The organism is Sphingomonas phoenicis (assembly GCF_047238005.1).
GTDB lineage: Bacteria > Pseudomonadota > Alphaproteobacteria > Sphingomonadales > Sphingomonadaceae > Sphingomonas.
Window position 1 is genome coordinate 1,505,850 of sequence record NZ_JBDFMC010000002.1, and the last position, 115,343, is coordinate 1,621,192.

Annotated in this window: 103 protein-coding genes and 2 pseudogenes (2 of these 105 cut by a window edge); 58 read left to right on the forward strand and 47 right to left on the reverse strand. The window is 70.0% G+C overall.

Annotated features, from left to right (window positions below; all coding sequences use genetic code 11):
• Together ABC319_RS08465 and ABC319_RS08470 are read left to right on the forward strand one after the other, a co-directional pair.
• Positions 1-388 carry the 3' portion of an SRPBCC family protein gene (locus ABC319_RS08465; protein ID WP_413069798.1) on the forward strand. Its footprint begins 68 nt before the window's first position, so the window shows 388 of its 456 coding nt (coding positions 69-456); its start codon lies beyond the left edge, outside the window; it ends in the stop codon at positions 386-388.
• Complete coding sequence (locus ABC319_RS08470; RefSeq protein ID WP_413069799.1) at positions 388-1,113, forward strand: glutathione S-transferase family protein; 726 nt, start codon at positions 388-390, stop codon at positions 1,111-1,113. Before ABC319_RS08465 ends, ABC319_RS08470 begins: the two co-directional genes overlap by 1 nt.
• Before the next feature lie 161 nt (positions 1,114-1,274).
• On the opposite strand, the gene ABC319_RS08475 is transcribed toward ABC319_RS08470, so the two are convergent.
• Positions 1,275-1,826, reverse strand: coding sequence for a J domain-containing protein (locus tag ABC319_RS08475; RefSeq protein WP_413071656.1), 552 nt, complete (start codon positions 1,824-1,826; stop codon positions 1,275-1,277).
• Positions 1,827-1,920: 94 nt separating this feature from the next.
• Between ABC319_RS08475 and ABC319_RS08480 the strand changes: the two genes are divergently transcribed.
• The 10 genes from ABC319_RS08480 to ABC319_RS08525 all read left to right on the forward strand — a co-directional run bounded on the left by ABC319_RS08480 (position 1,921) and on the right by ABC319_RS08525 (position 11,020).
• Positions 1,921-2,235 carry a BolA family protein gene (locus ABC319_RS08480; protein WP_413069800.1) on the forward strand — a complete coding sequence of 105 codons (315 nt, stop codon included), beginning with the start codon at positions 1,921-1,923 and terminating at the stop codon, positions 2,233-2,235.
• On the forward strand, positions 2,236-2,946 hold the full coding sequence (locus ABC319_RS08485) for a glutathione S-transferase (protein ID WP_413069801.1): 711 nt from the start codon (positions 2,236-2,238) through the stop codon (positions 2,944-2,946).
• On the forward strand, positions 2,943-3,401 hold the full coding sequence (locus tag ABC319_RS08490) for an NUDIX hydrolase (RefSeq protein WP_413069802.1): 459 nt from the start codon (positions 2,943-2,945) through the stop codon (positions 3,399-3,401). The genes ABC319_RS08485 and ABC319_RS08490 overlap by 4 nt, the downstream gene beginning before the upstream one ends.
• Entirely contained in the window at positions 3,398-4,273 is an 876-nt protein-coding gene (locus tag ABC319_RS08495; protein WP_413069803.1) for an alpha/beta fold hydrolase, read from the forward strand. Before ABC319_RS08490 ends, ABC319_RS08495 begins: the two co-directional genes overlap by 4 nt.
• 43 nt (positions 4,274-4,316) lie before the next feature.
• On the forward strand, positions 4,317-4,979 hold the full coding sequence (gene hisG, locus ABC319_RS08500) for an ATP phosphoribosyltransferase (protein WP_413069804.1): 663 nt from the start codon (positions 4,317-4,319) through the stop codon (positions 4,977-4,979).
• Positions 4,976-6,271 (forward strand): histidinol dehydrogenase, encoded by a 1,296-nt coding sequence (gene hisD, locus ABC319_RS08505; RefSeq protein ID WP_413069805.1) that lies wholly within the window; start codon positions 4,976-4,978, stop codon positions 6,269-6,271. The genes hisG and hisD overlap by 4 nt, the downstream gene beginning before the upstream one ends.
• On the forward strand, positions 6,268-6,546 hold the full coding sequence (locus ABC319_RS08510) for a ribbon-helix-helix domain-containing protein (protein WP_413071657.1): 279 nt from the start codon (positions 6,268-6,270) through the stop codon (positions 6,544-6,546). The genes hisD and ABC319_RS08510 overlap by 4 nt, the downstream gene beginning before the upstream one ends.
• Positions 6,547-6,600: 54 nt before the next feature.
• Complete coding sequence (locus ABC319_RS08515; RefSeq protein WP_413069806.1) at positions 6,601-9,051, forward strand: TonB-dependent receptor; 2,451 nt, start codon at positions 6,601-6,603, stop codon at positions 9,049-9,051.
• 64 nt (positions 9,052-9,115) lie between these two features.
• Complete coding sequence (locus ABC319_RS08520) at positions 9,116-9,799, forward strand: Fe2+-dependent dioxygenase (RefSeq protein WP_413069807.1); 684 nt, start codon at positions 9,116-9,118, stop codon at positions 9,797-9,799.
• An 81-nt stretch (positions 9,800-9,880) separates the two neighbouring features.
• Positions 9,881-11,020: a PepSY-associated TM helix domain-containing protein gene (locus tag ABC319_RS08525; RefSeq protein ID WP_413069808.1), complete on the forward strand. Its 1,140-nt coding sequence runs from the start codon at positions 9,881-9,883 to the stop codon at positions 11,018-11,020.
• Between the two features lie 10 nt (positions 11,021-11,030).
• Here the strand turns inward: ABC319_RS08525 and ABC319_RS08530 are convergent, their stop codons facing one another.
• Together ABC319_RS08530 and ABC319_RS08535 are read right to left on the reverse strand one after the other, a co-directional pair.
• Complete coding sequence (locus tag ABC319_RS08530) at positions 11,031-12,131, reverse strand: YdcF family protein (protein ID WP_413071658.1); 1,101 nt, start codon at positions 12,129-12,131, stop codon at positions 11,031-11,033.
• Positions 12,131-14,647, reverse strand: coding sequence for a TonB-dependent receptor (locus ABC319_RS08535; RefSeq protein ID WP_413071659.1), 2,517 nt, complete (start codon positions 14,645-14,647; stop codon positions 12,131-12,133). Before ABC319_RS08535 ends, ABC319_RS08530 begins: the two co-directional genes overlap by 1 nt.
• Before the next feature lie 214 nt (positions 14,648-14,861).
• On the opposite strand from ABC319_RS08535, the gene ABC319_RS08540 reads away from it, so the two are divergent.
• The 3 genes from ABC319_RS08540 to ABC319_RS08550 all read left to right on the forward strand — a co-directional run bounded on the left by ABC319_RS08540 (position 14,862) and on the right by ABC319_RS08550 (position 18,260).
• A complete protein-coding gene (locus tag ABC319_RS08540) occupies positions 14,862-15,266 on the forward strand; it encodes a (deoxy)nucleoside triphosphate pyrophosphohydrolase (RefSeq protein WP_413069809.1) in 405 nt (134 codons plus the stop codon).
• Between the two features lie 73 nt (positions 15,267-15,339).
• The gene (locus ABC319_RS08545) at positions 15,340-16,740 is read left to right on the forward strand and encodes a DUF4139 domain-containing protein (protein WP_413069810.1); all 1,401 of its coding nucleotides are present in this window, start codon (positions 15,340-15,342) and stop codon (positions 16,738-16,740) included.
• Positions 16,740-18,260 (forward strand): DUF4139 domain-containing protein, encoded by a 1,521-nt coding sequence (locus tag ABC319_RS08550; protein ID WP_413069811.1) that lies wholly within the window; start codon positions 16,740-16,742, stop codon positions 18,258-18,260. Before ABC319_RS08545 ends, ABC319_RS08550 begins: the two co-directional genes overlap by 1 nt.
• Before the next feature lie 15 nt (positions 18,261-18,275).
• Here the strand turns inward: ABC319_RS08550 and ABC319_RS08555 are convergent, their stop codons facing one another.
• Genes ABC319_RS08555 through ABC319_RS08565 form a run of 3 tightly spaced genes read right to left on the reverse strand, consistent with a single transcriptional unit; the run spans position 18,276 to position 20,892 of the window.
• Entirely contained in the window at positions 18,276-18,935 is a 660-nt protein-coding gene (locus ABC319_RS08555; RefSeq protein ID WP_413069812.1) for a cell wall hydrolase, read from the reverse strand.
• Positions 18,936-18,970: 35 nt separating this feature from the next.
• Complete coding sequence (locus tag ABC319_RS08560) at positions 18,971-20,587, reverse strand: cation acetate symporter (RefSeq protein WP_413069813.1); 1,617 nt, start codon at positions 20,585-20,587, stop codon at positions 18,971-18,973.
• Positions 20,584-20,892, reverse strand: a complete 309-nt coding sequence (locus ABC319_RS08565; RefSeq protein WP_413069814.1) for a DUF485 domain-containing protein — start codon at positions 20,890-20,892, stop codon at positions 20,584-20,586. The genes ABC319_RS08560 and ABC319_RS08565 overlap by 4 nt, the downstream gene beginning before the upstream one ends.
• 134 nt (positions 20,893-21,026) lie before the next feature.
• Between ABC319_RS08565 and ABC319_RS08570 the strand changes: the two genes are divergently transcribed.
• Positions 21,027-22,535 (forward strand): tryptophan halogenase family protein, encoded by a 1,509-nt coding sequence (locus ABC319_RS08570; protein WP_413069815.1) that lies wholly within the window; start codon positions 21,027-21,029, stop codon positions 22,533-22,535.
• On the forward strand, positions 22,532-23,209 hold the full coding sequence (locus ABC319_RS08575) for a DUF6445 family protein (protein ID WP_413069816.1): 678 nt from the start codon (positions 22,532-22,534) through the stop codon (positions 23,207-23,209). The genes ABC319_RS08570 and ABC319_RS08575 overlap by 4 nt, the downstream gene beginning before the upstream one ends.
• Here the strand turns inward: ABC319_RS08575 and ABC319_RS08580 are convergent.
• Both ABC319_RS08580 and ABC319_RS08585 read right to left on the reverse strand, forming a co-directional pair.
• A complete protein-coding gene (locus ABC319_RS08580; RefSeq protein WP_413069817.1) occupies positions 23,184-25,262 on the reverse strand; it encodes a hypothetical protein in 2,079 nt (692 codons plus the stop codon). The genes ABC319_RS08575 and ABC319_RS08580 overlap by 26 nt on opposite strands.
• 43 nt (positions 25,263-25,305) lie before the next feature.
• Positions 25,306-27,912, reverse strand: a complete 2,607-nt coding sequence (locus ABC319_RS08585) for a TonB-dependent siderophore receptor (RefSeq protein WP_413069818.1) — start codon at positions 27,910-27,912, stop codon at positions 25,306-25,308.
• A 141-nt stretch (positions 27,913-28,053) separates the two neighbouring features.
• Between ABC319_RS08585 and ABC319_RS08590 the strand changes: the two genes are divergently transcribed.
• Together ABC319_RS08590 and ABC319_RS08595 are read left to right on the forward strand one after the other, a co-directional pair.
• Positions 28,054-30,306, forward strand: a complete 2,253-nt coding sequence (locus tag ABC319_RS08590) for a glycoside hydrolase family 3 N-terminal domain-containing protein (protein WP_413069819.1) — start codon at positions 28,054-28,056, stop codon at positions 30,304-30,306.
• 101 nt (positions 30,307-30,407) lie between these two features.
• Entirely contained in the window at positions 30,408-31,250 is an 843-nt protein-coding gene (locus ABC319_RS08595) for a hydroxypyruvate isomerase family protein (protein ID WP_413069820.1), read from the forward strand.
• Positions 31,251-31,521: 271 nt separating this feature from the next.
• Here ABC319_RS08595 and ABC319_RS08600 read toward each other — a convergent pair whose 3' ends face one another.
• Positions 31,522-32,103: an META domain-containing protein gene (locus ABC319_RS08600; RefSeq protein ID WP_413069821.1), complete on the reverse strand. Its 582-nt coding sequence runs from the start codon at positions 32,101-32,103 to the stop codon at positions 31,522-31,524.
• A 448-nt stretch (positions 32,104-32,551) separates the two neighbouring features.
• On the opposite strand from ABC319_RS08600, the gene ABC319_RS08605 reads away from it, so the two are divergent.
• From ABC319_RS08605 to ribA, 4 genes are all read left to right on the forward strand, one after another.
• Positions 32,552-33,958, forward strand: coding sequence for a carbohydrate porin (locus ABC319_RS08605; RefSeq protein ID WP_413069822.1), 1,407 nt, complete (start codon positions 32,552-32,554; stop codon positions 33,956-33,958).
• A 58-nt stretch (positions 33,959-34,016) separates the two neighbouring features.
• Positions 34,017-34,625, forward strand: a complete 609-nt coding sequence (locus ABC319_RS08610; RefSeq protein ID WP_413069823.1) for a LolA family protein — start codon at positions 34,017-34,019, stop codon at positions 34,623-34,625.
• Between the two features lie 217 nt (positions 34,626-34,842).
• Positions 34,843-35,625: an exodeoxyribonuclease III gene (locus tag ABC319_RS08615; protein WP_413069824.1), complete on the forward strand. Its 783-nt coding sequence runs from the start codon at positions 34,843-34,845 to the stop codon at positions 35,623-35,625.
• The gene (gene ribA / locus ABC319_RS08620; RefSeq protein WP_413071660.1) at positions 35,619-36,683 is read left to right on the forward strand and encodes a GTP cyclohydrolase II; all 1,065 of its coding nucleotides are present in this window, start codon (positions 35,619-35,621) and stop codon (positions 36,681-36,683) included. The genes ABC319_RS08615 and ribA overlap by 7 nt, the downstream gene beginning before the upstream one ends.
• Before the next feature lie 182 nt (positions 36,684-36,865).
• Here the strand turns inward: ribA and ABC319_RS08625 are convergent, their stop codons facing one another.
• A complete protein-coding gene (locus ABC319_RS08625; RefSeq protein ID WP_413069825.1) occupies positions 36,866-37,267 on the reverse strand; it encodes a flagellar protein FliS in 402 nt (133 codons plus the stop codon).
• Positions 37,267-38,703 (reverse strand): flagellar filament capping protein FliD, encoded by a 1,437-nt coding sequence (gene fliD / locus ABC319_RS08630; protein WP_413069826.1) that lies wholly within the window; start codon positions 38,701-38,703, stop codon positions 37,267-37,269. The genes ABC319_RS08625 and fliD overlap by 1 nt, the downstream gene beginning before the upstream one ends.
• Between fliD and ABC319_RS08635 the strand changes: the two genes are divergently transcribed.
• Complete coding sequence (locus ABC319_RS08635) at positions 38,678-38,872, forward strand: hypothetical protein (protein ID WP_413069827.1); 195 nt, start codon at positions 38,678-38,680, stop codon at positions 38,870-38,872. The two genes, fliD and ABC319_RS08635, sit on opposite strands and share 26 nt — an antisense overlap.
• A gap of 341 nt (positions 38,873-39,213) precedes the next feature.
• Here the strand turns inward: ABC319_RS08635 and ABC319_RS08640 are convergent, their stop codons facing one another.
• The 16 genes from ABC319_RS08640 to ABC319_RS08715 form a co-directional block, all read right to left on the reverse strand.
• Positions 39,214-40,341 carry an EscU/YscU/HrcU family type III secretion system export apparatus switch protein gene (locus ABC319_RS08640; protein WP_413069828.1) on the reverse strand — a complete coding sequence of 376 codons (1,128 nt, stop codon included), beginning with the start codon at positions 40,339-40,341 and terminating at the stop codon, positions 39,214-39,216.
• Between the two features lie 6 nt (positions 40,342-40,347).
• On the reverse strand, positions 40,348-41,121 hold the full coding sequence (fliR, locus tag ABC319_RS08645; RefSeq protein ID WP_413069829.1) for a flagellar biosynthetic protein FliR: 774 nt from the start codon (positions 41,119-41,121) through the stop codon (positions 40,348-40,350).
• Between the two features lie 232 nt (positions 41,122-41,353).
• A complete protein-coding gene (fliQ, locus tag ABC319_RS08650; protein WP_413069830.1) occupies positions 41,354-41,623 on the reverse strand; it encodes a flagellar biosynthesis protein FliQ in 270 nt (89 codons plus the stop codon).
• Between the two features lie 165 nt (positions 41,624-41,788).
• A complete protein-coding gene (gene fliP / locus ABC319_RS08655) occupies positions 41,789-42,676 on the reverse strand; it encodes a flagellar type III secretion system pore protein FliP (RefSeq protein WP_413069831.1) in 888 nt (295 codons plus the stop codon).
• Entirely contained in the window at positions 42,673-42,927 is a 255-nt protein-coding gene (locus ABC319_RS08660; RefSeq protein WP_413069832.1) for a flagellar biosynthetic protein FliO, read from the reverse strand. Before ABC319_RS08660 ends, fliP begins: the two co-directional genes overlap by 4 nt.
• Positions 42,928-42,931: 4 nt before the next feature.
• Positions 42,932-43,234 (reverse strand): flagellar motor switch protein FliN, encoded by a 303-nt coding sequence (gene fliN / locus ABC319_RS08665; protein ID WP_413069833.1) that lies wholly within the window; start codon positions 43,232-43,234, stop codon positions 42,932-42,934.
• On the reverse strand, positions 43,231-44,187 hold the full coding sequence (locus ABC319_RS08670; protein WP_413069834.1) for a FliM/FliN family flagellar motor switch protein: 957 nt from the start codon (positions 44,185-44,187) through the stop codon (positions 43,231-43,233). Before ABC319_RS08670 ends, fliN begins: the two co-directional genes overlap by 4 nt.
• Before the next feature lie 3 nt (positions 44,188-44,190).
• On the reverse strand, positions 44,191-44,850 hold the full coding sequence (locus ABC319_RS08675; RefSeq protein ID WP_413069835.1) for a flagellar basal body-associated FliL family protein: 660 nt from the start codon (positions 44,848-44,850) through the stop codon (positions 44,191-44,193).
• A 22-nt stretch (positions 44,851-44,872) separates the two neighbouring features.
• Entirely contained in the window at positions 44,873-47,035 is a 2,163-nt protein-coding gene (locus ABC319_RS08680) for a flagellar hook-length control protein FliK (protein WP_413069836.1), read from the reverse strand.
• A 41-nt stretch (positions 47,036-47,076) separates the two neighbouring features.
• A complete protein-coding gene (locus ABC319_RS08685; RefSeq protein ID WP_413069837.1) occupies positions 47,077-47,493 on the reverse strand; it encodes a hypothetical protein in 417 nt (138 codons plus the stop codon).
• 10 nt (positions 47,494-47,503) lie between these two features.
• Complete coding sequence (locus tag ABC319_RS08690; RefSeq protein ID WP_413069838.1) at positions 47,504-48,823, reverse strand: FliI/YscN family ATPase; 1,320 nt, start codon at positions 48,821-48,823, stop codon at positions 47,504-47,506.
• A 9-nt stretch (positions 48,824-48,832) separates the two neighbouring features.
• The gene (locus ABC319_RS08695) at positions 48,833-49,555 is read right to left on the reverse strand and encodes a FliH/SctL family protein (protein WP_413069839.1); all 723 of its coding nucleotides are present in this window, start codon (positions 49,553-49,555) and stop codon (positions 48,833-48,835) included.
• A complete protein-coding gene (gene fliG / locus ABC319_RS08700; protein WP_413069840.1) occupies positions 49,548-50,561 on the reverse strand; it encodes a flagellar motor switch protein FliG in 1,014 nt (337 codons plus the stop codon). The genes ABC319_RS08695 and fliG overlap by 8 nt, the downstream gene beginning before the upstream one ends.
• A complete protein-coding gene (gene fliF / locus ABC319_RS08705; protein ID WP_413069841.1) occupies positions 50,558-52,237 on the reverse strand; it encodes a flagellar basal-body MS-ring/collar protein FliF in 1,680 nt (559 codons plus the stop codon). The genes fliG and fliF overlap by 4 nt, the downstream gene beginning before the upstream one ends.
• A 3-nt stretch (positions 52,238-52,240) precedes the next feature.
• Entirely contained in the window at positions 52,241-52,597 is a 357-nt protein-coding gene (gene fliE / locus ABC319_RS08710; RefSeq protein WP_413069842.1) for a flagellar hook-basal body complex protein FliE, read from the reverse strand.
• Positions 52,594-53,931 (reverse strand): sigma-54 interaction domain-containing protein, encoded by a 1,338-nt coding sequence (locus tag ABC319_RS08715; RefSeq protein ID WP_413069843.1) that lies wholly within the window; start codon positions 53,929-53,931, stop codon positions 52,594-52,596. Before ABC319_RS08715 ends, fliE begins: the two co-directional genes overlap by 4 nt.
• Positions 53,932-54,214: 283 nt before the next feature.
• Between ABC319_RS08715 and ABC319_RS08720 the strand changes: the two are divergent.
• Positions 54,215-55,075 (forward strand): annotated as a pseudogene (locus tag ABC319_RS08720) (flagellin N-terminal helical domain-containing protein); the annotation flags it as partial.
• Between the two features lie 498 nt (positions 55,076-55,573).
• Positions 55,574-55,834 (forward strand): annotated as a pseudogene (locus ABC319_RS08725) (flagellin); the annotation flags it as partial.
• A 120-nt stretch (positions 55,835-55,954) separates the two neighbouring features.
• Here ABC319_RS08725 and ABC319_RS08730 read toward each other — a convergent pair.
• From ABC319_RS08730 to ABC319_RS08770, 9 genes are all read right to left on the reverse strand, one after another.
• Positions 55,955-56,632 (reverse strand): hypothetical protein, encoded by a 678-nt coding sequence (locus ABC319_RS08730; protein WP_413069844.1) that lies wholly within the window; start codon positions 56,630-56,632, stop codon positions 55,955-55,957.
• A 78-nt stretch (positions 56,633-56,710) separates the two neighbouring features.
• Positions 56,711-57,460 (reverse strand): FliA/WhiG family RNA polymerase sigma factor, encoded by a 750-nt coding sequence (locus ABC319_RS08735; RefSeq protein ID WP_413069845.1) that lies wholly within the window; start codon positions 57,458-57,460, stop codon positions 56,711-56,713.
• Entirely contained in the window at positions 57,457-59,532 is a 2,076-nt protein-coding gene (flhA, locus tag ABC319_RS08740; RefSeq protein WP_413069846.1) for a flagellar biosynthesis protein FlhA, read from the reverse strand. The genes ABC319_RS08735 and flhA overlap by 4 nt, the downstream gene beginning before the upstream one ends.
• 1 nt (position 59,533) lies before the next feature.
• Entirely contained in the window at positions 59,534-60,382 is an 849-nt protein-coding gene (locus tag ABC319_RS08745) for a lysozyme family protein (protein WP_413069847.1), read from the reverse strand.
• Between the two features lie 104 nt (positions 60,383-60,486).
• On the reverse strand, positions 60,487-60,801 hold the full coding sequence (locus ABC319_RS08750) for a flagellar protein FlgN (protein WP_413069848.1): 315 nt from the start codon (positions 60,799-60,801) through the stop codon (positions 60,487-60,489).
• Entirely contained in the window at positions 60,788-61,075 is a 288-nt protein-coding gene (gene flgM / locus ABC319_RS08755; protein WP_413069849.1) for a flagellar biosynthesis anti-sigma factor FlgM, read from the reverse strand. The genes ABC319_RS08750 and flgM overlap by 14 nt, the downstream gene beginning before the upstream one ends.
• Positions 61,076-61,142: 67 nt before the next feature.
• Positions 61,143-61,655, reverse strand: coding sequence for a flagella basal body P-ring formation protein FlgA (locus tag ABC319_RS08760; protein ID WP_413069850.1), 513 nt, complete (start codon positions 61,653-61,655; stop codon positions 61,143-61,145).
• Complete coding sequence (locus tag ABC319_RS08765; RefSeq protein ID WP_413069851.1) at positions 61,652-62,161, reverse strand: flagellar motor protein MotB; 510 nt, start codon at positions 62,159-62,161, stop codon at positions 61,652-61,654. The genes ABC319_RS08760 and ABC319_RS08765 overlap by 4 nt, the downstream gene beginning before the upstream one ends.
• Complete coding sequence (locus ABC319_RS08770; RefSeq protein ID WP_413069852.1) at positions 62,158-62,799, reverse strand: motility protein A; 642 nt, start codon at positions 62,797-62,799, stop codon at positions 62,158-62,160. The genes ABC319_RS08765 and ABC319_RS08770 overlap by 4 nt, the downstream gene beginning before the upstream one ends.
• 326 nt (positions 62,800-63,125) lie before the next feature.
• Here ABC319_RS08770 and flgB point away from each other — a divergent pair, with 326 nt between their 5' ends.
• From flgB to ABC319_RS08835, 13 genes are all read left to right on the forward strand, one after another.
• On the forward strand, positions 63,126-63,473 hold the full coding sequence (flgB, locus tag ABC319_RS08775) for a flagellar basal body rod protein FlgB (protein ID WP_413069853.1): 348 nt from the start codon (positions 63,126-63,128) through the stop codon (positions 63,471-63,473).
• Between the two features lies 1 nt (position 63,474).
• Positions 63,475-63,885, forward strand: coding sequence for a flagellar basal body rod protein FlgC (gene flgC / locus ABC319_RS08780; RefSeq protein ID WP_413069854.1), 411 nt, complete (start codon positions 63,475-63,477; stop codon positions 63,883-63,885).
• 2 nt (positions 63,886-63,887) lie between these two features.
• Positions 63,888-64,583, forward strand: a complete 696-nt coding sequence (locus ABC319_RS08785; RefSeq protein WP_413069855.1) for a flagellar hook assembly protein FlgD — start codon at positions 63,888-63,890, stop codon at positions 64,581-64,583.
• Positions 64,584-64,608: 25 nt separating this feature from the next.
• Positions 64,609-65,904, forward strand: coding sequence for a flagellar hook protein FlgE (locus ABC319_RS08790; protein WP_413069856.1), 1,296 nt, complete (start codon positions 64,609-64,611; stop codon positions 65,902-65,904).
• Positions 65,905-65,925: 21 nt separating this feature from the next.
• Entirely contained in the window at positions 65,926-66,675 is a 750-nt protein-coding gene (locus ABC319_RS08795; protein WP_413069857.1) for a flagellar basal body rod protein FlgF, read from the forward strand.
• Between the two features lie 10 nt (positions 66,676-66,685).
• Positions 66,686-67,477: a flagellar basal-body rod protein FlgG gene (gene flgG / locus ABC319_RS08800; protein WP_413069858.1), complete on the forward strand. Its 792-nt coding sequence runs from the start codon at positions 66,686-66,688 to the stop codon at positions 67,475-67,477.
• Entirely contained in the window at positions 67,474-68,181 is a 708-nt protein-coding gene (locus ABC319_RS08805) for a flagellar basal body L-ring protein FlgH (protein WP_413069859.1), read from the forward strand. Before flgG ends, ABC319_RS08805 begins: the two co-directional genes overlap by 4 nt.
• 11 nt (positions 68,182-68,192) lie before the next feature.
• Positions 68,193-69,296: a flagellar basal body P-ring protein FlgI gene (locus ABC319_RS08810; protein ID WP_413069860.1), complete on the forward strand. Its 1,104-nt coding sequence runs from the start codon at positions 68,193-68,195 to the stop codon at positions 69,294-69,296.
• Positions 69,293-69,634, forward strand: a complete 342-nt coding sequence (locus tag ABC319_RS08815) for a rod-binding protein (protein WP_413069861.1) — start codon at positions 69,293-69,295, stop codon at positions 69,632-69,634. The genes ABC319_RS08810 and ABC319_RS08815 overlap by 4 nt, the downstream gene beginning before the upstream one ends.
• A gap of 9 nt (positions 69,635-69,643) precedes the next feature.
• Positions 69,644-71,005, forward strand: a complete 1,362-nt coding sequence (flgK, locus tag ABC319_RS08820) for a flagellar hook-associated protein FlgK (RefSeq protein ID WP_413069862.1) — start codon at positions 69,644-69,646, stop codon at positions 71,003-71,005.
• A 5-nt stretch (positions 71,006-71,010) separates the two neighbouring features.
• Positions 71,011-71,910, forward strand: coding sequence for a flagellin N-terminal helical domain-containing protein (locus ABC319_RS08825; protein WP_413069863.1), 900 nt, complete (start codon positions 71,011-71,013; stop codon positions 71,908-71,910).
• Positions 71,911-72,152: 242 nt separating this feature from the next.
• Positions 72,153-73,016, forward strand: a complete 864-nt coding sequence (motA, locus tag ABC319_RS08830) for a flagellar motor stator protein MotA (protein ID WP_413069864.1) — start codon at positions 72,153-72,155, stop codon at positions 73,014-73,016.
• Between the two features lie 38 nt (positions 73,017-73,054).
• A complete protein-coding gene (locus ABC319_RS08835) occupies positions 73,055-73,963 on the forward strand; it encodes a flagellar motor protein MotB (RefSeq protein ID WP_413069865.1) in 909 nt (302 codons plus the stop codon).
• 465 nt (positions 73,964-74,428) lie between these two features.
• Here the strand turns inward: ABC319_RS08835 and ABC319_RS08840 are convergent, their stop codons facing one another.
• Positions 74,429-75,733, reverse strand: a complete 1,305-nt coding sequence (locus ABC319_RS08840; RefSeq protein ID WP_413069866.1) for a sugar MFS transporter — start codon at positions 75,731-75,733, stop codon at positions 74,429-74,431.
• 141 nt (positions 75,734-75,874) lie between these two features.
• Between ABC319_RS08840 and ABC319_RS08845 the strand changes: the two genes are divergently transcribed.
• The 8 genes from ABC319_RS08845 to ABC319_RS08880 all read left to right on the forward strand — a co-directional run bounded on the left by ABC319_RS08845 (position 75,875) and on the right by ABC319_RS08880 (position 88,358).
• The gene (locus ABC319_RS08845; protein WP_413071661.1) at positions 75,875-77,020 is read left to right on the forward strand and encodes an aldose epimerase family protein; all 1,146 of its coding nucleotides are present in this window, start codon (positions 75,875-75,877) and stop codon (positions 77,018-77,020) included.
• Positions 77,021-77,042: 22 nt separating this feature from the next.
• Entirely contained in the window at positions 77,043-78,836 is a 1,794-nt protein-coding gene (locus tag ABC319_RS08850; RefSeq protein WP_413069867.1) for an IlvD/Edd family dehydratase, read from the forward strand.
• Between the two features lie 223 nt (positions 78,837-79,059).
• Positions 79,060-82,281, forward strand: a complete 3,222-nt coding sequence (locus ABC319_RS08855; protein WP_413071662.1) for a glycoside hydrolase family 2 TIM barrel-domain containing protein — start codon at positions 79,060-79,062, stop codon at positions 82,279-82,281.
• Between the two features lie 86 nt (positions 82,282-82,367).
• Positions 82,368-84,020 (forward strand): NAD(P)/FAD-dependent oxidoreductase, encoded by a 1,653-nt coding sequence (locus tag ABC319_RS08860; protein ID WP_413069868.1) that lies wholly within the window; start codon positions 82,368-82,370, stop codon positions 84,018-84,020.
• Between the two features lie 7 nt (positions 84,021-84,027).
• Positions 84,028-84,576 (forward strand): pseudouridine synthase, encoded by a 549-nt coding sequence (locus ABC319_RS08865; protein WP_413069869.1) that lies wholly within the window; start codon positions 84,028-84,030, stop codon positions 84,574-84,576.
• Between the two features lie 778 nt (positions 84,577-85,354).
• Positions 85,355-86,497, forward strand: a complete 1,143-nt coding sequence (locus tag ABC319_RS08870) for an 8-amino-7-oxononanoate synthase (protein ID WP_413069870.1) — start codon at positions 85,355-85,357, stop codon at positions 86,495-86,497.
• On the forward strand, positions 86,494-87,117 hold the full coding sequence (gene bioD / locus ABC319_RS08875) for a dethiobiotin synthase (protein ID WP_413069871.1): 624 nt from the start codon (positions 86,494-86,496) through the stop codon (positions 87,115-87,117). The genes ABC319_RS08870 and bioD overlap by 4 nt, the downstream gene beginning before the upstream one ends.
• Positions 87,114-88,358 (forward strand): adenosylmethionine--8-amino-7-oxononanoate transaminase, encoded by a 1,245-nt coding sequence (locus ABC319_RS08880; RefSeq protein ID WP_413069872.1) that lies wholly within the window; start codon positions 87,114-87,116, stop codon positions 88,356-88,358. The genes bioD and ABC319_RS08880 overlap by 4 nt, the downstream gene beginning before the upstream one ends.
• Positions 88,359-88,361: 3 nt before the next feature.
• Here ABC319_RS08880 and modC read toward each other — a convergent pair whose 3' ends face one another.
• Genes modC through modA form a run of 3 tightly spaced genes read right to left on the reverse strand, consistent with a single transcriptional unit; the run spans position 88,362 to position 90,590 of the window.
• Positions 88,362-89,117, reverse strand: a complete 756-nt coding sequence (modC, locus tag ABC319_RS08885) for a molybdenum ABC transporter ATP-binding protein (protein WP_413069873.1) — start codon at positions 89,115-89,117, stop codon at positions 88,362-88,364.
• A complete protein-coding gene (modB, locus tag ABC319_RS08890; RefSeq protein WP_413069874.1) occupies positions 89,114-89,800 on the reverse strand; it encodes a molybdate ABC transporter permease subunit in 687 nt (228 codons plus the stop codon). The genes modC and modB overlap by 4 nt, the downstream gene beginning before the upstream one ends.
• A gap of 4 nt (positions 89,801-89,804) precedes the next feature.
• Positions 89,805-90,590, reverse strand: coding sequence for a molybdate ABC transporter substrate-binding protein (gene modA, locus ABC319_RS08895; RefSeq protein WP_413069875.1), 786 nt, complete (start codon positions 90,588-90,590; stop codon positions 89,805-89,807).
• Between the two features lie 35 nt (positions 90,591-90,625).
• Here modA and ABC319_RS08900 point away from each other — a divergent pair, with 35 nt between their 5' ends.
• Positions 90,626-91,750 carry a beta-N-acetylglucosaminidase domain-containing protein gene (locus ABC319_RS08900; protein WP_413069876.1) on the forward strand — a complete coding sequence of 375 codons (1,125 nt, stop codon included), beginning with the start codon at positions 90,626-90,628 and terminating at the stop codon, positions 91,748-91,750.
• Positions 91,751-91,934: 184 nt separating this feature from the next.
• Positions 91,935-92,579 (forward strand): PEPxxWA-CTERM sorting domain-containing protein, encoded by a 645-nt coding sequence (locus ABC319_RS08905; protein WP_413069877.1) that lies wholly within the window; start codon positions 91,935-91,937, stop codon positions 92,577-92,579.
• Positions 92,580-92,631: 52 nt separating this feature from the next.
• On the opposite strand, the gene ABC319_RS08910 is transcribed toward ABC319_RS08905, so the two are convergent.
• Positions 92,632-93,348 carry an arylesterase gene (locus tag ABC319_RS08910; RefSeq protein ID WP_413069878.1) on the reverse strand — a complete coding sequence of 239 codons (717 nt, stop codon included), beginning with the start codon at positions 93,346-93,348 and terminating at the stop codon, positions 92,632-92,634.
• A gap of 17 nt (positions 93,349-93,365) precedes the next feature.
• Between ABC319_RS08910 and ABC319_RS08915 the strand changes: the two genes are divergently transcribed.
• The 6 genes from ABC319_RS08915 (at position 93,366) to ABC319_RS08940 (ending at position 102,592) form a co-directional block, all read left to right on the forward strand.
• Positions 93,366-94,058 (forward strand): ABC transporter ATP-binding protein, encoded by a 693-nt coding sequence (locus ABC319_RS08915; RefSeq protein ID WP_413069879.1) that lies wholly within the window; start codon positions 93,366-93,368, stop codon positions 94,056-94,058.
• Positions 94,055-96,565 carry an ABC transporter permease gene (locus tag ABC319_RS08920; RefSeq protein ID WP_413069880.1) on the forward strand — a complete coding sequence of 837 codons (2,511 nt, stop codon included), beginning with the start codon at positions 94,055-94,057 and terminating at the stop codon, positions 96,563-96,565. Before ABC319_RS08915 ends, ABC319_RS08920 begins: the two co-directional genes overlap by 4 nt.
• 140 nt (positions 96,566-96,705) lie before the next feature.
• Positions 96,706-98,844 (forward strand): TonB-dependent receptor, encoded by a 2,139-nt coding sequence (locus ABC319_RS08925; protein ID WP_413069881.1) that lies wholly within the window; start codon positions 96,706-96,708, stop codon positions 98,842-98,844.
• A 141-nt stretch (positions 98,845-98,985) separates the two neighbouring features.
• The gene (locus ABC319_RS08930) at positions 98,986-99,699 is read left to right on the forward strand and encodes a ZIP family metal transporter (protein ID WP_413069882.1); all 714 of its coding nucleotides are present in this window, start codon (positions 98,986-98,988) and stop codon (positions 99,697-99,699) included.
• A complete protein-coding gene (locus tag ABC319_RS08935; RefSeq protein WP_413069883.1) occupies positions 99,687-100,997 on the forward strand; it encodes an MFS transporter in 1,311 nt (436 codons plus the stop codon). Before ABC319_RS08930 ends, ABC319_RS08935 begins: the two co-directional genes overlap by 13 nt.
• A gap of 50 nt (positions 100,998-101,047) precedes the next feature.
• Entirely contained in the window at positions 101,048-102,592 is a 1,545-nt protein-coding gene (locus ABC319_RS08940) for a DUF389 domain-containing protein (RefSeq protein ID WP_413069884.1), read from the forward strand.
• Between the two features lies 1 nt (position 102,593).
• Here the strand turns inward: ABC319_RS08940 and ABC319_RS08945 are convergent, their stop codons facing one another.
• Entirely contained in the window at positions 102,594-104,948 is a 2,355-nt protein-coding gene (locus tag ABC319_RS08945) for a putative bifunctional diguanylate cyclase/phosphodiesterase (protein ID WP_413069885.1), read from the reverse strand.
• 7 nt (positions 104,949-104,955) lie between these two features.
• Positions 104,956-105,546, reverse strand: coding sequence for a cupredoxin domain-containing protein (locus tag ABC319_RS08950; protein WP_413069886.1), 591 nt, complete (start codon positions 105,544-105,546; stop codon positions 104,956-104,958).
• Between the two features lie 128 nt (positions 105,547-105,674).
• Here ABC319_RS08950 and ABC319_RS08955 point away from each other — a divergent pair, with 128 nt between their 5' ends.
• Both ABC319_RS08955 and ABC319_RS08960 read left to right on the forward strand, forming a co-directional pair.
• Positions 105,675-106,517 carry a DUF3034 family protein gene (locus ABC319_RS08955; protein ID WP_413069887.1) on the forward strand — a complete coding sequence of 281 codons (843 nt, stop codon included), beginning with the start codon at positions 105,675-105,677 and terminating at the stop codon, positions 106,515-106,517.
• A gap of 10 nt (positions 106,518-106,527) precedes the next feature.
• Positions 106,528-106,989 carry a group I truncated hemoglobin gene (locus ABC319_RS08960; RefSeq protein ID WP_413069888.1) on the forward strand — a complete coding sequence of 154 codons (462 nt, stop codon included), beginning with the start codon at positions 106,528-106,530 and terminating at the stop codon, positions 106,987-106,989.
• Positions 106,990-106,992: 3 nt separating this feature from the next.
• On the opposite strand, the gene ABC319_RS08965 is transcribed toward ABC319_RS08960, so the two are convergent.
• From ABC319_RS08965 to ABC319_RS08980, 4 genes are all read right to left on the reverse strand, one after another.
• A complete protein-coding gene (locus ABC319_RS08965; RefSeq protein ID WP_413069889.1) occupies positions 106,993-107,985 on the reverse strand; it encodes a DUF2891 domain-containing protein in 993 nt (330 codons plus the stop codon).
• A complete protein-coding gene (locus ABC319_RS08970) occupies positions 107,982-108,887 on the reverse strand; it encodes a DUF979 domain-containing protein (RefSeq protein ID WP_413069890.1) in 906 nt (301 codons plus the stop codon). Before ABC319_RS08970 ends, ABC319_RS08965 begins: the two co-directional genes overlap by 4 nt.
• Complete coding sequence (locus ABC319_RS08975; protein ID WP_413071663.1) at positions 108,884-109,564, reverse strand: DUF969 domain-containing protein; 681 nt, start codon at positions 109,562-109,564, stop codon at positions 108,884-108,886. Before ABC319_RS08975 ends, ABC319_RS08970 begins: the two co-directional genes overlap by 4 nt.
• Before the next feature lie 365 nt (positions 109,565-109,929).
• Complete coding sequence (locus ABC319_RS08980) at positions 109,930-113,511, reverse strand: hydantoinase B/oxoprolinase family protein (protein ID WP_413069891.1); 3,582 nt, start codon at positions 113,509-113,511, stop codon at positions 109,930-109,932.
• Positions 113,512-113,690: 179 nt separating this feature from the next.
• Here ABC319_RS08980 and ABC319_RS08985 point away from each other — a divergent pair, with 179 nt between their 5' ends.
• Positions 113,691-115,343, forward strand: the 5' portion of a protein-coding gene (locus ABC319_RS08985; protein ID WP_413069892.1) for a TonB-dependent siderophore receptor. Its footprint extends 612 nt past the window's final position; only the first 1,653 of its 2,265 coding nucleotides appear in the window; its start codon is at positions 113,691-113,693; the stop codon falls past the right edge of the window.

Consider the following 115,343-nt stretch of genomic DNA (forward strand, 5'->3'; position numbering starts at 1 on the left):
GGAGCATACCGCCGAATGGTTCTGCCCCCGTCCCTGGACGACCGAGATCCGCGCGATGGACCTGCGCACCGGCGGCCGCTCCGCCATGGTCCTGCGCGGCCCGGACGGGGAGGAGAACCCGCTGGAGGGCGTGTATCTTGAGGTCGTGCCCGAACGCCTGATCGTCTCCACCGACGCCTTCGCCGCCGGCTGGGCGCCGCAACAGCCCTTCATGGTCCGCCTCGACACGTTCGAGGAGGAAGGCACCGGCACCCGCTACACCGCGTCCGCCCGTCACTGGACCGCCGAGGCGCGCGACAGCCATCAGGCCATGGGCTTCGAGGCCGGCTGGGGCGCCGTCGCCGACCAGCTCGCCGCGGTGGCGACGCGGCTCAAGGGAGAACGGTGATGCCGGTCGACGACGGTGCCGCGATCGAGATCACGGCGTTCGACTGGGTGCCCGATTTCGCCAGGGGGCAGGTGCGCGACCTGCGGGTGCGCTGGGCGCTGGAAGAGGTCGGGCGCCCCTACCGCGTCCGCTATCTGGCGCAGGGGCAGCAGAAGCAGGCCGACCACCGCGCCCGCCAGCCGTTCGGGCAGGTGCCGACCTTCCAGCACGGCGACCTCACGCTGTTCGAATCGGGCGCGATCGTGTTCCACATCGCCGACACCTGGCCCGGTCTGCTGCCGGCGGACGCCGCCGGGCGGGCGCGGGCGCTTGAATGGATGTTCGCCGCCCTGAACACCGTCGAGCCGCCGATCATGGACCATGCCGTCGCCACCTTGTTCGAGGCGACGGAGCCCTGGTCGAAGCCGCGCCTGCCCGCCATCGTCGCGCGCGTCGGGGAGCGGCTGGCAGAGGCGGAGGCGCGGCTTGGCCCGCGCGAGTGGTTCGACGGCGACCGCTTCACCGCCGGCGACCTGATGATGGCGTCCGTTCTGCGGATCGTCGCCGATGACGGGCTGCTGGATCCCCACCCCGCGCTCGTCGCCTATGTGGAGCGGGCGACGGCGCGTCCGGCATTCCGGCGCGCGCTGGCCGACCAGCTTGCCGGCTTCACCGGCGCACCCCCGCCGGGTTTCGATGCCTGGGAACGCAGGCTCCTCGCCGCGCGCCGCGCGTTGCTGGGATGATGGCGCCCGTCTGCCGTGCGCCGCTGTCCTACAACCGCCGCCCGGCGTAAGGTCGCCCAAGGCCGCTCTTTGACATCGCCGGATCGATCGCCCGTCGCCCGACGACCACCGCGTCGTCGTTGTGATCTACGCCTTACCTTAGCCTTACCTTCCGCGGCGCCTCACGCGAAGGCGGGCGCCCCGCGCAGCGCCTGATACGCGGCGATCACCTTCTGCAACCGCTCCTCGTGGCTGCGGTCGCCGCCGTTGCGGTCGGGGTGATAGCGGCGGACGAGTTCGGAATAGCGCTTGCGCAACGCCGAGCGGTCGGCGGCGGCATCCAGTCCCAGCAGCTTCAGGTTCGACCGGTCCTCGCCCGACAGCGGCTTGCCGTCGGGTCGGTCGGCGGCCGGCTCGCGGCGGTAGCGTGCGGCGATCGCATCCAGCGGGTCGCTGAAATCCGCCCAGCGCGGCCCCTGCCCGCCGCCATGCCCGCGGGCGAAGGCGCGGGTCTCGGCCTCCCATCCCGCCAGCGGCCGCTGCGCGTGGTGGATCTCCTCGGCGGTCATCCCGTCGAAGAAATTGTAGCGGGAGTTGAACGCGCGGACATGGTCCAGGCACATCCAGCGGAATTGCGGCGGCCCGCCGGTCGATGCGCCCTCCGGCGGCGGCGCGCGGAACTCGCCCGGCTCCTCGCACCCCGGCTCGGCACAGACCCGTCCGTTCGATTCCATCCGGCCGTGAAAGCGTGCGCCCGGCCGTTCCTTCTTGTCAGCACCTTGTGCCACGTCATTCCCTGCGGCGATCCAAACGGGCTATATAGGGCCGATGACCAGCACCGCCACCGATCCCGCCGCTCCGCCCTCCGACGGCGTCCCCCTCGATCGCGTCATCGCCGATCGACTGGCCGCCGCCTTGTCGCCCAGCCGTCTCGTCGTATCGAACGACAGCGCGCAGCACCGCGGCCATATGGGTGACGATGGCACCGGTGAGACACATTTTTCCGTTGAGATAGAAAGCAATAGCTTTTCGGGACTCTCGCGGGTCGCGCGCCAGCGGCTGGTGAACAAAGCGCTCGCCGACCTGTTGGCTACCCGGGTCCACGCGCTGGCGATCCGCGCCCGCGCTCCCGGGGAACAGTGAATGACCTATGACCTGTGGTACTGGCCGACGATCCAGGGACGCGGCGAGTTCGTCCGCCTCGCGCTGGAGGGGGCGGGCGTGGCCTATCGCGACCGCGCGCGGGAAGAGGGCGCGAAGGCGCTGATCGCCGACATGGCCGCGCGCACCGGCCGTGCGCCCTTCGCCCCGCCCTATCTCGATCTCGGCGGCGGGCTCGTCATCGCGCAGGTCGCCAATATCCTGATGTTCCTGGGCGAGCGGCACGATCTCGCCCCCTCCGCCATGGCCGACCGGCTCTGGCTGTCGCAGCTGCAGCTGACGATCGCCGACATGGTGGCAGAGGTGCATGCGGTGCATCACCCCGTATCCGTCGGCGCCTATTACGAGGATCAGCGCGAGGCCGCCGTCACCGCCGCGAAGCAGTTCCGCGAGGAACGCATGCCCAAGTTCCTCGATCATTTCGAGGCGGCGATGAAGGCGAACGCCGGCGAGTGGCTGATCGACCATCGCTGGACCTATGCCGACACCTCGCTGTTCCAGTTGATCGAGGGGCTGCGCTACATGTTCCCGCACCGGATGGCGGCGCTGGAGCCCGACTATCCCGCGCTGGTCCGCCTGCGCGACCAGGTGGCGGCGCTGCCCGGCATCCGTGCCTATCTGGCCAGCGACCGGCGCATCGGCTTCAACACCGACGGCATCTTCCGCCACTATCCCGAGCTCGATCCGGCGTGAGCGACGCGATCGTCCGCCTGCCACGCCCGGCGGCGCGCATCCTGCTGGTCGACCGGGACGATCGGGTGCTGCTGTTCCGCTTCACCCCCGCCGACCGCCCACCGCTGTGGTGCACGCCCGGCGGCAAGGTCGACGATGGCGAGACGTACGAGGACGCTGCCCGGCGCGAGCTGTGGGAGGAAACCGGTCTTACGCTCGACTGCGGCCCGCAGGTGGCACGCCGGCAGGTGCAGTTCGTGACGTTCGAGGGCGATCACGTCGATGCCGACGAACGCTATTTCCGCGTCGACCTCGACGCCTGCGAGATCGCCGGCGCCGCGCTGACCGATCTGGAGATGCAGGTGCTGGACAGCTGGCGCTGGTTCGGACGCGCCGAACTGGCGGACTGGCCGGAGGCGATCTTCCCCGCCGATCTCGACCGGCTGCTGGACGACACGAGGAGGAACGCCGCATGACCCTGACCCGCATTCCCCTGTCGACGGGCGTCGAGCTGGACGTGCAGGTGGCGGGACCGGCCGACGCGCCCGCCGTCATCCTCCTGCACGGCTTTCCCGAATCGCACCGGACGTGGCGGCACATCGTGCCGGACCTCGCCCGCGACCACCGCGTCGTCGCCCCGGACCAGCGCGGCTATGCCCGCTCGTCGAAGCCCGCCGCGGTCGGGGATTATGCGCCCGACCGGATCGTCGGCGACCTGATCGCGCTCGCCGATACGCTGGGGATCGGCCGGTTCACGCTGGTCGGCCACGACTGGGGCGGCGCGGTGGCGTGGATGGCGGCGCTGACCCGGCCCGATCGGGTCGAACGGCTGGTGATCGTCAACGCCCCTCACCCGCTCATCTTCCAGCGTTCGCTGTTCGACGACGCCGACCAGCGCGCCGCCAGCCAGTATATCACCCGCTTCCGCGACACGAACCTCGACAAGGGGCTGGTCGGCACCGGGCTGGAGCGCTTCTTCGGCAGCAACTTCGCCCATCATGTCACCCGGGCGATCGCGGGCGAGGACAAGGCCGCGTATCTCGACGAATGGTCGCAACCCGGCGCGATGACGGCGATGCTGAACTGGTACCGCGCCTCGTCGATCGTCGTCCCCGCCCCCGGCGATGATCCGCCCCGCCCCGCCTTCCTCGCCGCGCCCTTCCCGTCCGTGACCCAGCGGACGCTGGTCGTGTGGGGCACCGGCGACAAGGCGCTGCTGCCGGTCCAGCTCGACGGGCTCGACGCACTGGTCCCCGACCTGACCGTGGCGAAGGTCGATGCCGGCCACTTCGTCCCCTGGGAGAACCCGGCAGGGGTGATCGCGGCGATGCGCGACTGGGGGATCTGAGCGCCCGTTGCACCCGCCCCCTTGCCCCGATAAGGCCCGCCGCGTGCCCGCTCCCCTCATCATCGCCGTGCCCAAGGGGCGCATCCTGGCAGAGGCGCTGCCGCTCCTCGCCGCCGCCGGCATCCGTCCGGAGTCCGCCTTCGCCGATCCGGACAGCCGGGCGCTGCGCTTCGCCACCGACGTCGCCGGGATCGAACTGATCCGCGTGCGCGCCTTCGATGTCGCCACCTTCGTCGCGCACGGCGCCGCACAGCTGGGCATCGTCGGATCGGACGTGCTGGCCGAGTTCGACTATTCAGAACTCTACGCCCCCGTCGACCTCGCGATCGGTCATTGCCGCCTCTCCGTCGCCGAGCCGGTGGCGCTGGCCGAACGGGACGATCCGCGCGGGTGGAGCCATGTCCGCGTCGCGACCAAATACCCGCACGTCACCGCCGCCCACTTCGCCCGCCGCGGCGTTCAGGCAGAGTGCGTCAAGCTGAACGGCGCGATGGAGCTGGCCCCTACGCTCGGCCTCGCGCCGCGCATCGTCGATCTGGTATCCTCGGGCCGCACCCTGAAGGAGAATGGCCTGGTCGAGGTGGAGCGGATCATGGACGTGACCAGCCGGCTGGTCGTCAACCGTGCGGCGATGAAGACCCGCGCCGATGTCGTCCCGCTGGTCGAGGCGTTCCGCCGCGCCGTCGCCGGACAGGTGGCGGCATGATCCGCCTCGACGCCGACGCCCCCGGCTTCGCCGACGCCTTCACCACCCTGGTAGAGGCCCGGCGCGAGGCATCGGCCGATGTCGCCCGCGACGTGGCGGCGATCGTCGCGGCGGTCCGCGAACGGGGCGAGGAGGCGGTGGCCGAGCTGACGCTGCGGCTCGACCGTCACGATCTGGCCGTAACCGGCTGGCGGATCGACGCCGCCGATTGCGCCGCCGCCTATGACGCGCTGGAACCCGGCCTGCGCACCGCGCTCGATCTCGCCGCCACCCGCATCCGTGCCTATCACGAGCGGCAGCGGCCGGCCGATACCGACTACCGCGACGATGCCGGCGTCCGGCTGGGCGCGCGCTGGACCGCGGTGGACGCGGCCGGGCTCTACGTGCCCGGCGGTCGCGCCGCCTATCCCTCGTCGCTGCTGATGAACGCGATCCCGGCCAAGGTCGCCGGGGTGGCCCGGCTGGCGATGGTCACGCCGACGCCCGACGGCACGATCAACCCGCTGGTCCTCGCCGCCGCGCACCTCGCCGGGGTGGACGAGGTGTGGCGCGTCGGCGGCGCGCAGGCGGTGGCCGCCCTCGCCTACGGCGCCGGGCCGATCGCGCCGGTCGACGTCGTGACCGGCCCCGGCAACGCGTGGGTCGCCGAGGCGAAGCGCCAGCTCTACGGCGTCGTCGGCATCGACATGGTCGCCGGCCCGTCGGAGATCGTGGTCGTCGCCGACCGCGCCAACGATCCCGAATGGATCGCCGCCGACCTGCTCAGCCAGGCGGAGCATGACATCGTCACCCAGTCGATCCTGTTCACCGACGACGCCGCCTTCGCCGATGCCGTGGCGTCCGCCGTGGAGCGTCAGCTCGCCACGCTGGCGACCGGTGCCGTCGCGCGCCAGGCGTGGGACGCGAACGGCGCCATCGTGGTGGTCGGGTCGCTCGCCGCGGCCATGCCGCTGGTCGACCGCCTGGCACCCGAGCATCTGCAGCTGGCGGTCGACGATCCCGATGCGCTGTTCGCCCGCGTCCGCCACGCCGGCAGCGTCTTTCTGGGCCGGCACACGCCGGAGGCGATCGGCGATTACGTCGCCGGGCCCAACCACGTCCTGCCCACCGGTCGCCGCGCCCGCTTCGCCAGCGGCCTGTCGGTCCTCGACTTCATGAAGCGGACCAGCTTCCTGGGTCTGGACGAGACCGCGCTCGCCGAACTCGGCCCGGCGACGATCGCGCTGGCGGAGGCGGAGGGGCTGCCCGCCCATGCCCGCTCGGTCGCGCTGCGGCTCAGGACCAACCGCTGACCGCCGCAGTCGATCGGCCGCCGGCGGGCTTCGTCGGGCCGGTCAAGCGATCGATCACGATCGCCGGCCACCAGACGTCGATCAGCCTCGAGCCGCCGTTCTGGCTCGCGCTCGAGCAGGCGGCGGTGGCGCGGGGGCTGCCGCTGTCGGCGCTGGTCGCCCGGATCGATGCGCTCCGGATCCAGGAAGCGGACGCGCCCAATCTCGCCAGCGCGCTGAGAACATGGCTGTTTATCGACACACTCTGCGACAAAGATGAAAGTCACTCGCAATAGCGTTGACAGTGCGAACGACTCGCATTAGCCGGCCCTCAACAAAGGGGGGTTTCAGTGTCCACATCGTCCGCATCGTTCATCGCCTTGTCGTGCGTCGGCTTCCTCGCCACCGCTCCCGCCGCGGCCGCCCCCGTGGCGACCGCCACCGCCGCGCCCGCTGCCGATCCGCAGGACGGCAAGCGCGATCTCGGCCGCGACGACATCGTGGTCACCGGCGCCGCGCAGGCCGCTCCTGCCACCGTCGAAAGCCCGAAGGCGACGGCCGCGATCCTCGACACGCCGCAGACGATCACCGTCATCTCCGACCAGGTCATCCGCAAGCAGAACCTGCAGACGCTGCGCGACGTGCTCCAGACCGTGCCCGGCATCACCTTCGGCGCGGGCGAGGGCGGTGGCGGTTACGGCGACAGCATCAACCTGCGCGGCTATTCGGCGAACAACGACATTACGATCGATGGCATCCGCGACAGCGCGCAATACAGCCGCACCGATCCGTTCAACATCCAGCAGATCGAGGTCTACAACGGCGCCAACTCGGTCTTCAACGGATCGGGCAGCGTCGGCGGCACGATCAACCTCGTCACCAAGGAACCCCGCGCCGAGGATCTGACGATCGTTCAGGCGTCGGTCGGCACCGACAGCTACTATCGCGGCGCGGTCGACGCCAACAAGCGCCTCTCCGATCTGGTCGCCGTCCGGCTGAACGGTGCCTATCACCACAACGACATTCCCGGCCGCGATGTCGAGAAGTACGAGCGCTGGGGCGTCGCACCATCGGTGACGATCGGGATCGACGGACCGACCAGCCTCACGCTCGCCTATGTCCACCAGCGCGACGACAACACGCCGCAATATGGCGTCCCGTTCTTCGACAACGGACTGGTCGGCGGGATCATCACCGGCGCGGACCGCAGCGACTATTACGGCTATCGCAACCTCGACGAGCAACAGGTCACGGTCGACCGCTTCACCGCGACGCTGCGCCACCGCGCCGACGAGCATGTGTCGGTCCGCAACCTGACCCGGTGGCAGCGCGTCGGCCAGTACAGCGTGACCAGCGCGCCGCAGGGCACCTTCTGCCTGGCCGGCACCGGGCGCCAGCCGGTATCGACCAGCGCCACCGTCGCCACCGGCCTGGCCTGCACCTCGGGCACCGGCGCCTCGGCGATCACCATCCCCGCCGGCCAGTGGCTGCCGTCGGGTCCCCGCGGGCTGGTCCGGGATCAGGTCAACCAGCTGCTGGCCAACCAGACCGACCTGCGGCTGGAGCATGGCGAGAAGGGCGGCATCCGCAACGTCGCCAATATCGGCGCGTCGGCGATGGTGGAGGATTATGACATCACCACCGGCTCGCTGCTGCGCAACGCCAACGGATCGGCGACCACGCCGCTGCCGCTGCTGTCGATCGCCAATCCCGATACCGTCTATCGCGGACCGATCAACTATGTGACGACCGCCGTGTCGACCTCGAGCAGCCGGAACGTCGCCGTCTACGCGTTCGATACGCTGGAACTGGGCCGCTACTTCGAACTGAACGGCGGCGTCCGCTGGGAATACCAGAAGTCCACCTTCCGCGCGCTGCCGCTGACCGTGCTCGCACCCGGCGTGACCCAGCCGGTCGCGGCGTTGCAGACGCCGCAGGTGAACCGCGACAAGCTGTTCTCGTACCGGGTCGGCGGCGTGTTCCACCCGGTGCAGGACGTCAGCCTCTACGCCGGCTACGGCAACGCGCGCACGCCGTCGTCGATCTCGGTCCGCGCCGGTTGCGTCAGCGTGTCGAACGCCATCGTCACCGACACCTGCGCCGTCGCGCCGGAAACGGCGAAGAACTACGAGGCGGGGGTCAAGGCCGGGCTGTTCGGCCGGCGGCTGGAGCTGACCGCGGCGGTATTCCGGAACGAGCGGACCAACTACCGCATCCCGTCGAACGACCCCGCGCTGCCGACCGTGCAGGTGCTGGACGGCCGCAGCCGGGTGGACGGCATCGCGCTGGGCGCATCGGGCAACATCACCCCGGCCTGGACGATCTTCGCCAACTACACCTATCTCGACAGCGAGGTACGCCAATCGGTGTCCGACTTCTGCCTGGCGCGACCGGGATCGACCGGCTGCGGCAACTCCGCCGCCAACCCCGATCCGCAGCGCGGCGCACGGCTGGTCCAGACGCCCGAGCATTCGGGCAGCCTGTTCACCACCTACAAGCTGCCGTTCGGTCTGGAGGTCGGCTATGGCCTGACCTACCAGGGTTCGTTCACCACCTATGTGCCGAACCTCGCGAACCCCACCGCGCTGAAGGCCGACGACTATCTGATCCACCGCGCCTATCTGGCCTACACCTTCGGGGGCGGGCTGACCGCACAGCTCAACATTCAGAACCTGACCGACGAGAAGTACCTGACCAACGTGCGCAACAACATCAATGCCACGACCGGCGTGGTCACGGGCGGCTGGGCAATGCCGGGCGACCGGCGCCAGGCGGTCTTCAGCCTGTTCTACAGCTTCTGACCTCTGCTACTTCTTCCCGCCCGCTCCCCCCGGGGCGGGGCGGGAAGGAGACCGGAGCCATGCCATGCTGATCGCCATCCCCGACGTTCTCGATGCCGCCGGCGTGGCGCGGGTGCGCGCGATCGTCGATGCGGCGGAGTGGGTGGACGGCAACGTCACCTCCGGCCCGCAGGCCGCGCTCGCCAAGCGCAACCGGCAGCTGCCCGAAGACTCGGCGGCGGCGCGGGAGGCCGGCGGGCTGGTGCTCGACGCGCTCGGCCGCACCCCGCTGTTCGTCGCCGCTGCGTTGCCGCTCAAGGTCTTTCCGCCGTTGTTCAACCGCTATGCCGGCGGGCAGGATTTCGGCCTCCACGTCGACAATGCGATCCGGACGAAGCGCGGCACCGATTTCCGCATCCGCTCCGACCTGTCGGCCACGCTCTTCCTCGACGATCCCGCCGACTACGACGGCGGCGAACTGGTGATCGAGGACCAGTTCGGTCCGCAGGTGGTGAAGCTGCCGGCCGGCCATCTCGTTCTCTACCCGGCCTCCAGCCTGCACCGCGTCACCCCGGTCACGCGCGGCGTGCGTACCGCCAGCTTCTTCTGGCTCCAGTCGATGGTCCGTGACGACGGCGAGCGGCGGACGCTGTTCGAACTGGACCGCGCGGTACAGGCGGTCGCCGCCGATCGCGGACAGGGCGACGCCGCCGTCGTCCAGCTGACCGGCGTGTACCACAACCTCCTGCGCCGCTGGGCGGACGCCTGATCGAACCGGATTTATCTGCGATTGACTTGCAATAGCGCGCTGTGCACAGAGCGGTATGGCGTGGGGACGTGGGGGATGACGATGGACAAGCTGGCATGGCGCCGGACCTGGTTCCAGGTGCACAAGTGGATCGGCCTGATCCTGGCGATCCTCATCATCCCGATCTCGCTCAGCGGCGCCGCGCTGGTGTGGCACGATGCACTCGACCGGCTGGTGAATCCGGCACGCTTCGCGACCAGCGGCACGACGCTGCTTTCCCCCGACGCCTATGTCACCGCGGCGTGGGGGGTGCTGAAGCCCGGCGACCGCGTCGCGCAGCTGACCCTGCCCGATCACGGCGGCCCCGTCGTCGTCGCCGCCGCGCCGCCACCCGCGCCGGGGGCGAAGCCGCAGGGCGGACCGCCGCAGCGGACCAACGTCTATCTCGATCCCCCCACCGCCCGCGTGCTGGACGTGGCGTCCAGCCGTGGCGGCCTCGTCCGCTTCCTCCACGTCCTGCACGGCAGCCTGCAGGTACCGGGGGTCGGCCGCAGCATCGTCGGCTGGATCGGCGTCGCGATGATGATCTCGTGCTTCACCGGCCTGTGGCTATGGTGGCCGACGGTGGGCAAATGGGCGCGCGGACTGCGCTATCGCCGGCATCGCAACACCGACACGAACCTACACTATCTGATGGGCTTCTGGGTCGCCCTGCCACTCTTCGTACTGTCGCTGACCGGTGCCTGGATCAGCTTTCCCGCCTTCTTCGCCGGGCTGACCGGCCAGGGTGCCGCCCCGCGCGGCCCGGATCGCGGTGCGATGATGCGCGCGCAGCCGCTGGCCGCGCCCGGCCAGTCGGTGGCACGGGTGGTCGGCGGGGCGGCGCCGCTGGCCGGCGGCGCGCCTCTCCGCAGCATCGCCTGGCCGACCGACAAGAGCCCGGACTGGACGGTGACCTTCGCCGGTGAAGACGCTCCCCGCCAGATCAAGGTGGCCGACGACACCGGCACCGCCACGCCGGCGACCGCCGCGGCCGCCCGCCCGCAGAACGGCATCGCCCGCCTGATGCGCCGCATCCACGACGGCGACGGAATGGGCATCGTGTGGCAGGTCGTGATCTTCGTCGGCGGCATCCTGCCGGCGGTGCTGGCCGTCACCGGCATCATCATGTGGTGGCGCGCCCGCGGCTGGAAAGCGGCACTCGCCGCCAAACAGCGGGAACGGCGCGCGGCGGCGGGCTAGCGCCGCCGCCTCATGGATCGAGCGGGTCGGCCGGATCGACGCGCAACGAGTCGGCAGAGGGCCGGAATGCCACGTCGTTCGCCGACACGCGGCTGCGGACCTCGCCCGGCTGGTATCCCAGCTCGCGACGGTTGCGCTCGACAAAACCGGGACTGCCGATCGCCGCGCTGTGCGCCACGTTGCTGACGACCAGCGCGTCCCGGTCCAGCGGCGCCTTCATCGCGATCAGGCGCCTCGTCGCGTTGCGCAGGTTCGTGGTCGTGTGCCGGGCATAGGGTTCGACGACGATCGCGTTCGCGGGCACGCCGAACCGCTCGATCAGCGCGCGGCGCATCTCGATCGCCTCGACATGCGGGGTGTCGCGGGGGTGGACGGCACTGCCGCTCACGATGATGAACGGGGCGAGCCCCTGCGCCAGGCGTTCCGCCGCCAGCCGCACGTTCAGCTTGCCCTTCGCACTCAGCGGCGTCGCCGGCTCGTCCGGCCCGATCCCCAGCGCGATGATCGCGGTGTAGCGATAGCGCGACCAGTCGACCGTGCGCGCCCGCGCCATCGCCGCGGCGTTGTAGCGCTGGTCCAGCGGCTCGAACGCGATCGCCGCGTCCTTGTCGTTCGCGTCCAGCAGGGCGAGCGCCAGTGCCAGGCTATGATCGCCCATCACCGCCGGATCGCCCAGCTGCGCCGTGCCGAGCGTCACCGCATCTGCGACCTTCGCCGCGAAGTCCGGGCTGCCGAACGGCGCGTCCGACCCGTCGATCAACGGATAGCGCGGCAGCTTGCCGACGCCGTACACCCGCAGGATCTCGTTCAGCCCGTCGATCTCGCGACGGATCGCATCCGCCGATGCGGCCTTCGCCGCCGCCAGCGCGTCGCGCTCGTCGTCGCGCCAGATCGCGGCATCGACCACGCACGCCGGCACCCCCGCACAGGCGGCGATCCGGTCGCGACGGGCGGTGCCGCTGGCCGTGGACGCCAGCGGGCTGCCCGCCGACGTCAGTGTCGGGAACAGCCGCATCGCCAGCGCCGCCAGATGCGCGTCGCGCACCGGGGCGGGGGCGGCCGGCGCGGCGGCGACCATGGCCGCCGCCGTTGCCAGCCACGCGCCGCGCATCACCAGGCCTTGCTGACGATGAAGCGCACGCTCCGTCCGAAGATCGGCCGGCCATAGATCGCGTCGCGCGTCGTCTGTCCGTCCAGCTGGTCGGTCCGCGGATTGCCCTCGGTCAGGCCCTTGTTGTTGAAGATGTTGTCGCCGACCACCTGGAACTGGAAGCCGTCATGCGTCAGCGTCGCACCCAGCCCGAACGTGTTGTACGCCGGCAGCCGGGTGTTGTTGAACAGGTCGACGAAGCGGCGGCCGGTATATTCGTACCGGCCGTACACCTCCACCCCGTCGCCACCGACGTCGAACGACAGGGTCGGGCGGACGTTGCCGAACACCTTGGGCTCGCGGATGATCTGGTTGCCGTTCACCGCCGTCGGATCCGCGCCCGAGCTGTTGGCGAGGTTCTTGTACTGTGGGTCCTGATAGGTGAACGAGCCGGACACGAAGAACCAGTCGACCGGCGCCAGCGTGCCGTCGACCTCGACGCCCTTGACCTCCGCCTGCCCGATGAAGGGCACCGCCTGGTCGTTGCGCCCGGTGACCGGGTTGAACGCGACGAACGACGCGTTGAACGGATCGAACTTCGTGTAGAAGCCGGTCAGGTACAGGTAGTTGCGGCCGAACGACGTCTTCAGCCCCGCCTCGTACTGGTCGGCCTTCGTCTTGATGATGACCGGATCGATGCCATAGAAGCTGCTCGATTGCGGCGGCACTTCCAGGTGCGATGCGCGGACATAGCCGCCGAAATGGTCGCTGACGTCGTAATTGGCGCCGATCGTCCAGTTGGTGGTGACCGGGGTGCCGGTGCGGGACTGGCGCGCGCCGGTGAAGCTGCGCACCGCATTGTCCGCCAGCGTCGCCGCGTCGCCCAGGTTCACCGAGGTCGAGGTCAGGCCATATCCCTCGATATGGTACCACTCGTGGCGGATGCCGCCGTCGATGCGCAGCCCCGGCAGCACCTCCCACGTGTCGTTGGCATAGACCGAGTAGACGGTGGAATCGACATCACCCTGGTTCAGCGTCGTGCCGTAGCGGAGCACGCCGCGGTCGGTCACCGATCCCAGCACCGCACCCGTCGCCGAATAGGCGACGAGATCCAGCGTCCGCGGCTTGCCGCGCACCTCCATCAGGTAATCCTGATAGATCGCCTTGTTCGACAGACCATAGGCCGAGCCGTAGAGCCCCAGCCGCAGGTCGTGCGTGCCGAACCCGGTCTCGAACTTGCGCGTGGCGCTCAGGTCGCCCTGCCCCGAATAGAAGCTGGAGCCGACACCGCGATACTGCGCCTGCACCACCAGTCCGGCATCGGCGGCCGGATTGTACGCGACGGCGCCGTTGGTGCCCGCGATCGCATAGCCGAGCCGCGCGACCGGCACCGCGGTGGTCCCGAACGCACCGTTGGCGGCGGTGCGGAACCCGTTGGCGAACACGGTGGCATCGACCGGGTTCGACGTGGAATAGAGCGCGTCGAAGTTCAGCCGCCCGCGCGTGTAGCCCAGCTTCGCCGCCACGTTCCAGCCGCCGAACTCGCCCTCGTACTGCAGGCCGATATTGCCGTATTCCATGTGCCGGCCATCGGCGAGGTCGCGCGTCTGGCTCTGCACCACGCCGGCGGCGTCGCGGTACTTCAGCGTCACGCCGCGGAACGCGGGCGAGTTCAGCGTGCCGTGGAAGAAATCGATGTACCGGTTCAGCGACACCGACGGGTTGCGCGGATCGGCGACCGGGATCGGCAGGTAGAAGGTGTTGTGGTCGTTCAGGTAGTTGACGCTGAGGCGCACCGACCCGTTGTCCAGGTCGTGCTTGATGTTCGCGCGGATCTCGCCGCCGCGGTCGTTAGGGAAGCCGTTGTCGCGCTGGCCGCCGTCGCGGCGCAGGAAGCCGCCGACCGCGTAGTATGTGCGCTCGCCCAGCGGGCCGGACTGCATCGCGTCGAGGCGGTACAGGTCGGTGGTCCCGGCGGTCACCTGCACCTTGCCGTGCGGCGTGTCGGTGCCGGTGACGGTGATGTTGTTGACGATCGCCGCCGCCTGGCTGGCGAAGATCGGCGCCGGGCCGCCGCGCACCACCTCGACCCGCGACGTCATCAGGTCGTACCGGTTCAGGCTGTCGCCGCGGAAGAAGTTGCCGTTGATGTCGTGGAACAGCGGCAGGCCGTCCTGCTGGAACACCGCATAGCCGTCGTCGGTCGGGATGCCGCGGATGCGGGTGATGTTCTGTACCTCGCCGCCGGTCGCCTCGACCTGGATGCCCGGCAGCTTGCCGAGCAGGTCGGCGAAGTTCAGCGGCGCCAGCCGCTTGACGTCGTCCTGGCTCAGCGAGTTGATCGCATAGGAAACGTCGAAGCGCCGCTGGCGCCGGGCCGATCCGGTGACGATGATGTCCGACGCCTCCTCGTCGGTCCCGGCCTCAGGCGGCGCCGCCGTATCGGGCTGGGCCGTCGCGGCATCGGCGGACGGAGCCGTCGTCTGCGCCATCGCGGCCGTCGCGCCCAGTGCCACGCCCGCGGCGGCTCCCAGCATCGTCAGATACGTCCCGCGCAGCATCGCGGCTTTGGCATAGGCCATCGTCATTCCCCCTGTTTTCCGGCTCGTGCAGGCCGTTGCGCGGTAAAGACGACGGTTTTGTGACAAGGTGAAGCAGTAAATCGATGATGCCGCACAAGGCCCGATCGGTGTTGCCGATCGGCCAGCATCGCCATTGCCGCACCCGCCTTGCCGGTGCCATGCCCCGGCCATGATCGATGTTCCCGAAGTGGCCGCCGCCATCATCATCCACGATCGGCGCGTGCTGGTCACCCGTCGTGCCCCGGGACAGAAGATGGCCGGCCTGTGGGAATTTCCCGGCGGCAAGGTAGAGCCCGGCGAGACGGTGGAGGCCTGCATCGTCCGCGAACTGGCCGAGGAACTGGGCATCGCGACCGTGGCCGGCCGGATACTGATGCGGAACCTGCACCATTATCCGGGCGGGGCGATCGAACTGGTGGCGGTGCTGGTCGGGATCGATGCCGGCACCATCGCCCTCAGCGTGCACGACGCGGTGCACTGGGCGACCGCGGCGGACCTGGCACGGCTCGATCTCGCGCCCGCCGACATCCCCGTCGCCCGCCTGCTGCATGATCGCCTCGATCCCGGCGACTGACACTGTATCGCCGGTTGCCTCGGCGGTCGCCAGCCAGCATGATCCGGCCCCTCGGCAGCGGAGGGGTAACGTCATGCGGGCACATCGGATCGTCGGTATCGCGCTCGCCCTCCCGGCCGGGCTGTCGGCGCAACAGGCGCTGCCCGATGCCGGTACCGCGCAGGGCGACGTGTCGGTCACCATCTACAACGGCGACATCGCGCTGGTGCAGGATATCCGGTCGCTTGACCTGGGCAATGGCCGCATTCGCCAGAGCTTCCCCGACGTCAGCGCGCAGATCCGGCCCGAGACGGTGTCGCTGGCTGTCCCCGACGCCGCGATCGTCGAGCAGAATTTCGACTACGACCTGCTCAGCCCGTCCAGCCTGATGGAAAAGGCGGTGGGCGAGACGATCACCCTGGTCCGCACCAACCCCGCGACCGGCGCGGAGACGCGGGAACGTGCCCGCGTTCTCGCGGTCAACAGCGGCGTCGTCCTCGACATCGGTGGCCGGATAGAGGTGCTGCGCGACGACGGCCTGCCGGTGCGCGCGGTGTTCGACCGGGTGCCCGATTCGCTCCGCGCCCGCCCCACCCTGTCGGTCACCCTCGCCAGCGGCCGCGCGGGAACCCGCCCGGCGCGGCTGTCCTACCTCACCCGCGGGCTCGGCTGGAGCGCCGACTATGTCGCGCTGTTCGACGAGAAGAGCGGCACCGTCGACGTGCAGGGATGGGTGACGCTGCGCAACGGCAGCGGCACCACCTTCACCGCTGCGAAGACGCTGCTGGTCGCCGGCGATGTCGGCAGCGGCAATGAAGACGGCGACTATGGTCCGCGCCCTCGCCGCCCGGTGCAGGTCCGGCCGGGCACCGAGTCGGCGGCGCGCGAGCAGCTTGGCGACTTCTACCTCTATCCGCTCGCCGAGCGGACGACGATCGCCGACAAGCAGACCAAGCAGGTCAGCTTCCTCGATGCGAAGGGCGCCACGGCCAGCTCCGGCTACCGGTTCGAGAACCAGTGGCTGGGCAGCAGCACCGATGCCCTGAGCGCCCAGAGCATCCTGCGTTTCGCCAACAGCGGCGCCGCCGGGCTGGGCGACGCGCTGCCGGCGGGCGTCGTGCGCGTCTATGTCCGCGATGCCCGCGGCCAGCCGCAATTCATTGGCGAGAACCGCATCGAGCATACGCCGCAAGGATCGACGATCGCGCTTCCGACCGGCGACGCCTTCGACGTGAAGGTGCAACCGACCACCGTGTCGCGCACCCGGCTGGGCAGCGAGCGCTGGCGCACCCAGGTCCGCTACCGGCTGACCAACGCACGCGCAAAACCGGTCACCGTGGAACTGGTGCAGGGCGGACTGGGCTGGCCGGACACGCGGATTACCGAGGAAAGCCGGCGGAGCGAACGCCGCGATGCCGGCACCGCGGTGTGGCAGGTGCCCGTGCCGGCGAACGGAGAGGCGGTGGTCACCGCGACATTCGACACGCGCTACTGATGCGCCGGCTGGCGGCGCTCCTGCTGGCCGCATCCTGCGTCGGCGCGCCGGCGGCGGCGCAGGTGCCCTTCGCGACATCTCCCGCGCCTGACCGCATCTCCCTGACCATCTACCGGGCGCCGGCGGCACGCGGCGCGATCGACCTGAACCATTCGGGCGGCTTCGCACTGGTCACCGAGACCCGGCGCGTGCGCGTACCGCGTGGTACCGCCACATTGCGGTTCGAGGGGGTGGCGGAGGGGATCGTCCCGGTCAGTGCGGTGATCGACGGGCTGCCGGGCGGCATCGTCGAGAAGAACCGCGACGCGCGCCTCCTGTCCCCTGCCTCGCTGGTCGACGGCATGCTGGGGCGCCGGGTGACGCTGACCCGCACCGACCGCGCGACCGGCCGCCGGGTCAGCGAGGATGCGACGATCGTCGCCGGCCCGCAGCCCGGCATCGTGCTGAAGACCGCATCGGGGATCGAGGCGCTGCGCTGCTCGGGCCTGCCCGAGCGGCTGTCGTTTTCCGGCATCCCCGCCGGCCTCTCCGCCAGACCCGTGCTCAGCGTCACGACGACCAGCCCGGCCGCGCGCACCGTCACCGTTCGGCTGACCTATCTGGCATCCGGGTTCGACTGGCGGGCGAGCTATGTCGGGACGGTCGACGCGACCGGCCGCTCGCTCGACCTGTTCGCCTGGCTGACGCTGGCGAACGCCAACCCGGAGACGTTCGTCGACGCGGAGGTCGCCGCGGTCGCGGGGCGGCTCAACCGTATCCTGTCGCCGGCGATGCAGGCGGCGGCGTCCCGGCTGTCGCTCTCCTGCTACCCGCTCGGCACCACCACCTCCGACCTGCGCACCGATCGTTTCGAGATGGCCGAGGACATCGTCGTGACCGGCTCGCGCGCCCTCGCGCCCATGGCAGTGGCCATGCCCGCTCCGCCGCCCCCACCACCGCCGCCTCCCCCGCCGCCGCCGCCGCCCGAGGATCTGGGCGACCTGAAGCTCTACCGGGTGCCCGGCCGGGTCACCGTCGCGCCGCGTGGCCAGAAGCAGGTGGCCCTGCTCGCCCGCGCCGCCGTCCCGTTCGATCGCCGCTACCGCCGGCACCTCTATCCGGGGCAGGAGGTGCCGCCGTCCCCGGTCGCGATCACGCTCGTCATGCGCAACCGGAAGGACGCCGGGCTCGGCCTCGCCCTTCCTTCGGGCAGTACCGCCACCTACGCCGCGCGCGACGACGGGGAGCGCCTGCTGCTCGGCCTCGGCGCGCTCGACGACCGGGCGGAGGGGGAGACGTTCCGGATCGCCGCGGGCACCGGCACGCAGGTGCTGGTCGAACAGCACCAGACCGACAGGAACCGGGCGCAGGTCGTCGTCACCAATGCCGGATCGCGGCCCGTCACCGTCGACATACCGATCGGCACCGCCGGGCAGAAGGTGGAGGCCGACGGCGATCCGCTGCCCGTCGTCGACGGCATCCGGACGTGGACGACGACGGTCGCGCCCGCCGGCCGTGCCGGGCTGACCTATCGCTACTGATCCCCGCCGCCCGCGTCAGTGCCGCTGGTAGTACAGATGCGGTCCGACCCGCGCGACCTTGACCAGCGTGTCGCGCCAGTACGGCACGACCCAGTCGGCATGATAATGGGTGGCGCGGCCGACCGCGGCATCGACATGCCCGTTCAGCGCCCGCCGCGCCGTCCGCCGCGCCGCCGCCCAGCCGCTGCGGATCGGGCGACGCCGGAACGATCCGTCGCAGGTGAACGAGAACTGGCATCCCGTGATCCGCGACGACCCCTGATACACGACGCCGCAGATCGTCTTCGGAAAGCCCGGCGCGCGGACGCGGTTCAGCACCACCTGCATCACCGCGGCCTGCTCGCGGCGATCGTCGCCGACCTCGTACAGCGCCGCCGTCGCCAGGCAGTCGACCGCCTGCGCCCGCGCCGCCGGCCCACCCTGGAAACGGAAGCGGGCGGCCCGTATCCGCCGCCGCTCGCGGATCGGCACCCGCGCGTTGGACGCCCGCGCCTGCGCCATGGTCAGCGGCCGCACGACCGTCGCCGGTACGCTGGCGGACCGCCACGGCCCCATCATCCCCGCCACCGCCACGACGAACACGACCACACCCAGCAGCAGCAGCCAGTATTCGGCCGCCCCCGCCCGCTGCCGTCGCCGCTGCCGGGCCGCCGGGATCGATCGTCGCGCCGCCATTGCCGATCGTCAGCGCAGGATCACGGCGCCCGGCATCAGTGCGATCCGGCCACCGACGCACCGATCCCCGTCTCGGAGCGCAGCCGCTGCGCCGCATAGCCGGCCCGGTCCAGCGCCGCGCGCGGTCCCCGGTCGAGCAGCGAGACCAGCCAGATCGTCGCGAACGCCGCCGGCATCGAGAAGATCGCCGGCGAGCTGAACGGATAGATCGCCGCCGCCTGACCGAACACGCCCACCCACACCGCCGGCGACAGGATCGTCAGCACCAGCGCCGTCGACAGTCCGACCGCCGCACCGGCGACCACCCCGCGCGTCGTGCACCCGCTCCACAGCAGCGACATCACCAGCACCGGGAAATTGGCCGACGCCGCCAGCGCGAACGCCAGGCTGACCATGAACGCCACGTTCTGCTTCTCGAACACGATGCCCAGCATGATCGCGATCGCCGCCAGTACCAGCACGGTGATCCGCGACACGCGCAGTTCCGCCGCCTGATCGGCGCGGCCGTGGTGGACGACGCTGGCGAACAGGTCGTGGCTGACCGCGGACGCGCCCGACAGGGTCAGCCCCGCCACCACCGCCAGGATCGTGGCGAACGCCACGGCCGACACGAACCCCAGGAACAGGTCCCCGCCGACGGCGTGCGACAGGTGCATCGCTGCCATGTTCGCGCCCCCGATCAGGCCGCCGGCCGCATCCAGATAGGCGGGGTTGGTGCCGACCAGCACGATCGCGCCGAACCCGATGACGAACGTCAGGAGATAGAAATACGCGATCCACCCCGTCGCCCACAGCACCGACGTGCGCGCCGCCTTCGCGTCCGGCACGGTGAAGAAACGCATCAGGATGTGCGGCAGCCCGGCCGTCCCGAACATCAGCGCCAGGCCCAGCGAGATGGCGGACACCGGATCCTTGATGAACCCGCCCGGCCCCATGATCGCACGCCCCGCCGCCGCGGCCGTCCCCGGATCGGCCCCGCGCGCGGCGGCGATGTCGGTCTTCACCGCCACCGCGCGGGCGAACAGCGCCTCCATCGAGAAGCCGAAGCTCCACAGCACGAACCCGGCGATGAACGTCGCCGCCCCCAGCAGCAGGACCGCCTTCACGATCTGCACCCAGGTCGTCGCCAGCATCCCGCCGAACAGCACGTACAGCGTCATCATCACGCCCACGATCCCGACCGCCACCGGATAGGGCAGGCCGAACAGCAGCCGGATCAGCTGCCCCGCCCCCACCATCTGCGCGATCAGGTAGAAGATGACCACCAGCAGCGTCGACGTCGCCGCGACGACTCGCACCGGCGTCTGTGCGAACCGGAACGAGGCCACGTCGGCGAAGGTGTACCGGCCCAGGTTGCGCAGCCGCTCCGCCATCAGGAACAACAGGATCGGCCAGCCGACCAGGAACCCCACCGAATAGATCAGACCGTCATACCCGTCGGCATAGATCTGCGCGGAGATGCCCAGGAACGAGGCCGCCGACATATAGTCGCCGGCGATCGCCAGCCCGTTCTGGAACCCGCTGATCCCGCCGCCGGCGGCATAGAAGTCGGTCGTCGACACCGTCCGCCGCGCCGCCCAGCGGGTGATGCCCAGCGTCAGCACCACGAACGCGGCGAACATCGCGATGGCGGGCCAGCCCACGCCGTTCACAGGCCGTACTCCCGCAGCAGCACCGCCATCTCGTGGTCGTAGACCCGGTTCGCCTGCCGCACGTACAGTCCGGTCTGCACGATCGCGACGACGATGACGCCCAGCCCCACCGGCATCCCGATCGACGTCGCACCGCCCGCCAGCGGCTGCGCCAGCCAGGTCTTGGCGAACGCGACCAGCAGGATGAAGCAGAAATACACCGCCACCATGATGCCGGCCAGCGTCCAGCCCAGCATGGATCGCCGCCGCACCAGCGCCCGGTACCTCGGATCTGCCGCCAGTCCGTCCAGCGCCGCCTGCGTCATCCTCTGTCCTCCCCCGCCGCTCCCGACCCCCGCGTCCCCGGCCGGCCGCACCGTAGGAGCAGTACAGGGCGCGGCCCAGCAGTTTCGTCGCGCGAAGGCGATGCAATCCGCGCGGCCGTCGCCTATCATGCGGCATGGATCAGCAGGATCGGGTGCGCCGCGTCGTCGTTCTGGGCGGAGGAACCGCGGGCTGGATGACCGCGGCGGCGCTGTCGCGCAGCTTCGGCGCCGCCGTGTCGATCACGCTGCTGGAATCCGAGGAGATCGGCACCGTCGGCGTCGGCGAGGCGACGATCCCGACGATCCACTGGTTCAACGATCTGATCGGGCTGGACGAGGCGGCGTTCCTCTGCGCGACGAAGGCCACGTTCAAGCTGGGGATCGAGTTCGTCGGCTGGACCGCGCCCGGTCACCGCTACTTCCACCCCTTCGGCCAGTACGGCGCGACGGTCCCCGGCGTCGCCTTCCATCACCGCTGGCTGAAGGCGCAGGCGGAGGGGCTCGACCTGCCCCTGTCGGCGCTGTCGCTGGCCACCGCGCTCGCCGGCCAGGGGCGCTTCGCCAAACCGAGCGGCGACGCACGCTCGATCCTGTCGACGCTCGGCTACGCCTATCACTTCGACGCCGGCCTCTATGCGGCCTACTTGCGCGGCCTGGCCGAGGCGCAGGGCGTCCGGCGGGTCGAGGGGAAGCTGCGCACGGTGGAACACGATGCCGCCACCGGCTTCGTCACCGCGCTGGTCACCGAGCGGGGGGAGCAGCTGGCCGGCGACCTGTTCATCGACTGCTCGGGCTTCCGCGCGCTCCTGATCGACGGTGCGATGGGCGTCCCGTTCGAGGACTGGTCGCACTGGCTGCCCTGCGACCGCGCCGTCGCCGTGCCCTGCGCCCGCACCGCCGCCACTACTCCCTATACCCGCTCCACCGCCCGCGCCGCCGGCTGGCAGTGGCGCATCCCCCTCCAGCACCGCACCGGCAACGGCTATGTCTACGCCGCCGCGCATTGCAGCGACGACGAGGCGACAGCGACGCTGCTCGCGCATCTGGACGGAGAGGCGCTGGCCGAACCGCGCACGCTGCGCTTCACGGCGGGCACCCGCCGGCGGCCTTGGACGCGCAACGTCGTGGCGATCGGCCTGTCCTCGGGCTTTCTCGAGCCGCTGGAATCGACCAGCATCCACCTGATCCAGAGCGGTATCGCGAAACTGCTGGCCCTGTTCCCCGACCGGCACTGCGACCCCGCGCTGGCCGGGCGGTTCAACCGGCTGTTCTGCCGCGACATGGACGGGATCAAGGATTTCCTGATCCTGCATTACCATGCGACCAGCGGCCGGCCGGAACCACTCTGGCGCCATTGCCGGACGATGCCGCTGCCCGATACGCTGGTCGCGCGCGAGGAACAGTATCGTCGCTCGGGCCGGCTGATCCTCGATCCGGAGGAGCTGTTCCGCGAAGCGAGCTGGCTCGCCGTCCTGAACGGGCAGGGCATCACGGCGAACGGCTACAACCCGCTCGCCGATGCCCTCGATGCGGCCACCGTCCACGCGCAGGTGCGCCAGTTCGCCGACGTCGTCGCGCGCGCGGTCCCCACCCTGCCCGATCACGACGCCGCGCTGGCCGCGATCGTCGGGGCGGCGGCATGATCCGCGCGTCGATCGCCGCCCGCCGGATCGGCGCGGAGGGTCAGCCGATCGCGATCGTCGACGGCTTCCACCCCGATCCGGACGCCCTGCGCGCCCACGCCGCCGGCAGCGCGTTTGAGGCCGGGCTGAACCACTATCCCGGCATCCGCGCCGCCCTGCCCGACGACTATTTCGCGCAGGTCAGGCCGGCGCTCACCGCCAGCCTGGCGGGCGTCTTCGACCATGCGGGCGGCATCGCGCTGATCGATGCCAGCTACTCGATCGTCACCACCCCGCCCGACCGGCTGTCGGTGCCCCAGCGCCTGCCGCATATGGATGCCGTCGACATGGGCCGGATCGCGCTGGTCCATTACCTCAGCCCCGACGATCCCGACGGCACCGCCTTCTACCGGCATCGATCGACCGGGTTCGAGACGATCGATCAGGGCCGCGCGCCCATCTATCTCGGCCAGCTGAATGCCGAGCTGCGCCATGGCGGCGAGCCGGATCGCGCCTATGTCGCCGCCTCCACCCCGCTGTTCGAACGGATCGCCCATGTCGAGGCACGCTACAACCGCGCCGTCCTCTATCGCAGCGCGCTGCTCCACAGCGGCGCCGTCGCCGCCGACGCGATCCTCAGCGACGATCCGGCGACCGGCCGGCTGACCGTCACCGCTTTCCTGTCGCTGGCGTAGCGCGCCGGGGCGGCTGCACGGCGAGGTAGACGGTGCTCCACAACTGGGCGGCGTTCGATTCGTCGACGTCCTGCTTGCCCGCCCCGAACGCGACCACCCTGTACCGGCCGCCCTCGAACGCCCACGACCACAGCTCCGAACTCTGCGTCGCGCGGGTCGCCTGTATCGCCCGCCACAACCGGTCCTGTGCCCCGGTCAGGATCGCGCGGGTCGACGCCGGCAGGTCGCGTCGGGACAGCTGCCGCTCCAGCCCGGCGGCGAACAGCGCCTGTTGCCACGACCACACGACCGCGCCGTGGTACGCGGCGGGCGTGAACCGGCCCTGCGTCGCCGCGTCCGCCTGCGCCGCGTTGGCGACCAGCAGGCCGATGTCGGTCATCAACCCCGCCGGGAACGGCCGCATCGCGGCGGTGACATAGGTCTCCAGGTCGCTGGCCGGCGGGTTCGCGAACATCAGGGCGAACCCCTCGTCCGAATTGACGATCGGCACCGCGCGCCCGCGCTCGTCCAGCGCGATCGCGTGGAAGACCAGCGGCGATGTGCCGAGCGACCCGATCGCCGGTGCATCGGGGATGCCGAGTGTCCGGGCATAGGCGCGGACCTTCGGCATCGCCTCGCTCGCGGGGATGGCGACGCGGAACAGCCCCGGCGCCCGCTCGCGCCACGATCGCGCCATCGCTTCCGCCCCGGCCAGTGCCGTCCGGTCATCGGCCTTCAGATAGGGGTCGAGCAATCCCGCCCGCATCATCCGCGCCGCCGCCTCAAGTGCGGCCGGCACGAACACCGCATTGACGTCGTATGCGTATTTGCCGCGTCCCAGCCCTTCCTCGCTGTCGCGCCACTGGCCGGTCATCCGCCCCGGCTTCAGCGCGATCAGCCGGTCGACCGCTGGCGTCCGGGCGAACGGCACGGCGTGCGCGATCACGAACCGCAGGTTGCGGACCAGCGCCGCCCCGGCCGTCTCGACCCGGCCGGGCACACCCTCGCTGGTCATCGACCCGGCCAGGAACCGTGCCGCGCCGGGCTTGTCCGCATGGTCCAGCAGATACGCGGCGGCGACCGGCGCCAGCATGTAATCGTCGTCGATCATCGCGTAATCCAGCACGGCGGCGTCGCCGCTCCCGCCATGCTGGCGCCGGTCGACGACCGCAAACTCGCCGATCCCCTCCTCGTGCGCGACGTCGCCGTCGCGATCCAGCCGCGCCAGCACCGATCCCAGCCCCGCCTCGATCGCCTGCGGCCGCAGCGCGGGCATCAGCAGCCGCAGCGACATCAACGTGTCCCGCCCGAAATAGGTCTGGAACCGCCACGATCCCGCCAGGAACTTCTCGCGATAGCTCAGGAAGCGCAGCGCGTTGCGCGCACCCGGATCGGCCGCCGCCTTGTCGTTCAGCAGCTCCGACGGCGCCAGCCCGGTCAGCGGCGTCTCGCCGCTCGATGCGGTGATCTCCAGCCGGATCGGCCGGCCGCCGTCGGCGACGATGCCACCGTCCCGGATGCGCCCGTTCAGCACACGGACCTGCAACAGGTAACCGGGCGCCCCGTCCAGCCGCGCCCGGCTCCAGCGGATCGTGTCGCTGCCGATCACCGGATCGACCGCGACCTCCGGGGGAAAGCGCCCGACCGATTGATAGTCGCGCAGGAAACGGACGCTGGACAGCACCGCCTGCCTGATGCGCAGCCCGGGGGCGGCGATGCTGGCGATGCCGACGATCGCCGGCTGCGGTCCCTTCGCGCCGTCCACCGTGGCGGGACGCGGCGGCTGTTCCAGCGTCCAGGTGGCGGGGCGGGCCAGCGGCTCGAACCACAGGCCGACACCGCTGTTGCCGGCGGGGAACGCCACCAGGATGCGCGGGTCGGTGCCATTGCGCAGCAGCAGGTGCGCCGCCACCCGCCCGTCGCGGACGAACGCGTTCAGGTTCTGCCCCTCGGTCACCTGATAGGCGAGTTCCGGCGCGGCGCGGCCCTGCTGCGCATCGGCGATGCCCATGCCCGCCAGTCCGATCGCCGCCGCCATCGCGCCGCCCGGCAGCAGCCGTGCCATGCCCGTCATCTCAACCCTTCCCTCGACACGCAGGGCGGCGCCCCGTTTCCCGCTAGAACCGGAACGTCAGCGATCCGCCATAGGTCGGGCCGACGATGCCGCGCGCATAGAAGAACCCGTCGGTCACCGCCTGCGTCTGTCCCTGCCGCGGATTGCCCTCGGTCAGGCCGACGACGTTGAAGATGTTCTCCGCGTTCAGGCTCAGCTGCAACTGCTGCGTCAGGTTCAGGTTCACGCCGACGCTGGTCACGCCGTAGCTGGGCAGCGCCACGCCGTTGCCCGCATCGGCATAGATCCGGCCGACATATTTGTACCGGCCATAGATGTCGCCCAGCCCGTTCGGCAGCTGGATCGCCGGGGTGACCGTCCACAGCCGCGCCGGCGTCCGCTCGGGCCGGTTGCCCTCGTACGTGGTCTGCGCGACCCCGTCGATCTCCAGGTTCTCCAGCTTCGGATCCTGGAACACGCCCTGGAAATCAACCGAGAACCAGCGGACCGGCCGGACCGCCACGTCGACCTCGATGCCCTTGGTGCGCAGGTCGGCGTTGATGTTCTGCTGCTGGGTCGGGTTCTCCGGATTGGCGAAGTTGTAGTTCTGGTTGTCGAAATTGGTGCGGAACACCGTCACCGATCCGCTGAACAGCCGCCCGTACTGGTACCGGACACCGGCCTCGTACAGCTTGATCGTGGTGATGGGATCGACGTTGTTGGTCTGGAACCCGTCGGCGTAGCGGCCATAGATCGACAGGTTGGGGGTGAACAGGAAATTGGCGCCCACCGTCCAGGCGATCTTGTCCTGCTTCAGGTCGCGGCGGGCATATTGCCCGGCGAAGGTCGATCCCACCGTCGGCACGATCCCGCCCTGTCCCACCGGCACCAGCTGCTGGAACGTCGCCGGATTGGCGCTGACCTGCACGATCCGGCGCGCCGGGTCGCTGGCGGCGGCGTCCAGCCCGTCCAGCGCGGTCGCGTCGTCCTGCTCCCAGCGGATGCCGCCGTCGATGCGCAGGTGATCGCCGAACGCGATCTCGTCATTGGCGTACAGCGACACCGTCTCGTCCTTGCGGACGCGGATGCCGTTGCCCCAGTCGCCATACGACACCAGCCCGTTGTCGGTCAGCGACCCGATGACGTTGTTGCTCGCGCCCAGTGCGACGATGTCATAGATGTCGCTGTTGTTCTTCACGTCGTTGACGACGCTGGCGGTCGCCGACTGGTCCTGGCTGCGCTTGACGTTGTAGTACATGCCGCCGACCGTCAGCGAGTTCTTCACCGCCCCGCTCTCGAATTCCCAGCGGCCGCCGACGTTCACGCCCAGGTCGCGCGCGTCGACCAGATCGTGGTTCAGCGTCGTGCGCTGCAGGAACCCGTTGCCGTTCAGCGCCGCCAGCTCCGCGGTCTGGTTCGCCCCGATCACCGTGCCGGTGCGGATGTTGCGGATGCCGAACCGGGTCGCGGTCGGGAACACCGCCTGCCCGGCGGTCAGCAGCCCCGCGATCGGCGAGTTGGCGCCTGGCGTCAGGTACGTCGCCGCGCTGGCCAGCCCGGCATTGCCCGTGCCCGATCCGGGGAACAGCCCGTTGAAGTCGTACTTGTAATCGATGTAGCGCGACTTCGCGAACAGGCTGATCGTGTCCGACACCGGCACGTCCACGTCGATCCGCCCTTGCGTGTAGACCGACCGGATGCCGTCGCGGTAGCGGAAGGTGCGATAGCCGTTGGGCTGGAGATAGGTCGACACCGGCACCCGGATCGCCGAGAACGCGTCGCCGCCGATATTGTCGCGCTGGATGTTGAAGCCGCTGATGCTGTCCGGCTCGCCGTCGTTGAAGCGGTACGGCGATGACGCATAATACGCCGTCTCGATATCGCCCCGCCGGCCCGACACGCGCACCGACCCGCCGTTCGGAAAGCGGTATTCCAGCGATCCCTTGATCCGGTAACCGGCGTAATCGAACGGGTTCTTGCGCACGCCCGGGCTGCTCTGGACATAGCCGCCGAAATTGAACGCCAGGTTCTCGGCCAGCGGTGCCGAGTAATAGAAGTCGGCCCGCTTCTGCCCGAAACTATATCCGGTCAGCCGCACCGCACCCTCGAACTCCTTGAAGTTCGGCCGCTTGGAGATGAAGTTGATCGTCGCGCCGGCGCCGTTCACGGTCAGCACGCCCGACGATCCGCCCTTCACCGCCTCCAGCCGGTCGATGGTCAGGTCCTGCTGGAAGAAGAAGTCGGCACCGCCGCCGCCGTACAGGATCGGCATGCCGTCCTCTTCCAGCTGCACGAACCGCTGCCCGCCGCCCTGAAGCCCACGGACCGAGTAGTTGTTCGACGCCTCGCCCGCGGTCGCCTCGACGAAGATGCCGGGCACCAGCTCCAGCATGTCGGCGGTCGATCGCGGCGCACGCCGGTCGATATCCTCGCGCGTGGCATAGGTGATGTCGGCCGACGAGGTGATCAGCGGGCGATCGCGCGTGGTCTGGCCGGTGACGACGATGTCCTGCAGGTCGTCGGCGCTCTCGCCGGCAGGGGCGGCGTCGGGCGTCGCGGCCTGCGTCGTCGGCTGGTCGCCGGGCACCGTCTGCGCGAAAGCGGTCGCCGGCAGCAGCGCCGCACCGGCCAGCAGCGCGGCACGCACACCGCAGCGGTTCATGGTCGACATGCCGTCTCTTCCTCTCCGATTTTTGCTGCCGTTCGCCGACGGCTGCTAATTGGCTAGACCTGCCCCAGAACGACTGCAACACACCGTCTGCAAACGGTTTCACATCCTCTGTTAACTGTGGCGGCGGAGCAACAAGGTACAATGGTACGAATCTACCAACGTCGCGAAGTGCTAAGGGGCGCTGCCCTGGCCGTGATCGCCTCGACCGTCGCCGGCGCCGCCGACGCCGCTCCTTCCGCCCGCATCGCCGCCCTGCTGGCGCGGATGACGCTGGCGGAGAAGGTGGGGCAGCTCAGTTGCTTCAACGACGAGATCCGCCCCGTCGGCGCGGTGTTCAACCCCGTCGTCGATCCGCGCGGCCGCACCGCGATGCTGGCCGACATCCGCGCCGGGCGCATCGGCATGCTCTTCAACGGTTACGGCGTCGCCGGCGGCCGCCTTGCGCAGGAGGCGGCGCTCGCCAGCCGGCTGGCCATCCCGCTGGTCTTCGCCGCCGACGTCATCCACGGCTGCCGCACGATCTTCCCCATCCCCCTCGCCGAGGCCGCCGCCTTCGACCCCGCCCTGTCGGAACGCGCGGCCCGCGCCGTCGCGCGCGAGACCAGCGCGGGTGGCATCCACTGGACCTTCGCCCCCGTCGTCGACGTCGCCCGCGACCAGCGCTGGGGCCGCGTGGCCGAGGGGGCGGGCGAGGATGTGCTGCTGAACCGCCTGCTCGCCGCCGCGCGCGTCCGCGGGTTCCAGGGGGACGACCTGCGCCGCGCGGACGCCCTGCTGGCGACGCCCAAGCACTTCGCCGGTTACGCCGCGGTGCGCGGCGGCATGGAATATGCCGCGGTGGACATGAGCGAGGCGGAACTGCGCGAGACGTTCCTGCCGCCGTTCGCCGCGGCCTTCGCGGCGGGTGCCGGCGCGACGATCGCCTCGTTCACCGATTTCGGCGGCGTGCCGGTCACCGCCAACCGCCATCTGTTAACCGACATGCTGCGCGGCGAGCTGGGCTTCGCCGGCGTCTGCGTCTCCGACTATGATGCCGATCGCGAGCTGATCCCCCACGGCGTCGCCGCGGACGAGGCGGATGCGGCACGGCTCGCCATCCTCGCCGGGATCGACATGTCGATGCAGAGCGGCCTCTACCTGCGCCACCTGCCTGCCCTGGTCGATGGCGGGCAGGTGCCCGTCGCCGCGGTCGATCGCGCCGTGCTGCGGGTCCTGGCGCTGAAGGAAGCGCTCGGCCTGTTCGACGATCCGTTCCGCTCGCTCGACCCTCGGATCGAGAAGCGCGCGACCGCGTCGGCGGCGATCCGCGCCACCGCACGCGAAGTGGCGACCCGCTCGATCGTCCTGCTGCGCAACGAGGGGGACTTGCTGCCCCTGCCCCGGTCCGGCCGGCGCCTCGCGCTGATCGGCCCGTTCGGTACGGATCGCAGCCAGCTGAACGGGCCATGGTCGTTCGCTGGCGATCCGCACACCGGGATCGATCTCGCCACCGGGCTGCGCGCCGCCCTGGCCGATCCCGCGCTGCTGGCGGTCGAGCCGGGCAGCGGCATCACCGATCCGCTGCCCGGCGGGATCGATCGCGCGGTCGCCGCCGCCCGCGCCGCCGACATCGTCCTCCTCGCCATCGGCGAGGGCGCCGACATGTCGGGAGAGGGCAACAGCCGCGTCGCCATCACCGTCCCTCCCGCGCAACAGGCGCTGGCGGAGGCGGTCGCGGCGACGGGGACGCCGGTCGTCGTCATCCTCCGCCACGGCCGCGCCCTCGCGCTGGAGGGGGCGGTGGGCGCCGCGCCGGCGCTGCTGGCGACGTGGTTCCTGGGCGAACAGACCGGCCATGCCGTCGCCGACATCCTGTTCGGCCGGGTGGAGCCGACCGGGCGGCTGCCGGTCAGCTTCCCCTTCGCCACCGGGCAACAGCCATGGTCCTACGACCACCGCGCCACCGGCCGTCCCGCGCCGGACGCCGATCCGCTGGCACCGGGGCGCAGCCACTGGCGCGACGCCCCCGATCGCGCGCTCTACCCGTTCGGCTCGGGGATCGGCTACACCCGCTTCGCGCTGTCGGACCTGATCGTGCCCGCCACCGTCGCGGCCGGTGCCGCGGTGCCGGTCACCGTCACCGTGCGCAACGTCGGCGCCCGCACCGGCACCGCGTTCGTCCGCCTCGACCTGCACGACCGGGTCGCCAGCCGCACCCGCCCGGTCCGCCAGATGAAGGCGTTCGCGCGGGTCCCGCTGGCGCCGGGCCGATCCTCGACGGTCAGGCTGACGATCGACCATGCCGATCTGGCGCTCGTCGCCGCCGACGGCCGCTGGCGGATCGAACCGGGGCAGTTCGACGTCGCCGTTTCCGCCGGCGACGACGCCGTGCTCACCGGATCCTTCGCCGTGTGACGCCTGACGGCACCGCCCGCTCGGTCGCCCGCCGGCGACGTGCAGGGGGCGACGTGCAGGGAACGCCTTGCTCAACCCGACGGCGGCGGTACGGTGGCGGCATGTTCACCCGGCGACAGCTCATCGGCACCTCCCTCTCTCTCGCGGCCTGCAGCGCGTTGCCCTCTGCGGCGATGGCGGCGGGCCGGCTCAGGCAGTCCGCGTCGCGCTGGTGCTACGAGAAGATCCCGCTCGACGATCTCTGCGCCTTTGCCGCGCGGATCGGCATGCAGGGCATCGATCTGCTGAACCCGGTCGATTACGACGTGCCCCGCCGCCACGGCCTCGTCTGCACGATGGGCTACGCCGCCGGCGACACGATGACGATCGCCAACGGCCTGAACCGGCGGGAAAATCACGCTGCGATCGAGCAGGCGTTCCGCACCGGCATTCCCCGCGCGGCGAAATCGGGCGTGCCGAACGTCATCGCCTTTTCGGGCAACCGCCGCGGCCTGTCCGACGAACAGGGCGCCGCCAATACCGTCGCTGGCCTCAACCGGGTCAAGCGGATCGCCGAGGACAACGGCGTCACCATCTGCGTCGAACTGCTCAACAGCCGGCGCGACCATCCCGACTATATGGCCGATCACAGCGCCTGGGGCGTGCGGGTGATGAAGGAAGTCGATTCGCCGCGGGTGAAGCTGCTCTACGACATCTACCATATGCAGATCATGGAGGGCGACCTGATCGATACGATCAGGAAGGACATGCCCTGGATCGGCCATTTCCACACCGGCGGCGTGCCCGGCCGCAACGATCTCGACGAGACGCAGGAGGTCAACTGGCACGCCGTCGCCGCGGCGATCGCCGACAGCGGGTTCAAGGGCTATTTCGCGCACGAATTCGTGCCGAAGGGCGATCCGTTGCCGGCGCTGGAAAGGGCGGTCCGCACCTGCACCGTCTGACCGGTATGTGACGGGGGGACGCCGGCCATCGATCGGGGCTCGATCCACCCGGTCCGGCACACCACCGCGTCGCCAGCCCGGCGAGAGCGTGCCCCGCTTTCCCAACCGGCACATCGGTGCCAGCGGCTAGATTGGATTTCGATCAGGTCTGGTCGACAGCATCGTCACCCCGGACTTGATCCGGGGTCCCGCTTGTCCCGCGTCCAGCGCGATCCCGGATCAAGTCCGGGATGACGACTGTATAAAGCTGATCGACAGCGACCCCAGGCGCCTACCGCCTTCGGCAATCGAGATTTCGCCGTACCGGATCGTCGTCCGTTCCGGCAGTCGCGGCAGCGGCGGGGCATTCGGGTTGCCGACGATCCCACACGTTCCCGGCATCCGCCAGACGCGCGACGCTGCCGTCCGCGAACTGGATGGTCAGTGTCCGATCCGTCATCCACCAGCGTTGCGCGGTCTCCATCAGCGTCCAGAACGTCGCACCCCGTGCACCTGTCGCATCGTCGAGGCAGCCTGCTGCCGTCATGATCGTCGGCTTGGTCCGGTCGTGAGCGAAATGGCCCTGCCGCCTCGGCATATCCTCATACCAGGTGATCGCATGGCTGCTGATCGAGTTGCAGTGGATCTCGCCCGCGACGCTATGGTCGACCACGAATTCGAAGATCGCCGCCTCCGGCTCGTGCCGCGGCACGACACGATCCTGCAGGCGCCGCAACACCCAGCTCCGCTGGGTCAGCGGGTCGCGTCCGGGCTCGCCACCCCTGAAGACTTCGGCCGGACATCCACCCAGCAGGACGCCGCACATCACCGGCAACAACCAGCATCGCAGATGGCGCGCCACCGCGTCGATCATCGCTGCTCCACCCTCCGCATTGCAATGCCGGGTCCCCGGCACCGATGGCAATGCTACTCTCCCCGCAAACGCTCGCCTATCCGTACATCCACGCAGTGGCTTCGTTGATCCCGGTGCCTGTCCTACACCGGCCCCGTCGCGGTATGACGGGCACATGCTCCGCGACCGCCACCATCCCGGCCGACCCGATGTTTCGACAGTGATGCTGTCGCAGTGGGCGGACATGGTCGCGCGTGCCGCCGCGGCGTGCGCAATCGTTGCGGAACAACGGCTTGCCGCCCGCTGGCCGGTGCGCGGCGTCGCCCGGCGGCCTCACGCCCGATCGCTCGCAACCCGCAACTTCCTCAACATTCGCGCCGCCCGGTCCCTCCTGCCGCCGGAACCCGAACGGTTCGCCAGCGTAATGACGCGAGCAGGGACGGGCGATCGGGGGCCCGGGGGAGGGACCGTGTCCGTACTACCATGGCTGGCCGCAGCGGCGGCGATGCTCGCGGCACCGGCCGTCGCGCAACAGCAGACGCCGACGCCGGGCCAGGCCTCGCCCGCCGATCCGCAGGGCGACACGCAGAGCCAGCCCGCGACCGGCGCCGGCGACGCGCCCGCGCCGGAGGAGCCGAACCCGTCGGCGCTCACCGCCGACACGCGTCGCCCGCCGCCCCCGGGTCTGATCGGCGACTGGCTGGCGATCCGTACCCGTCTGGCGAAGCGGGGGATCGGCCTGACCGCGCGCTACGCCTCCGAAAGCGCCTACAACTTCACCGGCGGCGACCGGCAGCTGTTCCGCGAGACCGGGCAGCTCGATGCCGGCGTGCTCCTCGATCTCGACAAGGTCATCGGGCTGAAGGGCGGCGCCTTCCAGGGCACCCTCACCTTCCGCCGCGGCCGCGACCTGACCACCGACGCCGGGCTCGGCGTCCTCCAGCAGGTGCAGGAGGTCTATGGCCGCGGCCAGACGCTGCGCGTTACCCAGCTCTGGTACGAACAGGTGCTGGCGGAAAAGCTGGAGGTGAAGCTGGGGCTGACCAACCCCGGCGAGGACTTCGCCGCCTTCTCGTGCCAGTTCATGAACCTCAGCTTCTGCGGGTCGCCGCCGGGCAACCTCGCCGGCGACTATTGGTACAACTGGCCGGTCAGCCAGCTGGGCGCGCGGTTGCGGGTCGCGATCGACGACACGCACTACGTCACCGGCGCGGTCTACCAGATCAACCCGCGCAACCTGCGCGACCGCTTCTTCGTCGCCCATGTCGACGGCGGCACCGGCGTGCTGGTGCCCGTCGAGGCGGGATGGACGCGCAAGGACGCTGCGGGCCGTGTCGGCACCTACAAGGCCGGCGGCTGGATCGGCACCGCCGACGGTGACGACGTGTTCCTCGACGTGAACCGCCGGCCCGCGGCGGTGACCGGACTGGCGCCGCTCCGCCGGTCGTCGCGCTACGGCGTCTACGTCAACGTCGAACAGCAGTTGACCGGGCGCAGCCGCGACGGCGCGGCGGTCAGCGGGCTGTCCGTTTTCGCCAACGTGACCCAGACCGATCGCCGCACCAGCGTCACCGACAACCAGATCGCCGTCGGCCTGTTCTATCGCGGTCTCTATCCCCGGTTGCGCGGCGAGGTGCTGGGGATCGCCCTTGCCCGCACCAACGTCAACGGCCGCGTCGCCCGCGCCCAGCGGCTGGACCCGGCCGGACCGCCCGTGCAAGGCTCGGCGGAATATGCAGCCGAGGTCTATTACTCGATCCAGCCGCTGGAGGGGCTGGAGCTGCGCCCCAACATCCAGTGGATCCACCAGCCCGGCGGCGTCCGCGGCGCCGACGATGTCGGGGTCGTCGGGCTGAAGGCGGCGGTGACGCTGTAGCCGGGTTCAGTCGTGGTTCAACGCGGCGGCCCGATGGCGCCGTCCCAAGGAGAAGTCGATGTTCCGCTACCTGCCGCTCGCGGCGATCACCGTCCTGGCCGCCCCGGCCACCGCGCAGAGCGGCGACCTCGCCGCCGTTCAGCGCCACCTCCAGGCCGTGACCACGCTGGTCGCCGACTTCTCGCAGACCGACCGCAACGGCCAGGTGCTGACGGGTACGCTGACCTGGAAACAACCGGGCAACATCCGTTTCCAGTACCAGAAGGGCGTGCCGCTGCTGATCGTGGCAGAGGGCGGGGCCCTCACCTTCGTCGACTATTCGGTCAAGCAGGTGCAGCGCTGGCCGATCCGCAACTCGCCGCTGGGCGTCCTGCTCGATCCCACGCGCGATCTGTCGCGGTTCGCGAAGGTGGTGCCGGGCGACGCCGGCGACCGGCTGGTGTCGGTGGAGGCGACCGATCCCAAACATCCGGAGATCGGCCGCATCACGCTGGTGTTCGCCCGCCAGCCGGGCGCGCCGGGCGGGCTGGCGCTGCAGGGCTGGGTCGCGCTCGACAGCCAGAACAACCGGACGACGATCCGCCTGTCCGACCAGCGGTACGGTGCGCCGGTGGCATCGAACGCGTTTCGCTGGGTCGATCCGCGGCGAACCGCCGGTCGCAAATAGATTTTTCATTCATGCGGGCGACAGGTTGGCACGGCTATTGAAGACCTCGCGGATGTGGGGCGTCCGGGATTTCCCCCCTGTTGCCCGGACAATGACCTGCTTCCCGCCTGCGTGACGAACGCTAGGTCGGCCCTCGCTCCATGCCCCCGGAGCGGGGGCCTTTCCTTTGACAAGGCCCGCCTTGTCCCCCCGGCCGCGCCGGTTTAACCGGAACTCCGTGAAGATCGTCTCCTGGAACATCAACTCGGTGCGCTTCCGCATCGACATCGTCGAACGCTTCCTGCGCGACGTCGCGCCCGACATCCTGTGCCTTCAGGAAACCAAGGTCCTCGACCAGGATTTCCCCCACGCTCCCTTCAAGGCATTGGGATACCGGCATGTCCTGATCCACGGGCAGAAGATGCACCACGGCGTCGCCATCGTCAGCCGCGTACCCGTGGTGGAGGACGACCGCCTCGACTGGCAGGCCAACCGCGAGGCCCGCCACCTCGGCGTCCGCCTGCCCAACGGCGTACGGCTCGAGAATGTCTACGTCCCCGCCGGCGGCGACGTGCCGGACCGGGATGTGAACCCCAAGTTCGGCCAGAAGCTGGATTTCATCGAGCGGATGACCCGATGGTCCGAAACGCTGGCCTCCCCCACCCTGCTGGTCGGCGACTTCAACATCGCACCCCTGCCCGAGGATGTGTGGAGCCACAAGCAACTGCTCGACGTGGTCAGCCACACGCCGATCGAGGTCGAGGCTTTGGGGCGACTGCAGGCGGCAGCGGACTGGGTCGATCTGGGGCGGCATTTCCATCCTGCGCCGGCGCGGCTGCACACCTGGTGGAGCTACCGCGCCAAGGATTGGGCCGCGTCGGACCGGGGTCGGCGGCTGGATCATATGTGGGGGACGCGCGACGTGGCGGCGCAGGCGACCCGGCACACCGTGTTCGAGCATTGCCGCAGCTGGCTGAAGCCGTCGGACCACATCCCGATCATGACCGAGTTCGCCTGGTGAGCGGCGCCCGCGACGTGGCGCGCGCGATCGACGCGCTGCGCCGCGGCTGGCCGATCGCGATCCGGGCGCCGGGCGAGGATCCGCTGGTGCTGCTGGCGGTGGAGACGGCCGATCCACGATCGCTCGACACGTTCGCGCCGGCAGGTGCGTATCCGGTGCTGATCTCCAGCGGGCGGGCGGCGACGTTGAAGCTGACCAACCAGCTGGCCGCGGCGGACCCCGATCTGCCGGTCGTGATCGAGCCCGCACCCTGGCTGGACTTCGACACCGCGGTGGCGCTCGCCGATCCGGCGCTGGACCTGGCGACACCGCTGAAGGGGCCGTTCCGGACCGCGGAGGTCGATCGCCCCGCCGCGTCGCTGGCGGCACTGCGGCTGGCGCGGATCGCGGGGTTGTTGCCGGCCTTCTTCATCGACGGGATCGATCCCGAGGTGACGATCGAGCCGGGTGCGATCGACCGGCATCAGGATGCCGGCGGGCTGAGGATCGCGACGCGGGCGCGATTGCCGGTGGATGGGGCGGAAGACGCGGAGATCATTGCCTTTCGCGCCCCCGATGCGGCGGACGAGCATGTCGCGTTGCTGATCGGCCAGCCGGACGGCCGGGCACCGCTGGTACGGCTGCACAGCGAGTGCCTGACCGGCGACGTGCTGGGCAGCCTGAAGTGCGATTGCGGGCCGCAGCTGCGCGCGGCGATCGCGGCCATCCGGGCGCACGGCTGGGGTATCCTGTTGTATTTGCGGCAGGAAGGGCGCGGGATCGGACTGGTCAACAAGCTGCGCGCGTACCGGTTGCAGGATCAGGGTTTCGACACGGTCGACGCCAACACGCGGCTGGGCTTCGCCGTCGACGCCCGCGATTTCGGCGTGGCGGCGCGGATGCTGGACCTGATGGGCCAGCGGCAGGTCCGGCTGCTCACCAACAATCCGGCCAAGGTCGCGGGGCTGGAAGCCGCCGGGATCGCAGTGGTCGAGCGGGTGCCCCATGCCCTGCCCGCGAACCCGCACAACGAACGATATCTGGCGACGAAGCGAGACCGGACCGGGCACCAGCTATAGGCGGGCCGGGGCGGAAGGTAAGGCTAAGGTAAGGCGAAACGCAGCGAGAGCGGCATGGCGACCGGCCCGCGACCCACCTCGCAACGGGCCCCCGACGCAGCCGGATCGACGATGGCTGACGATGATGCGAACGCCGGGCATCGTGCGGCTTTACCCGACCTAGCCCCGTGTAGGACAGCCGGTCAGGCGGCAGTGGCGGTGGCCCAGGCGGCGGCGATCTCGGCAAGATTGTCGGCGGCGATGCGGAACGGGGCGGGATCGGTACCGATCGAGGCATCGACGATCGTGCGCCGGGCGCCGGCATAGATGCGCGACAGCGTCTTCGACAGCTCGCCGCCCTGATCATAGTCGAGCCCGGATTCGAGCGCGAAGAGGATCGCGGTGGCGCGGGTCACGCGCTCGCTCTTGACGCGGTAATTGCCGTGTTCCGCCGCGGACGCGGCCGCGCGCAACGCCGCCAGCAGCTCGGTATAGAGCAGCTGGACCAGCTTGGGGCCGCTCGCCGCCTGGCTGGTACGGCCGGCGGCGTCGATCTCGCGATAGGTCGCCCAGGGATCGCGGAGGAGGGTGGATGCGTAGGCCATCAATTGTCGCTCTGGTTCCAGGCCTTGATTTGCTGTTCGAGGAAGGTCTGCGACGCCTTGTAGGCGGCGACGCGGGCATCCATCGCGGCATATTGCTGGGTCAGCCGGTTGGTCATGGCCGTTGCCGCATCGCTCACCTTGGTCTTCTGTTCGGCGATGGTCGTGCTCGTCTTCGTATAGCGGGCGGTGGCGGCGTCGAGACCGAAGGTCTTGTCGGTCGCCTTGGCCGCGATGCCTGACAAAACTTCCGTCAGGCCGCCCTTGCCGGCGGCATCGACCGCAAAGATCGCCTCCACGCCGGCAGGATCGCGCGCCATGACGGCGGCCAGCTTCTTGCTGTCGAGCTTCAGGCTGCCGTCGCGCTTGTCGGTATCGGTCGAAACGCCCAGATCGGCCAGCGTCTGCGGCCCGCCCGTCGTCGACGTGGTGAGCTTCGCCAGCGTCAGCTGGGCGAGCGAGCGGCCCAGCGCGGCAGCGACTGGATCGCCGCGCAGCACGCCGTCGACGTTGTTGGTCTCTTCCTTGATCAGGCTCTGGAGTTCGTTGAACGTCGCGACGACATCCTCGACCGCCTGGGTCAGCGCGCTGCCCGGCGAGGTCGCCGCCAGCGTGACCGGCGTCGTCGAGGTCGCGACCAGATCGAGATTGATGCCCGGCAGCAGATCGGTGATCGAGTTGGTGGCGCGCGAGAAGCTGGCGCCGTCGAGCGTCAGCAGCGCATCGCGCGCGGCGGAGCCGATCGTGGTGCCGGTCGCGTTGCCGCCGACCGACAGGCTGGCGAGCCCCTGCCCCGCGGCGGTGCCATCGGCATCGGCGCCGACGATCTCGAACGCCTGCGCCGCGCCGGTCGCCCCCTTGATGGTCAGGCGGACGCCGCCATTGTCGTTGACGAGGCTGGTCTGCAGCCCCGTCTCCTTCCTGATCTGCGTGGCGATCTGGTCGAGCGTGGCGTCCTGCGGCACGGTGATCGGCACGGACTTCGTCGGCGACAGCGTGGTCGTGCCGCCGGTGGTGACGTAGCTGCCGATGTTGACGGTCAGGGTGCCGCCACGGAACGGCTGCGTGGCGGGCACCGCGGTGTTCGTGGTCGCGGCCTGAGGCGCGGCGAGCTGGCTGACGGTCAGCTGCGCGGACAGGCCGATCGCGCTGGCGCCGGACTGGAGCGACAGCCTGGCGACGCCCGTGTTGGAGCTGGACGGCTGGGTGGTGAGCGTGCCGCCCTTCACCAGCGCCTTCAGCGCGGTATCGAACCCGGTGATCCCCGCCTTCAGCTTGGCGACGCCGGAGATCTGGGAGGTGAGCGTATCGGTCTGCTTGGTCAGCAGCGCGTTCTTGGCGGCGAACTGCGCCTCCACCAGCGACTTCACGAGCGCCTTGGTATCGACGCCGGAGCCGGTGCCGAGCGTCTTGGTGATCGATTCGCTGATCGTCGTCATCGCCGGTTCCTTGTCACGTCTGGTTAAACGGCCGCCGGGCGGAGAGATTTACCGGAAATCGCCGGCGTCCGGCGGAAAGCGCGGCGAAGCGATGCGGGCGGCGAATGTTGAGGAAGTTGACGGTCTCGAGGGTTCGTCGCCGGCAGGTATGTTGCGACAGGATGGCTGACGTATTCGTCGTCTTTCCAGCGTGACATGTGGACGTTGCGACACGCCGCCGCCCCGGCCTTCGCCGGGGTGATCGCAGAACTGATGCCGGCCGGCTGTACGGCAACGATTGCGACGCGGAAGAGCAGCAAGTCCATGACGAGAGAGCATGCCCTCTCCCCGTAGCAACAAGGGGCGCAGCCGGATCGCGGGTCACGTTCGGGATGACGGGCAAGGGAACCGGCGGGATCGTGGCGATCGCCCGACCGGAGGAGTGCCGGGCCTGCCGGATGGTTGCCGATCCTGCCCATGTCGGATCGGCATCTATCACGAGCGCGGCGGCGTAGGACAGGCGAGCCGCGGTCATGCCGTCTTCTGCCCGTTCTCGTCGAAGCGCGCGGTGTCGGGCACCTCGATCAATGGCTGGCCGCCACCGGCCGCTGCGTTGACGCCGAAGACGAAGGCCAGCACGGTGGCGATCGGCAGGTAGAGGTCGTCGCGAACCTCCTGCCCCTCGCGGCTGGTGTAGTAGACGGCGCGGGCGAGCTGAGCATATTCCAGCACCGGCACCGCGATCTCGCCCGCCAGCTCGCGGATCGCGAGCGCGGTGGCACCGCGCCCCTTGGCGACCACCACCGGCACCTGGTCGCGCCCACGGTCGTAGCGCAGCGCGACGGCGAAGTGGGTCGGGTTGGTCAGGACGACATGCGCCTCCTGCACCGCCTTGCGCATGCCGCCCGACAGGATCTCGCGCATCTTCATGCGCATATGTCCCTTCGCCTCCGGATTGCCCTCGCTCTCCTTGTGCTCGTCCTTCACCTCCTGCTTGGTCATGCGCATCTGGCCGAGGCGGCGGACGATCTGGATCCACACGTCCATGCCGCCGATCGCGACCAGCCCCATGCTCATCGCGATCATGATGCCGGTGAAGGTGCCGCCGACCTGTTGCAGCGCCTCGTCGAGGTTGGACTGCGACAGGCCCAGCGTCGAACGCGACGCCTTCCACAGCATCCAGCCGCCGACGGTGCCGAGCAGGATCACCTTCAGCAGCGACTTGCCCAGCTCTATCCAGCCGTTCATGCCCAGCACCCGCTTCAGGCCGGAGGCGGGATTGATGCGCTTGAACTTCGGACCCATCAGCCCGGCGTTGAAGCCGACATTGCCCAGCATCACGCCGCTGACGATCGCGGCCGCCATGCTGATCGCCAGCAGCGAGCCCATCGGCAGCGCCAGGCGCCAGCCGGCCTGCGCCAGCGGGCGCCACGGCGAGAAGCTCTCGACATCGGCGCGGCCGAACTGGAAGCTGGCGGCCATCACCTCGCGGCAGGCGGACAGCAGTGCGGGGCCCATGAAGGCGAGCCATGCGACGCCCGCCAGCACGACCAGCGCGGTGGCGAGATCGCGGGAGCGCAGGACATTGCCGTCGTCGGCCGCCTGTTGCCTGCGCTTGGCGGTTGGAGCTTCTGTCTTTTCGCCGCCTGACTCCGACATCGCCGGTCAGCCCAGAACGATGGTCTGGAGCGCACCCAGACTCTCGCGGATGATGACCAGCATGTAATCGCCCATCGCCGGGAAGGCGACGGCCATCGCGATCACGCCGACCGCGAGGCTGGCGGGCATGCCGACCGAGAAGAGGTTGAGCGCGGGGGCGGCGCGGCTCATCATGCCGACGACCAGGTTGAGGCAGAGGAGCAGGAAGCCGACCGGCAGCGCCAGCAGCAGCCCGGCGAGGAAGGCATAGCCGCCGAAGAAGGCGATCGCCTTCAGCCGGTCCGCCCCCAGCCAGGCGGCGCCGGGGGGCAGCGCCTCGTAGCTCTTCACCAGCATGTCGACGAGGACGAGGTGCCCGTCGACCGACAGGAACAGCAGCGTCAGCATTACCGACATGAACTGGCCGAGCGCCGGGGTGGAGCGGCCGTTCTGCGGATCGATCGACGAGGCGAAGCCGATCCCCATCGATCCGCCGATCAGCTCGCTGGCGATCAGCGGCGCGGCGAACGCGGTCTGGAGGATGAAGCCCATGGCGAGGCCGACCAGCGCCTCTCCGGCGACCGCGACGAAGGTGGTGACGGCGAAGACATTGGGGGGCGGCGTGATGCTGTGGGTGGACAGGACGAGGATACCGATCGCGCCCGACAGCGACACGCGCACGGTCACCGGCAGCGACACCGCCCCGAACACGGGCGCGGCGACGAACGCCGCGCCGATCCGGACCATGACGAAGACCAGCGCCCAGATCTGGGGCTCGATGGCGAGGCCTAATCCGAGCACCTGATCTCCCCTCCCGCGTGCGGGAGGGGTTGGGGGAGGGCATAGCCGCGAGCGGGGCGCCAGATGGCACTCCCCTCCCCCAGCCCCTCCCGCAGGCGGGAGGGGAGCAAGGCTCGCCCGGACGGCGCGCCGCGGCAAAGCCGCGTCGTCGGACGGGTGCTGCGCCCCGCCGGCCGCGCTAGCGCCCCGGCTGGCGCCGGTCGCGCGGACGTTGCCGCGCTGGCGCTGCGCGTCACTTAACAAGATCCGGAATGCGCTCGAACATGCCGATCGTGAAGTCGCTCAGCAGCCCCAGGATCAGGCTGCCGAAGATCAGGATCGACAGCGCGACCACGACCAGCTTCGGCACGAAGGTGAGCGTCTGCTCGTTGATCGAGGTCGCGGCCTGGACCATGCCGAGGATCAGGCCCGCCAGCAGCGCCGGCACCAGGATCGGGGCGCTGGCGAGGGCGAGGACCCACATGGTCTGGTTGGCGATCGTCAGGAAATAGTCGGCGTCCATCGTGTCGTCCTCGATCCACCGTGGATCATCAAATCTTGCTACCCCGGCGGAGGCCGGGGCCCAGTCGGGAAGGCGTCGGCGATGGAGCGGCGGGGTCCCCCGACTGGACCCCGGCCTTCGCCGGGGTGGACAGGGGCCGGCGGCGCGCAACACCTTCGACGGCGGTCACGTCACGAACGAGTTCGCCAGGCTGCCCATGGTCAGCGCCCAGCCGTCGACCAGCACGAACAGGAGGAGCTTGAACGGCAGCGAGATGATCGTCGGCGACAGCATCGCCATGCCGAGGCTCATCAGCACGGTCGCGACGACCAGATCGATGACGATGAACGGCAGGAAGATCAGGAAGCCGATCTGGAACGCGGTCTTCAGCTCCGACGTGATGAACGCGGGCAGCAGGACCGAGAAGGGAATGTCCTTCGGGCTGGCGAAGGGGCCGGTCTTGCCCATGTCGGCGAACATCTTCAGGTCCTTGACCCGCGTCTGCTTGGTCATGAAATCGTGGAGCGGGGCGCCGGCGGTCGAGATCATCTGGGTGCCCGCCAGCTGGCCGGCGGCATAGGGCTGGATCGCGGTCGTGTTGATCTGGTTGATCGTCGGCGCCATGATGAACAGCGACAGGAACAGCGACAGGCCGATCAGCACCTGGTTGGGCGGCGTCTGCTGAAGCCCCAGCGCCTGGCGCAGCACCGCCAGCACGATGATGATCCGGGTGAAGCTGGTCATCATCAGGAGGATGCCCGGCAGGATCGTTAGCAGGCCCATGATGATCAGGACCTGCAGCGACAGCGACAGCGGCGCCGACTGGCCCTGGCTCTGCCCGCCCAGCTGGCCGAGCGCACGGTCGACCGCGTCGCCGACGCCCGGCACCGGCGCGCCCGGCGCGCCGATCGGGGCACCTTGCGCGAACGCAGGCGCCGCGACGACCAGCGCGAGCAGCACGGCGAGCGCCACCCACAGCAGCGTCACCAGCGGCGAGCGGGCGGGTGCGGCGGCGGCGCGGCGGCCGCGGACCAGCGCGGGGCCATGCCCCTTGCGGGTGACCGAGATGCTCACTGGTCGGTCTTGTCGATCAGGGCGACGCCGCCGCGGCCGACCGAGACGAGCAGGCGCTTGCCCTCGAAATCCAGCACCGCGAGGCGCAGGCCGGGGGAGATCATCATCGTCTCGCGCACCGCGATCAGGCGATTGCACTGCTTGCCGGGCATGCGGCTTTCCAGCTTGCGCCACAGGTACAGGCAACCGATCATCAGGCCGCAGACCAGCGGCAGCAGCACGACCAGCTTCAGGATATAGGACCAGAGCATCGGATCAGCCGCGCTTTTCCGGAGAGACGAGCTCGGTCATTCGCACGCCGAAGCGCTCGCCGACGGTCACCACCTCGCCCCGGCCGATCAGCGTGCCGTTGACGAACACGTCGAGCAGCTCGCCGGCCTGGCGATCGAGCTCGATCACGCTGCCTTCGCCCAGCGCGAGGAGTTCGCGGAGCGTCAGGCTGGTCGACCCGATCTCGACCGTCAGCTTGACGTCGACATCCTGCAGCAGCCGGAAATTGTTGGCCACGCCGCCGGGGACGGCGGGATCGGCTGCGAAGCCGCCGGTCATGTCGTTCATGCAGTCAGTCCTTCATCGGTATCGGGTTGGGCGAGCGAGGTCAGGCGGATCGCCGCCCGCCCGTTGGAGGTGCCGACCGTGCCGCAGCCCAGCCGGTCGCGACCGACCATCACCGGCACGTCGGGCGCGATCGAGATCGGGATGACGTCGCCGGCCTTCAGCTCCATCAGGATGCTGAGCGGCACGACCGGCTCGGCCAGGACGGAGCGGACCGGAAAGCGGACGCCCATCGTCGCGCGGGCCAGGCCGTTGCGCCACGCCGGGTCCGGCTCCGCCTTGTCCAGCACCTTGCCGGTCAGGGTGGCGCCGTGCGGCTTCAGCGCGACGACGGGATAGAGGATGTCGACGAACATCGGCTGGCCGGGCGTGTCGACGCCGACGCGGGTGACGATCACCGCATCCTCGCCATCGATGTCGGCGGCCTGTTCCAGCCGGCCGGCGGCGAAGGACACGCGAGTCAGCGGCTCCCAGGCGGTGCCGAGCGCCTCGGCGAACATGCCCGCGATCCGCACCGCCATCGCATCGGCGGCCGGCGAGAACTCGGCCGGCATCGGCAGCGGCGCCACGCCCGCGCCGCCGAAGAACAGGTCGAGCATCTCGATCAGGAAACGCCCGTCGACGACGCACCATGCCTGGGTGCCGCCCTGCGGCGTACCGGGGGTCATCGCCAGCGGCAGCCACGCGGTCAGCAGGTCGCCGCGTTCCGCGCGGTAATCGGCGAAGCGCTGGACGCTGAGCGGCTCGGCGAACGAGCGCACCTCGCGCCGGAGCAGCGTTTCCCAGACGGGCCGCAACCCGCGGGCGAGCCGCGCTGACAGGTGCTGCAGCGTGTGGAGATCGCCGAACGGATTGAGCTTCTGCGCGCCCAGCACCGCCGCCTCCGCCGGCTCGCGCAGGGCGGCACCGACGCTCGCGCGGCTGCGTCTATCCGTGGTTGGCGTGGCGTTAACCATGCCTCACTGAACAACGAAACTGGTAAAGTAAACGTTACTGATCCCGCCGAATCCTTCCTTCTGCTGAAGCGTGTCGTTGATCGCCTTGACCAGCCGCTTCTGCAGTCCGCGCTTGCCGTCGGTCGAGAACACCGCCTCTTCGGACGTGTCGCTGAGCGTCATCAGCACCGCCGAGCGGACGGCGATGTCGTTGGTCTTCAGGTTGGTGATGACCTTGTCGTCATAGGGCGTCGAGACGGCCACGCCGACCTGGACGAAATGGACGGAATCCTGGAGGTTCGCGGTGAACTCCTTGTCCATGGCGTAATAGTTCGACGCGTACTGGTCGCCGCCATGCCCCGCCGGCGTGGGAATGCCGGCGTGCTCGCTCGACGCCTCGCCACCCTCTTCGCCACCGCCGCCATGGCCGCCGCCCTCGCCGCCTTCGCCGCCCTCTCCGGCGTGCTTCTGCTCGCTCTTGGGCACCAGCTTGGGCTTGTTCGGATCCTCCTGCTCGGCACCGTGTGCGGCACCGCCGCCGATCATTCCCGACTGCGCGGCATAGACGCCGGCACCGACGCCGCCGCCGACCAGCACCAGGAGCGCGACCGCGCCCATAATCAGCTTCTTCTTGCCGCCCTTCTTGGCGGGGGCCTCTTCCTTGGTGTCCTTCGCGTCACTCATCGGTGCTTTCCTTCAGATCTGATCAGGCGATGCGGGCATCGTCGTCGGCCTGCGCGGCCGTGGTGGTGGTGGCGGCGCCGGCGGGCCGCGTCGGAACGGCGGGCTGGGACTGACGCCCCGATCCCTGGCCCTGCGCCTGCGCCTGCGACCCGGCCGCGTGCGACTGCGCCGCGGTGCCGCCGGACGGCGTGGAGGGCGACTGCTGCTGGTTCTGCTGCGAGCCCTGTTGCTGGGTCTGGGACTGGGCGGCGGCCGTGGCCTCGACGCTGGTCTGGCCCAGTTTCAGGCCGCGCTGGTCGGCCGCCTCGGCCAGGCGCGGCTGCGCCTCCTGCAGCAGGGCGCGGGTCTGCGCCTGCTCGGCGGTGAAGCGGACGTGGATCGTGTCACCCTCGCGCGTCAGGCCGATATCGATCGCGCCGAGCGCGTCGGGGACGAGGCGGATGCGGGTGTCGTTGGCGTCGGCAGCGTCGCGCAGCGCCTCGATCCGGTCGACCATCGCCTGCGGCCAGCGCGGCTGCGACAGGTCCAGCGGCGCCTGCCCCGCCGTGTCCGCGGCGAGTGGCGCGGCAACGGTGGGCGCAGCCGCGACGGCGCCGGGCGAGGCGACGTCCATCGCGCCGGCGATGCGCGGCTGGCGGCGGTCCTGCTCATCCGCCGCGGCGATGGCCGGCGCGAAGACCGCCGCTGCGGGAGCGGCGGCGAGGATAGGTGGCGGCGCGGGGGGCGACGACGCAGCGGCGGACGGCTGGGCATTCGTGGCCGCCGCGGTGGGTCGTGACGCTTCGGCCGGCGCCGGCGCGGTCGGGTAACCGGCGGATGACGGCTGGACGGCGCCGGGTAGCGGATCGACGGCGACGGTGGTCGTCGGCGCGATCGCGACGCTATCCACCGGCCTGACGGGAACGCCCGGCGGAGCGATGCCGACGGCGGGAGCGGCCGGCGGCGTGGTCGCGGCGAAACGCCACGGGACGGTCGGTTCGGCGACCCGCGTGCTGTCCGTCGGCGGTGACGACCGGGTCGTGGCGGGTGCGATGACGGTGACGCCGGCCGGCAGGCGCGTTGCGGGCGCAAGCGGCTGCGGATCGGACGACGGCGCCATGGCGGGCGAAGGATCGCGAGCCTGCTCCGGGGCCTTTCGCAGCGGCCGCGCGGTAACCGGTGCCGCGATATTCGCCGCGGCGGGCGCCGCCGTCGGAGCGGATGCGATCGGCGCGGTCGGTGCGGCCGATGCCGGCGCGGGACCCGCCGCCGGTTCGTCGACCGGCTTCGCGACGGCGACCGTTTCGAGGGTGGCGGACGACGCGGCGATCGGCGGCGTCGCGGCGGCGATCGGCCGACCTGGCGCGGCGACCGGATCGGCGAGCGGCGGCAGCCCGGGCGTCACGGCCTGTGACGTCGACACCGCGACGATGTCGGCGGCGGCAACGGCTATCGGCAGCGGCTGGAGGACCGCCGTCGCGACGGCGGCGGGTGCGTCAGCCGTAGCGGGCGGCGCGGCATCGGCCCGTTCGCGCCGGAGCGGGCGATCGGATGCCTCGCGCCGCACCGCACGGGTGACCGGCTTGGCTGCCGGAGACTCCATGGTCGCAGGCGCCGCGCGGACAGGCTCGGCCCCGACGGGCTCGGCCTTGATAGGCTCGGGGGGTGCCGGCGGTTCGATCGGCTGGAGCGCCGCGGCGATCGTAACCACCACCGCCGTCGTGATCGGCAGAGCATCGGGCTCCACGACCGCGACATCCGTCTCTGCCGCGTCGGAAGCGAGCGGCGACGCCGGCACGGTGGGCGGCGCGAAACGGGAGCCGGCCGTGATCATCGGCGCGCCGGGAGCGGGTCGGCCGGGCCGGAATGCCTGCGGGGTGGCAGGGGTAGCGACGCCGTCCGGCAATGCCACCGGGCCGCCCGGCGCGGATGCCGACGTCGCGTCCGCCACGGCCGCCGGCGGCAGCAGCGCCAGCAGGTCGTCCGGCAAGATCTCGCCGTCGGCGGCATCCGCTTGCCGGTCGGGCAGTGCGAGGGCCACGGCCGGTGCGGCCGGCAGGACCGCCGCGAGCGCGATGCCCGCCGCCATCGTCGCACCCTGTTCCGGCAGCGCGAACGGCAGCGCCGCGCCGGCGCCCACCGCCACGGGAGCGGTGCCGCGGGGCGGGGCAGCGAGGGTCGGCAGGGAGGCGGCAAGGCTGATCATCAGGGACGCTCGGGCTTCCGGTCGTTACGGTCAGCCGGATATCAGCAAGGATCGTGCCGTTTGCGCGCCTGGGGTGGCGCGTTCTGCAGATCGCGCGCCTCGCGGTAGAGCGCGTCGAGCCGCGCGCGCTCCATCAGCTTCTCGACGGCGCTCTGGTCGCGGTGGGCGGCACGGCTGGCCGCAGCGGCCCGCAGCGTGCGCTGCTCGGCATTCATCACGCGGAACGCGGCGGCATCGGCGGACTGTTGCAGCCGCTCGCGGAACAGCGCGGTACCCGCCATCGCATAGGCGCCGGTGGCGGCCGGCGTCGGCGCCACCGCATCGACCAGCGCGGCGATACGGTGCGTCATCAGGGTCTCGCTTTCCAGCGTGGCGGCGGCGCGCGCCTCGTCAGCGCGGGCGAGGTTCAGCTGTGCGGTGCGGACGCGGTGGATGCGCGCCAGCGTCTTGCCGTTCACCGGATCCGCCTCAGCCGTCGCCGAACACGCCGGTCAGCTCGGCCGCGGCGGTATCCAGCGGCACCACCTCGTCGGCATCCTGGCGGATATAGTCGGTGATCGCGGGGTGATAGGCGATGGCGGCGTCGATCGCGGGATCGGCCCCCGCGCGATAGGCGCCCATCAGGACGAGATCACGGTTCTCCTCGTATGTCGCCAGATGGCGGCGCAGCACGCGGGCGGCGAGCACATGGTCGCGCCCGACGATATCGTTCATCACCCGGCTGACCGAGGGACCGACGTCGATCGCCGGGTACACGCCGCGCTCCGCCAGGGCGCGCGACAGGACGATATGGCCGTCGAGGATCGAGCGGGCGGAGTCGACGACGGGATCGTTGCCGTCGTCGCCATCGGCCAGCACCGTGTAGATCGCGGTGATCGAGCCGGGGCCCTGCGCATCGGCGCCGGCGCGCTCGATCAGGTTGGGCAGCATCGCGATCGCGGAGGGCGGATAGCCGCGGGCGGAGGCGGGCTCGCCCAGCGCCAGCCCGATCTCCCGCCCGGCATGGGCAACGCGGGTCAGCGAATCCATGATCAGGAGGACGCGCTTGCCCTCCGCCCGGAACGCCTCGGCGATCGCATGGGTGCGGAGCGCGCCGCGGATGCGGAGTACCGGCGAATGATTGGCGGGCACCGCGACGACGACGGAGCGGGCGCGCGCCTCGCCCGCCACCTTGGTTTCGAGAAAGTCGGCGACCTCGCGGCTGCGCTCGCCGATCAGGCCGATCACGACCACATCGGCCTGCGCGGCGCGGACCATCATGCCCAGCAGCACCGACTTGCCGACGCCCGAGCCGGCCATGATGCCGATCCGCTGCCCCTGCCCCACGGTCAGCAGGCCGTTGATCGCGCGGACGCCGACGTCGAGCGGCTGGAGCACGCGACCACGGTCCAGCGGGCCCTGGAGCTTGCCCGCCAGCGGCCAGCGGCCGGCGCCGCGGATCGGGCCGAGGCCGTCGATCGGCTTGCCCGCGCCATCGACGACACGGCCCAGCATCGCCGCGCCGACCTCCGCCTCGCCGGGCGCACCGACGGGACGGACGCAGGCGCGCGGCAGCAGCGGCGCGGGGCCGCCCAGGTTCATCAGCAGCGTGCGATCGCCGCGAAACCCGATCACCTCGGCGTCCACGGTGTCGCCGATGCGGCAGACGGTGCCGACCGGCAGGGTCAGCCCGACCGCCTCCATCAGCAGCCCGTCATACGAGGCGAGGCGACCGGACACCGTCGGCGTCGGGCGGAAATCGGCGTTGGCGAGCGTGCCGAGATAGTCGGCGGTGAAACGGTTCAGCATCGTCGCCCTTCAGGCCGCGGCGGTCATGGCGGGCAGCGGCACCAGATCGATCGCCGCGGCGAGCTGCTCCAGCCACATCGCCGGACCATCCTCGACCACCGTCGACGCGCTTTCGAGGACGAAGCTGCCGCGATCCAGCGTGACATCGCCGACCGGGAAGATGGTGGCGGGCAGCCGCCCGTCGAGCAATGCGACATCGTCCGGATGGACGCGCAGCAGCGCCGATTCGGCGGCGTCGGCGAGCATGCCGGTGGCGACGTCGATCCGTGCCGCCAGCCGCTCCGCCGCGACGCCGACATCGCCGACGATGCGGGTGACCAGCAGCAGCACCGTCTGGCGCAGCTGCGTCGCCATCGCCTCGCGATCGATGCGGTCGCCGGCCAGCGATCCGGCGATGCCGGCGAGCAGCGTGTCGTCGCGCACCTGGGTGGCACTGGCGGCGGCAGCGGCGGCGGCGAGTCCCTCGGCATAGCCGGCGGCGTGCGCGGCCTCCACGGGATCGATGAACGGCGTCGGCTCCGCCTCGGCATCCAGTGGATTCCAGCCGGCGGTGGGGTTCTCGGCCCGGTTAGCGGGGCTGAAATGCTTCGGCCCGCCCTCTCCCATGGCCGGCGGCGCGAAGCGCGCGCGCGGGTCCGCGGGTGAGAAGCCGGCGGCGGGCGCGAAGGCGGCGCGGAGCAGCCCGGCGGCGACCTCGTGACGGGCGGCGAAGCCGGCGACGAACTCAGACATAGTCGTCCTCGCCCGCGCCCATCTGGATGGTGCCGTCCTTGGCCAGGTTGCGCGCGATGGCGATCATCGCCTTCTGCGCCTCCAGCACCTCGGCCAGCTTCATCGGTCCGCGCGCCTCCATCTCGTCGCGGATGCCGTCGGCGGCGCGCGCCGACATGCAGCCCAGGAAGCGGTTGCGGATCGCCTCGTCGACGCCCTTCAGCGACTTGACCAGCACCTCGCCGTCGACGTTGCGGATCAGCGTGCCCAGGTTCTTGTCGTCCATCTCCAGCAGGTTGTCGAAGACGAACAGCGCCTCCTCGATCGCCTTGGCGACGTCGCGGTCGATCTTGAACAGTTTGGGCATCACCCGCTGCTCGACCGACTTGCGCGCGCCCGACAGGATCTTTGCCGCCTCGCGCGCGCCGCCCAGCGACACCTGCTGGCCGCCGCCGGTGCCGCTGCGCTGGGCGAGCAGCTGCTTCAGCGTCTCGACCGCCTCGGGCGTGATCGGACCCAGCTTGGCGATGCGGTGGAGGATGTCGGGCTGCATGTACTCGGGCAGGATCTCCAGCACCTGGCCGCCGACCGCGGGATCGAGATTGGCGATCAGGACGGCGGCGATCTGGGGGTGCTCCTTCTCGATCATCGCGGCGATGTCGGCGGGCTCCATCCAGTCGAGCAGCTCCAGCTCGCACGCCGCCTCCGCGGGCGTGATGCGGGCGAGCACGCTCTCCGCCTTCTCGGCGCCCAGCGCGCGATTCATCACGGCCTCGACCTTGGGGCGGGGATCGAAGGTGATGCCGGTCCGCTCACGGGCGCGGCCGACGAAATCGTCCAGCACGCCCTCCACCTCCTGCTCGGACACGTCGGCGACCGCGAACATCGCGGCGCCCAGCTGGCGCACCTCGTCGGGCTCCAGCTTCTGGAGGATCGCGGCGGCCTCTTCCTCGCCGACGATCATCATCAGGACCGCGGCCCGCTCGATCCCGGTATAGGCCCGCGGAGGGGCGGCGAGTGCGGTCACTTCGCGTCGGCCTTAATCATGTCGCGGACCGCCAGCGCAGCGCGCGCCGGATTGTCGCGGGTGAAGCCGCGGACCGCACCGATCCGCTCGTCATACCCTTGCGTCGCCTGCATCTGGTCGAGGCTGACAGGGGTCGCGACCATCGGCATCGGTGCGGTCGGCTGGCCGTCGGGGCCGATCGCCGGCTGCGCGGTGGCGAGCCGCGGCTCGACCGCGTCGTCGCGCTTCTTCATCAGCGCCTTGGCGAGCGGACGAACGCCCAGGAACAGCACGAGGAGCGCGATCAGGATCGCGGTCAGGTTGCGTGCCAGCATCGGCAGCCAGCTGTTGTCGTACCATGGCGCCTTGTCGGCCATGTCGGTCGGCGCGCCGGCGAACTGGCGGCTGATGACGGTGACATTGTCCTGGCGCTGCTGGTCGAAGCCGACCGCGCTCTTCACCAGATCGGTGATCTGGTTGATCTCCATCTGCGTGCGGCGCCCCTTCTCCGGTTCGCGCAGGACGACCGCGACCGACAGGCGCTTGACCGATCCCGGTGCCGCGCGGGTCACCGACACCTCGCGGCCCAGATCGTAGGCGCGCTGGTAGCTGTCGGACTGCTTGGCGGGATCGGGCGCAGGTCCGCCGGCGACCGGCTGCGGCCCGCCGCTGGCACCGACCGCGGGGGTCGGGACCTGGAGCATGCTGGCGGGTGGCGGCGTGTTCGACAGCGCACCGGGGATGCCGCCGGGGCCGCCGCCGGTCTTCTGGTCGCCGGTCCACTGGCCGGTCTCGGCGCGCAGCGCACCCTGCTTCTCGTAGCTTTCGCGCGTCGCCTGCGTCTCGTCGAGATTGACGTCGGCCTGCACCTCGGCGGAGAAATTGCCACCGCCCAGCAGCGGGGTGAGCAGCTGGGTCAGCTGCTGGCGGTACTTGTCCTCGACCCGGCGCTGGAAATCGATGCGCTCGTCACCCATGATGCTGGCGGCGTCGCGGCCGGCCGCCTTGGTCAGCAGCGCGCCGGCCTGATCGACGATGGTGACCGCGTCGGGCTTCATCCCCGGCACCGACGAGGCGACGAGATTGATGATCGACGACACCTGCGCGTCGGACAGGCTGCGCCCGGCGGCCAGCTTGACGATGACGGAGGCCGACGGCGCGGCGTTGTCGCGTACGAACACCGATGCTTCCGGCGTGGCGAGGTGCACGCGCGCCTCGATCACCGCATCGATGTCCTGGATCGAGCGGGCGAGTTCGGTCTCGCGCGCCTGGCGCAGGCGCTCGCCCTCCACCGCGCGGCTGACGCCCATCGGCAGCTGGTCGAGGATCGCATAGCCGCCCGGCGCCTGTTTCGGCAGGCCCTGGCTGGCGAGCAGCATGCGTGCGCGGCTGTAGCTTTCCTCGTCGACGGTGACGGCGCCGGTCGCGTCATCGACATGCGCGCCGATATTGGCCTGTTCCAGCGACTGGACGACCGCCGCCTTGTCGGCATCGGCCAGACCGGCGAACAGCGTCTTCTGCGTCGGCGTCGACAGCGTCGCCCAGGCGAGCGCGGCGGCGCCGACCAGGCCGACCATCAGCGCCATCGGCGCGGCGCGGCGCACGGCCGGCTGGGCCATCACGCCCTTCATCTGCTGAAGGGGATTGGCGAACCGTTCCGGCAGCGCGGCGGGTGTCGTGGTGAGGGCGGTGCTCATCGATTATACCGGCATGCTCATGATGTCCTTGTAGGCGGACAGCAGTTTGTTGCGGACTTGCAGCGTCGCCTCGAACCCGACCGACGCCTGCTGGCGGGCCAGCATCACCTTGGCGATGTCGACCGTCTCGCCGCGTTCGTAGCTGTCGCTGATCTTGGCCGCGGCGTTCTGGCCCTCGTTGACACTCTTCAGCGCACCGTCGAGCGTGTCGGCGAAGCTGGTCGGCTTCGCCTCGGCCGGGCCGGTCGGCACCGGCGCGCTGCTGGCCCGGGCGAGTGCCTGGTTGCGCTCCAGGATTTGGGCCCTGAGCTGCATCACCCGGTCGACGCCGCCGACGCCGCCCACTCCACCGACGCTCATGCGGTGGCCTTCCAGTCAGTGGCGACGGGAACGATGTCCTCGCCCTGCTCGCGCGCCTTCGCCAGGCGATAACGCAGAGTCCGCTCCGAAATGCCGAGGCGGCGCGCGGTCTCGATCCGGCTGCCACCGCACGCCCGCAGGGTGTCGCGGATCGCCGCGAACTCGCTCATCTGGACGACCTTGCCGAGCGATTCGGGCACCGTCGCATCGGCCCGCGACACCGGCTGGGCGGCGGCGTGGATCGGGGTGACCTCCGCCGGGATCGTCCGTGCGAAGCTCATCGTGACCGGGCGGTCGAAGACGATGTCGGTCGCCTCGATCGTATCGCCGCCGGCGAACAGCAGCGCGCGCTGGATCACGTTCTCCAGTTCGCGAACGTTGCCGGGCCAGTCATAGTCCTTCAGCTTCTCGATCGCGTCGGTGGTCGGCCACGGCACCACGGCGCGGGTGCCGGCATGGCGCAGGATCATCGTGGCGGCGAGTGCGGGGACGTCCTCCGGACGGTCGGCCAGCGCCTTGGTGGTCAGCGGGAATACCGCCAGCCGGTAATAGAGATCGGCGCGGAAGCGGCCGGCGGCGACCTCCGCCTGGAGATCGCGGTTGGCGCAGGCGATGACGCGGACGTCGATCGGCTGCGGCACCGACGCGCCGATCGGCACCACCTCGCGCTCCTGCAGCACGCGCAGCAGCTTGGCCTGGAGCGACACCGGCATCTCCGCGATCTCGTCGAGCAGGATGGTGCCGCCGTCGGCCGCGCGGAAGAAGCCCTCGCCGCCCGACGAGGCGCCGGTGAACGCGCCCTTCTGATGGCCGAACAGCAGCGCTTCCAGCATCGTCTCGGGCAGGGCGGCGCAGTTGATCGCGATGAACGGCTTGTCCCGGCGATCCGAATTCAGGTGGATGGTGCGGGCCAGCACTTCCTTGCCGGTGCCGGTCGGGCCGTTGATCAGCACGGTGATGTCAGCCTGCGCCACCCGTTCGGCCAGCGCGAACAGCGCCAGCGTCTCCGGATCTGCGGCGGTCGGCAGGTCGGGCCCGCCGGCCATGGCGCGGACGAAGGCGTTGCCGACCGCCGCGTCCGACGATCCGAACGCGATCCGGTGCGGGCCGCCGTCGCGCGACGGGGCGATGCGCCGCCCGTCGGCGCCCTCCGCCTCGCCGACGATCAGCGTGCGTGCCGGCAGCAGCACCGATTCACCCTCCGCGACCATGAACAGGTCGCCGGCCCGCGGCTGGGTATCGGGCGCACCGATCGCGAACCCCTGCGCGCGCAGCGACGAGATCATCGCGTAGCGGTTCCGGGTGATCGCGGCAGAGGGGAAGATCGTTCGCATGGTGGTCCTCGGGTTCGACACCCGATTGCACCGTTGAAGGTAAACCGCCGGTAAACTCCTGCCCCCTGCCGGCAGATATTTTCCGGGCGCGCGGGTCTGCGCCCCCGCCCGTGCCGGCGCCCGCCCCCGCGGGGCAATCCCCGCACGTACGAGGGACCGGCGATCGTCGGGGGCAATGCAATTTCCCGCTTAAGCCCGGCGCCGGCCGGTCGTTCCTTGCTGTGACGGCTCGGCCCTCCGCTCTGGGGGCGGCGGTAGAAGCGTCAAGACGGAGACCAGAATCATGACCGTTATCGGAACCAACACCTCGGCGCTGCGCGCCGCCAATGCATCGATGGGCGCCAATTCCGCGCTGTCGACCGCCATGGAGCGCCTGTCGACCGGCAAGCGCATCAATTCGGCCAAGGACGATGCCGCCGGCCTGGCGATCGCCAGCCGCATGACCAGCCAGATCAAGTCGATGGCCGTCGCGGTCCGCAACGCCAACGACGGCATCTCGATGGCGCAGACCGCCGAAGGCGCGCTGGGCGAAGTCACCACGATGCTGCAGCGCATGAAGGAGCTGGCGACCCAGTCGGCCACCGGCACGCTCGGTTCGTCGGAGCGCGCTGCGCTCCAGTCCGAAGTGAAGCAGCTGACCAGCCAGATCAACGACATCGCCAAGACCACGAACTTCAACGGGCTGAACCTGCTCGACGGGTCGGTCAAGAACCTGAAGCTGCAGACCGGCACCGCCGCGACCGACACCGTGTCGGTGACGATGGGCGCCGTGTCGACCGACGATCTGGGCCTCGCCAACAAGGGCCAGTCGATCACCGGCCGCGTCGCCGGCGGCGCAGTCGGCGCCACGCTGCTGATCAACGGCAAGGTCGCCTTCACCGGCGGTACGACGATCACCACCACCGATGCCGCCAAGGATCTGGCCGCCAAGGTGAACGCGAATGCCGCCCTGGGCGTCACCGCGGTCGCATCGAACAGCTACAGCACCACCGGCGCCGTCGCCGGCACGATCGCAGCGGGCACCATCAACGGCAAGGCGATCGGCGCACAGACCGACACCGCCGCGCTGGTCAAGGCGATCAACAGCAACTCCGCGACCTACGGCGTCACCGCCGAGATCGAATCGGACGGCCGCGTCACCCTGTCGAACACCGACGGTTCGGACATCGCCGCCACCGGCAGCGCGTTCGGCACCGTCACGGCGCAGACCGGCTACGTCTCGATGACGAACAAGGACGGCTCGGCGCTGACGATCAGCAGCACGGTCGCCACCGACCTGAGCCGCACCGGCCTCAATGCCTCCGACGGTCAGTCGATCACCGGCACGATCGTGACGGCCAGCACCGCGCTGGCGGTCAACACGCTGAAGGTGAACGGCTTCGCCGTCCCGGCGGCAGCCTCGACCGCGGGCGCCAGCGCGCAGGCCGATGCCTATGTCACCGCGATCAACAGCGTCACGGCGCAGTCCGGTGTCACCGCATCGAACAATGCCGGCGTCCTGACCCTGTCGTCGACCACGGGCGGTCCGATCCGCCTGGAGGGCACAGGAGCGGCCGTGATCGGTCTGAACGCCTCGGGCGGCTCGGGCAACGAGACGATGCCCGTAGACATCTCCAGCCAGGCCGGCGCCAGCGCCGCGATGGGCCAGATCGACGCGGCACTCGACAAGATCTCGTCGGTGCGCGGCAATCTGGGCGCGGTGCAGAGCCGCCTGTCGGTGACGGTCAACAACCTGACCACCACCACGACCAACCTGACCGACGCCCGCAGCCGCATCGAGGACGCCGACTTCTCGACCGAGACGACGGCCCTCGCCAAGGCGCAGATCCTCAGCCAGGCCTCGACCGCGATGCTCGCCCAGGCGAACCAGTCGCAGCAGTCGGTGCTGAAGCTGCTCCAGTAATCCGGTTCGGTGCCGGCACCTGCCCCCACGGATTGGGGTGTCGGCGCCGGCCCTTCCCTCCGGGAGGGGCAGCAAGAACCCCGGCGTTTCCCTTGCGGGGAACGCCGGGGTTTTCGTTCGTCAGAAGGAGAAGGACGTCAGCAGCAGGACGCCGGTCTGGAGAGTCTCGCGGTAGCGGACCTCGGTTTCGCCATCCGGCGCCGGCTGGTTGGCGACGAAGCCGTCGCCGAGGATACGGGTGTTCGGATCGAACACCAGCCCGACGCCGATGTTGAAGCTTTGGGTGCTCTTTTCCCGACGGAAGCCGAACATCAGCCCCGCTCCTATCGCATCGATGATCTCGCCCGATCCGGGCTGGATCGCGATGAACGGGCCGATGCCGCGGTCGTCCCTGCTACCGGGTTTGAAGAAGTAGTGCGACTCCAGCATGATGCGGGCACGCCCATTGTCCTGGTCGGTCACGCGAACGGTACGGTCGACCAGTTGGGCCTCGCTGACCCGGTCGCGATCACCGATGTCGATCGTCAGCGACAGCCCGACGCCGAGCTTCAGCCCGGCGAAGCTGCCCGGTCCGTCGCTATCTTGGCCCCCCGGTGCGGGCTCGTCCTCGTCCGGTGCCAGCGTCTTCAGCCGTTCCGCGATCTTGTCCTGCTCGGCTTTCAGCGCCTCGCTGCGGTCATCCAGCCGCGCCTTCTCGACGCGCGGACTGTCGGCCGCCGGCGGCGCGGCCTCCTGCGCCGCCGCCGTCATCGGCAGCGACGCCGCCAGCATATAGCCGGCCAGATCTCGATATCGCATGGTCCCAATCCCCCGATTGAGACGCCAGCATCCGCGATCGATCGCGGATCGTCGAACGGAACAAGGTCCGTTTCGGTTTTATCTACGCTGCAGCGCCTTTTTCAGCCTGGCGTGGGCGCTGGCCTTGATCTGGCAGACGCGGGCGGAGCCGACGCCGAAGACCTGGCCGATCTCCTCGAGGTTCAGTTCCTCGACATAATAGAGCTGGATCACCTGCGCCTCCCGCTCGGGCAGGGCCGAGATGGCGGCGATCAGGGCGGAACGCAGCTCGCCGTCGGCCAGCTGTGCGAAGGCGTCCGGACTGTCGTCGGCGAACCAGGGCAGATCGTCCGAATAGACCTCGTCGATCGAATCGAAGCGGACCGCATCGGCGGACTGATAGTCGGCACGCAACCGCTCGACCGAAACGCCCAGCTGTGCCGCCAGCGCGCCCTCCGCGGGCGGCTGGCCGGTCAGCGCGGTCAGCTTGTTCACCGCATCGGCATATTGCCGCCGTCGGCGCATCGCACCGCGGGTCGTCGTCGCCTGGCGGCGCAGCTCGTCGATCATCGCGCCGCGCAGGCGGGTGACCAGATACTGCTTGAACGTCACCTGCCCGCGATCCTCGAACGCGGCCGCGGCCTCGACCAGCGCGACGAGGCCGACCTGGACCAGATCCTCGACCTCGACGATCGTCGACATCGATCCGTGGACATGCCACGCGATGCGGCGGACCAGCGGCAGGTGCTGGCGGATCAGCGTCTCGCCCTCCCCGCCCGGCTTCTGCGCGGGCCGGTAGGTGAGCGGCGCGGCGTTGTCGAACGCGCCCTTCATCGGTTCCGCGCTCATGCCGCCAGCGCCTGCTGCTGGTGCGGCCCGCCGATCACGGCGACGACCTCGACCGCCTTCTCCTCGGGTACCTCGAAGAAGGACAGGACCGGCGTGTCGGGCAGCACGGTGCGCACCAGCTTGCGGATCGACAGGCGCAGCGCCGGCTGGACGACCAGCGCGAACGGCTTGGCCTCGGCGATCAACGGCTGTGCGGCCATCTGCAGCGCCTCGACGATGCGGCGGCCCAGATCGGGTTCGATGACGTGCCGGCGCGCGGTGTCGGCGCGGGCGGCCTGGCCCAGCAATGCTTCCAACTGTCCCTCCAGGGTCATGACGCGCAGGGGCTCGCGCACCCCGCACAGCTTCTGGATGATGAGCGGCCCCAGCGTCGGGCGGATCGCCTCGATGATGTCCTCCGGCTCCTGCGTGCGCGGCGCGACCGCGGCGATCGCGCCGGCGATCCGGCGGAATTCCTTGAGCGAGATGCCCTCGTTCAGCAGGCCCTTCAGCACCTGGGTCAGCTGCGTCAGGGGCAACGGCTGCGGGCACAGCGAGGCGACGAGGTGCGCGGCGCGCTCCTTCAGGCCGTCGAGCAGGCTCTGCACGTCGTCGGGGCCCAGCAGCTCGGCGGCGTTCTGGCCCAGCGCGTGGTTCAGGTGGGTCGCCATCACGGTGCCCGGATCGACCACCAGATAGCCGGCGCCCGTTGCGACATCGGCGTCGGCGGCGTTGATCCAGGTCGCGTCCAGGCCGAAGGTGGGATCCTTGGTCTGCTTGCCCTTAAGCGCGCCGAACGCCTGACCGGTGTCGAGCGCCAGCATCTCGTCGGGCGAGACCTGATCCTCGCCGACGCAGACGCCGCCGATCATGATGCGATAGGTATAGGGGGCCAGGTTGATGTCGTCGCGGACCCGGCATTGCGGGACGACGAAGCCCAGTTCCTTCGACAGCTGGCGCCGCACGCCGGTGATCCGCCCCATCAGCGGCGCGCCGCGACGCTCGTCGACCAGCGGCACCAGCCCGTAGCCGATGTCGAGGTTGACCTGCATGCCGTCGGTCACCTCGTCCCAGCCGATCTTCGACGGATCGGCGGCCTCGGCGACGGGCGCCGCCTCGACGACGACCGGGCGACGCTCGATCTGGCGCAGCTTCCACGCGGCGAAGCCGGCGATGGCGGCGGCGGTCAGGATGACGAGGTGCGGCATCCCCGGGAAGACGCCCAGCAGGAACAGGATCACCGCCACCGGCGTCCAGGTGCGCGACGCGCCGAACTGGCCGCCGATCTGGCCGGCGAGGTCCTTGTCGGAGGACACGCGGGTCACGATCGCGGCGGCGGCGATCGACAGCATCAGGCTGGGCAGCTGCGCGACGAGCGCATCGCCGATCGCCAGCAGGATATAGCTCTTGGCGGCAGCCGCGATGGTCATGCCGTGGCTGACCGGGCCCAGGATCAGCCCGCCGATGACATTGGCCGCCAGGATCAGCATCGCGGCGACGGCGTCGCCCTTCACGAACTTGGACGAGCCGTCCATCGAGCCGTAGAAGTCGGCCTCGGTCGACACCTCGACCCGGCGCGCCTTCGCCTCGTCGGGCGTGATCAGGCCGGCGTTCAGGTCGGCGTCGATCGCCATCTGCTTGCCGGGCAGGGCATCGAGGGTGAAGCGGGCGGACACTTCCGACACGCGGCCCGCGCCCTTGGTCACGACGATCAGGTTGATGATCATCAGGATCGCGAAGACGAAGATGCCGACGACATAGTCGCCGCCAATCAGGAAGGTGCCGAACGCCTCGATGACATGGCCGGCGGCGCTCTCCCCCTCGTGCCCGTGAACCAGCACGATGCGGGTCGAGGCGACGTTCAGGCCGAGGCGGAACAGGGTGGCGAACAGGAGGACGGTCGGGAAGGCGGAGAAGTCGAGCGGCTTCTGCGCGTTCAGCGCGACCATCAGCACCGCCAGGCTGATCGCAATATTGGCGACGAAGAAGACGTCGAGCAGCGCCGCCGGGATCGGCACCACCATGACGACGACGAGGAGGAGGATCGCGAGCGGCAGCGCCGATCCGCGCGCCTGGGCCAGTATCCGCCCCATCTCAGCTGCCCATCCGTGCGAGCATCATATAGGCCAGCCGCGCCGTATCCGGCGTCGGCCGCATCATGCTGGCCTGCGCCCGCCCCTGCGTGCCGAAGCGGCCGAGGGTGGAGTTCGCCCAGGCCAGCGCGTCGGTCGCGCTCTCGTTGCTGCCGGTCACCACCGTCGTATCGTCGCCCATCGCCAGCGCCTGTGCCGCGAACGACAGGTTGGCGGCCTTCGTCTCGGCGACGCTGTCGGCGCCCTGCCCCAGCTTGCCGGCGAAGCGGCGGTAGATCTCGGACAGGGAGCGCGGCGATCCGTCATTCTCGTAGAAGACGCCGCGGTTCGCGCGGGCGGCGGCGGGGAACAGCGCGGCACCGCTGGTGTTCGGGTTCGCCTCCATCGCCGACAGGAACTTCGTCGCCCCGCCCAGTCCCAGGAAGTGCGCCATGTACAGGTCGGTACCGGTCGCCTCGCGGCCCAGCGCCTGGCCGATCGCCTGGCCGTTGTCCGACGCGTGGCTGGCCGCCATCAGGCTGGCGGCGGCGGGATCGTTGCGCAGGGCCAGGATCTGCTGGCGCATCGCCGGGCTCGACACGGTGAAGCGGCCCGACGACGTCTGGCCGATCGCATCCGCTGCCCAGCCCATGCCATGCTCGGCGCCGTGCTTCTTCACGACCGCGAGCCAGCTGGATTCGATGAACTGGAAAAGCCCCGTCGCCGACGAGCTGCCCGCGCGGGCGGTGGCGTTCAGGCCGCTCTCGACCTTGGCCTGACCCAGCAGATAGTCGAAGTCCACGCCCGTGCGACTGCTCGCAAAGGCGATGGCCGACGTGACGCTGGCAGTGGCGATGGGGTTGATGCTCACGAATACCGTTCCTGTTCGGACCGGTATCAGCAAGAGGCGTGCCATTTCCGGCGCAACGGCTGTCGCGCCTCGCGAGCCTCGCTCGCCCGCAGGAAGAAGGCGCGCTAGGCGTAGCTGCCGCGCATGCCCTGCGGTGCGCCGGCAAAGGCGTTGCCGGTCAGGGTTTGCAGGCGGCGGCGGGTATTTGCCGCCATCAGGTTGACGTAGATGCGGCACGTCTCGTTCAGGCGGTTCGCCTCGTCCGCCAGTTCGCGCAGGTCGGGGCCGGCGGGGCCGGTGCCGGTCGCGGCGATCGCGTCGATGCCGGCCAGCTTGTCGGCCGTGGCGCGTTCCAGCGCACGCACGTCGTTGGCCTTCAGCGCGGCGATCTCCGCGTGGAGCGCATCGATGATGCGGATCAGCGCGTCACGCCTTGTCATTGGGGTTCCATGCCAGCTTCAGGGCGATCATCTGGTCGGCGATCGTGGAGGGCAGCAGCGGAAACGTGCCCTTCGCGATCGCGGCCTTGATCTGCGACACCCGGTCGGAGTCGACCGGGGGCGAGGCCGCCAGCGACCTGGCAAGAGCCGTGGGGTCCGGGGCGGCGACTGGCGTCGTCGTCTCGGTCGTTGTGCTGCGCACGGGCGACACAGGGGCGGCCGACGCGATGCGCGTCACGCTTCCTGCTGCCTTGATACCGATCGATTCCATCATCTCCGCACCTTACCGGTTGGCTGACAATCGAGGAAACGACCGGTTGCGGGGGACCTTTAGTGTTTTTTTATTCCCAGCCCGGCAGCGCCGCCCGGCCGCTGGAAATCGCCACCGCCTGCACGGGCGCGGTCGCCCCCTCGACCCGGACCGCGAAGCGCGCGCCGGGCGCGGCATCGCCGGCGGCGATCCCCTCGCGCGTGATCGAGAAGCCGCTGGTGCCCGCCTCGATCGTCACCGGGTCGCCGCGGCGGATCACCGGTTCCGCCTTCGCTACCGGCAGTGCGCGCATGGGCACGGCGGCGGTCGGCGCAGGGGCGTTGGCCGGGCGGATCACCGGGACGAACAGCCGCCAGTCGGGGCCGCTGCATGCCACGACGACCGCGTCGTGCGCCTCGGTCCGCCATGACAGCGCGACCATCGGACAGGTCTTCAGCTTCAGCCGCGCGTCGATGCCGCCGCGCGGGCCACCCTCCGCGCCGGCCGGCTTGCCGGTGAAGGCGGCGACCGCGCGGTCGAGTGCGCCGATGTCCTGGAACGAGGGCGTGGCCGCTGCGGCGGCGAGGAGGAGAAGCGGGGTCATTGCGGGGTCCTGACGGGCTCGCCGGCAAAGGCGAGCGTGATGGTGACGGCGCGGGGGCCGGTGGCGGTGGCGACCGCGATGCGCGCCGGCGCCAGCGCCGCGAGATCGACGGCGACGGCGCGCGCACGATCGGCCGCGAGGATCGCGGCAGATCCCGTGGCGGGATCGACATCGCCGGTCGCGGCATCCGCGCTGCCGGTGACGGTCAGCTGGACGCGCGGATCGCGCAGCTCCTCGCGCGCCCAGTCGACGATCGCCGCCGACCCGCCGGGCAGTGCCGCCGAGCCGCTGGCGAATCCGTCCAGCCGGTTGGCGGCAACCGGCATCGGCGTCTCGACGGGCTTCAGCTCGGTAAAGCCGCTGCGCAGCGAGCGGGCGAGCGACGTCGGCTCGACCCGGCTCGCCTGGATCAGCACGAAGAAGCCGACCATCAGCAGCGCCAGATCGGCCAGCGTCACCAGCCATAGCGGCCGGCTCTGCACCGGCTCGGGCCAGTCGGCGGTCATGCGACGCTCTGCAGTGCGGCGGCGCGCGGCGCCTGTAGCGTGGCGAGCGCGGCGAGCGGCGCATCGAGCCGGGCGCGTTCCGATGCCTCGATCCGGCCCGCCGCGCGCAGGCGGGCGGCGATCGGCGCGAAGATCAGGTTGGCGAGCAGCGCGCCGTACAGCGTCGCCATCAGCGCCACGGCCATGCCCGCACCGATCTTGCTCGTGTCCTCCATGTCGGCGAACATCCGTGCCAGGCCGACCAGCGTGCCGACCATGCCCATGGCGGGCGCGGTCTCGGCAGCGGCGGCCCACATCTCGGCCGCGGCGACATGGCGGTCGATCCGGGCGCGGCGACGGTCGCGGACCAGCGCCTCGACCTCCTCCGGCTCGGCGCCATCGACGATCATGGCGATCGCCGCGGCAACGTCGCGGTCGGCGATCACCGCACGGTCGAGCTGGAAGACGCCGTGACGCCTGGCGATCCGGGTCAACGCCGCGACCTGGCGCAGCAGCCGCTCCGCATCGAAGCGCGCACGGCCGAGGACGCGGAGCGCCACCACCCCGCCGATCAGGTCGCGGGCGGGGGTCCGCAGGATCGTGACCAGCACCGTACCGCCACCGACGATGGCGAGGGCAACGGGGTCGAAGAGCGTCATCAGCTGCATGCTCGCGTATATGCAAGGCATGGGCCAACCTTCGCCCGGCGTGCTTTTCCGTCATCCCGTCCTTGAGCCGGGATCCCGCTTTTTATGGGCTTCATACGCGCGCCGAGATAGCGGGGCCCCGACTCGAGGCCCGGGACGACGGCAGTGATGGCCGCTGCCGCATCCCGGCAACCTTTGCCGGCCACCCGGCAACATCTTGCCGCTCGCCCTGCCGCACCCCGGCAACAGGGGCTTTTCCGCTATCTCCCCACCCTCCCCGCCGAAACTGGCACGCCGGTTGCTTATGTCCCGGTGCACACAGGGTGCAGGAGGCCGTCATGGCAGGAGACACGCTTTTCGGGGTACACGGGGCCGCACTCGAGGTGCGCGCCCAGCGCATGGGCGTGCTGGCGTCGAATATCGCCAACGCGTCCACCCCCGGCTTCAAGGCGCGCGACATCGACTTCCGGTCGGCGCTCGCCACCGCGGAGAACAGCGGCGGCGCCGGCAGCCTGGACGGATCGCTGAAGTACCGGGTGCCGCTCCAGACCTCGATGGACGGCAACACCGTCGAGCTGTCGGCCGAGCAGACCGCCTTCGCCGAGAACGCCGTCCAGTATCAGACGACCCTGTCGTTCCTGAACGGGCGCATCGGCCAGATCACCCGCGCGCTGAAGGGCGAGTAAGATGGCATCCAGTCCCCTCACCATTTTCCAGGTCGCCGGCCGCGCCATGTCGGCACAGCTGGTCCGGATGAACACGACCGCGTCGAACCTGGCCAATGCCGGCGACATCGCGAGCTCGCAGGAGACCGCGTACAAGACGATGAAGCCGGTGTTCCGCACCAGCTTCGACGCCGCATCGGGCCTCGCCACCGTCGATGTCGAGAAGGTCGTCACCGCCGGGTCGGACCCGACCAAGCGCTACGATCCCGAGAATCCGATGGCCGACAAGGACGGCAACATCTGGGAGGCCGCGGTCGACGAGACGCGCGAGCTGGTCGACATGATGGAGACCGCCCGCGGCTACCAGAACAACGTCGAGGTGATGCAGACCGCCAAGTCGCTCATCATCGACACCCTCAAGCTGGGACGCTGATCATGGCTACCGCAAGCACCTCGTTCGACAGCACGCTCGCCAATCTCGGCATCGCCCGGTCGGGCGCGAGCACCGCGAAGGTGTCGACCACCGGCACTAAGACGACGCTCGACCAGTCCGACTTCCTCGCGCTGATGACGGCGCAGATGAAGAACCAGGACCCGTTCTCGCCGGTCGACAACACCCAGATGGTCGCCCAGATGGCGCAGTTCTCCAGCACCGCGGGCATCAGCCAGATGAACGCGACGCTGAACACGATCGCCGGCAAGCTGAACGCCGCCAGCGCGTCCGACGCGATGGGCTATGTCGGCAAGGCGATCCTGACCGCCGGGTCGACCGCGTACGAGCGCACCGCGGGCGGCATCGCCGGCGCGGTGGAGCTCGACACCGCGGCCACCGACGTCTCGATCTCGATCGCGGACGAGAATGGCAGCGTCGTCAAGACGATCCAGCTCGGCAAGCAGGACGCCGGCACCGCCACCTTCGACTGGGACGGCAAGGACGGCGCCGGCAACAAGGTCGAGGGCGGCCCCTACAAGGTGTCGGTCGACGCCGCGAACCTGTCGAAGATCGTCACCGCCCGCACGCTGGTGTGGGCGCCCGTCGAATCCGCGTCGCTGCCGGCCGGCGGCGAACCCACGCTGAAGGTGACCGGCATCGGCACCGTCAAGACCTCTGCCGTCCGCGGCGTCTCGTAACAAACTATCCCGCAGGAGCTAAGCCATGTCCTTCTACACCTCGCTCTCCGGCCTCCAGGCCTCGCAGACCGACATGTCGACGATCAGCCACAACCTGGCCAACGTCGCGACCACCGGCTTCAAGAAGAGCCGCACCGAATTTGCCGACGTCATCGCGTCGAGCGTCGCGACCGATCCGCGCAAGATGGTCGGCTCCGGCGTGGTCGTGAAGGGCAACACCCAGCAGTTCAAGGAGGGCAACCTCCAGACGACGTCGAACGCGCTCGACCTGGCGCTGGTCGGCGAGGGCTTCTTCGTGATGAAGTCGACGGGCGTCAGCGACTCGGTCACCTACACCCGCAACGGCAGCTTCTCGGTCGATTCGAACCGCAACGTCGTCGATGCGCAGGGCAGCTACCTGATGGTCTATCCGGTCGACAATGACGGCAACGTCACCGCGACCGGCAACGACGGCCTGACCAACCTGCAGATCCAGCAGACCAGCGGCACGCCCGAGGCGACGAAGAACGTCACCACCGGCGTCCAGCTGTCGTCGACCTCGACCGTGAAGCCCAACACCAACGTCTTCAAACGCGAGGATACGACCACCTTCACCAACTCGGTCGCGACCCGGATCTACGATTCCGCGGGCAATCCGATGACGATGACCAACTACTACGTCCGCACCGGCGGCGCGACCGCGGCCCAGCCGGGGCCGCCGGTCGTCCCGGCGACGACCGGCACGTGGGACGTGTACACCTATGTCGGCGATCAGCAGATGAAGGTGGGCGGCGCGAACAAGGTCACCCTGCAGTTCGACGGCACCGGCGCGATGACCGCCAATCCGCCGCAGCCGCTGACCTTCGACGCCTTCGTCCCCACCTCCGGCGCCGCGTCGCAGACGCTGAAGCTGAACCTGGCGGGCTCGACCCAGCTGTCGTCGGCCTTCGCGGTCAACAACAAGACGCAGGACGGCGTCGCGGTCGGCCAGCTGTCGGGCGTCACCGTCACCGACGGCGGCCTGATCAAGGCGAGCTTCTCCAACGGCGACATCGTGCCGCTGGGCAAGGTCGCACTCGCCAAGTTCTCGACCCCCACCGGCCTGCGCCAGATCGGCAACAGCTACTGGACGGCAACCGGCGTGTCGGGTTCGGCGACGCTGGGTGCGGCATCGGCCGACGGCTTCGGCTCGCTGATGTCGGGCACGATCGAGGGATCGAACGTCGACATCACCGAGGAGCTGGTCAACCTGATCGCGGCGCAGCGCAACTTCCAGGCGAACGCCAAGGCGCTGGATACCGCCAGCCAGGTCTCGCAGACCATCTTCAACATCCGCTCGTAAGCGAAAACGGGAGCGTAAGGGGTGGACAAGCTCGTCTACACGGCGGCCACGGGGCTGAAGGCGCACATGGCGTCGCAGGCCGCGATCGCCAACAACATGGCGAACGCGTCCACCACCGGCTTCCGCGCGGACCGCGTCGTGTTCGACCGGATCGAGCTGAAGGGCGGCGGGCGCACCATCGAGGCGCGCTCGCCCACCTCCGAGGAGATCACCGACGCCGACCGCGCGCCCGGTGCGATCCAGCAGACCGGCCGGCCGCTGGACGTGGCGATGAACGGCGATGCATGGCTGGCCGTGCAGGCCGCCGACGGAACCGAGGCGTATACCCGCCGCGGCGACCTGGAGATCGCGCCGTCGGGCGTGCTCCAGACCGGTGATGGCCATATCGTGATGGGCTCGTCCGGGCCGATCACGCTGCCGCCCGCCACCTCGATCACGATCGCGGCCGATGGCTCGATCTCGATCGTGCCCGTCGGCGGCGACGCCACCCAGACGCAGGTGGTCGACAAGCTGAAGCTCGCCTCGACCAAGGGGTCGACGACGCTGAAGGGCCTCGACAATTTGTTGCGCGTGAAGGGCGGCGGCACCCTGCCCGAGGATCTCGACGCGACCGTCACCGGCGGCGCGCTGGAGGGATCGAACGTCAACATGACGCAGGCGCTGGTCGACATGATCGAGAACCAGCGCAGCTACGAGGTGACGGCGAACCTCATGAAAACCGCCAAGGACATGGACGAAGGCGGCGCATCCCTGATGCGCCTGCCGAGCTGAGGATTAACCGATGACCACTGCCGCCATGCATATCGCGCGCACCGGGCTCGACGCCCAGGACATGCGCATGCGCGTCATCTCGAACAATCTCGCCAACGTGAACACCACCGGGTTCAAGCGCGACCGCGCGGCGTTCGAGACGCTGTCGTACCAGGTCGTGACCGCGCCCGGCGCGTCGTCGACCAGCGAGACGCGCTATGCCACCGGCCTGAACCTCGGCACCGGCGTCCGCGTGCAGGGCACCGCCCGGATCGACACGCAAGGGTCGGCGCAGCAGACCGGCAACGCGCTGGACCTGATGCTCGACGGCGACGGATATTTCCAGGTGCAGCTGCCCGGCGGCCAGCTGGGCTACACCCGTGCCGGCAACTTCTCGAAATCGGCGGAGGGGCTGCTGGTCACCTCAGAGGGGTATCAGGTGATGCCCGGCATCACGATCCCCGAAAACACCACCTCGATCACCATCGGCCTCGACGGCACGGTGTCGGCGGTTGTGCCGGGTCAGGCGGAGGCGACGCAGCTGGGCCAGATCCAGGTCGCCAGCTTCGCCAACGGCGCCGGGCTCCAGTCGAAGGGCGACAACTACCTGCTGGAAACCGCCGCGAGCGGCGCCGCCAATCTGGGCGCCGCCAATGTCGATGGCCGCGCCGCGATCCGTCAGGGCACGCTGGAGGCCTCCAACGTCAACGTCGTCGAGGAGCTGGTCGACATGATCGAGACCCAGCGCGCGTACGAGGTCAATTCCAAGATGATCTCCGCCACCGACGACATGCTCAAGTACGTGAACCAGAACCTGTCATGACGCGCCCCACCCGGATCAGCCACGCCGCCGTCGCCGCCCTCACCGCGCTCGCCGCGCTGACCACCGTCATCCCCGCAGAGGCGCATGCCGGCCTGTTCGGCAAGAAGCGCCCGCCCGAGGATTACTCGGCCGCACGCGCCCTGCCCGCGGCGGCGCCCGTCGCCGCGCCGTCGGGATCGATCTTCCAGGTCAGCGACGGCTATGCCGCGCTGTACGAGGGCTGGCGCGCGCGCAAGGTCGGCGATCCGCTGACGATCGTGCTGGTCGAGCGGACCGCCGCGTCGAAGTCAGCCAGCTCGAAGCTCGACTCGTCGGGCGGGCTCAGCATCACGCCGCCGTCGATGGGTCCCCTGAAGCTGTTCGACAAGGCCGAGGCGACCGCCAGCGGCAACCGCAACTTCGACGGCAAGGGATCGACCGACCAGGCCAACAGCCTGTCGGGCGAGGTGTCGGTCACCGTCGCCGCCGTCTACCCCAACGGCACCATGCTGGTGCAGGGGCAGAAGCGGGTGACGCTGAACCGCGGCGACGAGTTCGTCCGGATCAAGGGCATCGTCCGCAGCGCCGATGTCGACCTGAACAACCGCGTCCCCTCCACCCGGGTCGCCGATGCGCAGATCGCCTATACCGGCAAGGGCGATGTCGCCCGGGCCAGCCGCCAGGGCTGGCTGGGCCGCTTCTTCTCCTCCGTCAGCCCTTTCTGAGGCACGCCCGCATGTACCGCTATCTGCGCCTCTTCCTCGCCTTCTTCGACCTGCTCTGCATGGCGAGCCCCGCCCATGCCGACCGGATCAAGGACCTGGGCGGGTTCCAGGGCATCCGTACCAACCAGCTGACCGGTTACGGCATCGTCGTCGGCCTGCCCGGCACCGGTGACGACAATCTGGAATACACCGTCCAGAGCGTGAAGGCCGCGACCTCGCGTTTCGGGCTGCAGCTGCCGCCGGGGATGAACCCGGGGCTGAAGAACGCCGCGGTGGTGCTTATCACCGCCGAGCTGCCGCCCTTCGCCAAGCCGGGGCAGAAGCTGGACATCACCGTCGCCTCGATGGGCAAGGCCAAGTCGCTGCGCGGCGGATCGCTGATCCTGACGCCGCTGCTGGGCGCGGACGGCCAGATCTACGCGATGGCGCAGGGCAATCTGGCGGTCGGCGGCCTGGGCGCGGAGGGTGCGGACGGATCGAAGATCGTCGTCAACATCCCCTCCACCGGCCGTATTCCCGAGGGCGCGACGGTCGAGCGGACCGTCGCCACGGGCTTCGAGAACGCCCCCGTCCTGACCTTCAACCTCCAGCGCGCCGATTTCACCACTGCGCAGAACGTCGCCGGGGCGATCAACCAGCGGCTGGGCGCCGGCACCGCGCAGGCGATCGACGCCGTGTCGGTCGCGGTGCGTGCGCCGGTGGGGGCCGATGTCCGCGCCACGCTGATGTCGACGATCGAGAATCTCGACGTCACCTCCGCCGAGCCGCCTGCCCGCGTCATCGTCAACGCCCGCACCGGCACCGTCGTCATCTCGTCCGCGGTCCGCGTCGGCACCGCCGCGGTCACCCATGGCAAGCTGACCGTGCGGATCGACGAGAACCAGCGGATCAGCCAGCCCGCGCCCTTCTCCGGCGGCCAGACCGCGGTCGAGGACCGGTCGAACATCTCGGTGCAGGAAGAGAAGAAGCCGATGTTCCTGCTCAGCCCCGGCCCGAAGCTGGCCGATGTGGTGAAGGCGGTGAACGCGATCGGGGCCAGCCCGGCCGACCTCGTCGCCATCCTGGAAGCGCTGAAGGAAGCCGGTGCGCTGAAGGCGGAGCTGGTGGTCCTGTGACCGGCCCTGCCCCCATCGCCGGCGCCTCGCCCGCCACCGCCGGCCTGACCGCCGCCACCGGCATCTCGACCGACTCGAGCCGGCTCAAGTCCAGGGAGAATCTGGAAAAGGCCGGTCAGCAGTTCGAGGCGGTGTTCACCGGCATGATGCTGAAATCGATGCGCCAGGCCCAGCTGTCCGATCCGCTGTTCGACAGCAAGGCGCTCGACACCTTCCGCGACATGCAGGACCAGAAGACGATCGCCGCGATGGCCGAGCACACGCCGCTGGGCATCGGCAAGGCGATGACGGCGTTTCTGTCGAAGTCTCAATCAGATCTTAACCCGCCCTCCGGATAACGGCCGGTCATGAGCGATCTCCTCTCGATCGGCGCTTCGGGCGTACGCGCATACCAGACGGCGCTGAACGTCGTTGGCGAGAATATCGCCAATGTCGGGACGCCCGGCTACACGCGCCGCACGACGACGATGAACGAGGTGTCGGCGGGGATCGGCGCGGCCGAGCGGCCGAACGCCGGCAACGGCGTCATCCTGTCCGGCATCGGTCGCGCGACCGACGCCTATGCCAGCGCCGCGGTCCGCAGCGCCGGCGCCGATCTGGCCCGGACCGAGGCGAGCGCGACCTGGCTGGAGCGGATCGAGCAGTCGCTGACCGGCAACCAGCTCACCTCGCGCGTCACCGGCTTCTTCACCTCCGCGACCGCGCTGGCGGCCGAGCCGAACTCGACCGCGCTGCGCACCGGCGTCGTCAGCGCCGCGCAATCCGCCGCGATCGCGTTCAAGGCGACCGGCCAGGCGTTCAACCAGATGGAGGCCGACCTCGACACCGCCGGTCGGCAGGCCGTCTCCACGCTCAATTCGCTCAGCAACTCGCTCGTCCGCGTCAACGACGGGCTGGGCCGCACCACGCCCGGCACCGCCGCGGCGGCGCAGCTCGCCGACCAGCGCGACTCGATCCTGGAACAGATGAGCGCGATCACCGATCTCGGCGTGACGCTGGATCCGCTGGGCCGTGCCACGGTCTCCGTCGGCGGCGTCAACGGAACGCCGCTGGTGGCGCGCAACGTCGCCAGCACCGTCAGCTATGCGCGCACCGGCGCCAATGTCGCGCTGACCATCAACGACGGCAGCGCGACGCCGCCGGTGATCGAGCCGAACGGCGGCGCTCTGGCCGGTATCGTCGAGGGGGCGGAACGGATCGCCGGGGCGCGGTCGTCGGTGAACGACCTGGCGAACGACTTCGTGACCAAAATCAACGCCGCGCAGGCGGAGGGGCGCGATCTCGCCGGCAATCTGGGCACCGACCTCTTCGACCAGCCGACCGCCGATCCGACCGACATCACCGTTGTACTGACCGACGGCAAGTTCGTCGCCGCCGCCGACAAGAACGTCGACACGACCTCGACCGCGTTCGTGCGCAACGGCGCGAACCTGACCCGGTTCGAGACGGCGCGCCTGGATGGCGGATTCGAGTCGAAGCTGACCGCGCTCGTCAACGAGAATGCCACCGCCTACAAGCAGAAGAGCGTGATCGCCGACGCGCAGACCGCCATCCGCAACGGCGCCGCGACCGCGCTGACGTCGAAGACGGGCGTCAACATCGACAGCGAGGCGATCGACCTCATGCGCTTCCAGCAGGCCTATCAGGCGTCCAGCCGTGTCATCCAGGTGGCGCGCGATACCTTCCAGTCGATCCTCGAGATCAGGTAACCGCCATGCAGGTGTCCACCACCGCCTTCTTCAACGATACCGCCAAGCGGCTCGGCGCGATGAACGCGCGCGCGCAGACGCTCCAGACGGAGATCGCGACCGGCAAGAAGATCCAGACGCCCTCCGACGCGCCGGGCGTGTCGCAGCAGCTGGCGGAGATCGCGCGCAAGGATGCCGATTCGGCGGTGTTCGCCGACAATCTCAAGATCGCCGGTTCGCTGCTCAGCCAGTCGGATGGTGTCATCAAGCAGATCAACACCCAGCTGACCCGCGCCAAGGAACTCGCCACCAGCGCCGCGACCGGCACCCAGTCGCCCGCCGACCGCAAGATCCTGGGCGTCGAGCTGCAATCGGTGCTCGATTCGATCGTCGGCCTCGCCAATGTCAGCAACATCCGCGGCGAGCCGCTGTTCGGCACGGTCGGCGGGCAGAAGGCGGTCACCGCCGATGGCAATGGCGGCTACACCTACGCCGCCACCGACGTGACCGAGGTGCCGATCGCCCAGGGCCAGACGGTCAGGGCGACCGAGAGCGCGGCGAGCCTGTTCAAGCTGCCCGACGGCACCGACGTGCTGGCGACGCTCGGCGCGCTGGCGACCGCGCTGCAGGCGAACGGCACGGGCGCGCAGGACACAGCGTCCGACTCGCTCGACACCATCCAGTCGGGGCTCGACCAGCTCAGCGACGTGCAGGCATCGGTGGGCGCGCGCGGCGCGCGGGTCGAGTTGCAGCAGGGGCTGATCCAGACCGCCGACACCGATCGTGCGGCGCTCCGGTCGCAGCTGGAGGACACCGACATCACGCAGGCGATCGTCGAGCTTCAGCAGATGATGACCGCGCTGTCGGCGACGCAGGCCAGCTTCTCCAAGCTCGCCCAGCTGTCGCTGTTCGACTATATCCGCTGACGCCCCCGCGATAGAGGGCCATCGTCCCGGCGCAGGCCGGGATCTGCCGCGTCGCGTCCCGAAAAGGCCGCTGCCTTCGCCGGCGCGGCGAACGCGGCCGGGCCGATCCGCCACGCGTCGTCCCCGACCATAACTTTCCCGTCATCTTCGCCCGCTTGGTAACGGGTTGGCGAGGAAATGCAGTTAATCACGGCATCATCACGCCGGGTCCACCGGCACGTTGAGCCCGGGATTGCCTCTACATGTTTCCTGCGATCGGCATCGTCGTCCTTCTCGTCATGGTGTTCGGCGGCTTCGCCTTCACCGGCGGCGCGCTCGGCCCCGTCATGCACGCCATCCCGCACGAGATGCTCATCATCGGCGGCGCCGCCGCGGGTGCGCTCATCATCGGCAACTCCGGCAAGGAGCTGAAGGCGATGGGCGGCGGCCTGGGCAAGGTGTTCAAGGGCCCCAAGTACAAGAAGCAGGACTATCTGGACGTCATCTTCCTCGTGTCGAAGCTGATGAAGATGCTCCGCATGGAAGGGCCGATCGCGCTGGAGCCGCATGTCGAGGATCCGCAGTCCTCGGCGGTGTTCGCCGAATATCCCAAGCTGCTGAAGGACCACACCCTCATCAACCTGATCGCCGATACGCTGCGCCTGGTGGTGGTATCGTCGGGCACGCTTGACGTGCACGCGGTGGAGGAGGTGATGGACCATTCGATCAAGACCCACCACCACGAGGTGGAGGGGCCGCACACCACGCTCACCAGCCTGGCCGATTCGCTGCCCGCGCTCGGCATCGTCGCCGCCGTGCTCGGCATCGTGAAGACGATGGGCTCGATCGACAAGCCGCCGTCGGTGCTGGGCGGCATGATCGGCTCGGCGCTGGTCGGCACGTTCATGGGCGTGTTGCTGGCGTACGGCGTCGTGTCGCCGCTCGCCGGCCGGCTGAAGCAGGTGATCGACGCCGATGCCGCGATCTACGACGTGGTGAAGCAGATCATCATCGCCTCGCTCCACGGCCATCCGCAGCCGCTGGTCATCGAGGCGGCGCGCAGCGGCATCGACCACAAGAACCAGCCCGGCTTCGCCGAGGTGTTCGACGGGTTGCGGGGGAAGTGATGATCGCCCGTCTCGGATCGATGGGGGGCAGATAGGCCATGGCCAAGGCTGCACCGCACGGGAGCAACGTTCCTCCCAAGGTGATCGTCAAGAAGATCTATATCGAGGGTCACGGCGGCCATCACGGCGGCGCGTGGAAGGTCGCCTATGCCGATTTCGTGACCGCGATGATGGCGTTCTTCCTCCTCCTGTGGCTGCTCGGCGCGACGACCGAGAAGCAGCGCAAGGGCCTGGCCGACTATTTCGCGCCGACGCTGATGGATTCGAAGAAGCTGGGCATCGGCGGCTCGGGCCCGCTGGGCGGCGAATCGATCATGTCGAACAACAAGACCGGGCCGAAGGCCGCGGCCGCAGTGATCGCGTCGATGGGCATGCCGACCAAGCAGGTCCAGGGCGGGCCGGAGGTCGGCATGGGGCAGAAGGGATCGCTCCGCTCCACCCCCGCCTCCCGCGCCGAGGACGCGAAGAACTTCGCCCGCCTGCGCGAGCAGATCATGGAGCGGATCAAGGCGTCGTCGGATCTGGCGAAGCTGGGCAAGCACGTCCGCTTCATCCCCACCGATGCGGGGCTGCGCATCGATCTGGTCGACGATGCCGACTATTCGATGTTCGCGCTCGGCACGACGATGCTGGATCAGCGCGCGGCGGAACTGATCGGGATGATCGCCGGATCGATCCGCACGACGCAGAACCCGATCATGATCCGCGGCCACACCGACGCCCTGCCCTACGGCGATCCGCGCGCGATGAACAACTGGATGCTCGCCACCGGCCGCGCCGAGGCGACCCGCCGCCGCCTGTCGCTGGGCGGCATCCCGGAAAGCCGGTTCGAACGGATCGAGGGCGTCGCCGACCGCGAGCCGATGATCGCCGCCAACCCCGCCGACCCCCGCAACCGCCGGGTCGCGATCACCCTCCTCTACCGCAAGGGCGTATTCGGGCAGTAGTCGCAGGCGGGGGTAATCGGGGAGCAGTAGGCTACGCCGGCGGCCCGCTCTCCGGAGCGTGATCCATCCACGCCAGAGCCCTTACCCTTGATAAAGGCCGGAGCCCTCACCCCCCGTGAAGTCCGGATCCCCCCACCCCGGCGAAGGCCGGGGTCCAGTCGGGATGGCCAACGAGACGACGCACAACATGCCTCGCCACCGCCTTCCAACTGGACCCCGGCCTTCGCCGGGGAGGCGGTAGGGAGTGGTTCCAAGCCAGTGGATCATAGTCCAGACATTGCCGAAAGCTCGCCCCGACTGCCGAGCGATCCGGCACACAGGCCGCTCGCCTCTCACCGCTCTCCCGCGAAGGCGGGAGCCCAGTGCACTTGATCAGAGCCCCGTCGAGAAGCACCGGATCCCCGCCCGCGCGGGGAAGCCCGGTGGCGCGCAACGGATCGGCGCGCCCTCGGGATCACCCCCGGCCTATTCCGCCGCCACCGGATCCGGCAGCGGGTCCGTCACCTTCGCACCCCACAGCGCGTAGAACAGGATGTACAGCTCGCACGCCGCGGTCAGCAGGAACGACGTCTGCAAGCCGTAGCGGTCGGCCAGCCATCCCTGCACCACCACCAGCGCACCGCCGGCGATCGCCATGATCAACAGGCCCGAACCCTCTTCGGTCAGCGGCCCCAGTCCCTTGATCCCCAGCGTGAAGATCGTCGGGAACATGATCGAGTGGAACAGCCCCACCGAAATCAGCGCCCACATCGCCACCGGTCCGGTGGTGAACACGGTGATCAGCATCACGACGAACGCCCCGATCGAGAAGACCGCCAGCACCGTCTCGGCCGGGATCTTCTGCATGATCGCGGAACCGGCGAACCGGCCGACCATCATGCCGCCCCACAGGAACGTCAGGTAGCGGCCCGCCTGCTCGGCGGTGACGTTGGCGATCTGGGGCTGGCTGACGAAGTTCACGAACAGGTTGGCGACCCCGATCTCGGCGATCAGGTAGATGAAGATCGCCGGGATGCCGAACACCAGGTTGCGGTGCTTCCACAGCGAATGGTTCTTGCGGTCCTCCTTTGCCGCGCGGCTCGTCGCCGTTCCCATCGCCGGCAGCGGGAAGCGCGCGATCACCACCGCCAGCACGACCAGCACGATCGCGACCAGCACATAGGGCAGGATCACCGACTGCGCGTCGGCCAGCCGCTCCGCCTGCGTCAGGACGGTGCCCGTCTCCGACGTTCCCCCCTTCGAGCGCCCCAGGATCAGGTACGCGCCGAACAGCGGCGCCAGCATCGTACCGGCCGAATTCATCGCCTGCACCAGATTCAGCCGCGACGAGGCGGTCTCCGGCGGGCCGATCACCGCGACATAGGGGTTGGCCGCCACCTGCAGGAGCGTGATCCCGCTGGCGATGACGAACAGCATGACCAGCGTGACGCCGTACGATGGCAGGCTGGCGGCGAGCACCATACCTACCGCGCCCGCCGCCATGATCAGCAGGCCGGTGACCAGCGACTTCTGGTATCCGATCCGCTCGATCAGCTTGGCCGACGGGATCGAGGCGAAGAAATAGGCGATGAACCACACGCTCTCGATCAGCGTCGTCTGCGTGTAGTTCAGGTCGAACACGCTGCGCAGATGCGGCAGCAGCGTGTTGTTGATGACGGTGATGAACCCCCACATGAAGAACAGCGACGCCAGCAGCGTCAGCGCGCGGGTATAGCCGCCGCCCGGCGCCGCGGTTGCCGTCACGCCCGGCGAAGCGACTGGAGCCGCCATGATCCTCTCCCCTTTTTTCGACGCCGCGCCGTGGAACGGCGTCCGGAGCGTCTTGCACCCGTGGAATATGTCCGACTATATTGCGCCCCAAGGATCGGTCAATGCGGAATTCCCGATAGCCTGGCCGACTGGAGGGGCATGATGACGAAATCGATGGCGTTGCTCGGCACGGTTGCGGCGATCGCAGGCGCAGGCTGGTCGGCGCACGCAGTCGCCGCCACCGCGCAGCGGGGGGCGTTCGGCACGCTGCCCGACGGGACCGCGATCGAGGCGGTGACGCTGACCGGCACCAACGGCGTCAGCGCGCGGATCATGACGCTGGGCGCCACGCTCCAGTCGCTGAACGCCCCCGATCGCGCCGGCAAGGTGGCGGACATCACGCTCGGCTACGACGATGCCGCCAGCTACGTCACCAATCCGAACTTCTGGGGGCAGACGGTCGGCCGCTATGCCAACCGCATCGCCGGCGGCAAGTTCGCGATCGACGGCAGGACGTACCAGCTGCCCCTCAACGACAAGACCAACTCGCTGCACGGCGGGGCGAAGGGCTTCGACAAGGCGGTGTGGCGGATCACCGCGGTGAAATCCGGCGCGCAGGCCAGTGTCACGATGGTGCTGTCCAGCCCGTCGGGCGATCAGGGCTATCCCGGCAAGCTGGACGTGACGGTCACCTACGCGCTCGACGATGCCGGCGCGCTGACGATCGATATGGATGCGAAGACGGATGCGCCGACCATCGTCAACCTGACCAACCACGCGCTGTTCGATCTGGCCGGCGAAGGATCGTCGGGCGGCATCTATGCGCAGAAGCTGACCATCCCCGCCGCCCGCTACACCCCCGTCAACGCCGCGCTGATCCCCACCGGCACGCTGGCGCCGGTGACGGGCACCGTGTTCGATTTCACCAGCGCGCGCGCGATCGGGCAGAGCGTGCGCGACGGGCGCGATCCGCAGATCGTGATCGGCCGCGGCTACGACCATAATTTCGTGCTCGACAAGGGCGCGACGAAGGAGCCGCAGCTGGCCGCCCGGGTCGAGGATCCGGCGTCCGGCCGCGTGCTGGAGGTGCTGACGACCGAGCCGGGGGTGCAATTCTATTCCGGCAACTTCATCGACGGCACCTATGTCGGCAAGCAGAAGCACGTCTATCGCATGGGCGACGGCCTGGCGCTGGAGCCGCAGAAATTCCCCGACACGCCCAACCAGCCCTCGTTCGGCTCCGCCCGGGTCGATCCGGGCAAGCCCTATCACCATCGCATGATCTACCGCGTCTCGGTGGCGCGCTGACCCTTTACCCCTGGAGCACGACGTGACCGCTTCGACACCCAAGCTGCGCAGCCGCGCGTGGTTCGACAATCCCGCCAATATCGACATGACCGCGCTCTATCTGGAGCGTTACCTGAACTTCGGCCTGTCGCTGGACGAACTGCGCTCGGGCAAGCCGATCATCGGCCTGGCGCAGACCGGTTCGGACCTCAGCCCATGCAACCGCCACCACCTGGTGCTGGCGGACCGCGTGCGCGAGGGTGTGCGCGAGGCGGGCGGCATCGTGCTGGAATTCCCGGTCCATCCGATCCAGGAAACCGGCAAGCGCCCCACCGCCGGGCTCGACCGCAACCTGGCCTATCTTGGGCTGGTCGAGACGATGTACGGCTATCCGCTGGACGGCGTCGTGCTGACGATCGGTTGCGACAAGACGACGCCGGCGTGCCTGATGGCGGCCGCCACGGTCAACCTGCCCTCGATCGCGCTGTCGGTCGGGCCGATGCTGAACGGCTGGCACAAGGGCGAGCGGACCGGTTCCGGCACCATCGTGTGGAAGGCGCGCCAGCTGCTGGCCGCCGGCGAGATCGACGATGCCGAATTCATCCGCCTCGTCGCCTCCTCGGCGCCGTCGACCGGCTATTGCAACACGATGGGCACCGCCACGACGATGAACTCGCTGTGCGAGGCGCTCGGCATGTCGCTGCCCGGCTCCGCCGCGATCCCCGCCCCCTATCGCGATCGGCAGGAGGTCGCGTACCTGACCGGCAAGCGCATCGTCGAGATGGTGGCCGAGGACCTGAAGCCGTCGGACATCCTGACCAGGGAGGCGTTCCACAACGCGATCAAGGTCAATTCCGCGATCGGCGGATCCACCAACGCGCCGATCCACCTGTCCGCCATCGCGCGCCACATCGGCGTCGACCTGCCGCTGAAGGATTGGGAAACCGAGGGGCACAAGGTGCCGCTGCTCGTCAATCTCCAGCCTGCGGGCGAGTATCTGGGCGAGGATTACTACCGCGCCGGCGGCGTGCCCGCGGTCGTCGCGCAGCTGATCGGCCAGGGCCTGATCCACGAGGGCGCGATGACCGTCAACGGCAAGACGATGGGCGACAATTGCCGCGGCGTCGCGATCGAGGACGAGGCGGTCATCCGCCCCTACGACCAGCCGCTGGTCGGGGAGGCGGGCTTCATCGTCCTGTCGGGCAACCTGTTCGATGCCGCGGTGATGAAGACCAGCGTGATCTCGCCCGAGTTCCGCGCCCGCTACCTGTCCAACCCCGACGATCCCGACGCGTTCGAGGGGCCGGCGGTCGTCTTCGACGGGCCGGAGGATTACCACCACCGCATCGACGATCCTGCCACCGGCATCACCCCCGAAACCCTGCTGTTCATGCGCGGTGCCGGTCCGGTCGGCTATCCCGGTGCTGCCGAGGTCGTGAACATGCGCCCGCCGGCCTATCTGATCACCGAGGGCGTGAACGCCCTGCCGTGCATCGGCGACGGTCGCCAGTCGGGCACCAGCGGATCGCCCTCGATCCTGAACGCCAGTCCGGAGGCCGCGGCGATGGGCGGGCTCGCCCTGCTGCGCACCGGCGACCGAGTCCGGATCGACCTGAACAAGGGCAGCGCCGACGTGCTGATCCCGGACGCGGAGCTGGATCAGCGCCGTGCCGACCTCGTCGCGGCCGGCGGCTACCCCTATCCCGCCTCGCAGACCCCGTGGCAGGAGATGCAGCGTGCCGTGGTCGGCCAGATGAACACCGGCGCGATTCTTGAGGGCGCGGAAAAGTATCAGCGCATCGCCCAGACGATGGGCCTGCCGCGCGACAATCACTGACTTGGCCACCCCGCTTCCTGCCTGATCGATCGGGCAGGAAGCGCGGCACCGGTTCCTTCGACCGCGACCCGGTCGCCGCTGTCCGGCCGCCATGCTCCCCGGCGCGAAGCCCACGCCCGGGAGCCGCATTCAGCCCCAAGAACGGGCTTGCCAACGGCGTAGGAAAACCTAGCATCGCAATTATATGATAAATTGGGTGGAGGGGCGCGTGAAGCTTTCGGGGATGTGGGTCGGCGCGGCGGTGCCGGCACTGGCGATCGCGACGATGGCGGCATCCGCCTGGGCGCAGGACGGCGCACCCGGTATCCAGCCGGTACAGGTCGATCCGGCGCGTCCCGACTGGGAGAACCCGGCCGTCTTCGCCCGCGGCAAGATGCCCGCCCGCGCCACCGCCTTCCCGTTCGAGAGCCGGGAGCGCGCGCTGGCCGCCGACCGCAACCGCTCCGCCCGCTTCCTCAGCCTGAACGGCGACTGGCGCTTCGCCTTCAGCAAGTCGGTCGACGGCGCGCCCAACGGCTTCTGGGCCCCCGGCTACGACGTGTCGGGGTGGAAGACGATCCCCGTGCCGGCGATGTGGCAGGCGCAAGGATATGGCCAGCCCAAGTACAACAACATCACCTATCCCTTCCCGGCCAACCGCCCGCTGGTGCCGCACGGCGACAACGAGACGGGATCGTACCGCCGCGATGTCGATGTGCCGGCGAACTGGGCGGGCAACGACGTGATCCTCCACATCGGTGCCGCCGGCTCGTCCTACCGCGTGTGGGTGAACGGGCAGGAAGTCGGCTATTCGGAGGATTCGAAGCTGCCGTCGGAATTCGACGTGACCCGCTTCGTGAAGCCCGGCCGCAACAGCGTGTCGATCCAGATCCATCGCTGGTCGGACGGCAGCTATCTGGAGGATCAGGATTTCTGGCGCGTCTCGGGCATCGAGCGCGAGGTGTTCCTGATGGCCGCGCCGAAGACGCGGGTGCGCGACATCTATGTCCATGCCGGGCTCGACAAGGCGTATCGCGACGGCGTCCTGTCGGCCGATCTGGCGATCACGCCGTCGGCCCGGCCGATGACCGCGCGGCTGACCCTGCTCGACGGCAACCGCACCGTCCTGACCAAAGAGGCGCGCGTCGCCCCCGGCAAGGCGGAACGCACCGTCACCCTCGCCGCCCCCGTTCCCGGCGTCCGCCCGTGGACGGCGGAGACGCCGAACCGCTACCTGCTGCTGGTCGAGCTGCTCGATGCCGCGGGCACCGTCGTCCAGTCGACCCCGCAGAAGATCGGCTTCCGCACGGTCGAGATGCGGGACGGCCATGTCACGGTCAACGGCCGCCCGATCATGATCCGCGGCGTGAACCGCCACGAACATGATCCCGAAACCTTCCACGTCATCTCGCAGGAATCGATGCGCCGCGACATCGAGCTGATGAAGCGCAACAACATCAACGCGGTCCGCACCTCGCACTACCCCAACGATCCGCGCTGGTACGACCTTGCCGACGAATATGGCCTCTACGTGATGGACGAGGCCAATATCGAGAGCCACGCGTACATGGATTACGCCAACAAGCATCCAAAGGATCGCGCCAGGTTCCAGATCGGCTTCGATCCGGCATGGGAACAGGCGCACGTCACCCGCGTGACCAACATGGTCGAACGCGACAAGAACCATCCCTCGATCATCTTCTGGTCGCTGGGGAACGAGGCCGGCATCGGCCCGAACTTCGAAAAGGCGGCCGCCGCGATCCGCCGCCGCGATCCGAACCGGCTGATCTCGTATCTGGGCTGGGGCACGCTCGACTGGGATCACCAGCCCAACAGCTTCGTCGACACCTATGCCCCGATGTACGACGATATCGAGAAGATGGTCGACTGGGCGACCGATCCCACCCGCACCCAGCCGATGATCCAGTGCGAATACGCGCATATGCAGGGTAATTCGGGCGGCAATTTCAAGGATTACTGGGACACCATCTACCGCTACGACAAGTTGCAGGGCGGCTTCATCTGGGACTGGGTCGACCAGTCGATGTACCGTTATACGAAGGACGGCCGCCGCTACTGGGGCGACGGTGGCGAATACGGCCCCAATCCCGGCGGCGACATCGAGTTCGGCGACGGGCTGAACCAGCCCGATCGTACGCCCAATCCGCACCTGTACGAGGTGCAGAAGGTCTATGCGCCGGTCCAGTTCGAGGGGTTCGACCCCGCCACCGGCCGGTTGACGGTGCGCAACCGCCACGATTTCCGCGACCTGTCGGGCTTCGCGTTCGACTGGACGCTGGAGGAGGACGGCGTGGCGATCGCGAGCGGCGCCCTGCCCGCGCTGTCCACCGCAGCGCGCAGTGCGGAGACGATCGCCCTGCCGCTGCCCGCCGCCGCGCAGCGGCCGGGTGCCGAGTATATGGTCACGGTCCGCGCCCGTGCGCGCGACGCCGCCGTGCCGCTGGTCCCCGCCGGCTATATGGTGGGCTGGGAGCAGTTCCCCCTCTCGTCCACCCCGCGCCCGGCGTTCGCGAGCCGCGGCGCCGTCACCGTGCGCGACGGTGCCGACGCGGTCCGCCTGTCGGCCGGCAACGCGACCCTGGCGATCGATCGCAAGACCGGGCTGGTCGACGGCTATGCGCGCGGCGGCACCACGCTGGCCACCGGCGGCGCACCGAATTTCTGGCGCGCCGAAACCGACAACGACACGCTGACCGGCACCGTCGCCGCGCAGGCGCCGTGGCACGCGATGAGCGAGACGCGCGAGGTCCGCTCGGTCACCGTCCGCCGGCTGGACGGCGGCGCGGCGGAGGTCCGGGTCGATCACGAACTGGGCGCCGGCGCCGCCCGCTTCGTCACCACCTACACCATGGCGGGCGACGGATCGGTCGCCGTCGCGGGCGAACTGACCCCCCTGAAGGACGATCTGCCGCCCCCGGTCCGCGTCGGGCTGTACTACGCCTTGCCGGCTTCGATGAAGACGGTCGAGTGGTTCGGCCGCGGCCCGCACGAAAGCTATGTCGATCGCAAGACGTCCGCGCCCGTCGGCCTGTGGCGCGGGGCCGTCGCCGAGCAGAACCACGATTACATGCGGCCGCAGGATACCGGCAACAAGGTCGACGTCCGCTGGATGGAGCTGGCCGGCGCCGGCCGCGGCCTGCGCGTGGAGGCGGAGGTGCCGATGATGATGCAGGCGCTGGCCTTCCCCTATGCCGATCTCTACCGGCGCGCGCCGGGGACGTGGAAGTCGACCGACATCGTGCCGCACGATCAGGTGTCGCTGCTGGTCGATGCCGGCCAGTGGGGCGTCGGCGGCGACACGGGGTGGAGCCTGGTCGGCCAGCCGCACATGAAATACCGGACGAAGCTGGTGCCCACCCGCGTCGCGTTCCGCCTGTCGCCTTTCACCGGCGACGGCACCACTCCCGACAAGGCGAAGCCCGCCCGCGCGACCGAGGTGCAGTGAAGCGACAACCCTCCCCCCTTGCAGGGGGAGGGTTGTCCGACCCCGCCGGTTGGCCCCCGCCCCGCAACCCGCTACATGGGGGAGCGATGCTGCGCCTGACCGAACTGACCCTGCCCCTCCACCACCCGGACGAGGCGCTGCCCGCCGCGATCTGCCGCCGGCTGCGTATCACCCCGCGCGAGCTGGTTCGCCACGTCGTCGCCCGCCGCGCCCATGACGCGCGCGACAAGGCCGACATCAAGCTGGTCTATTCGGTCGACGTGAACGTCCGCGACGAGGCGGCGGTGCTCGCCCGGTTCCGCAAGGACCGCCATGTCCAGCGCACGCCCGACACCCGCTACCGCTTCGTCGCGCAGGCCGCCGGCGACACCGGCGACCGCCCGGTCGTGATCGGCGCCGGCCCCTGCGGCCTGTTCGCCGGGCTGATCCTGGCGCAGATGGGCTACCGCCCGATCATCCTCGACCGTGGCAAGGTGGTGCGCGAGCGGACGAAGGACACCTGGGGACTGTGGCGCAAAAGCGTCCTGAACCCGGAAAGCAACGTCCAGTTCGGCGAGGGCGGCGCCGGCACCTTCTCCGATGGCAAGCTCTACAGCCGGATCAAGGACGACCGCTTCCTCGACCGCAAGGTGCTGACCGAGTTCGTCAAGGCCGGTGCCCCGCCGGAGATCCTGACCGAGGCGCACCCCCATATCGGCACCTTCCGCCTCGTGACCATGGTCGAGAGCATGCGCGCCTCGATCGAGGAGCTGGGCGGCGAGTACCGCTTCTCCACCCGCGTCGACGGGCTGGACGTCACGACCGACTCCGCCGGCGAGCGGCGCATCCGCGGGCTTCACCTGCACGACGGCGGCTACCTGCCCGCCACCCATGTCGTCATGGCGATCGGCCACAGCGCGCGCGACACCTTCTCGATGCTGCACGAGGCGGGTGTGCATGTCGAGGCGAAGCCCTTCTCGCTCGGCGTCCGCATCGAACATCCGCAAGGATGGATCGACCGGGCGCGCTTCGGCCCCAATGCCGGCCACCCGGCGCTCGGCTCGGCCGAGTACCACATCTCGCATCACTGCAGGAACGGGCGCACCGTCTACAGCTTCTGCATGTGCCCCGGCGGCACCGTGGTCGCCGCCACGTCGGAGGAGGGGCGCGTCGCGACCAACGGCATGAGCCAGTATTCCCGCAACGAGCGCAACGCCAATTCCGGCTTCGTCGTCGCGATCGATCCGGCACGCGACTTTCCGGGCGATCCGCTCGCCGGCATCGCGCTCCAGCGGCATTGGGAGGAGCGCGCCTTCGTCGCGGGCGGCTCCTGCTACAAGGCGCCGGCGCAGCGGCTGGGCGACTTCATGGCCGCCCGCCCCTCGACCACGCTCGGCAGCATCGTTCCCTCGTACAAGCCCGGCGTGACCCCGACCGATCTCGCCTTGTGCCTGCCCGACTATGCGGTGGCCGCGATGCGGGAGGCGTTGCCGGTCTTCGGCCGCCAGATCCCCGGCTACGACCATCCGGACGTGGTGATGACCGGGGTGGAGACGCGCACCTCGTCCCCCGTCCGCTTCACCCGCGACGCCCGCTTCCAGAGCCTGAACACCCGCGGCCTCTTCCCGGCGGGCGAGGGGGCGGGCTATGCCGGCGGCATCCTGTCGGCCGCGGTCGACGGCATCAAGGTCGCAGAGGCGGTGGCGCTCAGCATGGGCGCCGCGACCGCCGATGCGGCACAGGTCGCCGTCGCGGCCTGACCCGGCCTTGGCGCGCCTCCTGCTCTTCAACAAGCCCTACGGCGTCCTGTCGCAATTCACCGACGCGCGCAGTCCCACGCCGCGTCCGACGCTTTCCGCCCATGTCTCCGTCGCGCACGTCTATCCCGCCGGTCGCCTCGATCAGGACAGCGAGGGGCTGCTGCTGCTCACCGACGACGGCGCGCTCCAGGCCCGCATCGCCGATCCCCGCTTCAAGGTGCCCAAGACCTATCTCGTCCAGGTCGAGGGCGTGCCGGCCGACGCCGCGCTCGACCAGCTCCGCCGCGGCCTCATCCTGAAGGACGGCCCCACCCGCCCGGCAGAGGCGGACCGGATCGACGATCCCGCACTCTGGCCCCGCGACCCGCCCGTCCGCTTCCGCAAGACCGTGCCCGACACCTGGCTCCGCCTGACCATCCGCGAGGGCCGCAACCGCCAGGTCCGCCGCATGACCGCCGCGATCGGCCACGGCACCCTCCGCCTGATCCGCTGGCGCATCGGCGACTGGACGCTGGACGGCATCGCGCCGGGGGAGTGGATCGAGGCGCCGCGATAACGCCCATCCGGCATCCCGCGAAACCGGGACCTCCGCAAAACTCTTCCGTCGTCCCGGCGTGCGCCGGGATGACGCAGAAAATGGAGCGTTAGGAGCCTTTCGCAAAGGTCTTGCAAAGGTCGGCACCCAGCAGCGGAACGCCCGCGGGGAAACGGCATCCCACTCCGTTTGAAGGGAAATCCAATCAGGCCGACCCACTCACAACGACCACCCCGGCGAAGGCCGGGGTCCAGCGGAGGGTGGCAGAGAGGGGCGCTGCGCATCGTCAAGCCGGCCATCCCAACTGGACCCCGGCCTCCGCCGGGGTGGTGCATTTCAGTTTCAAACAGGGGTCATGGGACCCGCAAAACACCCGTCATCCCCGCGTAGGCGGGGATCCATACACGCCAACCAATCAGATCCAGCCGAACGCGGCGCATTTATGGAACCTCTCCTGCGCGGAAACGACGGAAAGCGGCGACAGCGCTGGATGTCGATCCGCACCAGGCCAGCCCGCCCCGCCGACGCTGTCCTACGCCCCCCTCGGCGAGGTACAACGGCCCATGCCTCACCGATCCCACGGTCAGAGTTACGACAGCATGACTGTCGAAACATCCGCACCGGCAGCGACATCCTGCCCGCTGTCCAAGCGCTTGAGAACAAACGACTGTCCTCCATCACCCCCCTCGCCCGACCCCGCCACAACCCGAAACTTCCTCAACATTCGCACCGCCGGATCCATCAACCCGCCCCCGTCACCGGCTTGCCTCCACCCCGCCAGGCGGACATGACGCGGGCCATGGAGAGCCCCGTCCTCGCCGCGCCGTTCGCGGCCCAGTCGAACGATCTCGCCGCGCTCGCCGCCGCCGGGCGGTTGCGCACGCTGGCACCGCGCCGCGCGCTCGATTTCTCGTCCAACGACTATCTCGGCCTCGCCGCCTCGCCGCGGCTGCGCACCGCCGTCGCGGCGGCGCTCGACCGGGGTGTCTCGATCGGCTCGGGCGGGTCGCGGCTGCTGCGCGGCAACGATCCCGAGCACGAGGCGCTGGAGGCGGAGGCCGCCGCCTTCTTCGGCTGCGCCTCGACGCTCTGGTTCTCCAGCGGCTACGCCGCCAACGCCGCGCTCCTCTCCACCCTGCCCCAGCGCAGCGACCTGATCGTCCACGACGCGCTGGTCCACGCCAGCGCGCATGAGGGGATGCGCCTCGCCCGCGCCCCCGCGATCGCCGCCGGCCACAACGACCCGTCGCAGGTCGACGAGGCGATCGCGTCATGGCGCACGAAGGGTGCCACCGGCCGGCCGTGGATCGCGGTGGAGAGCCTGTACAGCATGGACGGGGACCGCGCGCCGCTCGACGATCTGGTCTCGGTCGCCGACCGGCACGACGCCGTGCTGCTGATCGACGAGGCGCACGCGACCGGCGTCTTCGGCGCCGCCGGCCGTGGCTGTGCGGAGCATCTCCACGGCCGCGCCAACGTCGTCACCGTCGCCACCTGCGGCAAGGCGCTGGGCTGCGAGGGTGCGCTGGTCTGCGGCCCCGCCATCGTCCGCGACAGCCTGGTCAATCGCGGCCGCGCCTTCATCTTCTCCACCGCCCCCTCGCCGCTGATGGCCGCCGCCGTCCGCGAAGCCCTGCGCATCGTCGCCGACGAGCCCCAGCGCCGCACCGCGCTCGCCGCGCTGGTCGGCGACGCCGCCCGCCTGCTCGCCCCGCTCGGCATCGCCGGCACCGGCAGCCAGATCGTGCCGGTGCCGGTCGGCGACGACGTTCGCGCGATGGCGATGGCGGCGGCGTTGCAGGCGCGCGGCTTCGACGTGCGCGGCATCCGCCCGCCCACCGTCCCTCCCGGCACCGCCCGCCTGCGCCTGTCGCTGACCCTGAACGTCACGACGGCCGATCTCGACGCGCTGGCCACCGCGCTGGCGGAGGTGCGCGCATGACCCGCATCGTCGTCACCGGCACCGATACCGGCATCGGCAAGACGGTGTTCGCCGCCGCCCTCACCGCCGCGCTCGGGGCGCACTACTGGAAACCGGTGCAGGCCGGGCTGGAGGAGGAGGGCGGCGACGCCGACACCGTTGCCCGCCTCGCCGGCATCCCGCGCGTCCGGATCCTGCCGGACGCGTACCGCCTCGCCACGCCCTGCTCCCCCCACCGCGCCGCCGAGATCGACGGGGTGACGATCGATCCGGCCCGCCTGGCCCCGCCGCCGATGTCGCCACTGGTGATCGAGGGAGCGGGCGGCGTGATGGTGCCCGTCACCCGCGACCTCGTCTTCGCCGACCTGTTCGCCCGCTGGCGACTGCCGGTCGTCCTCGTCGCCCGCACCACGCTCGGCACGATCAACCACAGCCTGTTGTCGATCGAGGCGCTGCGGCACCGGGACGTCCCGATCCTCGGCATCGCTTTCGTCGGCGATCCCGCCCCGGACAGCGAGGCGACGATCGCCGCATTGGGCCGGGTCCGCCGCCTCGGCCGCCTGCCCCGCCTCGACCGGCTCGACCCCGGCACGCTGGCCGCCGCCTTCGCCGCCGGGTTCCGCGTGGAGGATTTCGCATGACCGGCAGCCCCGTCTGGCACCCCTTCACCCAGCACGGCCTGGGCGAGCCGATCCCGCTCGTCTCCCACGCGGAGGGTGCGCTGCTCCACACCGCCGACGGCCGCACCTATGTCGACGCGATCTCGTCCTGGTGGGTGACCACCCACGGCCACGGCCATCCGCGCATCGTCGCCGCTATCCGCGATCAGGCCGCCCGGCTCGACCAGATCGTCTTCGCCGGCTGGACCCACGAACCCGCCGAAACTCTCGCCGCCGGCCTCTGCGCGATCATGCCGCCGGCGCTGACCCGCGTCTTCTTCTCCGACAGTGGCTCGACCAGCGTAGAGGTCGCGCTGAAGATGGCGCTCGGCTATTTCGCCAACCGGGGCGAGCCGCGCTCGCGCATCCTGGTGCTGGAACACAGCTATCATGGCGACACCATCGGCGCGATGTCGGTCGGCGCGCGCGGCGTCTTCAACCAGCCCTACGCACCGCTGCTGTTCGACGTCGGCACCATCCCCTTCCCCGCCGCCGGGTGCGAGCAGGCGACGCTCGACGCGCTGGAACAGGCATGTCGGGATCGTCCCGCCGCCTTCATCGTCGAACCGCTGATCCTGGGCGCCGGCGGCATGCTGGTCTATCCGGCCACCGTCCTCGCCGAAATGCGGGCGATCTGCGCGCGCCACGACGTGCTGTTCATCGCCGACGAGGTGATGACCGCCTGGGGCCGCACCGGCACGCTGCTGGCCTGCGAACAGGCCGCTGTCGTGCCCGATATCCTGTGCCTGTCCAAGGGGTTGACCGGCGGTGCGGTGCCGCTGGCGGTGACGATGGCGACCGAGCCGATCTACGCCGCGCACCTCTCGCCGGATCGGGCGCGGATGTTCTTCCATTCGTCCAGCTACACCGCCAACCCGATCGCCTGCGCCGCTGCCAACGCCAATCTGGGCATCTGGCGCGACGAGCCGGTGCACGATCGCCTCGCCCGCCTGGCCGCGCGCCAGGCCGATCACCTCGCCGCCGCCGCCCGCCTGCCGAATACGGCCCATCCCCGCCGGCTCGGCACGATCGCCGCGATCGACCGGACCGGCGGTGGCACCGGCTATCTCGCCGCGACTGCGCCCGCGATGATGGCCGCCGCCCGCGATGCCGGCGTTCTCCTCCGCCCGCTCGGCAACACGCTCTACGTCATGCCGCCCTATTGCATCGCCGACGACGAACTGGCGCAGGTCTGGGCGGTGATCGCGGAGCTATGCGGCTGAATGCTACCAGCTGACCCTGACAGCCGAACCCACCGGTATCGTCAGCCCCGGCACCGCCACCATGCCCGGTGCCACCACCTCGCCGGCCGTCGCCCGGGCCGGCAGCAGGTCGGCCGGCGACCCCTGCGCCGTCACGCGTCCGTCGGCGATCGTCACCACCCGGTCGCCCAGCAGCCGTGCCTCCTCGGCACTGTGCGTGACATAGAGCATCGGCAGCGCGAACCGCGTCTTCAGCGCCGCGACGAACGCCAGCACCTCCGCCCGCCGCGCCGCATCCAGCGCCGACACCGGCTCGTCCAGCAGCAACAGTTCGGGCTGGCTCAACAACGCGCGGCCGATCGCCACCCGCTGCCGCTCCCCGCCCGACAGGTCGCGCGGGGAACGGTGCAGCAGGTGCCCGATCGCCAGCACCTCGATCACCGCGTCCCACTCGATCCGCGCCGCACCCCGGCTGCGCGCCAGCCCGTATCGCAGGTTCCGCTCGACCGTCAGGTGCGGAAACAGCCGCGCGTCCTGATGCACCAGCCCGATCCGACGGCGCTCGGCCGGCACGAAGATGCGCGCTTCGGTGTCGGCGAGCACCCGCTCGCCCAGTACCACCCGCCCCTCGTCCGCGCGCAACGATCCGGCGACCACCGCCAGCGTCGCCGACTTGCCCGCGCCGGATGGTCCGAACAGCACGGTCACCCCGTCCGCCGGCCCCTCGAACGCAACGTCCAGCCGGAACGCGCCCAGCCTGCGCCTCGCCTCGACGATCACCGCGCCGCCCGCCGTCGCCCGATCGCCAGAAGCAGTTCCGACAGCAGCAGCCCGGCCAGCGCCGCGACCAGCGAGATCGCCGACAGCCGCAGCGCCACCGCCTCGCCACCCGGCACCTGCAACGCCGCATATATCGCCAGCGGCAGCGTCTGCGTCTCGCCCGGGATGCTGGCGGCGAAGGTGATGACCGCGCCGAACTCGCCCAGCGCCGCCGCGAAGCCGACGACCGCCGCCGCCAGCAATCCCGGCGCCGCCAGCGGCAGCACGATCGTGAACGCACGGTCGACCGGCCCCGCGCCCAGGCTGCGCGCCGCCTCCTCCAGCGCCGGATCGACCGCCTCGATCGCCTGCCGCGCCGCCCGCAGCATCAGCGGAAACGCGCACGTCACCGCCGCCAGCGCCGCGCCCGCCGGAGTAAAGGCCAGCCGCACGCCCCACACTGCGTCCAGCCAGCGGCCTACCGGCCCCTCCACCCCGAACACCAGCAACAGGGCGAACCCGATCACCACCGGCGGCAGGATCAGCGGCGCATGGAGCAGCGCATCCAGCAGCACCCGCCCCGGAAACCGGTACCGGGCCAACAGCCACGCGAAACCGGTGGCGGCGATCAGACCCCACAGCGTCGCCCATCCCGCGACCGTCAGGCTCAGTCGCAGCGCATCCCATTCGGCCGGTGTCGGCACAATCCTACAGCGGCCGGAAACGATAGCGGCGGAAGATCGCCTGCGCCTCGCGCCCGGCCATGAACCGGTAGAAGGCCGCAGCACCCGGCCGTGCGCCGCGGATCACCGCCGCGGGATAGATGATCGGGCTATGGCTGGCGACCGGGAAGGTGCCGACCACCCGGACGCCCGGTTCCGCCGCCGCGTCGGTTTCGTACACGATGCCCAGCGGCGCCTCGCCCCGCGCGACATAGGCCAGGGCAGCGCGCACGTCCTGCGCGGGCGCCAGCCTCGCCACGACCTGCTGCCACACGCCCAGTCGCGTCAACGCCTCCTGCGCGTACCGGCCGGCCGGCACCGATCGCGGTTCGCCGATCGCCAGCCGCCCGCTCGTCCCCAATGCCGCCGCCAGCGGAAAGCCGGGCCGGACCACGAGCCGCAACCGGCTGCGTACCGGCGCGACCAGCACCAGCCGTCCGCCCAGCAGGTCGCGACGCAGCCCGGGCGCCAGCCGCCCCGCCTGCTGCAACCGGTCCATCCACTGCGCGTCCGCCGATACGAACAGATCGGCCTGGGCGCCCGCCTCCACCTGTCGCGCGATCGTGCCGCTCGCCGCGAACGAGAAGCGCACCGGCTGCCCGGTGCGCGCGGTATAGGCGCGGCCGACCGCCCCCAGCGCTTCGGTCAGCGACGCGGCGGCGAACACCGTCAGCGGCGGTGCCGGTTGCGCGGACACGGTGGCCGACGCGACCAGCATCGGCAGCAGCGCCAACCAGCCGATCAGCCGGCGTCGAACGAGGGGAAACTTCATATACGGCGGAATATACTGACCGCCCGGATCGGGCAATGCCGCTGCTGGACAGGCAGGATCGGCTGCGCGATGCCCGCATCATGACCGTCTCCGCCCCACTTCCCGATCTCGGCATCGTCGAGGGTTTCTTCGGTCCGCGCTGGTCCTGCGAGGAGCGCGCCACCGTCGTCGACCATCTCGCCCCGGTCGGCTATCGCTTCTACCACTACGCACCCAAGGCGGACGCGCATCTCCGCCGCGACTGGCGCACGCCGCATTCCCCGACCGAAGCGGCGGCGATCGCCGCCTTCGCCGATCACTGCCGATATCGCGGCGTCCGGTTCGGCATCGGCCTGACTCCGTTCGAGCTGCACCTCGACTTCGACGATGCCGGTCGCGCGGCACTGGCCCGCCGGCTCGCCGATCTCGACGCGATCGGCATCGACGATCTGGCCATCCTGTTTGACGACATGCGCGGCGACCTGCCCGATCTGGCTGAACGTCAGGCGGCCATCGTCGCCTTTTGCGCGGAACGCACCCGCGCCAGCCGGCTCTTCATGTGCCCGACCTATTATTCCGACGACCGGGTGCTCGACCGCGTGTTCGGTCAACGCCCTGTCGGCTATCTCGAAACGCTGGGCCGACTGCTCGACCCCGCCGTGCGGGTGTACTGGACCGGAGAGGAGGTCTGCTCGCGCGCAATCACGCCGGCGCACCTGCGCGACGTCGCCGCCCGGCTCGGGCGACCGGTCTGCCTGTGGGACAATTACCCCGTCAACGACGGGCCGCGGATGTCGGATCATCTTCACCTGCGCGCCTTTACCGGCCGTTCTGCAGAGGGGGCGGCATGGCTGTCGGGGCACGCGATCAACCCGGCGCTGCAGCCGTTGCTGGGCTGCATCCCCGCCGCCACGCTTCCGATTCTTTACGAGGAATCAGCGAATTACCGCTATATGGCGGCATTCCGCACCGCAGCAAAATCGATCGTCGGCGAGCCTTTGGCGACGATGCTGGAAGCGGACATTCTTGCGCTGGACGATGCGGGGCTCGGCAGATTGGGTGGACGCCTCGAAAAACTGCGCGAACGTTACGCGGCAGTTTCCCACCCTGGGGCTGCCGAAGTGCTGAAATGGCTGAGTTTTTCCTACGGCGTCTCATCCGAAGACGTCGCGACACAGTAGCGGCGGTAAACGTCCCAAGGCGGGACATGTTGCTAAGTTGGTAAAAATTATTTTCAGCATACGTCTGCTGCACTGCAACCATTCCAGCACGTTGTCGTTGGGCGGCTGAGTGCATGGCAGCAATATGTTTGGTCTGGCGAGGTGCCGGCCGACAGCGGCAGCATTCGCCAAAGGGAGTATCAGTATGACAACCAAGTTCTTGGTAGCGGCCGGCCTGCTCGCCGGCTTCGCAACGCCCGCCACCGCGGCGACCCTGTTGCTGGAAAACGGCAGCGCCGCTTCGTTCGCTGCACCCGCCGGAACGGTCATCGACTTCGACTCGGCAATCCCCGCATCGTTCACCGCAAGCTACACCGGCGCCAGCGTCGTCAGCGGCGACCTGAACGGCCAGTACGCGCAGCCGGCGTTCAGCAACGGCAGCGACTATCTGGCAGTCAGCCAGGGCGGCAGCGCCACGCTGACCAGCACGAGCCTGGGCTATCAGTCGCTCAGCTTCTTCATCGGGTCGATCGACACGTTCAACACCGTCGAGGTGCTGAGCACGACCGGTGAGCTGATCGCCTCCTACGCCGGCAGCGCGTTCACCTCCACGCCGGACGGCAACCAGACGCTGGCGACGACCAACCGCCGCGTGACGATCACCCGCGAAGCGACCGACGCCCTGATCGGCGGCGTGCGCTTCCTCAGCGATGGCCCCGCGCTCGAAGTCGACAACGTCGTCTTCGCCGTGCCCGAGCCGTCGACCTGGGCGCTGATGCTGCTCGGCTTCGGCATGGTCGGTACCGCGACCCGCTATCGCCGTCGCAGCCAGCAGGTTGTGTACGGCTGATCGACCCTGTCGATCGATGATGCGCCGTCGGACCAACTGGTCCGGCGGCGCATCAGCGTTGCGGCATGGCCAGTTGCTCGGTCACCAGCGGCGTCACGCGATCGGCGATCCGCGTGATCCCGGCCGCGGTCGGGTGGACATGATCCGCCTGCATCAGCGCCGGCACGCCGACCACGCCGTCGAGAATGAACGGGTACAACGCCGCGTCGTACCGTTTGGCCAGCTCGGGCCAGATCGGATCGAACCGGCCGACGAAATCCGGACCGAGGTTCGGCGGCGCCCGCATGCCGGTCAACAAAACCGGGATGTCCCGCTTCCGCAACTCGGCCAGTATCGCGTCGAGATTTGCCCGGGTCTCGGTGGCCGGTATTTGGCGAAGCAGATCGTTCCCGCCCAGGCCCAGCATCACCAGGTCCGGCTTGCGCGGCAGGTTGTCGAGCGCAAAGGCGAGCCGCTGGCGCCCCGCCGCCGTGGTGTCGCCCGACACGCCGGCATTGACGATCGTCGCGTTGATCCCGGCCGCCCACAACCGCGCCTGCACCTGATCGGGCAGGCTCTGGCCGCGGCCGACGCCATAGCCCGCGTACAGGCTGTCACCGAAAGCCAGCACCAGCCGTTCGGGTCCTTGCGGGCGAACAACCTTGTCCGTCGCCGGCGCCGTGACGCCACCAGCGTTCGCCTGCGGCGTGTCCGCCTGCCCGCATCCGACCAGCAGTGCTGGCGCGATCAGCACCGCGGCGGCATAGCGACGCTTGTTATCGTACTTCACTCCGGCGGCTCCCACCCATGACGACGTCCGATATGGCTATCACCGCCCGCGGTGTCACCCTCACCCTGGGCAGCGCGGATGCGCCCACGACCATCCTGAAGGGCATCGATCTCGCCATCCCCGTCGGGACCAGCGTCGCGCTGCTCGGCGCATCGGGATCGGGCAAGTCGTCGCTGATGGCGGTCCTGTCCGGCCTTGAGCAGGCGAGCGGCGGAGACGTGAGGGTCGGCGACCTCGATTTCGGCGGCCTGGACGAGGATGCGCTGGCACGGGCCCGACGCGGGCGCATCGGCATCGTTCTTCAGGCATTTCACCTCCTGCCGTCGATGACCGCGCACGAGAATGTCGCCGTGCCGATGGAACTGGCCGGCATGGCCGACGCGTGGCCGCGCGCGGCTGCCGAACTGGATGCGGTGGGTCTGGGCCACCGCCTGAACCACCTGCCCGCGCAACTGTCCGGCGGTGAGCAGCAGCGGGTGGCGATCGCGCGCGCGCTGGGCCCCCGGCCGCCGCTGGTCTTCGCCGACGAGCCGACCGGAAATCTGGATGCGACCACCGGTGGCCAGATCATGGACCTGCTGTTTGATCGCCGGGCGGCGACCGGCGCGACGCTGGTCGTCATCACCCATGACGTTGCCCTTGCCGGCCGCTGCGACCGGACGGTCGAGCTGTCGGACGGGCGCATCGTCGCGGACAGCATGCCGGCATGAGCGGATGGTCGCTGGCGTGGCGGCTCGCCCGGCGCGAACTGGATGGTCGTTTCCGCGGGTTGCGCCTGCTGCTCGCCTGCCTGATCCTGGGTGTCGGCGCGCTCGCTGCCATCGGCAGCCTGACCGAGGCGATTGGCCGTGAACTCGCGTCGCGCGGCGCGGTGATCCTTGGCGGCGATGTGGAGGTGGCGGCATCGCAGCGATCGGCGCTGCCGTCAGAGCGGAGCGCGCTGGCGCGGATGGGCGCCATGTCCGAAACCGTGCGGATGCAATCCAGCGCGATCGCAGGACCGGCATCGGCGCCGGTGGTTGTACCGATCGAGCTGAAGGGGGTCGACGGTGCCTATCCACTCTACGGATCGCTGCGACTGGCAAACGGTCGCCGCGCAGCCGCCCCGGATGCGGGCGGCGTGTTCATCGGGCCGGCGCTCGCCGACCGGTTGAACGCCCGCGTCGGCGACGCCATCCGGCTCGGCAGTGCCGGCTTCGTCGTCCGCGGCATCATCGCGGACGAGCCGGATCGGCTGGGCGAAGGCTTCACCCTTGGCGCGGTCGCCCTCGTGTCGATGGCCGGGATCGATCGCACCGGACTGGTCCAGCCCGGCAGCCTGTACGAGAGCAAATACCGCATCCGCCTGGCGCCCCGGGCCGATCCTGCTGCGGCGATCGCGCGGTTCAAGGCAGCCTTCCCGGCCGCCGGCTGGGAAGCCCGCACCCGCGACCGCGCCGCACCGGGCGCTGCTCGTCTGGTCGACCGGATGGGCGAGTTCCTGCTGCTGGTCGGCCTGTCCGCGCTGATCATCGCCGGGATCGGCGTCGGCAACGGGGTCTCGTCTTATCTCGCCGCCCGTCGCCGCAGCATCGCCATGCTGAAGGTGATGGGTGCTACGTCGAGCCTCGTCACCCGCACCTACCTGCTCCAGATCGGGGTCGTCGCCGCCGGCGGCATCGCCATCGGCCTCGCGATCGGCGTCGCCGCGGTACCGCTGCTGATGTGGCTGGCCAGCGATGCGCTGCCCGTCGCGCCACGCTTCGCGATCGAGCCGGTGCCGCTGGCCCTAGCTGCCGCGCACGGACTGCTGATCGCGCTGGCCTTCGCCCTGCCCCCGCTGATCGCGGCGGGGCGGACACCCGCCGCCGGGCTGTTGCGCGGGGCGGTGCAGGCCGGAACGGTGTCGCGCTGGCGATTGCTGCCTCCGGCTTTCCTCGCGCTGGCCTCGTCGATGGCGCTGGCGCTCGGCAGCAGCACGCGGCCGGCGCTCGCCGCCGGCTTCATGGGCGCGGTGGCAGGGGTGCTGGTGTTGCTGACCGGGTTCGGCTGGCTGGTCCGTCGCCTTGCCGCGGCCTTGCCGCGACCGCGCCGGCCGCTGCTGCGCCTCGCCATCGCCGGGCTGCATCGGCCGGGGGCGCAGACGGTCGCACTGGTCGTGGCGCTGGGCCTCGGACTGACGCTGTTCGTACTGCTCGCCTCGATCCGCACCGCAATCGACGCCAATATCCAGCGCACCGTACCGGCCCGCGCGCCCGCGCTCTTCGCCCTCGACGTGCCGCGCGACCGGGAGGCGCAGTTCCGCCGCACCGTCACCGCCATCGCCCCGGCCGCGAGCATCGCCACCGTGCCGGCGATGCGCGGCACGATCACCGGGTATGGCACGACCCGGGTCGCCGATCTGAAGACCATCCCGGAGGGGGCCTGGGCGTTGCGCGGAGAGCGCGGACTGACCTACTCGACGATGTTGCCGGAGGGTAGCGAGATCACCGCCGGCCGTTGGTGGCCGAAGGATTACGCGGGCCCGCCGCTGGTGTCGGTCGACGAACGCCTTGCCCGCGTACTGGACCTGAAACTGGGCGATCCGCTGACGATCAGCCTGTTGGGGGTGGAGCGGACGGCGCGCATCGCCTCGTTCCGGCGGATCAACTGGGACACGCTGGGTTTCAATTTCGTCCTCGTCTTCTCACCCAATGCGATCGCCGATGCGCCGCATAACCTGGCGGCCACGATCGACCTGCCGACAGGACAGGAAAGCCGCGTCATCCGTGCCTTGCTCGCGCCCTTCCCGTCGGTTTCGGTCATCGAGGTGCGCGATGTCCTCGATCAGGTACGTGGCCTGGTTACCCAGATGGCGACCGCCATATCCGCCGCAGCCGCGGTCGCGGTGCTGGCCGGCATCGCCGTGCTGGTCGGCGCCATCGCCGCCGCGCGCGAGGTCCGCACCTATGACGGCGTCATCCTGCGTACGCTGGGCGCGACCCGCCTGCAGGTGCTCGGCAGTCAGGCGATCGAGTACGCGCTTCTCGCTATTGCTGTCTCGATCCTGGCGCTGGCGGTCGGGCTGGGCGGGGCGTGGTACGTCGTCACGCAGGTCTTCTCCTTCCAGTGGCTGCCCGATCCGCTGGCGGTCGGGCTGACGCTCGTCATCGGTGCGGCGACTACGATGGCGCTCGGGCTGGCCGGGGCATGGCCGGTTCTCGGCACGCGACCGGCGGCGGCGCTGCGGCAGGTCTAGCCAGACGCGTCGGCTGTCCCGGCGTCCGGCCGGATGGATCATCATCAACGAACGATCGCCGCATCCTGACGCACAATTCACTTGTTACAATATAACATGGCCGTTAAGCGCTTGCGTCATCAGGTTCAGGAGGTATGGCCATGGTCAGGTTTTCGCTCGGGGCAGGGCTGATCGCGCTTGCCACCGCATCGGCTGCGCAGGCGCAGGATGAGCCCGCAGTCACGAGTGCACCAGCGGCCGCGCGTCCTGCCCAGCCGCCCGAGATCATCGTCACGGGCATCATCGATCAGACGGAGCAGGACGTGCTGCAGGGCACGTCGGTCCTCTCGGGCGAGCAGCTGGCGCGCGACCTGCGCCCGACGATCGGCGAGACGCTGGCCCGCCTCCCCGGCGTGTCGGCGACGTCGTTCGGCCCCAGTGCGTCCCGCCCGATCCTGCGCGGCTTCCAGGGCGAGCGCATCCGCGTCCTGACCGACGGGATCGGCTCGATCGACGTGTCGAACACCAGCGTCGATCACGCCGTCATCATCAATCCGCTGCTCGCCGAGCGGGTCGAGGTTCTGCGCGGCCCCTCCGCGCTGCTGTTCGGTTCGTCGGCGGTGGGCGGTGTCGTCAACGTGATCGACACCCGCATCCCGCGCCGCTTGCCCACCAACGGCTACCGCTTCGACGCGATCGCCAATTACGGCTCCGCCGCCAACGAGCGGTCGGGATCGGCGGCAGGCGATGTCGCGGTCGGTCAGCATCTGGTTCTCCATGCCGACGGTTCGTACCTGAAGAGCGACGATCTGGAGATCGGCGGCTACGCCCTTTCCCCCGCCGCCCGTGCCGCCGCGCTGTCGCAGGTCGGCCTGCCGCAGACCGGCGATGAGCCGATCGATTTCGCCGCCTCCGCCGGCATCCGCGGCCGCCTGCCCAACTCGGCCAGCGAAACATGGACGGCCGGCGTCGGCGCGACGATCGTCACAGATCGCGGCACGCTCGGCGTCTCCTACGGCCATTACGACAGTCTGTACGGCGTTCCCGTCCGCTACGCGACCGCGATCGGGCAGGAGCAGGAAGCGCCTCGCCTCGACGTGGCGCAGGACCGGGTCGACCTGCGCGGCGAGGTGAATGTCGACGGGCCGCTGATCGACAGCATCCGCATCCGCCTGGGCCACGCCAATTACCGCCATTTCGAGCTGGAGGAGGACGGCTCGGTCGGCACCGCCTTCTACAACAACGGCACCGAGGGCCGGTTCGAGATCCTGCAAGCGAACCGCGGCGGCTGGAAGGGTGCAACCGGCGTCCAGTACCTGAACCGCCTGTTCGACGTCGATGGCGACGAGGCGTTCCTGCCTGCCAACGAGACCAACCAGACCGGCATCTTCACCCTTCAGCAATACGACGCCGGCGCGCTCAAGGTGGCGGGCGGCGCCCGGTACGAGTGGAGCAGCCTGTCGGCCCGACCGCTGCCCGGCCAGTCGCAGTTCTTCCGCGGCCAGCGCGATTTCGGCGCGCTCTCCGCCTCGCTTGGCGCATCCTATGGGCTCAGCGATGCGGTTCGCGTCGGATTGAACGGCTCGCGGACCGAACGCGCACCCTCTGGGGAGGAACTGTTCGCCAACGGCCCCCATGCCGGCACCCAGGCCTATGAGCTGGGCAACGAGAATTTCGGCAAGGAAAAGAGCTGGGGGCTGGAGGCGACCTTCCACGCCCATACCGACCGCTTCAGCCTCGACGCGTCGGCCTATTACAACTGGTTCACCGGCTATATTTCCGAGAACCGCGTCGACCCGTCGGCTTGCACCGCGGTTGCGCCCGACGGCGAGGTGGATCTGCCGTGCTTCCAGTACCAGCAGGCCGATGCCCGCTATTACGGGTTCGAGGCAGACGCGTCTGCTCACCTGTTCACGATCGGCACCACGCGACTGAACGCCGACATCCTGGGCGACTATGTCCGTGCCAACATCGTCGATCTCGGCCCGGTGCCCCGCATCCCGCCGGCACGCGTGCTTAGCGGCATCGAGGCGCAGAACGACCTGTTCACCGCCCGCGCGGAGGTGGAGCATCTATTCGAGCAGAACCGGATCGCCGCATTCGAAACGGCGACGCGCGACTACACGATCGTCAACGCCAGTATCGCGCTGTCGCCGTTCGGCAAGGACAGCAAGACCTCGCTGCTGCTGTCCGCCAACAACATCTTCGATCAGAATGTCCGCCGCCATGCCAGCTTCCTCAAGGATTTCGCTCCGCTCGCCGGGCGCGATCTGCGTGCGACACTGCGCGTGGGACTGTAGGCGACCGAGCGAGGCCTCTTCCGTCGACACCGCGCGCTCAGCGACGACGTGGCCGGAACATCGTCGTCACGCACTGTTACAACATGACTTCGCCCGCGACGGCGTTAGGATGGCGATGAAGGTCTCGGCAGGCGGGGATTGATGGACGAGGCTTGGCTACCCCTGGGGTTCGGCGTCGCGGCAAGCGCGGCGACGCTGCTCGGCGGCGCGATCGCGCTCCGCTTCCATCACCGCATCTCGCTCGTGCTCGGGCTGGCGGCCGGCATCGTTCTGGGCGTCGCCCTGATCGACCTGATACCGGAGGCTTTGTCTCTGGGTGCCGGCCTGTACGATCCGCGAACGATCCTGGCCTGTGTCGCCGCAGGGTTCGCGGCCTACATGCTGCTTGACCGTGCGCTGGCTACGGTTGGACGCACGGCGGCGCCATGGCGGGACCATCTCGGCCCCGCCAGCCTGACGCTCCACAGCTTCCTCGACGGCATGGGCATCGGCTTGGCGTTCCAGATGTCGCCGGCGATCGGCTGGGTGCTGGCGCTCGCCGTCCTGACCCACGACATCGCCGACGGCATCAACACCGTCAGCCTGTCGCTCACCGGCAGCCGCCCGGGCCTCGCGCGGCGCTGGCTGCTGGTCAACGGCATGGCGCCGCTTGCCGGCGTCGTGCTGGGGCTGCTGGTGCGTGTGCCCGATGCGATGCTGGCACCGTTGCTCGGTGCGTTCGCCGGCGTGTTCCTGTTCATCGGCGGCTGCGAACTGATCCCGCGCAGCCGGTTGCGCGACCCGCGCCTGCGTGCGACGATAGCGACAATAATGGGGATGGTGCTGATGCTGCTGGTGACACAATGGGCCCACTAGAGTCCGTCGGCTCCGCTCCCCCGCCCAGTCAACGCGATCGGCTGAAGGCGATCATCGGCGGATCGACCGGCAATCTGGTCGAGTGGTTCGACTGGTACGTCTATTCCGCCTTCACGCTTTATTTCGCACCGCACTTCTTTCCGTCGGAGGATCGCACCGCGCAACTGCTGTCGGCCGCCGCGGTGTTCGCCGTCGGGTTCGTCATGCGGCCGATCGGCGCGTGGATCATGGGCATCTATGCCGACCGGCACGGGCGAAAGGCCGGGCTGACCCTGTCGGTGACGCTGATGTGCATGGGCTCGCTCATCATCGCCTGCACGCCGGGGTACGAGACGATCGGCGTCGTCGCCCCAGCGCTGCTGGTGCTCGCCCGCCTGATGCAGGGCCTCAGCGTCGGTGGCGAATATGGCGCCAGCGCGACCTATCTGTCCGAAATGGCGGGCAAGGACCGGCGCGGCTTCTTCTCCAGCTTCCAGTATGTCACGCTGATCTCCGGCCAGCTGCTCGCCATCCTCGTCCTCCTGATCCTGCAGGCGAGCATGAGCGAGGCCGACCTCGATGCATGGGGCTGGCGAATCCCGTTCGTCATCGGCGCGTGCCTGGCGGTCGTCGTCTTCTACCTTCGCCGCGGCCTTGCCGAAACGCAGAGCTTCCAGAACGCAAAGTCGGAAGGAGCGCCGAAATCCGGTTTCCTCCAGCTGATCACTCATCACCCGCGCGAGACCGCGACGGTGATGCTGCTGACCGCAGGGGGCACGCTCGCCTTCTACGCCTATTCGATCTACATGCAGAAATTCCTGGTCAACACTTCCGGCTTCAGCCGCGAAGTGGCCAGCCAGATCAACGCCGCCACGCTCTTCGTCTTCATGCTGCTCCAGCCCGTCGCCGGCGCGCTGTCGGACCGGATCGGACGCAAGCCGTTGATGGTGGGTTTCGGCATCGCCGGCGTCGTCTGCACCTACCCCATCTTCACCCTGCTGGAGGGGACGCGCGATCCGCTGACCGCCGGTTTGCTGGTGATGGCGGCGCTGATCATCGTCACCGGCTACACCTCGATCAACGCGGTGGTGAAAGCGGAACTGTTCCCCGCCCACATCCGCGCGCTGGGCGTCGCGCTGCCCTATGCGCTCGCCAACACCCTGTTCGGCGGCACCGCCGAATATGTCGCGCTGTCGTTCAAGGACGCGGGGTTCGAGCGCGGCTTCTACTGGTACGTCACGGCGATGATCGGCATTTCGCTGATCGTCTATCTCAGGATGCGCGACACCCGCCACCACAGCCGCATCGCCGAGGATTGAGCAGGCCGGCCGGGAACTTCTCCCCGCCGCGCCGCTTCCCCTGATGGAGCGTGATCGCCCGTCGCGGCCACGACGTGGAGCAAGGGGAATATCGCCGGATGACGATGGCGCAGAACGGCGAGGACGGGATGTCCGCGCGCCGCCGCTGGAAGAAGTGGATCACCTACAGCGTCGATCATGACGCGGTGCTGCGCCAGATCGCCGACGAATCCGGCTGGTCGGGCCGGTACGCCTTCCTGATCCTGGTATCCGCCGCGATTTCGCTGCTCGGTTTGCTGATGCCGTCGGTGGCGGTGCTGATCGGCGCGATGCTGCTGTCGCCGCTGATGATGCCGATCATCGGCATCGGCTTCGGCGTCGCCACGCTGGATTTCCGGGAGATCCGCCGCGCCGCCTTCGCCCTGCTTGCGGGGTCGGCAATCGCGGTGCTGCTCTCGATCGCGCTCGTCTCGATCTCTCCCCTGCAGACGATCACCAGCGAAATCGCGGGGCGGACCCGCCCGACCCTGTTCGATCTGCTCGTCGCGCTGCTGTCCGCGCTGGCCGGCGCCTATGCGCTGATCCGGGGCCGGGGCGGCACGGTGGTGGGCGTCGCCATCGCCATCGCGCTGATGCCCCCGCTCGTCGTGGTCGGCTTCGGCATCGCGACCGCGAACCTGACGGTGTTCGTCGGCTCGCTGCTCCTGTTCCTGACCAATGCCGTCACGATCGCGCTGACCGTCGCGCTGGTCGCGCGCTTCTATGGCTTCGGCAGCCATCTGTCGCCGCATCACACCGGCTGGCAGCTGGCGCTGTTCGTCGGCGCGCTCGGCATTCTGTCCGTGCCGCTGGCGGCGGGACTGCGCCAGATCGCGTTCGAATCCGTCGCGCAGCGACAGGTGCGCGATACGGTCGGTGCACGCTTTCCCCAGGAGGCGCGATTGAGCCAGCTGGACATCGACTACGCCCGCACCCCGATCCGCGTGCGGGCGGTGGTGCTGACCCCCGACACGATGCCGCAGGCCGACCGCCTTCTCGCCGCCGACCTGCAACGTCGCCTGTCACGGCCGGTCGACATCCATGTCGATCAGCTGCGCATCTCGCCCGACACCGGTGCGGCGGAGGCGGCCCAGATCGCGCAGGCCGGCGACACGGCCGCCCCCGCCGCGCGTGCCGATCGCGCCGCGGCGGACCTGGCCCTCATCGCCGGGATCGAGGGCACGGCGGTGCGCGTCGACCAGGCGGGACGGCGGCTGTCGGCCACGGCAGCCTCCCTGCCCGGCCTCGGGCTTGCCGGCTACCGGGCTCTGGAGACGCGAGCGGGCATGGCGCTGCCCGACTGGACGGTCGCCCTCGCACCGCCCGCCGACACGCCACTGCCCGAAATCGCCATTCGCCACGGCGTGATCGACGACGTGACGCTGGGTATCGCCGCGTGGGGATCCGCGCGGACCGGACGCTCCGTCTCGGTACGCGGCGGGACCCGCGCCCAGCGGAACGCCATCGCGGAGGGTATCGTCGCCCGCGGCGGCCGCGCCGAACCCGGGCCGGCCGCCGGTCCCCTCGCGCTGGCGTGGGTGGCCGATCCCGGCGCTGCGGGCGCCGAAATGCCCTAGATCATGCGACCGCGCGCATCGGTTGCGCGATCTGCGCCATCGCCGCCGCCGCATCGACCGGGCGGCTGAACAGGTAACCCTGGATGGTTCCGCACCCCTGCGCGCGCAATGCCGCCAGCTGCGCCTCCGTCTCGACGCCCTCTGCCGTGGTGTCCGTGTTCAACGCCGCGGCGAGATCGATGATCGCCTGCACAATGGCGGCAGCGCTCTTGTCCTCGGCGACGGGGATGACGAACGATCGGTCGATCTTGATCTTGTCGAAGGGGAAGCTGCGCAGGTAGCTGAGCGAGGAATAGCCGGTACCGAAATCGTCCAGCGCGATCCGCACGCCCATCGCGCGCAACCGGTGGAGCAGCGCCACCACCGGCCCCTCGCCGTCCAGGAACACCGATTCGGTGATCTCCACCTCCAGCCGTCGCGGCTCCAGCGCGCTCGCCGCCAGCGCCTGCAGCACGACCGACTGGAAGCCCGGGCTGCGGAACTGCAGTGCGGATACGTTCACCGCGATCCGGACATGCCCGGGCCAGCGGGTCGCGGTGCGGCATGCCTCGCGCATCACCCACTCGCCGATCGGCACGATCAGCCCGGTCTCCTCCGCGATCGGGATGAACTCGGTCGGCGACAACCAGCCGCGGGTCGGATGATGCCAGCGCAACAGCGCCTCGAACCCGCCGATCCGGTCGGCCTTCAGGTCGAAGATCGGCTGGAAAGCCAGCGTGAACTGCCCCTGGCTCACCGCCTCGCGCAGGTCGAGTTCCAGTTCGCGCCGCTTCCGCGCCGCCTCGTCCAGCGCCTGCTCGAAGAAGCGCAGCACGCCGCGTCCGTCCGTCTTCGCGCGGTACAGCGCCAGACCGGCGCTTTTCAGCAGCGTGTCGGCATCAGCCCCGTCACCGGGGCCAACCGCGATGCCGATGCTGACCCCGATGGTGATCGGATGCTCCCCGACGACCAGCGGTGTCGCCAGGGCGTCCAGGATAGCCTGGGCCAGGGCGCGCGGGCGATCCGGCGCGGGCTCGGCCAGGACGATCGCGAACTCGTCCGCGCTCAACCGCGCGATATACCCGTCGGGTGCCATCGTCGGCAGCAGATCGCCGATCTGCCGCAGCAGCCCGTCGCCGACCCCGTGGCCCAGCGTATCGTTCACCGCCTTGAACCGGTCGAGGTCCAGACACAGCACGGCCACCCCGCCATGCCGATCGGCGCCCGTCCGCGCGCTGCGCGCCATCAGCTGTTCCAGCGTCTCGCGCAGCGACACGCGATTGGGCAGGCCGGTCAGCGTGTCGTTGAACGCCAGATCGGCGATCCGCTGCTCGCGCTCCGCGATCCCGGTCGCCATGCGGTTGAAACTGGCGGCCAACCGCCCGATCTCGTCGCGCCCGACCACCTCGACCTCGGCATGGGCGCCCTCCTCCACCAGCCTCGCCGCCTTGTCGAGCGCGGCGATGGGACGAGCGATGCTGCGGGCCAGCCGGCGGCTACCCACCACCACCAGCAGGAGTCCGACCAGCCCCGCGGCGCCGATCCCCAGTTCCAGTGGGCGGTATGGCGCCAGCGCCGCGGCGTAGGGGTAACGGATCAGCAGCGCCGCCTCTGCCCGTTTGCCGATCCCGGCCAGCGGCTTCGCCAGCGCCAGCGCGCCGCCATCCGCCTGATCCAGCACCGCCGGTGTCCGCGCACCGCGCGGCGCATCGACCAGCCGGTCGAGCGCCGGTTCCGGCCGCAAGGTGCCATCGATCGATGTCCAGCTTCCGTCGTCGGTGCGCCGGAGCATCGTCGCGATCAGCGGAATCGCCGACAGCCGCTCCAGATTGCGCATCTCCACCCCGTCCAGCGGCACCGCCAGCACGATCCAGCCGATCTCGGTCGGCGCCAGGATCGGCGACAGGACCAGCCGGAACACGCGACCGTCCACCACCACCACGGCATCGTTCTGGCCATCGGGGATCGCGAACGGCACGCCGGCGGCGGCCTTGGCCAGCGCGCCGTTCGCGCCCGTCACGACGCCGTTCGGATCGACCATCATCGCCAGCGGCACGGCGGCGCGGACGCGCAGGCTGTCGAGCGCCGAAGCGATGGTCGATCCATCGCCCGAGGCCACCGCGCTGCGGAAACCGAAATCGCGCGCGACCACGTCGGCCGCGCCTTTCAACGACGCCTCGCGCAGGGCCCAGATCCGGTCGTACACCGTCCCGCTGGCGGTCAGCTCCGCGATGACGGACGTCTGCGCGTTACGCACGATCACCAGATGCGCGATCGCCGCCACGCCGATCAGCGCGACGGCGAACAACGTCGCGTACAACGTCGCCAGCCGGGTGCGCAGCGATCCGAAGCGCAGCAGCGGCCGTACCACCCTCATCCGCATGTCAGCGGTGCAGCGTCAGCGTGGTCGACAGGCCGACCGGCCCGATCTGTGCCGGCTGGGACAGGCTGTTGCCGGCCGCGCGGATCGTCGGATGCCACACGCGCACGGTCGCGCCGCCCGCGGGCACGTTCGCGAAGGTCACCCGCCCCGCGGCGTCGGTCTGCGCGGCGAACGGCGTCGCCGTCACGAAGACGAAGCCGCTCATCGAATCATGGATGTTGCAGCCCAGTGCGACAACGCCCGGCTGGTCGAAGGTGACGGTGCGCGTGTCTTCCCGCCCGTACAGCTTCAGGTCGAACTTCTTGGGGCGGGAGAAGGAATAGACGTGGTGGCGCACCTTGTCGCGGTTGGGGAAGGCGACGGTCGCGCCGACCGGCACGATGGCGATATGCGGCTGGAACTGGATGTCGCGCTGTTCGACGGCATAGGTGCCGCGCGGCGTGGGTGCCGCTGTCCCCGGCACATCCAGGCTGACGACGGCACCCGGCAACGGTGCCCCATCGGCCCCGCGCACGACGATGGCGACGGGGGCCGCGACGGCGGTGGTGGACAGGAACGCGGCCGCGACGACGCAGGCAATAAAGCGGATCATGGCAACGGCGGTAACCGCCCCGGCTTGCCGGTCCGTAAACGGCGGCTTTACGTCACATCAACCATTGCCTCCATATCGGGGCGATCATGCGGTCCATCGTGTTTCCAATAAGTACAATAGTTTGCAGCATGGCCGTGGTGGCTGCGGCGCCGGCGATGGCGGCGGAGGCGCGCGCAGGCGGCAAGCTGCTGCTGACCGACGGCATCTCGACGGTCGAGGGGTCGGCGGGCGGCGGGATCGCGACCTGGGCGGTGATCGCCGGGCACGAGACCGATGCCGGGATCGGCGGCGCGGCCAATGCGACGCTGGTCGCCCTGCCCGATTTCACGCTGACCGGGGTCGGCGCGGCGATCGGCATCCGCAACCGCGTCGAGATATCCTATGCCCGCCAGCGGTTCGACACGCAGGATGCGGGCGCGGCGCTGGGGCTGGGCAAAGGGTTCACGTTCGGCCAGCAGGTGTTCGGGGCCAAGCTGCGGGTCGCGGGCGATGCGGTGTGGGACCAGGACCGCATCCTGCCGCAGATCAGCGTCGGCATCCAGCACCACCGCGCGACGCAGGGCGCCGTGATCGCCGCGGTCGGCGGGCGGAGCGATCGCGGCACCGATTTCTACGTCACCGCGACCAAGCTGATCCTGTCGCGCGGGCTGCTGCTGAACGGCACCATGCGCCTGACCAGGGCCAATCAATGGGGACTGCTGGGCTTCGGCGGCGACCGGCAGGCGAGCCGGACGGCCCGGTTCGAAGGATCGGCGGCGGTGCTGCTGAGCCCGCGGCTGGCGGTCGGCGGCGAGTATCGGAGCAAGCCCGACAATCTGGGCTTCGCCGAGGAGGATCCCGCGATCGACCTGTTCGCGGCCTGGGCAGTCCATCGCCATGTCACGGTCACGGCCGCCTATGCCGATCTGGGCGACATCGCCACCGTCAGGAACCAGCGCGGCCTGTTCGTCCAGCTGCGCACCGCCTTCTAGGGTCACCTCCATGCTCCTTCTCGCCCTCGCGCTTGCCGTCCAGACCCCGCCCGGCGAGGAGCCGGTCGATCCCTATCCGCAGTCGAACGCCAATGCCGGCGCGACGCCCGTATCCGGCGACCGGCTGTGGCAGGCGTTCGGCGAAGGACCCGGCGTGGCGCGCATCGTCGACCGGCTGGTCGCCCTGAACACCGCCGATCCGCGGATCAGCGATATCTTCAAGGGCCAGGACCTGGTCCGCCTGCGCCGCACGCTGAAGGAGCAGTTCTGCTACATCCTGGGCGGCGGCTGTACCTACACGGGCCGCGCGATGAAGGCGGCGCACAAGGACATGGGATTGCAGACCGCCGACATGGGCGCGCTGGTCGAGAATCTGCAGGCGGCGATGCGCGCCGAGCACGTCCCCTTCGCCGCGCAGAACGGCCTGCTGGCGAAACTGGCGCCGATGAAGCGCGACGTGGTGGAACGGTAGTCCTCACGCCTCCAGCGCCAGCAGCGCGAACGTCGCCAGCCAATGCTCGCCCATATAGGTGTCGGCGAGATGCGGCAGGGCGGCCGCCAGATGCACCGTCGCCGCGGCACCGGCGCGGCCCGCGACCGGGTGATCGCCGCCCAGTTTCGCCGCGATCGTGCGCCAGCACCATGCGCGGCTGAGGTTCAGCCCGTCGAGATGCGCGATCTTGCCGTCGCTGCGGTCGGACACGACGGCGGGTCGGAACAAGGTCGCCGGTTCGCCCCCGGCCACGCGCGGCAGGAACGCGTCGAACCAGTCGCGGAAGGTTGCGGCGTCGAACACACGGCTCATCAGCAGCGCCTCGCACAGCGCGGGCGAGAGGAACTCGTCGCCGCCCGGCTCCCATGCCTGGCAGTCGCGGTCGTTCGAGAACCAGCCGACCGCGGCCTCGGCGATCGCCGATCGCAGCGCCTGGTCGCGCGTCTCCGCCCAGTTCCAGGCCAGCGTCAGCGCGAAGCCGGTGTTGAAGTGCGTGCCGACCCGGAGCGGATAGGTCAGCCGCGGCAGGAAATCGCGGAACCGCGCGGCGAACGCATCGGCCAGCGGCGCCAGCGCGTCCCCCCATGGCGCATCGTGGCGGGCCGCCTCGTCGTGCAGCGCCAGCGCCCATGCCCAGCCATAGGGCCGCTCGAACCCCTCGGCGCCGGGCCGGTCGAGATAGGCGATCTCGCCCGCCACCTTGTCCGGCACCAGCATCGCATCGGCCCGTGCGCGGATCGCGGGTGCGGCGTCCAGATCGGGATGAAGTCGGATCAGGCGCAGCAACTGCCACCAGCCATGCACGCAGCTGTGCCAGTCGAAACTGCCATGGAAGACCGGGTGGAGCGCCGACGGGGTCTGCGCATCCTCCGGCCCGTTCAGGACGTGGAGCAGCACGTTGGGATATTCGCGCCCGACATGGCCCAGGGTCATGGCCCCGAACCGGTCGGCGGTGGTGCGGTCGAGCATGGTCATGCGATCACCCAGTACAGCAGCACGATGTTGAACAGCAGGAGCGGCAGCGCGGTCGGCACCTGCGCGCGGATCACGCCGTACCGGTCCTTCAGGTCGAGGAGCGCGGCGGGCAGCAGGTTGAAGTTCGCCGCCATCGGCGTCATCAGCGTGCCGCAGAACCCCGCCAGCATGCCGATCGCCGCGACCACCGCGGGGTCGCCGCCGGCCTGGCGGATCAGCAGCGGCACGCCGACCGCCGCCGCCATCACCGGGAAGGCGGCAAAGGCGTTGCCCATCACGATCGTGAACAGCGCCATGCCCAGCGCATAGGCCAGCACCGCACCCACCACGCTGCCCGCCGGGATCACCGCACCGACCAGCCCGCCGACCACCTCCCCCACCCCGGCCAGCGCGAACACCGCGCCCAGGCTGGCGAGCATCTGCGGCATCACCGCCACCCAGCCGATATCGTCGATCAGGCAGCGGCCGGCCACGAACGGCTCGGCGGCGCGCGCCTGCAGCATCGCCCGGCACAGCAGCAGCGCGACCAGCGTGCCGATGGTCAGCGCGACCAGCGTCGCCTGTTTCGGGTCGACGAGGCCGGGGAATTGCTTGAACGCGAAGGTGCCGACGAGCGCGGTGACCGGGATCACCAGCGCCGGCACGAACACGCGGGCGCCGTGGCGGTCGGCCGGCGGATCGACCGGATCGGCCCGGCGCATGCGCCCGGACGCGGCAAGGGCGACCAGCGTCATCACCAGCACGCCGTTGGCGACGTCGCCCAACCGGTCACCCGCTAGAAAGGACAGCGCGATCAGCGAGTAGAAGCCGGCATTGGCCAGTCGCCGGTCGCGTGCGGCGAGCAGCGCGAAGATCGCGAACACGACGCCGGCGACGCCGTAGACCAGGTTCAGCCCGATCACGCCCGCGGCTCCTGCCCCGGCGTTCGCCGCGCCAGCCGCCGGTCGAGCAGCATCAGCCGGAACCCGTGGATCAGGAACGCGGCGATCGCGGTGGGGATCGCCCACACCGACAGCTGGAGCGGCTCCAGCACGATGCCATATCCCTCCAGCACCCCCTTCATCAGCAGGATCGATCCGATCGCGATGAAGATGTCCTCTCCGAAGAACAGGCCGATATTGTCGGTCGCCGCGGCCAACGCCTTCACCCGTTCCGCCTCGTCGGTCGCGCCGCCCAGCTGCCGCTCCGCCGCAGCTTCCGCCATCGGCGCGACCAGCGGGCGGACCGTCTGCGCCGGGCCGGCGACCGAGGTGAGGCCCAGCGCCGCCGTCACCTGCCGGAACAGCAGATACCCGGTCAGCAGCCGCCCCGCCGTCGCCCCGCGCAGCCCCGCGACCAGCGAGCGGGCGCGTGCCTGCAACCCGCGCCGTTCCAGCAGCCCGATCACCGGCAGCACCATGTAGATCGCGGTGACATAACGCGTCTCGTTGAACGCGTGGCCGAAGGTGGCGAGGACGCGAACCGGGTCCAGCCCCGCCGCCAGCCCGGTGACCAGCGCCGAGACGACGATCACCAGCAGCGGATTGAACCGCAGCAGGAACCCCGCCGCGATGATGACGATGCCGGCGAGGACCAGCATCAGCGGGCGTTCCGGCGACGGATCATCGGCCATTCCGATCGCGAATGTTGAGGAAGTTTCGGGTTGCGGCGGTTTGCCGGTTGGATGGCGCTGGTGGATTGCATTGGTTTTGCAGAGGGTTGCCGCTGACGGCCGCTCGCGTGGGTAGTGGGGAAGTTTCGACAGTCATGCTGTCCCAACTTAACGGAGGCGGCGGAGCGGTACATGGGCGCACTCTATGCCGGAAGCGGGGGTGTAGGACAGGTTCGGCGTCGATCCGACCTCCGCCGGCTTTCCTCCCAACCACCCCGGCGGAGGCCGCGGCCCGGGTGGGAAGGCAGTGGTGACGGAGTGCGACGTGCATCAACGGCGTTCCCCTCCGGCCGTCACGGCCGGCGTGCCCCATACCCCCCGCCGCCCGGCGTCTCGATCACCAGTACGTCGCCCGTCGCCATGTCGATCCACGCGGTGGAGGCCAGCTCCTCGACCCGGCCGTCCGCCCGCTCGACCCGATTGACGCCCGCGGCGCCCTCCGCCCCGCCCGCCAGCCCGAACGGCGGCACGACGCGGCGATTGCTGAGGATGCCGGCCCGCAAAGGGGTCAGGAAGCGCAGGCGGCGCACCGTACCGTCGCCGCCCCGCCACTGCCCCGCCCCGCCCGATCCGCGCCGGATCGCGAACCGCTCGACCAGCACCGGGTAGCGGGCCTCCAGCACCTCCGGATCGGTCAGGCGGCTGTTGGTCATGTGCGTCTGGACCGCATCGGCGCCGGCATGGCCCGACCCCGCGCCCGCACCGCCGGCGATCGTCTCGTAATATTGATAGGTGTCGTCGCCGAAGGTCAGGTTGTTCATCGTCCCCTGGCTGGCGGCCATCGCCCCCAGCGCGCCGAGCAGCGCGTCGGTGACGACCTGGCTGACCTCCACATTCCCCGCCACCACCGCCGCGGGGGCGCGCGGGTTCAGCATGGATCCCTCCGGCACCACGATCGTCACCGGGCGCAGGAACCCCTCGTTCAGGGGCACCGCCTCGTCGACCAGCAGGCGCAGGACATAGAGGACCGCGGCGCGCGTCACCGCCAGCGGCGCGTTGAAGTTGGTCGGCCGCTGCGCGCTGGTGCCGGTGAAGTCGATCGTCGCGGTGCCGGCGTCGCGATCGACCCGCACCGCCACCTGCACCGCCGCGCCGTCGTCGAGCGCGTAGCGGAACGACCCGTCGTCCAGCGTCGCGATCATGCGCCGCGCCATCGCCTCCGCATGCGACTGCACGTGCGCCATGTAGCCGGTGACGACGCCCGCGCCCTGTCGCGCCGCCAGCCCGCGCAGCCCCTCCGCCCCGCGGGCGCAGGCGGCGACCTGCGCCGCCATGTCCGCGACGTTCTGGTCGATGTTGCGGGCCGGGTGCGGGCCGCCGGCGAGCAGGTCGCGGATCGTCCGCTCCTGCAGCACGCCGTCGTCGACGATCAGGACATTATCGAACACCACGCCCTCGTCGGCCAGCGTCGTGCTGTCGGGCGGCATCGATCCGGGCGTGGTGCCGCCGACATCGGCGTGATGCCCGCGCGCGGCGACGAAGAAGGCGGGGGCCGTCCCGTCCGCCGAGCCCGACCCGTCCGCGAACACCGGCATGACGACGGTGATGTCGGGCAGGTGGGTGCCGCCGCGATAGGGATCGTTCAGGGCATAGACCTGGCCCGCGCGCATCGTGCCGGCGCGATGGGCGATGACGGTGCGGATGCTCTCGCCCATCGATCCCAGATGCACGGGGATGTGCGGCGCGTTGGCGACCAGCCCGCCCGCCGCGTCGAACAGCGCGCACGAGAAATCCAGCCGTTCGCGGATATTGACCGAGGCGGCACTGCGTTGCAGCGCCGCGCCCATCTCCTCCGCGATGCCCATGAACAGGCCGGCGAAGATCTCCAGCCGGACGGGGTCGACCGCGTCGCTGGCGGCAACCTCGTGCCGCGCCTCGCCCCGTTCCAGCAGCAGCGTGCCGTCCGCCAGCACGGTCGCGCGCCAGCCGGGATCGACCACGACGGTCGATACCGGATCGATGACCAGCGCCGGCCCGGCGACCACCGCGCCCGCCGCCAGCCCGCCACGGGCGTGCACCGGCGCCGGCCGCGAAGCACCGGCCAGGTACATCCGGACGGTCGCGACCGGCGCGTCCGACGCCGCGGGCAGCACCGGTGCGGGCAGCGCCTGCACGCAGTCGCGCGCGGCCACCTCGACGCGCAGCCGCTCGACCACCAGTGCGTCGTCGCCGACGAAGCCGAAGCGCTGGCGGTGCGCCGCGGCGAAGGCATCGCGCATCGCGTCGGGCGCGGCCCACGCCACCTCGATCGTCTGGTCGTTGCGGGCATAGCGCAGCTGCGCCGACACGGCGGTGCCGATCGCGTCCGCCGCCACGCCCTGCGCCGCCAGCGCCGCCGCCGCCTCGTCGCGCAGGCTCGCCAGCGCGGTCGCGACCGCCGCGTCGCCCAGCGGCAGCGCCACCGTCGCCTCGCGCACCACGCTGCGCTCGGCCAGCCCGATGCCGACGGCGGAGAGCACGCCGGCCAGCGGGTGGATCAGCACCTGCTCCATCCCCAGCGCATCGGCGACCAGGCAGGCATGCTGCCCGCCCGCGCCGCCGAAACAGGCCAATGCATAGGCGGACGGATCCTCGCCGCGCGCGACCGACACGGCGCGGATCGCGCGCGCCATGTTGGCCACCGCGATCGCCACCAGCCCCTCGGCCGCCGCCTGCCGCCCCAGCCGCTCGCCGGTCGCCGCCTCGACCCGGTCGAGCAGCGCATCCAGCGCCGCCGCCGCCGCCGCGGGATCGGGGGGCAGGTCACGGTCCGGCCCGAACAGCGCGGGGAAATGATCCGGCTGGATCTTGCCCAGGATCAGGTTGCAGTCGGTGACGGTCAGCGGCCCGCCGCGGCGATAGCAGGCCGGGCCCGGATCCGCCCCCGCCGATGCCGGTCCGACCAGCAGCCTCCCGCCGTCGAACGTGCAGATCGATCCGCCGCCCGCCGCCACCGTGTCGATCCGCATCATCGGCACCGCGACGCGCACCCCCGCCAGCACCGCGTCCGACCGCCGGTCGTACGCGCCGGCATAGAGCGACACGTCGGTCGAGGTGCCGCCCATGTCGAACCCGATCACCCGGTCGAACCCGGCGCCCGCTGCGGTCCGCGCCATGCCGACGATGCCGCCCGCCGGGCCGGACAGCAGCGCGTCCTTGCCGCCGAACCGCTCGCCCGACACCAGCCCGCCGCTCGACTGCATGAACAACAGCCCCTCGCCCAGCGACGCCGACAGCGCGTCGACATAGCGGCCCAGCACCGGCGACAGATAGGCGTCGGCCAGCGTCGTGTCGCCGCGCGCGACCAGCCGGATCAGGGGGGCGGTGCGGTGGCTGACCGATACCTGATCGAACCCCGCGGCCTGCGCCAGTTCCGCCAGCGCCTCCTCATGCGCGTGGTGGCGCCAGCCGTGCATCAGCACGATCGCCACCGCACGCAGGCCGGTGGCATGGGCGGCGGCGAAGGCGGCGGCCGCCGCATCGCGGTCCAGCGGGACCAGCACGCGGCCGTCCTCGGCCACCCGCTCGTCGATCTCGACGACCTGCGCGAACAGCGGCGCGGGCCGGCGGATGTCGCGCGCGAAGATGTCCGGCCGGTCCTGGTACCCGATGGTCAGCGCGTCGCCGAAGCCGCGGGTGATCGCCAGCAGCACCGGCTCGCCGCGTCGCTCCAGCAGCGCGTTGGTCGCGATCGTCGTGCCGATCCGGATCGCGGCGGGCGGCAACGGCCCCTCCCCCACCCCGGTCAGCAGCCGGATCGCCGCCTCCGCCGCGTCGTGACGGCGACCGGGATCCTCGGACAGCAGCTTGGCGGTGACCAGCGTGCCATCGGGCCGCCGCCCGACCACGTCCGTGAAGGTGCCGCCGCGATCGATCCAGAACTGCCAGTCCGCCATGGCGGGTGCATGTCACCCTTTTCCGGGGACCGCCAGCACCGGCGTCGGCCGATCGATCAGCCGATCCGATCAATGCGGCGCGCATGACAAAAAATTCAGCTAACATCGCTAATGCTAGTGACTCGCAAGAACGAGGAGGCTAGGGAGCCCGCAACATCGAAGCATCGGGGGATTGAAGAGTGCGGTTGTTTTCCATGTTGCTCGGCGGCGTCGCGGTACTGGGCAGCGTTCCCGCCCTGGCCGAGATACCGGGTGCGGCCGGCAGCGCCGGCGCCGAGACCGCGGACCAGCGCAGCGGCGAGGAGATCGTGGTCGTCGGCAAGAGCTATGGCCGCGAGGTCGGCAAGACGGTCACCCCGCTGAAGGACGTGCCGAACACCGTCACCGTCATCGACCGCGAGCAGATCGAGGCGCAGAACCTGTTCACGCTGGAAGACGCGCTGACCGCCACCAACGGCATCACCGTGAACGGCGTGGGCAGCGAGGATCCCAGCTTCCTGTCGCGCGGCTTCGCGATCGACAACTACCTGATCGACGGCGTGCCGACCCGGTCGGTCAACTTCCCCTCGAACGTGCCGGACCTGTTCTTCTACGAACGGCTGGAGGTGCTGCGCGGCCCGGCCGGGCTGTTCAGCGGCACCGGCAATCCCGCCGGCAGCATCAACCTGGTCCGCAAGCGCCCGCTGGAAACCGCGCGGATGCAGGCGAGCGCCGGCTATGGCAGCTACGACAATCTGCGGCTGGAGCTGGACGTGTCGACCCCGGTCGGTGCCGCCGCGGGCCTTCGCGCCGGCGTGATGGCGCAGGATCAGGACCAGTTCTTCGACACCGCGCACCGCAACCGGCTGGACGCGTTCGTGGTCGGCGAGCTGAACGTCGGCGAGCGGACGACGATCACCGCCGGCGTCAATTACGACCGGTTCCGCCCGGCGATCCAGTCCGGCCTGCCCGGCATCATCGGCGGAACGGACGGCAGCGAGGGGCGGCTGCTCGACATCCGCCGTTCGACCTATCTCGGCGCCGACTGGAACCGCTTCGATGCCGAGACCTGGTCGGGCTTCGTCGAGCTGGCGCACCGCGTATCCGATCGCTGGACGCTGCGCGCGACGGGGCTCTACACCGATGTCGATCGCGTCGACATCTACAGCTATATCGGCGCGCAGCCGGTCACGCCGACCAACGGGCTGACCAACCACATCGCCTATCGCGGCGACAGCAAGCAGCAGACGCGCTCGTTCGATTTCAACGGCATCGGCAGCTTCCCGCTGTTCGGCCGCGACCAGACGCTGATCCTGGGCGTCGATTACCAGGCGTCGTCGGGCACGTCGTACTTCACCCGCCTGTCCAACTATGCGCGGATCGACGTGTACAACCCGGTCTATCCGGCCGAGCCGCCGCTGGACCCGTACGGCCCGCTGCCCTTCTATCCGGTGCAGGGATCGGGGGCGGACTGTTCGCGTGCGACCGTCGTGACCGCCACCTGCGTCCGCCAGGTCTATGGCGCGTCGGCAACCGATCTGGAGCAGTACGGCATCTATGGCCAGATGCGGCTCAGCCCGGTCGAGGGGCTGACGTTGATCGGCGGCGGCCGGCTGACCTGGTTCGACACCGATACGCAGACGTTGCTGCCGACACGCGGCATCCGCACCGGCTACACCGTCGAGAACCGCTTCACCCCCTATGCCGGCATCGTATGGGACGTGACGCCCGACCTGAACCTCTACGCCAGCTATGCCGACAGCTTCTCGCCGCAGGCGCAGCCGGTTGGGCGCCAGCGCGCCGACGGCGACGGGATCCAGCCACTGGTCGGCGAGCAGTTCGAGGCGGGCAGC

Excerpts from the sequence above, each read along its gene's own strand:
- ABC319_RS08690 (WP_413069838.1), bottom strand. The coding sequence starts at position 48,823 with ATGCTGAACCGTTTCACCGCCGACTATCTCGGCACGCTCGCCAACGCC.
- ABC319_RS08715 (WP_413069843.1), bottom strand. The coding sequence starts at position 53,931 with ATGCGAACGATCTTCCCCTCTGCCGCGATCACCCGGAACCGCTACGCG.
- ABC319_RS08565 (WP_413069814.1), bottom strand. The coding sequence starts at position 20,892 with ATGACGCAGGCGGCGCTGGACGGACTGGCGGCAGATCCGAGGTACCGG.
- ABC319_RS08810 (WP_413069860.1), top strand. The coding sequence starts at position 68,193 with ATGTACCGCTATCTGCGCCTCTTCCTCGCCTTCTTCGACCTGCTCTGC.
- ABC319_RS08610 (WP_413069823.1), top strand. The coding sequence starts at position 34,017 with ATGTTCCGCTACCTGCCGCTCGCGGCGATCACCGTCCTGGCCGCCCCG.
- fliD (WP_413069826.1), bottom strand. The coding sequence starts at position 38,703 with ATGACGACGATCAGCGAATCGATCACCAAGACGCTCGGCACCGGCTCC.
- ABC319_RS08470 (WP_413069799.1), top strand. The coding sequence starts at position 388 with ATGCCGGTCGACGACGGTGCCGCGATCGAGATCACGGCGTTCGACTGG.
- ABC319_RS08495 (WP_413069803.1), top strand. The coding sequence starts at position 3,398 with ATGACCCTGACCCGCATTCCCCTGTCGACGGGCGTCGAGCTGGACGTG.
- ABC319_RS08600 (WP_413069821.1), bottom strand. The coding sequence starts at position 32,103 with ATGATCGACGCGGTGGCGCGCCATCTGCGATGCTGGTTGTTGCCGGTG.
- flgG (WP_413069858.1), top strand. The coding sequence starts at position 66,686 with ATGACCACTGCCGCCATGCATATCGCGCGCACCGGGCTCGACGCCCAG.
- ABC319_RS08930 (WP_413069882.1), top strand. The coding sequence starts at position 98,986 with ATGGACGAGGCTTGGCTACCCCTGGGGTTCGGCGTCGCGGCAAGCGCG.
- ABC319_RS08790 (WP_413069856.1), top strand. The coding sequence starts at position 64,609 with ATGTCCTTCTACACCTCGCTCTCCGGCCTCCAGGCCTCGCAGACCGAC.
- ABC319_RS08880 (WP_413069872.1), top strand. The coding sequence starts at position 87,114 with ATGACCGGCAGCCCCGTCTGGCACCCCTTCACCCAGCACGGCCTGGGC.
- ABC319_RS08825 (WP_413069863.1), top strand. The coding sequence starts at position 71,011 with ATGCAGGTGTCCACCACCGCCTTCTTCAACGATACCGCCAAGCGGCTC.
- flgC (WP_413069854.1), top strand. The coding sequence starts at position 63,475 with ATGGCATCCAGTCCCCTCACCATTTTCCAGGTCGCCGGCCGCGCCATG.
- ABC319_RS08945 (WP_413069885.1), bottom strand. The coding sequence starts at position 104,948 with ATGAGGGTGGTACGGCCGCTGCTGCGCTTCGGATCGCTGCGCACCCGG.
- ABC319_RS08730 (WP_413069844.1), bottom strand. The coding sequence starts at position 56,632 with ATGCGATATCGAGATCTGGCCGGCTATATGCTGGCGGCGTCGCTGCCG.
- ABC319_RS08570 (WP_413069815.1), top strand. The coding sequence starts at position 21,027 with ATGGATCAGCAGGATCGGGTGCGCCGCGTCGTCGTTCTGGGCGGAGGA.
- modA (WP_413069875.1), bottom strand. The coding sequence starts at position 90,590 with ATGAAGTTTCCCCTCGTTCGACGCCGGCTGATCGGCTGGTTGGCGCTG.
- ABC319_RS08750 (WP_413069848.1), bottom strand. The coding sequence starts at position 60,801 with ATGACAAGGCGTGACGCGCTGATCCGCATCATCGATGCGCTCCACGCG.
- ABC319_RS08585 (WP_413069818.1), bottom strand. The coding sequence starts at position 27,912 with ATGTCGACCATGAACCGCTGCGGTGTGCGTGCCGCGCTGCTGGCCGGT.
- ABC319_RS08485 (WP_413069801.1), top strand. The coding sequence starts at position 2,236 with ATGACCTATGACCTGTGGTACTGGCCGACGATCCAGGGACGCGGCGAG.
- ABC319_RS08840 (WP_413069866.1), bottom strand. The coding sequence starts at position 75,733 with ATGGCGGCTCCAGTCGCTTCGCCGGGCGTGACGGCAACCGCGGCGCCG.
- ABC319_RS08550 (WP_413069811.1), top strand. The coding sequence starts at position 16,740 with ATGCGCCGGCTGGCGGCGCTCCTGCTGGCCGCATCCTGCGTCGGCGCG.
- ABC319_RS08520 (WP_413069807.1), top strand. The coding sequence starts at position 9,116 with ATGCTGATCGCCATCCCCGACGTTCTCGATGCCGCCGGCGTGGCGCGG.
- motA (WP_413069864.1), top strand. The coding sequence starts at position 72,153 with ATGTTTCCTGCGATCGGCATCGTCGTCCTTCTCGTCATGGTGTTCGGC.
- ABC319_RS08675 (WP_413069835.1), bottom strand. The coding sequence starts at position 44,850 with ATGAGTGACGCGAAGGACACCAAGGAAGAGGCCCCCGCCAAGAAGGGC.
- ABC319_RS08540 (WP_413069809.1), top strand. The coding sequence starts at position 14,862 with ATGATCGATGTTCCCGAAGTGGCCGCCGCCATCATCATCCACGATCGG.
- ABC319_RS08950 (WP_413069886.1), bottom strand. The coding sequence starts at position 105,546 with ATGATCCGCTTTATTGCCTGCGTCGTCGCGGCCGCGTTCCTGTCCACC.
- ABC319_RS08475 (WP_413071656.1), bottom strand. The coding sequence starts at position 1,826 with ATGGAATCGAACGGACGGGTCTGTGCCGAGCCGGGGTGCGAGGAGCCG.
- ABC319_RS08640 (WP_413069828.1), bottom strand. The coding sequence starts at position 40,341 with ATGTCGGAGTCAGGCGGCGAAAAGACAGAAGCTCCAACCGCCAAGCGC.
- fliQ (WP_413069830.1), bottom strand. The coding sequence starts at position 41,623 with ATGGACGCCGACTATTTCCTGACGATCGCCAACCAGACCATGTGGGTC.
- ABC319_RS08680 (WP_413069836.1), bottom strand. The coding sequence starts at position 47,035 with ATGATCAGCCTTGCCGCCTCCCTGCCGACCCTCGCTGCCCCGCCCCGC.
- ABC319_RS08555 (WP_413069812.1), bottom strand. The coding sequence starts at position 18,935 with ATGGCGGCGCGACGATCGATCCCGGCGGCCCGGCAGCGGCGACGGCAG.
- ABC319_RS08480 (WP_413069800.1), top strand. The coding sequence starts at position 1,921 with ATGACCAGCACCGCCACCGATCCCGCCGCTCCGCCCTCCGACGGCGTC.
- ABC319_RS08530 (WP_413071658.1), bottom strand. The coding sequence starts at position 12,131 with ATGCGCGGCGCGTGGCTGGCAACGGCGGCGGCCATGGTCGCCGCCGCG.
- ABC319_RS08765 (WP_413069851.1), bottom strand. The coding sequence starts at position 62,161 with ATGACCGCCGACTGGCCCGAGCCGGTGCAGAGCCGGCCGCTATGGCTG.
- ABC319_RS08575 (WP_413069816.1), top strand. The coding sequence starts at position 22,532 with ATGATCCGCGCGTCGATCGCCGCCCGCCGGATCGGCGCGGAGGGTCAG.
- ABC319_RS08935 (WP_413069883.1), top strand. The coding sequence starts at position 99,687 with ATGGGCCCACTAGAGTCCGTCGGCTCCGCTCCCCCGCCCAGTCAACGC.
- ABC319_RS08855 (WP_413071662.1), top strand. The coding sequence starts at position 79,060 with ATGTGGGTCGGCGCGGCGGTGCCGGCACTGGCGATCGCGACGATGGCG.
- ABC319_RS08845 (WP_413071661.1), top strand. The coding sequence starts at position 75,875 with ATGACGAAATCGATGGCGTTGCTCGGCACGGTTGCGGCGATCGCAGGC.
- ABC319_RS08805 (WP_413069859.1), top strand. The coding sequence starts at position 67,474 with ATGACGCGCCCCACCCGGATCAGCCACGCCGCCGTCGCCGCCCTCACC.
- ABC319_RS08965 (WP_413069889.1), bottom strand. The coding sequence starts at position 107,985 with ATGACCATGCTCGACCGCACCACCGCCGACCGGTTCGGGGCCATGACC.
- bioD (WP_413069871.1), top strand. The coding sequence starts at position 86,494 with ATGACCCGCATCGTCGTCACCGGCACCGATACCGGCATCGGCAAGACG.
- ABC319_RS08785 (WP_413069855.1), top strand. The coding sequence starts at position 63,888 with ATGGCTACCGCAAGCACCTCGTTCGACAGCACGCTCGCCAATCTCGGC.
- ABC319_RS08915 (WP_413069879.1), top strand. The coding sequence starts at position 93,366 with ATGACGACGTCCGATATGGCTATCACCGCCCGCGGTGTCACCCTCACC.
- ABC319_RS08905 (WP_413069877.1), top strand. The coding sequence starts at position 91,935 with ATGACAACCAAGTTCTTGGTAGCGGCCGGCCTGCTCGCCGGCTTCGCA.
- ABC319_RS08835 (WP_413069865.1), top strand. The coding sequence starts at position 73,055 with ATGGCCAAGGCTGCACCGCACGGGAGCAACGTTCCTCCCAAGGTGATC.
- flgK (WP_413069862.1), top strand. The coding sequence starts at position 69,644 with ATGAGCGATCTCCTCTCGATCGGCGCTTCGGGCGTACGCGCATACCAG.
- fliF (WP_413069841.1), bottom strand. The coding sequence starts at position 52,237 with ATGAGCACCGCCCTCACCACGACACCCGCCGCGCTGCCGGAACGGTTC.
- ABC319_RS08735 (WP_413069845.1), bottom strand. The coding sequence starts at position 57,460 with ATGAGCGCGGAACCGATGAAGGGCGCGTTCGACAACGCCGCGCCGCTC.
- hisD (WP_413069805.1), top strand. The coding sequence starts at position 4,976 with ATGATCCGCCTCGACGCCGACGCCCCCGGCTTCGCCGACGCCTTCACC.
- ABC319_RS08760 (WP_413069850.1), bottom strand. The coding sequence starts at position 61,655 with ATGACCCCGCTTCTCCTCCTCGCCGCCGCAGCGGCCACGCCCTCGTTC.
- ABC319_RS08660 (WP_413069832.1), bottom strand. The coding sequence starts at position 42,927 with ATGCTCTGGTCCTATATCCTGAAGCTGGTCGTGCTGCTGCCGCTGGTC.
- ABC319_RS08695 (WP_413069839.1), bottom strand. The coding sequence starts at position 49,555 with ATGTCTGAGTTCGTCGCCGGCTTCGCCGCCCGTCACGAGGTCGCCGCC.
- ABC319_RS08900 (WP_413069876.1), top strand. The coding sequence starts at position 90,626 with ATGCCGCTGCTGGACAGGCAGGATCGGCTGCGCGATGCCCGCATCATG.
- ABC319_RS08545 (WP_413069810.1), top strand. The coding sequence starts at position 15,340 with ATGCGGGCACATCGGATCGTCGGTATCGCGCTCGCCCTCCCGGCCGGG.
- ABC319_RS08980 (WP_413069891.1), bottom strand. The coding sequence starts at position 113,511 with ATGGCGGACTGGCAGTTCTGGATCGATCGCGGCGGCACCTTCACGGAC.
- ABC319_RS08960 (WP_413069888.1), top strand. The coding sequence starts at position 106,528 with ATGCTCCTTCTCGCCCTCGCGCTTGCCGTCCAGACCCCGCCCGGCGAG.
- ABC319_RS08920 (WP_413069880.1), top strand. The coding sequence starts at position 94,055 with ATGAGCGGATGGTCGCTGGCGTGGCGGCTCGCCCGGCGCGAACTGGAT.
- ABC319_RS08595 (WP_413069820.1), top strand. The coding sequence starts at position 30,408 with ATGTTCACCCGGCGACAGCTCATCGGCACCTCCCTCTCTCTCGCGGCC.
- ABC319_RS08955 (WP_413069887.1), top strand. The coding sequence starts at position 105,675 with ATGGCCGTGGTGGCTGCGGCGCCGGCGATGGCGGCGGAGGCGCGCGCA.
- ABC319_RS08975 (WP_413071663.1), bottom strand. The coding sequence starts at position 109,564 with ATGCTGGTCCTCGCCGGCATCGTCATCATCGCGGCGGGGTTCCTGCTG.
- ABC319_RS08925 (WP_413069881.1), top strand. The coding sequence starts at position 96,706 with ATGGTCAGGTTTTCGCTCGGGGCAGGGCTGATCGCGCTTGCCACCGCA.
- ABC319_RS08525 (WP_413069808.1), top strand. The coding sequence starts at position 9,881 with ATGGACAAGCTGGCATGGCGCCGGACCTGGTTCCAGGTGCACAAGTGG.
- fliN (WP_413069833.1), bottom strand. The coding sequence starts at position 43,234 with ATGAACGACATGACCGGCGGCTTCGCAGCCGATCCCGCCGTCCCCGGC.
- flhA (WP_413069846.1), bottom strand. The coding sequence starts at position 59,532 with ATGGGGCGGATACTGGCCCAGGCGCGCGGATCGGCGCTGCCGCTCGCG.
- flgB (WP_413069853.1), top strand. The coding sequence starts at position 63,126 with ATGGCAGGAGACACGCTTTTCGGGGTACACGGGGCCGCACTCGAGGTG.
- ABC319_RS08870 (WP_413069870.1), top strand. The coding sequence starts at position 85,355 with ATGGAGAGCCCCGTCCTCGCCGCGCCGTTCGCGGCCCAGTCGAACGAT.
- fliE (WP_413069842.1), bottom strand. The coding sequence starts at position 52,597 with ATGAGCGTCGGTGGAGTGGGCGGCGTCGGCGGCGTCGACCGGGTGATG.
- ABC319_RS08770 (WP_413069852.1), bottom strand. The coding sequence starts at position 62,799 with ATGACGCTCTTCGACCCCGTTGCCCTCGCCATCGTCGGTGGCGGTACG.
- ABC319_RS08860 (WP_413069868.1), top strand. The coding sequence starts at position 82,368 with ATGCTGCGCCTGACCGAACTGACCCTGCCCCTCCACCACCCGGACGAG.
- ABC319_RS08580 (WP_413069817.1), bottom strand. The coding sequence starts at position 25,262 with ATGACGGGCATGGCACGGCTGCTGCCGGGCGGCGCGATGGCGGCGGCG.
- ABC319_RS08535 (WP_413071659.1), bottom strand. The coding sequence starts at position 14,647 with ATGCTGGGAGCCGCCGCGGGCGTGGCACTGGGCGCGACGGCCGCGATG.
- ABC319_RS08670 (WP_413069834.1), bottom strand. The coding sequence starts at position 44,187 with ATGGTTAACGCCACGCCAACCACGGATAGACGCAGCCGCGCGAGCGTC.
- ABC319_RS08590 (WP_413069819.1), top strand. The coding sequence starts at position 28,054 with ATGGTACGAATCTACCAACGTCGCGAAGTGCTAAGGGGCGCTGCCCTG.
- ABC319_RS08625 (WP_413069825.1), bottom strand. The coding sequence starts at position 37,267 with ATGGCCTACGCATCCACCCTCCTCCGCGATCCCTGGGCGACCTATCGC.
- flgM (WP_413069849.1), bottom strand. The coding sequence starts at position 61,075 with ATGATGGAATCGATCGGTATCAAGGCAGCAGGAAGCGTGACGCGCATC.